The sequence below is a fragment of the Sphingomonas sp. PAMC 26617 genome (assembly GCF_000242835.1).
Lineage (GTDB): Bacteria > Pseudomonadota > Alphaproteobacteria > Sphingomonadales > Sphingomonadaceae > Sphingomonas.
On sequence record NZ_JH594425.1, the window covers coordinates 2,056,624 to 2,171,966 of the forward strand.

Consider the following 115,343-nt stretch of genomic DNA (forward strand, 5'->3'; position numbering starts at 1 on the left):
TCGGGCGTGTAGCGAGGGCATCGGGTTTCGCTCCGTGACGATCATGTCCTTGTGGTCTGTGTCGTAAATTGGCGGGCTGGCCTGGGAGAGCCGGCAGTTTGGCTATGCGCCATCGGGTCCTGCTACGTTCAAATAAAAGTCAGCGGTCCCGTAAGGAGGCATGACCCGAACCACATAATGGATGAAAACGTTTCCCGACGGCTTTCGACCTTCTTTTGACGGACATTCTATAATTGTCTCAGAAAGGTCGTCACCTTATGAATACGCGATATCCGACCGGGCATAGTATAGAAGGTCGCGGCAACCAGTTGCCGCTTTTCATCAATACTGTCTTTGTCAAAAAAGCGGTCAGGATGCTGTGCTTTCCCCTGTGCTGCGTCATGGCCGACGGCTCGGCGCTCGCGTCGACGTCGAACACGACGTTCAGCGTGACGGCCAACGTCGTATCGAGTTGCCAGATTTCGGCAACCGCGCTGACGTTTGGAACCTATACGGGATCGCAAACGGACGCGACCTCGACGATCACGGCGACCTGCACCGATACCACCGCCTACACCATCGGCGTCAGCGCCGGATTGGGCACAGGGGCGACCGTGACGAGCCGGCGGATGAGCGGGCCGAGCGCCGACGTCCTCAGCTACGCGATCTATCGCGAGGCGTCGCGGACCACCATCTGGGGCACTACGATCGGTACGGACACCGTCGCGAGCACCGGCAACGGCACTGCGCAGGCGATTACCGTCTACGGTCGGCTTGCCGCCGGTCAGTTGCCCGTCCCCGGCGCCTATTCAGATACGCTCACCGCAACGATCACCTACTGATGGCCAAGGGACGCATCCACCGCACCGGACGGCGTCGTCCTCTGTCGCTGGTGAGCGGATATGGGATTGTCCTTGCGACCTCCATTGCTCCCCTCCGAGCACAGTCCCTGTCGGTAAGCCCGGTCACGCTCACGCTTGCCGCCGGACAACAGGCGACCAGCCTTACGGTCCGCAACGATGCCGCGGTCGAAACCGTGGTGCAGCTCCGCCCGTTTGCCTGGACGCAAGCGCCCGAGGATGTCCTTACACCTGCTGACGACGTGATCGTCAGCCCCCGGATCGTGACGATACCCCCGCATTCGAACCAGGTTTTTCGCCTCCTCGTGCGGCACAAGGCGACGTCCAGGGAACTGACGTACCGATTGCTCCTCGACCAGATCCCGCGCGCGTCCGAGCCGGGGACCGTGCGCATGGTTCTGCGCCTCTCCCTGCCGATCTTCGTCGACCCCGTCGCACCGGCGAACCCCGACGTTCGCTTCCGGCTTGCGTCCCGGCAAGGTGATCCGGTTCTCATGCTGGAAAATTCGGGAGCGCGCCACGCGCTGCTGCGCAACGTGGTGTTGCACGACAAGGACGGCGCCGCGATCGCGGTCAAGAACGAGGGATCACAATACCTTCTTGCGGGGGTTACCCGTGCGTTCGCGATCCAGGACACGAGCGTCCGATCCGCCCCGTATAACGGTTATCGACTGACGATGGAGAGCGGGAAGGGCCCCATCGTCGTCGCCCTCGCGCGGTAGCCGGGACGGGGACATGCGATGCGCGCGAAAGCCCTCCGATCGATATGTGAATGTCTTCTGCTGATCGGCCTCGCTGGACGCGCCGGTGCCGCTTCCGCGCAGACGCTGTTGGAGGTCTGGGTCAACGGGCGCCCGACCGGGAAAATCGGCGAGTTCGTTCTGCGCGGCGACCGACTGGCGGCAACGCCCCGGGAACTCGCCGAACTCGGCCTTTCCCCGCGGACCGCGTCCGACGAAGGGCTTGCGGACATCGTGCCCGACCGTGATTTCCAGTGGCACGTCGATCAGGCGACAGGCAGGCTCTATGTCATCGCCACCGAATGGCGTCTGGTCAGAAGAACGATTTCGGCCGCCCCCGATCCGGCCACGGCGCTCGCGGTGGAGAGCGGGACGGGGGCCACGCTGAACTACGATATGACGGTGACCGGCGACGCGCGCCGCCAGGCCCTTTCTGCGTTCCTCGATGCGCGCGTTTTCTCCGGCCATGGTGTTGCGTCCGGTCAGGCGTTGATGATCGCGGTCCGGACCGGGACGACCACGACCTATCGTACGACGAGGCTCGATGTCAGCTACACCCTATCACTGCCCGATCGGCTGCTGCGGCTCAGGTTGGGCGATTTCATCACGTCGGGCGCGGACTCGCAAAGGGCAGTCCGGCTCGGCGGCATCCAGTTTGGTTCGGACTTCGCGCTGCGTCCCGACCTGATCACGATGCCGCTTCCGGACTTTCGCGGAAACGCGCTCGTCCCCACGACCGCCGACATTCTGGTGAACGACACCTATGCGTCATCCTTGCCCGTCGGGGCGGGGCCGTTCGAGATCCGCAACGTGCCGGTGCAGACGGGTAGCGGGAACGTCTCGCTGAACCTCCACAATTCCCTGGGACAATCCGTCAGGACGACGGTGGCTTATTATGCGAGCAATGCTCTGCTGGCTCCCGGATTGCACACGTTCGTTCTCCAGCTTGGGGCGATCCGGCATCGATTTGGGAGCCAAAGCAATGCCTACGGCCAGATTGCGGCAAGCGGGAACTACCGCTGGGGGGTCTCGCCCCGCCTGACCGCGGCGGTCTATGCTGAAGCAACCCGCCGTGCGACGCTCGTCGGGGCAAACGTGTCGGCGAACCTGGCCGATCTGGCCATCGCCACGGGGGATTGCGCCGCGAGCAGCGGGCGCGACGGGATCGGCCTGCGCTGCGTTGCACAACTCGAGCATCGCGACGCCCTGTTGTCGATCAGGCTGTCGCATGGATTTGCCACCAGCGCTTTTCGCGACATCGCCGCAAGCGATAACTATCCGGCCATTCGCCAGCAGACCGACGCCAGCATCGCGCTGGCAATGGGGCGGGTCGGTACGGTGTCGCTCGGCTATACGGCGCTCGACCCGGCAGGCGACGGCGCCTGGCGAAGCCCGAAGCATGCCCCGGCGACGTTTGGGTACGGTTCGGCGGTCCGTCTGCTCTCGGTCAACTACAGCATCCAGCGGGGATCGGTGTCGATCTATGCAAACGCCTCGGCCGACACGACCGCGCGCGGCGGCCGCAGCATCATGGCCGGCCTATCTCTTCCCTTGGGAAGGCGGGATCAGGCAAGCGTCGATGCGCAGATGCAAGGCGGACGCTGGCAGGGCCAGATGCAGGCGGCGCGCGGCACGACCGAGGACGAGACATGGGGCTATCAAGCGGCAATCGGGCGCGGCGCAGTCGACAGCCAGTTTGTCGAAGTGCAGCATCGGTCGCGCGTCGGATGGCTCGCCGCCGGAATTGATCGCACCAACGGCTCGACGACGCTGCGGGCCCAGGCGCGCGGGTCTCTGTCTGCCGTGGATGGCTCGGTTTTCCTGTCGAACACGGTGAACGACAGCTTCGCGATCGTCGACACGCAGGGTTTGGCAGGTGTTCAGGTATTCCACGAAAACAGGGTCGCGGGCCGAACCGGTCGGTCGGGCAAGCTGATGGTTCCCGACCTGCGGTCGTTCCAGGTCAATCATCTTGCCATCGAGCCGACCGATCTGCCGCCCGACGCGGTGATCGCGACAGGGCAGCGCGATGTCCGACCGCAGGATCGGTCGGGTGTCGTGCTGCGGTTTCCGATCAAGCGACCACATGGCGCATTGCTCATCCTGGTCGACGCACGCGGCGAACCGGTTCCCCCGGGAAGCACCGTCACGCTGGATTCGTCGGGCGCGACGTTCCCGCTGGGCCTCGACGGGGAGACCTTCGTCGAGGAGCTCGATGAGCACGCGATCCTGGACGTCGCTCGCCCTGACGGCACGCGCTGCCGTGTCGGGCTTTCCCTTGCTGCGCAGGACCGGGGCCTCGCGCGGCTTGGTCCTTTTGTCTGTATCGAGATCGACCGATGATCGCCCGCGCCCTGTTCGCTGCGGTATGTCTCGGCATACCGGCGCAAGCGGCCGCCGGATGCGCGATTTCGGCAAGCGGGGTTGCGTTCGGGACCTACGATATGTCTGCCACGTCGGCAGACGACGCGACCGGCACGATCACGATCACCTGCTCGATACTCTCCGGTCTCGGTGGGTACACGATCGCGCTCAGCCCAGGCGGGGGCGGCAGCTATGCGGCGCGGCGCATGACCTCCGGGACGGCTACACTGCCCTATCAGCTTTACGCGGATCCCGCACGAACGCAGATCTGGGGCGACGGATCGGGCGGGAGCACCAGGGCGAATTCCATCGACGTCATTCCGTTGCTGGGCGGAAGTTCGACCTACCAACTTTATGGAAGAATCGCCGCCAGACTGTCGCCGCGCCCCGGGGCATATTCTGATACGATCGTCATCACGGTCAGCTATTGATCAATCCCGGGCCGACGTCCTCAGGCATCTCGCGGCAATATCCGATGAAGGGCGAAGACATGGGCGTCGAACGCCGTACGGCCCTTTCCGGTCATCGCCGTCCAGGTCCGCTGCCGACCGTCGCTGATCGCCTTGCGAACCGTGATGAGGCCTGCGTCGGCGAGCGCGGGCACGTCGACATTACGGAAACGCCGCCGCCATACCCCCGCGTCTCGCGGCCACTCCTGGTGCCTTGCCGTTGTTAATACGGCTAATCTTTGCCGAACGTAGAGATTTTGGAAACGTTACCCCCCGATAGGGTCGGCTATGGACAAGCGGTTGTACATCATCGAGCGTCATCATCGCAGGATGTCGGCCATCTTGCAGGATGCGCGCCCTCTTTTGTCCAGTCCGGCGGCCAGCGTCGATCATGCGGGACTTGGCTATCTTCGTAATGAGCTCGTCGACGCCCTGGTGAGCTACCGGCGTTTCGTTCAGGAGGACATTTGCCTCTCGCCGATCGGGGGTGGACCGGACGGCCGGTCGGACGCGACGGAGCTCAAGACGACCTGCGCCGAGATCGAGAGCGCGTACCAACGTTTCCGGGAGCGCTGGATCTATCGGCAGGTCCCGGACAATTGGAGCGAGTATCGTCTGAGCGCGCAAGTCATGATGAAACAGATCAAGACGGCGATCGACAAATCGGCGTCGCTGAAAACCAGGTGGTCGCTCTAACGATCGACGGCCGGTTGCAGTGCCGCTCTCGGGCGCTAGGCGGCGGGCGTGTCGCGCCCTGTGCCAGGATTCCCACCGTTTCCGCGCAACGTCGATGGACGGCAAAAAACGCCCATGCAAACCGTACTTTAGCCGCCCGTTAACCATCGCTGCCGTACCCCGGCAGGCGAGAGGTAGCTATGGCGCGGATCATTTACGTTGAAGATGACGACATCGTCGGGGATGTCATCAAACAGTGTCTGGCCGAAACGGGGCACACCGTCGGCGTGATCGATCACGGCACGCTGGCGTGCGAAACGATCGTCTTCAAGAAGCCCGACCTCATCCTGCTGGATTGCTCGCTGCCCGGCATGAGCGGCGTCGATATCCTGCGGCGAGTCCGGGCCATCCCGGAAATCTACCTCACCCCGATCATGATGCTGACGGCTGCGGCCGATCAGGCCAGCATCGATGCCGCGATGGAAGCGGGGGCAAACGCGTATCTCGTCAAGCCCGTCGACCTGGCAACGTTGGTCGACCGGGTAAACACCGTTCTGGCGACCACGCTGTACCGATCGAAGGTGTCGGAACGCGTCTCGCGCGTGGGCGAGCCGCCCGCCATCCCGACTCTCGCCGATGCAAAGGTGCAATCCGCATGATCGCAAAACATCTTGCCAGGCAGGCCCCGGTCGCGGTTTTGCTCGCCGCAGCGATCTTCGGGGCGATGGCCTATGCCAGCATTACCCTGACCCAGGACGTAAGCCGCGTCGCCGCGGTATGGTTCCCCAACGCGATCCTCGTCGCGATTTTGCTGCGCAAGGAAGAGCGGCTGGCTGGCGCTTATGTTCCGGCGGCGTTTCTGGCCAATGTCGTCGCAAACATGCTCGCCGGCGATGCGATCGGTCGGGCGGTTGGACTGAGCGGCATCAATGCGCTCGAGATCAGCGCGATCGTGTGGGGCATGCGACGTGCGGGCGTGGCCTGCCCGAACATGTCGAATTTGCGCGACCTGATCGCCTTCGGCGCGATCGGCGGTGTTGCCATGCCGCTGCTTGCGGGCGCTCTGGCACCCCTCGTGCTGGGTGCGTCGTCGGTCCATCAGGGTCTCACGATCTGGATCGCGTGGAGCATGACGGATGGGCTGGGCATGCTGATCGTTGCCCCGTCGATCATGATCATCGCCGGCGCCGTGCGCGTACCCCGATGGCCACCGCGTAGTCAGGCGATCGAGATCGCGACGATCGCGCTCATCGCGACGGCCTTTACGACCTATATCTTCTGGCAGAGCCGCTACCCGTTCCTGTTCCTCGATGCGCCGCTTGTCCTGCTGTGTGCGTTCCGGCTCGGCTCGATCGGTACCGCCTGCGCGCTTCTCGATATCGCGGTCATCGCGACGATCGCGACCGCTTCGGGGCACGGGCCGATCCATCTCGTCCGCGGCGGTCCCACCGACCAGATCATGGTGCTGCAGATCTTCCTCGCAAGCTGCTTCGTCATGGGCCTGCCGGTTGCGGCAAGCCTGCACGGCAAACGCCGCCTGCAAAATCAGCTCCAGCAGAGCGAGGAACGTTTTCGCCATATGACGGATTCCGCGCCGATCGGCGTGTTCCGGGCCGATGAACATGGCCAGCTCACCTACGTCAATCGTGTCTGGAGCGAAAAGGTCGGTTTGACGATCGAGGAGATGCTGGGCGACGGCTGGCGACGCGCGCTGAATACCGACGTCCCCTTTGAGGAAGACCCGACGTGGCGGGGGTTCAACAAGCCGGGGGACGTTCGCCGTCGGGTAACGTGTTTCCACGGAGCCGATGGCGCCGACCTGTGGATCGAGACCGTCAATGCCGCCGAATTCGATCAGGACGGAAAACTGTCGGGGTTCATTGGCGCGGCGCATGACGTGACCGAACAACGGCGCGTGAACGAACGTCTCTCCGCCAGCGAACGGCGCTTCCAAGCTCTGGCAAATCTTGCGCCTGCGGGGATTTTCCGCACCGATGCGTCGGGCGGCTGCAGTTATGTCAACGATTCCTGGCTTCAGACGACCGGCCTGAAGAATGGCGAATGGGAAAATTCGGGGTGGGTTCGCGCGCTGCATCCCGATGACCAGGACCGTGTGTTCGAGGGCTGGGCGCAGGCCGTGGCCGAGCAGCGCGACTATCGCGCCGACTTCCGCTGGATAAAGCCCGACGGGTCATGCTCCTGGGTCGATGTCATTGGTCGCCCCGAACATGACGTCGATGGTGCGGTGACGGGCTTTATCGGCGTTTCACTGGATATCACGGAGCGGCGGCACGCCGAACAAATCCTCGCGGAACGGGAGCAGCAACTGCGGATCCTCGCCAGCAACGCGACGGACGCGGTGTTGCGGATCTCGCTGACGGGCCAGTGTCTCTATGCCTCTCCTTCCGCGACGCGCCTGCTCGGGGTGCCTGCCGAACACCTTGTCGGCACCCAGATCCTGGCGCGTTTCCATCCCGAGGACGATGCAACGGTCCGCGACGCGTTCGCGGAGCTTGCGGCGGGTGCCATCAACCACCGCACGATCGCCTACCGCGCCCAATCGGCGGACGACCCCACCGGATATCGTTGGTTCGAAGCCCATTGCGGGCTGGTGCGCGACGAGGATCACGCACCCCGCGAGATCATTGCGTCGATCCGCGACGTCTCCGACAACAAGGCGCTGGAAGAAGATCTCAAGACCGCGCGCCAGCGCGCCGAGAGTGCGGCGAGTGCGAAGGCAGCCTTCCTCGCCAACATGAGCCATGAAATCCGCACGCCGATGAACGGCGTGCTGGGCTTTACCGAACTGCTCGGGATGACCGAACTTTCGGCCGAGCAGCGGCGCCACGTCGACCTGATCGCGGATTCGGGACGGTCGATGATGCGGCTGCTGAACGACATTCTCGACATATCGAAAATCGATTCGGGCCAGATGGAAATCGCGCACGAGCGCGTCGACCTTCGGCACAGTCTGAAAAGCGCGGCGCGGCTGATGGAACCGATCGCGCAGAGCAAGGGCGTCGCCATCCTCATCGACGTCTCAGACAGCATCCCGCAGGCGATGATGGGGGACCGGTTGCGGATCCGCCAGATCATGCTCAACCTGATCGGCAATGCGGTGAAATTCACCGAGCATGGCAAGATCGCGATCCGTGCCCGTTCGGAAGGGGCCGGGGCGCATGCGTCGCTCGTCATGGACGTCGAGGATTCGGGGATCGGTATTGCGGCCGACCGTTTGACCATGATCTTCGAACAATTTGCCCAGGCGGATTCGTCGACTGCGCGCAAATATGGCGGCACGGGGCTGGGGCTTGCGATCAGCAGCAATCTGGCACGGTTGATGGGCGGCACGATCACCGTTCGCAGCGTGGAAGGACGTGGCACGACCTTTACGGTCACTCTTCCCCTGGTGGCGGGCGATCCGGCAGCGGTGGCCGCCACGATAGCGACGAGCGAGGCCGCTGCGCCGACGGTCGTCGGCCAGGCGCGCGTTCTCATCGCCGAAGATCACGATATCAATCAGATGCTGATCCTGGCGCTGGCGGAAGCCGCCGACCTCGACGCGACGCTTGCGACCAACGGCGCGGAAGCGATCGCAAAGGTCGAGGAAGCGGCGCATTCGGGCAAGCCCTTCGACCTTGTCCTGATGGACGTCCAGATGCCGGTCATCGATGGGCTCGAAGCCACCCGACGGCTCCGCGCGGGCGGCTTCTCGGCGGAAATGCTGCCGATCGTGGCGCTGACCGCAAATGCCTATGTCGAGGATGTGCAGGCGTGTCACACCGCGGGCATGCAGGCGCATCTCGCCAAGCCAGTGCGTCTGCGCGACATTCAGGCGATCGTGACGAGGTTTTGTCGTGCAGACGGCGTGAGCGACGCCGCGACCGCCGCTCCCGATCCGATCGAACCGATGCCCGCAATGAAATCGGCGGCCGAACGCTATGCGGTCCGGCGCTTGCAGACGCTGGAAGCGATTGCCGAAGCGGCCCGAAGGAAGGCGCTCGATGGCGTCCTGGTGACGGACCTTGCATCGATGTTGCACAAGCTTGCGGGCAGCGCAGGGTTCTTCGGTGAAGCCGAGCTGGGACAGATCGCGGCGGAAGCCGAACGATCGCTGGTGACCGCAGCGCCCGACGACTGGACCCGGGTCGTCGCGGAAGTGTCGTCGACGTTGCAGCGCGCCGCGTAAGTGAACGATTGTATCAAGCCTATATTCCAGACCGTCAGGATCGAGCCCGGCAAGTAACAATTTCACGGGCCGGGTGAACTTTTGCGTCCCAAGAGCGTCGTTTCAGGGCCTGTCTACAGGGTCTGCATCAATTGCCGCACAGTGTCGGTTTTGGGAATTTTTGGAATGGGTAGGATCATCTTCGCCGACGATGACGACGTGGTCGCCGAAGTCGTGTGCGACGCCTTCATGGCCGCCGGCCATGCCGTCGGCTGGCTGAGCGACGGGCGCAGCGCGTATGAGGTGATCTGTCGGCGTCCCCCCGACCTCGTCATTCTCGACTGCAGCATGCCGGAAATGACGGGCGTTCAGATCGTGCGCGAGATGCGCAAGTCGGCCGCCTTGTGCGATATCCCGGTCCTGATGCTGACGGGACGCGTCGGGGACTCCGATGAGGGTATTGCGCGCTACGAGGGGGCCAACGACTACGTGAAGAAGCCGTTCGATCCTCGTCTCCTGGTGGCCCGAGCGGAAGCGCTGATGCGGGGCGAGCGGCGTTGGGACTGAACAACCCGCGCATCTGTTGCAGACGGGCCATTCGACATCGAGTGACGCGGATGTGGCAGACGGTTGCATCCTTGAGTGTCGCGGCCGCCTGGTAAGCGATGGAACGACGATATTGCGCGAGATGCAGGTCTGCAGCTGCGACGAATGCAGCCTTCACCCCATTCGTCCGGTGCCTCCAGAACGATCGAGCCTATCCAGACAGATTCCGTGACAAACGAAGGGTTGCCGCGATAGCGACAGGCACTTGCCCGTCGCGACGCTATCGATGCGTCGCAGGACTGCTCATCGGGGTCATGACCAGCAGCGAAACCCCCTGGCGGGGCAGCGTGAAGGTCAGTTCTGCATCCCGGCCATCCTTCGAAAGCCGGGCCGGATCCGTCTCGATGGAGGCGAGGGCACCCGCTTTCAGCAGAACTGCGCGTTGCGCGTCCGTCGGCGCAAGCGGCGACCCCATGTCCTTCCAAGCGGCGAAACTGTTCGAATGACGGGGGTCGATGCGATACTGGGTCAGCACCACCCCAGCCGAGAAGGGGCGCGGCAAGCGATGCAGCCGCAGTTTTACGCTGGCCGTCGGTCCGGCCTGGTCGTCGTCGTGATAGTGCCATACCAGAACAGCAAGCGACGCACCGTTCAGGGTGGCAATACTGCCGACGTCCGCCGCGCCGCGCACGCCGTCCCGCATCACGGTATCCAGCGCGGCTTGATGATCGGAGATGGCGGGCACATACTGCCCGTTCATTTTGGCGAACATTTTGAAGACGTTCATCACCGGCAGGTCGATCCCGTTCGAGGTCAGCTGCCGAAAACCGGCGAACGGCGGCTGGTCCTCAAACTCGAACGCCCAGGATAGGATCCCCTCGAGATCTAGGCCGCGACGCCCGGCGAGCGCCAGCAGGCGCGGGAACGACGCGGCGGTGTAGCTCGAATACATCGTGCCGTTGCGGTACGCATTGGCCGGCCCCTGACACGCGGCACAGCCTTCCGGGTCCGATTCGCCGATGATGATCGGCTTGGTGCGGAACGCCGGGTTGGCGGCGATCGCGGCGAATTCGTGGTCGGCTGCCTTGAGATGCGTGTTCAGCCCCATGCGGACGTGGCTGCCGTTCGCATCCGCGATCACCTCGGGTTTGCCCTTTGCATGGAAGGAGAGGAAGTCGGTGGGTGTTCCCGCGGCCTGGGCATGCGCCATGAACGCCGTCAGGAAATCGTCCCCCGCGCCGGCGCTGTCGGGTCCGCCGACGCGCGCCTCGGGCAACGCGCGTCTGACGCCGCGGACGGCGGCATCGTGCAGCCGGAAGAACTGGTCGCGCGTGCCGCCCCAATAATATTGCGGCAAATTGGCTTCGTTCCACGTCTCGAAATACCAGCTCGCCACATCGGCGCGGCCGTACCGCGCGATGCAGTGGAGCACCCATTGGTGGATCAGTTCCTCCCAGCGCGCATAGTCGCGCGGGGGATAGGCCCAGCCGGTCCGCAAGCTCCCGCTGCCCGGGCGCCAGTCATGCTGATACGGCAGCGGTCTGGTCGACAGGGCCTCGGGCATGAAACCCAGTTCGACATAGGGTTTGACGCCGCGCGCGCGGTAGGTGTCGAAGATCCGATCCACCACGGTCCAGTCGTAGACCGGACGGCCATCGCGGTCCTCGCTGTAGATGCCGGTGGATCCCCATTTGAGCGCCGGCGTGCCGTCGCCCGACGTCAGCAGGTTGTGGGTGCGGAAATAGACGTGGTCGGGGCTCAGCGCACCCAGGGTCGCCAGCGTGCTGCGCCCGTCCTTCATCGTGGCATAATTGGCTTCATCCGCACCGAAGAAGCGCCAGACCGGGTCCACCGGCCTCCCGGGATCGCCCGCATCGACGGCGATGGTCACGGGGAACGTATCGGCGGCAGGCCGGGGGTCGGCGCACGCCGGACCGGACACGGCAACGATCGCGGCACTGAGCGTCAGCAATCGTAACATGCTTCATCCTCTACCTATTCTTTCGGATGATGCGGATCCCGGCGGCTCTGCGCAAGCATGCGGTTGAAGCGATGCTGTCGTTTGCATGGAGTTCGTCAGGCGGCTGCCCTTGCACCCGGCAGTAGCCTTGGTACCGGTAACGTGCTTAAAATGGTGGAACACCCCTATGTCGCAACGAGGCAGGACCCAGCCTCAGTCGGGAGCTCCGCCATCAGCACTGCCAGCACCTTTGCTCACGCGACACTCGCAGCCACGGGCTGGATCGCGCTGTCTTTCGCGGCCCCCGTGCTGGCGCAAGCCCGGGACACGACCGCTCCGGCAGCACATGTCACCGCAGCGGACGTCACCGCGCAGATCGAGACGATGCGCAGGGCGTTGAAGCCCGGCCAGGGTTTTGCGTATCAGCCGATCCTGCGCGCAGGCGATGCGAGTGCGGCGATCGAATATTGGCGCAAGCCCGGCAAACCCGCGGTCCATCCCGATCAGGCCGAATATGTCGTCGTATTAGCGGGTGGCGGCACGATGATATCCGGTGGGACGATGGTCGATCCGGCCACGACGAACCCGTCGCTGTTCGAAGGTAGCCGGATCGTCGGGGGCACGACCCGGCAGTTGCGAACCGGCGACGTGTTCCTGATCGCCGCAGGCACCCCGCACTGGTTTGGCGTCACCGGGGAGCGGCTGGTGCTACTGGGTACGAAAATCCCGCAACACCGCGAATAGGCTGGTCCTGGTTTTCCTGTGTTTCAGCGCGGGCCGTGCCATCCCGCGGTCCCTCGAAGCAGACAGATCCTGGTTGAACGGAGACAAGCATGACGAGCGAAGTGTCACGGCGTGGAATGCTCGGACTGGGCGTGGGGGCAACGCTTGCGATCCCGGCAATGACGCGGGCGCAGCGGCCACTCCCGCCGCACCGCGAGCAGGATTCGGTCGGCGTCGCAGTCGTCGGACTCGGCAAGCTGAGCGAGGGGCAGATCCTGCCCGCGCTCAAGCGGACCAAGGGCGTTCATCTCGCAGCGCTCGTCAGCGGCGTGCCCGAAAAAGCGAAGAAATGGGCGACCGAGTTCGGGCTGCCCGACAGCGCGATCTATAGCTATCAGAATTTCGACACGATCGCGCGCGATCCCAAGGTTCAGATCGTCTACATCGTGCTCCCCAATGCAATGCACGCGGATTTTACGGTGCGCTCGTTCAAGGCGGGCAAGCACGTGTTGTGCGAAAAGCCGATGGCGGTCACGCTGGCCGAAGGGGAGCGGATGATCGCCGCGGGCAAGGCGGCGCAGAAGCATCTGATGATTGCCTACCGCTGCCTGTTCGAGCCGGTCAACGTCTCGGCCATGCAGATGATGCGCAAGGGCGTCGTCGGCGCGCCGAGGCTGATCAAGACGGTCATGGGCAAGCAGACCAGCCTGTCCGACCCGTCCGACGCCTGGCGGCTCGACATGGCGATGTCCGGGGGCGGGGCGCTCGCCGACATGGGGATCTACGGCATCAACGCCACGCGCTACCTGCTTGGCGAGGAGCCGACCGAAGTGCGCGCCTGGGCACGCACGGACCGGAACGACCCGCGCTTCAAGACGGTCGAGGACATGGTTGCCTGGCAGATGAAGTTCCCGTCCGGCGCGATCGGCGAAGGCTCGTCCTGTTTCTCGCAGCCCGGCACGATGGCGTGGCAGGCGATCGGCACCGAGCGCCGCCTGGTCGCCGATCCCGGCTGCTTCTACAATGGCAACGCGGTGCGGATCGTCGGCGGGAAGGACGATGACCAGCCACGCGTCGCCGAGATCGATCATTTCGGGAACGAGATGAACTGGTTCGCGGACGTCGTGCGCGGTCGCGCCCCCAACGTCGCACCGGGTGAGGAAGGGTTGCAGGACATGCGGATCATCCACGCGATCCTGCAGTCGGTCCGTGATGGCGGTGCCACGGTGAAAACAGGCTTCGGTTACAAGCGCGCCTACGATCCCGCGACTGTCGTGGGCATTCGGACAGCGATCTGATCTTCTGCCGGGGGGCGACGGCCTCCCCGCGGATGCGGAACGGTCGTCGTCCGCGCACCTTCGCGTCGTCAGGGTCTAGTGCTGCGGATCGGGCGCGCGGAAGGGGGAGCAGCAGGGTTTCCCCACCGCGTGAAACTCCATCAACTCGGCGCGCGTCCCGTCCGGATCGAGCAGGTTGAGCTGCCACTTGGCGTCCCGCCCGATCTTGGGAGTCTGGTCCTGCCCATCGAGGCGCTTGCCGTTCCACAGCAAGGTGTACGCCGCGCGCGCATCGGGAATCCCCAGCGCGAAGTGATTGAGCACCCCGAGGTTCGCCGCCGACATGCCTGCGGGTATTCCCTTCGTGTCGGGTGTCCCCACGACCATATATTCGATCCAGTCGCGCCCTTCCGGGAGTTGCAACGAGACCCATGTGGTATCGTCGTCGCGCATGCCGCCCTCCCAATACGGGCGGAGGCCCAGCACACCCTTGTAGAAACGATCCTCGTTGGCGCGGTTGTGGATGATGAAGCCGAAATGCATGATGTGGCTCGAGAGCGCATTGACGGGCACGTCCGGCAGCCGGGCAGGGGGCTGGAGGAACTGAACCATTGTGCCTTCGGGATCGGTCACGGAAAACCACCGGCTACCATCGGGCGCAGACGTCAGCCGTCCCGGGACCGCGACGCCTTGCGCGGCCAGATATGTGCGCATGGCCTCGGCGTTCGCCGTGGTGAACGCAACATGGGCCAGGCGGTTGATCGAGCGATTCCCCGAGGGAAGCGGCAGCACCTCGACGAACTGGGTCGCGGAGAAATAATAGCGCCCGCCCGCCGAGGCCTCGGGGTCCGGCATTTTGACCGCGCCCAGATCCTGGACATAGAACCGCTCGCTCTTGGAGAGGTCTTGGGCATAGATCGCGATATGCGAGACGCTCGCCAGCGGGGGGCGTGCCGGTCCCTTGGCTAGGCCTGGGGTCGTCGACAAGAACGCCGCAAGGATAGCCAGGCCGGTCGTACGTCGGGTCATCGGCGGCACCTCTCAGGCATGCAGGGATTGCATGCGACGCCGGATCCGTACCCCGACCATAGGGTTGTGCGAGGACCGGCGCCTTTTGGTCAATAGCTTCGGTGGCTTTGTCCTCTCGTCATGGCAGGGCGCTGGTTTTGAAGCGTTCAAGCCCGCGAACAGGTCCTCCGCGCCGCAACGTTGCACTGTGATCCGTTGATCAACATTCGACGACGTTGACCGCCAGCCCGCCCAGGCTCGTTTCCTTGTACTTCGAGCGCATGTCTTCCCCGGTCTGCCGCATCGTTTCGATGACCGCATCCAGACTGACGACGTGATTGCCGTCGCCGCGCATCGCGAGATACGCCGCATTGATCGCCTTGACTGCGCCCATCGTGTTGCGTTCGATGCACGGGATTTGCACCAGTCCCCCGATCGGATCGCAGGTCAGCCCGAGATTGTGCTCCATCCCGATCTCGGCGGCGTTCTCGATCTGGCGGTTGCTGCCGCCCAGCACCGCGGCAAGCGCGCCCGCAGCCATCGAACAGGCCACGCCGACCTCGCCCTGGCAGCCCATCTCCGCCGCGGAGATCGAGGCGCGCTTCTTATAGAGCATGCCGATCGCGGCGGCGGTGAGGAGAAACGTCCGCGCACCGTGTGCGGTCGCTCCCGTCACGAGCGTCTCGTAAAAGCGGAGCACGGCGGGCAGCACGCCCGCCGCGCCGTTGGTCGGCGCGGTCACCACGCGACCCCCTGCCGCATTTTCCTCGTTTACCGCGAGCGCCCACAGGCTGACCCATTCGAACACTTCGGCGGGATTGCTCCCGGGCCGCTCGCCCGTAAGGTCTGCCGCCAGCGCGCGGGCGCGTCGTCGCACCTTGAGGCCCCCCGGCAGCACGCCATCCTGCGCGATACCGCGATCGATGCAGGCGCTCATCGCGGCGCGAACAGCGTCGAGGAAGGCGTCGGTTTCCGCTGGCGCGCGCCAGGACTCCTCGTTGGTACGGACGATGTCGGCGATATGGAGGTTCGTCGCATCGCCGATCGTCAGCAGGTCGGCGCCGGACGAGAAGGGGTGCCGGACCGCGAGATTGGTCGCTGCGCAGGGTGCCCCCTTGCGCAGGATCGCACCGCCGCCGATCGAGAAATAGGTTTCGGTATGCGCGCTGCCGTCGGCACCGGTTGTGGTGAACGTCATGCCGTTGGGATGCTCGGGCAGGAATTCGCGCGGATGGAAGATGACGTCGTCTTCGGCGAAAGGGATTGCCGCAATCCCACCGAGCATCAGATAGCCGCTCGTGCGTATCCCGGCGAGGAATGCGGGGGCGGCGTCGGGATCGAGCCGTTCGGGCTCCCAGCCGGCGAGACCAAGGATCGTGGCCGTATCCGTTGCATGGCCGCGCCCGGTCAGCGCAAGCGAGCCGTACAGGTCGCACGTGACGCGTGTCGGCACCGCCTTGAGCGCCAGGGCGCGTTGCGCGAAATCGAACGCCGCGCGCATCGGTCCCACCGTATGGGAACTCGACGGTCCGATCCCGATGGTGAAGAGCTCAGCGACACTGATGGGGCGGTCGAGTGGAGTGAGAGCCAGATCGGGCAGCATGCGGTCCTTCCGCCGGTCCTGCCCGGCCGTGCATGCCCCTTCTGTCCCTTGTGCCTGAGATCGCTATCCCGTCGGCGGACGCGATACCTGCGTCACTCTCCAGATGTTGTACGTCGAGGGGTCCTTTTGCCTGAGAGTTTCCGGGGCGGTTGCTCCTTCGGCGCCGAGATGCCCCCGGTCTCTCCCACATCGACGCGCCGGGCTATCGGTCATCCGAGCGGTCGCGGTCAAGCCGGATTGGCCTTCAAGACGTTCTGATCGTACGAAGATTGCCGTTCCCTACGCCAACCTACCCGAAGCGCCGAGGTACGCCGCAGACGGAGCCGTGGCCCGCAAGACGGCGGTGAACGACCAGACCTGGCTGGCTTCGCCACGCGCGGGTCTGTCGGCAAGGTCGCACCGATTGCCATTGGCAGATGGCAACCGGCGCGAACAGTTGGGTCGCAAACGTGGCAATTAATGCTCACCACCGCTGAATAATTCGAGCCGTTTCAAAGCCAATACAGCACTACTACGTACCGCGAACGTCGCGCGATGCGGCACATGCCGTGCCCGGCGCATGGCCTCACCAATCTTCCCCCGTCAGCATGGCGATCTTGCTGAGGAGACAAATCAACTGCGGTTGCCGCGCGGTGCCGGTCTTGGCGAGCACGTTGGCAAGCTGGGTCCGCAGCGTCGGCATGCGGACGTTGGTCCGTTCGGCGATTTCCTGCAACGTCTCGCCCCCGGCCAGCGCGGATGCCAGCGTCGCTTCGGCCCTGGTCAGCCCGAAGGTCAGTTGCAGCAACGTTTCGGGAAGGTGGTGGCGTCGTTCCAGATCGACGATCGTGAGAGTCGCGGCGACGGTGCGTTGCTCGGTCCGTTCCGCGCGCAGGCGCAAGAGTATCGGAAGCTTGAACGGCCGTGGCTGTGTGAAGACCAGTGTCGTATGCGCACCCGCGAGCGGACTGGACTGGACGAGAGAAAGAACCTCGTCGACCCGCTGCCCGACCTGACGATTCCGGAACCGCAACGTGTCGTTCTCGATCGACAAGACGGTCTCTGCCAGCGTCCCCTGCACCGGTGGCCTGCGCAGCAGGCGCATCTGCTGATCGAACGAATATTTACCAATATCGGGAGTAGCCGATGGCTCTACCGGATCAGGCAGGAACATGATGTTCGAATGTTCTTGGCGAAATTCCAGTAAAGCTATCGACATGGTACGCCCTTTACACAACCGCGAAACCGAACATACCGTGCCGATTCCGTGTTTTAGGGGATATGTCGCGATGGAAGATTTCTTGTCGGACAGGTACGACTGCCGACCCCCATTACGGTCACTGTTACCCCAATCGAATGACATAGCATCCGGGGTTTACCAGCAATACAGTACTAATACGGCGTTAAGGATGCGCGCGACCGACTTTGGTACGTCATCGATTTGACGCACGAGAGCCGCGCGCGCGGGGCATTGATCGAGGACGAAACGCGCATCCCGGGGGCTGTCGGCAGCGGTCTCTACGCAAGCGTTATAATCACATTGGCGTAAGCCGTTCACCCCACGTTCATCCCCACTTTGACGTTACGGCAACCCGTGGTATTGTTCGGACGGTTCGTTTCAGGAACCGGAAAGGGCAGGGATGCGGCGGCTTTGGCTGATGCTCGATGAAGCCCCTTTGCCGTCGCGGCAGGGCGTCTTCGTCTGGCTCACGGCATCGGCCGCGTCGTTCGCCGCAGTGATCGTCACCCTCGTCTTCGATCTCAAGCTCGGCATCCAGCTTCCGTTCCTGTGGGCGATCGCCGCGATATTGGTCGTTACCGTCCGGACGGGGATGACCGGCGGGTTGCACTGCGCGGCGATGAACCTGCTGTTGCAGATCGGGATGGCCTACCGGGTTCCAATGACGCTGCTGACCGTTCGCAATATTGCGGTCGTGGCATGCCTGTCCGCCTGTCTCGCGGTCATCGGCGGATGGCGCCGGCAGAAACGGGCCGATCGCGACGCCTTTGCCGCGCAGATCAAGCTCCGCGAAGCGCATCTCCAGTCGATCTTCGACCATTTGCCGGCGCCAATCGTGATCATCGACGTGGCGGGGCGGGTGCGCGGGATCAACGCCGCCGGATGCGCCTTGTTCGAAGTCGCCCCCGACACGGTCTTTGGCGGTTCGCTCGAGGCCTTCGTCATCCGACAGGATCCGGACGAACGATCGCTGGCTGACGCCCTGGGCGACTTGTCCGCATCGGGCAGCGACCTGGCCGTCAAGGCACGCGGCACGACGGCAACCGGGCGCGCGCTGCATCTGCTGCTGACCGCGTCCCGAGTCCCGTCGGGGGAAGGGCGCTGGCTGACCGTCCATGTGCAGGACGAAACCGAACGGCTCGCGGCGGCCGCGCGGCTCGAGGACGTCCAGCGCCAGCTGATGCACGTCTCGCGCGCGACCGCCCTGGGCGAACTGGGGTCCGCGATCGCGCACGAACTCAACCAGCCGCTGGCTGCGATCAGCGCGTGCCTTGGCGCGGCGAAGATCGAGATCGCGCGGGAACGGATCGATCGCGCGGAGATTGCGGACGCGCTCGACACGTCGCTTGCGCATACGCTGCGCGCCGGGGCGGTCCTCAAGCGGTTACGCGTCTTCGTCGCGCGCGCGCCCGAGGCGCGGCAGGTCATCACGGTCGCCGACATCGTTGCCGAGGCGGTTTCGCTGGTCCAGTTTGCGGTGCGCGATGCCGGAGTCCGGCTGGACGTGACTGTCGCGCCGGGACTCGGCGCGGTGGAGGTCGATCCGGTCCAGATCCAGCAGGTACTGCTGAACATAATCCGCAACGCGATCGAGGCGATGCGCGACGCCGCGGTCCGGATGATCACGATCGAGGCGCGGGCCGACGGACACGCCGGTATCGTAATTTCGGTCGTGGATACGGGAACCGGAATCGCGCCGGCGATCGCCGATCTCGTCTTCACGCCGTTCGAGACGACCAAAGGCGACGGATTGGGGGTCGGCCTGTCGATCTCCAAGACGATCGTCGAATCGTTCGGGGGCGAAATCGGATGCGAAGCGAACGGCGGTGCCGGAACGCGCTTCTGGTTCAGCCTGCCGCTTGCCCGGGCGGAGGGAAGCCGCCTTGCCGCATAACCCGCATATCGCCTTGGTCGAAGATGATGGCGATGTCAGCCAATCGCTGGTGCGGCTGTTGACCGCCGCCGACTTCACGGTCAGCGCCTATCCGTCCGCCAGCGATTTTCTCGACCATCCCTATGCGGTGCACAGCGACTGTATCGTCAGCGACGTGCGCATGCCGGACATCACCGGCGTCGACCTGCTCATGTTGCTCCGGGACCGAGGCGTCGACATTCCGGTCATCCTGATTACGGGGCACGGCGACGTGCCGCTGGCGGTACAGGCGATGAAGCTCGGCGCCCGCGATTTCCTGGAAAAGCCGTTCGATCCGCAGACCCTGCTCGATGCGATCGCGCGCGCACTCGCTGGCGGCGACGGATCGGGCAACGCGGCGATGGAGGCGCACGCCCGTGCCGAAGCCCGCGAGCTGGTCGCGCGCCTGTCGCCGCGCGAGCGACAGGTCCTGCAAGGCATCGTCGCCGGGCATCTCAACAAGCAGATCGCGCACGACCTGCACCTCAGCGTGCGCACGGTCGAGGTGTATCGCGCCAGCATCATGACCAAGATCAACGTTCACGGCACGTCGAACCTCGTTCGGGTCGGGCTGCTCGCGGGGCTTCAGGAAGGTCCGCCGCCTGAATCAAAACCGCAGGCGATACCCAATGTGCCCGATAAAGGCGCGCTCGAACCGCGTCCCTATTAGGCGATCGGTGGTATACCGCTGCCAGATGAAATTGCCGCCTGCCTCCGCCTCCAGCTCGGTGTTGCGGATCGGGCGCCAGACGAGCCGCATCGATGGCGCAATCACGCGTTGATCCCCCGTCGCAAGCCTCTGGTCGCGCAGTGCGAAACGCAGGCGCGGGGCGAGCATCAGTCGCGGCGCGACCGGCAGGCGGACGGTGAGGTCGCCCGCGTAGAGATGTGATCGTTGCAATGTCGCCGTCCGCAGGCCCACCAGCCAGGTATCGCGCGGCAGCATCAGCCCGTCGCCGATGGCCTGAACCCCGATGGCGATTTCGGTTCCGGTGGCGGGGAAAGCCGGTACGCCGAACGATGCCGGGGACGCACTGGTCGAGAACACGCTGCCATCCACGATGACGTGCCATTGCGCCGACAGGTCATGGGAATAGGTAACGCTCGCGGATCGGGTCAGCAGCGTCCGGTCCCGCGCGGCCTGTTGTAACGCGTCGGACGCGAACAGATCGCGGACCACATCCAGCGACGGCGTCGGTTGCCCGAGGGCGGCATTGGTCAGGGACAGCGTCGGGGCATGGAACTGTTGCAGCAGGACGGCGAGGTTCGACGTGCGACCGAGCCTGATCGAGGCGTTGAGCAACGCGGCATCGAGCGTCCCGAACGCAACGTTGAAGTCGACCAGGCCGGACAGGGACAGCACGCGCGACGCACTGTGCCCCTCGATCCCGATCGACTGGCGATCCACCAGCCCAGCGGCGCGCTGATCGAACCAATAGACGCCGATCGATCGCCGCCCGTTCGGGGAAATGAGATCCGCGCCGAGGCCATAGAAGGGTCGCGACCGGTCGACCCAGGTCTGGCGTTCCGACCAGACCGGGAATCCGGCGACGAGGTTGAGCCGCACATTGGACCGGACGTCCACCCCGGCCCGCACGCCATCGAAGCGGCCGAAGATCCCCGAGCCGTAGCGGGTCTGCCGCCCGATCCGCAGCGATGCGTTCAGGCGATCGATCGCGACGTCCAGATAGAGCTGGTCGAGCAGGTCGTAGGAGCCCCGGTTGCGATCGGCACCAACGAGGATCACGGGGCGATATTCGGCGACATGACCGAACGAGGCGCGGGCTTCGATCCGGGTCGTGCCGAGCGTTGCGCGACCGACGATATCGGCCACGCTCAGCAGTTCGTCGACATTGTCGCGTCGGTCTGGATTGGTCGACGCGGTCGCCGGTTGCGCGGTGCGGAAGATGCTCTTGCTGCGGTCGTGCAGATAGAATTGCGAAACGACTCCCCGCACCGATACCCGGTCCGCAGGGGTATCGCGCACGGCTGGCGAGGCGGCACTCGAGCCGTGTGGTCCGGAGTCGCCGAGCGCGGCGAGCCGTTGCCGAACGCGCGGCGCGCCTTCGTCCTGCGGAAAGCGGCGGAGATAGTCCTGATAGATGTGTCTGGCGTCCTCCCGCCCGCCAGCGCGTTCGCGCAGCATCCCGATGAGTTCGCAGGCGCGGGGCGTGTGCGGATTGCCCGGTGCGGCGGCGAGCGGTTCGAGCAACGCCCAGGCGCGGATCGGATCGCCGCTGCGGATCGCATCCTCTGCGTCGCGTTCGCGTGCGGCGTCGGCGGTCGGATCGGGCGGGACTGCGGAATCGTTCGGCAGGGCGGACGTTGCGCCATTGCTGCACAGGGCGACGATGCGATCCACCGGCGGAGGAGCGGTCGCCGACGGTCGCGGCAGATCTGGAGTGGGGGGAGGAAGATCGGCAATCATCCTGCCGATCCCTCCCGCGTCCGCCCGGCCGGTGGGCGCGCGATCGCGTGGATTCCCGGAAGCAGCAGCTTCCAATGGACCGTGTCGTGGCAATCCTCGCAAATGTTGCTGGTTGCGGGATGGGTCGCGGTCTTGCCGGGCGCGGTAAAATTGTTGTGGCACCGCACGCATCCGGCGAGCACGTCGCTATGGTCGAAGCGCGACAACCGCCAGTCCTGGACCGAGTGACAGCTGTCGCACGAAAGCGCCGTCGGGATGTGCCGCGGTCCGCGGGCTTCGGCCAGGACGCCGTTGTGGCAGTCGCCGCAGCGCCGCGGCGTCCCCTTGAAAACGCCGCCGCGGTGGCAATCCTCGCAGGCGACACGTTCATGCCCGCCCTCGAGCGGAAAGCCGGTTGCATAATGGTCCAGCCGGTCGACGATGCCGTGCCCCCCGGGTCCCTGCGCGAACACCGTGATCGAAAACAGCAGGGTCGCGAGGCAGAAGACGATGCGCGGCAGCACTTTCATCGACGCCTCCTGATATCGCCGAGCGGGGATTGTTGCGCGAGCTGCCAGCATCGCGCGACCCCGCCGTGGAGATGGTCCGCCGGACAGGCCGCCGCGGGCATCCTGACCGGCGTCGAAGCACCGATCTGCCCTTGTACCTTTGCCGGGCGGAACCCCTCGGTCGAATGGCACTGGCCGCATTGCCGGCCGAAGACGCCGTGGTGCGCGTCGTCGGATCGGTGGCAGGCGTAGCAGGTCGGGTCGAGCTTGGCGGTTGGCGCCGCGACCCGGTGGCATGCCGCACAGGCTAGACCGAGATGCTTGCCGTCGAGCGCGAACCCGGTCTGGCGCGCATGGTCGAACCGCCACCGGTCCCATCCGGCCGGGACGTGGCATTGCGCGCAGTCGGGCGTCCGGCCAAGGCGACCCTTGTGGAAATCGTCGGCGTGGCAGGCGGTACAGGTCAGCCCCTTGGCGGTGAAGCTGCGGTCGACGTGGCAGCCGACGCAGGCCATGCGGGCGTGCTGGCCAACCAGCGGGAAACGCGTCCGGCCATGATCGAATCCGAGCGCCGCGCGCCATTGCGTTTCATCATGGCAGCCGGCGCAATCGGTCCCGAGCCGACCGCGATGCGGATTGTCGGCGCGGTGGCAGCCGATGCAGGTGGACGGCGGCCGGACGCTATGCAGCGGCCCGACATGACAGGCGGTGCAGGCGACCGTGCGGTGCGCCCCCCGAAGCGCGAAGCGGGTCATCCGGTCATGGTCGAAATGGACGTCCGGCCAGCGAGTCGGCGCGTGGCAGGCCGCACAGTCGCCGCCAAACCGCCCGTGATGGACATCGTTGGTCGCGTGGCAGGCGATACAGGTCGTCTGGGGGTGCCGTTGCGCCATGGCCTTGCCGTGGCACCCGGCGCAGGCGGTGGACGCATGCGCGCCGACCAGCGGGAACCCCGTGTCGCGATTGTGATCGAAGGTCGCGAACTTCCACCCCGCGGGCGTGTGGCACGCCGCGCAGTTGGTGCCGCGCTGGCCGTGGTGGACGTCGTCCTTGCGGTGACAGGCGATGCAGGTGCGCGGTGTTCCCGCGAGCCGGCCGTTGACGTGGCAGCCGGCACATGTCGTCTGGCGATGCAGGCCAACCAGCGGGAAGCCGGTGCGCGCGTGATCGAACGCGTGGATCGATTTCCACGACCGCGTGTCGTGGCAGGACGCGCACGCCTTGCCGAACCGATTGTGGTGCACGTCCTGCTTTGCATGACATCCCGCGCACGTACCGGGGGCATCCGCATACTTCCGGGGCGGCTTGTGGCACGCGGTACAGGCAACGCCGCGATGCGCGCCCGTCAGCGTGAAATCGGTGAGATGGTGATCGAAATGATGCGGATCGAACTGTACGATCGCGGCGCGCTTGCCGCGATGGTCGCTGTGGCAGGCGCTGCAGCGTTGCGTGGCGATCGCGGGCACCCGCCCGTGAAAGCCGCGATGCGCCGCGATGTCGCGCCCCACCCTGGCGTGGCAGGCGAGGCAGGTCGTGTTCTGTGCCGCCTTGGCGAACGGCACGTGGCAGGCGAGGCACCGTCCGCGCAAACTGGCGTGCGGCGCACTGAGCGGCCCGGGGCTGACCACGCTCTCTAGCACTTCGCGCGTTACGATCGTGAACGCCGCGACCGCGACGAGCACCGCGAGGAGCGTCAGGATCAATCCGCGGCGCATCAGTAGAGGTGAACCGCGACGACATGCGTAATCGCCGCGAGCACGAGAAAGCCGAACAACGGCAGGTGCAAGTGGTGCCACAGCGCGAATAGCCGTTCGAACGCACCGTAGGTGGCGGCGCTGCGGACCGCACGGAAGTAGCTGTCGAGATGGTGCGCGGCGTCGCGCCGATGCTGCCTGAGGTCCGCCTTCAACCAACCGCGTTCGATCGCGACCTGCGCAAGGTGCTGGTCGATCTCGTGGAGCAAGGCGGGCTTGCGTAATCGCATTGCCAGCGTCAGCACCAGCGCCTTCGCGATCGTGACCGGAAGCGAACCACGGACGTCCGCAGCCCGTGCGGCAAACGCCGCGAGTTCGGCAAGGACGCTGTCGTCCGCATCCTCTTTCACGGCGGCGCGCGCCGCCATGACCGTATCGCCGAGCTCGCTCGCCTCGACGTGTTGCAGCCGGTAACCGCGGTAGAGGTGTCGATGGAAATACCGCCCGACGATCCCGCTGCCCGCGACGATCAGCATCGCCGCCAGCGCGACGCCGCTGTTGAGCGCATCGTAACGGAAGCGCGCGTGATACAGGATCGCGAGCGGACCGAGCAGCCCGAGCAGCATGTGGAAGCGAAACCAGAGACCGACCGACCCGGGGACCGCCCGTCCAAACCGCTTGCGCAGCGGATAGGCGAGCAGCACGAGCATCATCCCCGCGCCCACGATCCCGAGCCAATAGCCGACGCCGAGATCGGGGCGGATCCCGAGATGCGCCCGTTCGCGGTATCCCACTATCAGCGCGCCCGCGATCCCCAGACCGGTGGCGCTCGGCAGCAAAGCCGCCGCGGCTGTCGCCAGCCGCCCTGCCGCCAGCCGAACTGCCGGCGATGGACCGATCTCGGAAATAAACGCAGATACCCGGGCAGGCACGAACACGCTCCTGTTAGGTCGCGCCTGCCAGCACGGCGATCGCAAGATAGGGGAAACCCCAGGGATCGGCAAGGAAGGTCCGGTTCGGTCATATCATTCAAAAGGTCGAGCGCGGTGTCAGCCGCCGTATTTTCCGAACCGCTCGACGATCCCCAAGGGGCCGTTACGGACCCATTAAGGTGGCTACGTATTAGTGCGGTATTGGCCCATCGACGGACGATGCGCCCTGACAGCATCGAGAACATTGTGACCGATTTCACGATTGGGCTTGCCTATGCCATGCCCGCGATTCCCATCTGGGGAAGCTACCTGCTGACCCGGCGGCAGCGCGCCGGTCTCCACAAGTCCATCCGCGACGAGGCGGTCGACGCGGGCCTGACCGAGCCGCCCTCGCTTCACCCGGTGGTTGATCTGGACGCGTGCATCGGGTGCGGTGCCTGTGTCCGCGCGTGTCCGGAGGGCAACGTGCTCGGCCTGATCGAGGACAAGGCGAGCCTGATCGATCCGACCCGGTGCATCGGCCACGGCGCGTGCAAGGCCGCGTGTCCGGCCGATGCGATCAGTCTCGTGTTCGGCACCGCCACGCGCGGGATCGACATTCCGCTGGTCGACCCGAAGTTCGAAACGAACGTACCGGGCATCTACATCGCGGGCGAACTCGGCGGCATGGGGCTGATCCGCAACGCGATCGAACAGGGGCGGCAGGCGATCGGGTCGATCGTCGCTGCGACTCAATCCGACGAGCGCGCGGACGGCATGCTCGATCTCGTGATCGTCGGCGCGGGTCCGGCGGGAATTTCGGCGAGCCTGGCGGCGCAACAGGCGGGGCTCCGGTTCGAGACGATCGAACAGGACAGTCTGGGTGGCACCGTTGCGCATTACCCACGCGGCAAGATCGCGATGACCGCGCCAGTCACCCTGCCGGGCTATGGGATGCTCAACTTTCGCGAAGTGTCCAAGGAGGAACTGATCGGGATCTGGACCAAGGTGGTGGGCGAAGCCGGCGTGCCGATCGCCTATCAGGAACGCGTCCTGCAGATAACCCCGCGTTCGATCGGGTTTTCGATCGAAACGGGGGCCCGGGTCCTGCATGCGCGGCGGATCCTGCTTGCGATCGGCCGACGCGGCACGCCGCGGACGCTCGACGTGCCGGGAGAGGACCAGACCAAGGTGGTCTATCGGCTGATCGAGCCCGAGCAATATGTCGGGCGTTCGATTCTGGTCGTCGGCGGTGGCGACAGCGCGATCGAGGCCGCCATCGCGCTGGTCAATGTGCCGCGAACGACGGTCACGCTCACGCACCGTGGCGAAGCGTTCGACCGTGCGCGCAAAAAGAACCGCTCCACCCTGCAGACGCTCGTTTCCAGCGGTCGGATCGTCTGCCGCACCGGAACGAAGGTGCTCGAGATCCGCGAAAAGTCCGTCGCACTGAGCAATGCCGGAGGATGCGACGCCATTCCCAATGACGACGTGATCGTCTGCGCAGGCGGGGTCTTGCCCACGCAGTTTCTGCAGACGGCGGGCGTGTCCGTGGAACGGAAATTCGGGGCGATGTGATGCGATCGTGATGGCCCGGCTGCGCGCGTCCGGGGCGATTCCGTGGCGGAAGACTTCCGCCGGACGCGCGCAGCTATCCGTGTGTCACCCGATGCCGTCGAGAGCTGCCATCGCCGCGTCGGGAAGCTCCAGCGCGGCCGCGGCGAGATTCTCCCGAAGGTGCGCCACCGACGATGTGCCGGGGATCAGCAGGATGTTGGACGAACGCCGCAGCAGCCACGCCAGCGCCACCTGCATCGGTGTTACGCGCAATCCTGCCGCAACGTCGGATAACGTCTGCGACTGAAGCGGGCTGAAGCCGCCGAGGGGGAAGAAGGGAACAAAGGCGATGCCGTCCGCTGCCAGCGCATCGATCATGGCATCGTCGTGGCGGTGCGCGAGATTATACTGGTTCTGCACACAGACTATGTCGACGAGACCGCGCGCCTGATCGACCTGCGCGGGGGTCGCGTTGCTCAGCCCGATATGGCGGATCAATCCCTGCGCCTGAAGCGCGGCGAGGGTGGTCAATTGCGGTTCCACCGTACCTTCGGCGGGCCCGTGATCGTCACTGTCGCCCATCAGGCGCATGTTGACGACGTCCAACACGTCGAGACCGAGGTTCCGGAGATTGTCGTGCACCGCGGCAGTGAGCGCCGCTGCGTCCTGCGCCGGGTTCCACGCGCCATCGTTGCCCCGCACCGCGCCCACCTTCGTCACGATGGTCAATTCGTCGCGATAGGGATGAAGGGCTTCCCGGATGATCTGATTGGTGACGTGCGGCCCATAGAAATCGCTGGTGTCGATATGGTCGACCCCGCCCTCGATCGCTTCGCGCAGCACGGCCAGCGCGGCGTCCCGGTCCCGCGGGGGGCCGAACACGCCCGGGCCGGCGAGTTGCATGGCACCATAGCCCAGCCGCCGTACGGTGCGGTCACCGAGGTCATAGCGACCAGCCTGATCGATCGTCTGCATGTCGTTCTCCTCTTCCCCCGCCAGATAGCGCTTGCCCGGCCGCGCGATAATCCGGCATGATCCGCACGGGCTGTACGGAAAACCGAACGATGGATGCGGACCTTGGAGATCTGACGGCGTTCCTCGCCGTGGCGAAGGCGCGCGGCTTTCGCGACGCGGCGCGGACGAGCGGCACCAGCGCCTCGACGCTGAGCGAAGCCGTGCGTCGACTGGAAACGCGCCTGGGCGTTCGGCTGCTTCATCGCACGACCCGCAGCGTCACGCCGACCGAAGCGGGTGCGGGGCTCATCGACCGGCTGACCCCGGCACTCGGCGCGGTCGATGCGGCGCTGGACGCCGTCGGAAGCTTCCGGGACGGCACGGCGGGGGCGCTACGGCTCAACGTCCCCGTCAGCGCCGCGCGGCTGGTGCTGCCCGCGATCCTGCCGGGTTTCCTTGCCGCCTATCCCGGAATTCGGCTGGAGATCGTCGCGGACGACAGCTTCGTCGACGTGCTCGCTGCGGGGTGCGACGCCGGCATCCGGTATGACGAACGGCTGGAGCAGGACATGATCGCGATCCCGATCGGGCCGCGCATCCAGCGCATGGCGACCGCCGCCGCGCCGATCTACCTCGATCGACACGGCCGCCCGGATCACCCGCGCACCTTGCTCGATCACGCCTGTGTACTCGGGCGTTTCGCGAGTGGTGCGCTGACGAGTCCGTGGGAGTTCGAGCGGGCCGGCAAGATCGTCCGCGTCGAGCCGCGCGGGCCGTTGATCGTGCAGGTCGGCGGTGCGATGGATCTCGCCGTTGAGGCCGCCATCGCGGGCGTGGGGGTCATCACGTTGTTCGAGGACTGGCTGCGTCCGTATCTCGACAGTGGTGCGCTGGAGCCAGTGCTGGAGGAATGGTGGCAGCCGTTCTCGGGCCCGTTCCTCTATTATTCCGACCGTCGGCTCGTGCCGCCGCCGCTGCGCGCCTTCATCGACTATGTGAGGACGACGACGCCGTAGCGTACACGGAGGCGGGTTGCCGCGCCGCTGGTCGAACTTGGAGCCGTATCAGGATCTGGCGACCGGGCGCCGGGGTGCGGGAGGATCGGCTTCCGGAGGCGAGATGGTCGGCGATTCGGCGGCGGTGCCGTTCACGGGCGGGTGTCCGCGATCGGATAGTGCCGAAGCGTCTGTCGAATATGCCCGGGCCGTGCGGCCTCGCCAGCGCCGTTTACCGGATGGGCGATCGTGCCCTTGCCGGTCCCGAGCGAGATCGTGGTGACATTGCTTATCCGCACGTCTGCGACATCGGGCACTTCAACCGCGCTGGCCAGGATGATCGACGGATCCGCCGTGAAGTTCGCATAGACGCCCATGCCGATGGCTTCGTGATGCCGGACGTGATCCGCAACCTTATAGGCTGCCCACCCACGGTCAGAATCCGCGCGCCATGCAGCCTGGCTTGGCGGATCGTAGGGTAGTTCGTTCTGGTAGAAGAAGGTCCGCCCTCGCTCGCCGTTCCACACGGTCTGCCAGCCCTGAAAATGTTCGACGAAAAGTCCGTAACAGGTCACGTCGTCGCCATTGACGACCAGTCCATGATTGCCCCGGCTTTCGGTCCAGCCGACATGAACCTGGCCGTGCTCGCGGTCGCCATGATCCGCCCGCCAGATCCACAAATGGTCTCCGATGACGTTGTTGCTATTGATTTCCAGGCACCTTCCGACGCTGCCGATGGCAGCGCCGCCGACGCGGAAGAAGATGTCGGCGAGAAGGGTAGGATCGGCACTGTGATCGCGGGCGGCACCACGCGGACCGACCTCGACGAGCACGGGGGAGGACCGGGGCCCCGCATCGATCAGCAGACCGGCGACGGACACGCCCGGGACGTCCGCGATCGTCAACGCGGCGTTACCGTCCACGCTGAGCAACGTCGCCAGACCGATCCCCAGCACCACCGTCCCGGCACGGCTGACCCGGATCGGTTCGCGCAGATGGTAGATGCCCGGCGTCAGCAGAAGGTGGCGGCCATCCGCGAGCGCCCGGTTGATCTCGCTGATCGACGTGGTCGGATCGGCAATCAGGAAGGCCTCCAGCGAAAGGGCGCGACCGGCTTGCTTCTCCCGCCAGGAGACATCGCGCGCATCCCGCCGCAATTCCGGAACGAAGACCGCCCAGCCGCCGTCCGGTTGGACAATAAGGAAGGGCTTTTCGCGAATCACCGGTACGGTCGGCAGGGTGGTATAGGGTGGCTCGGGGAAGCTGTCCGGGGGTGCCCCCGTCACACCCATGAACATCATGTTCCAATTGGCACCCTGCCACCCGCCAATCCGCGAGGTGCGGGTGAACCATTGCTGCTGGGTCCCGGAGCGGACGGCGCCGTCGATCAGGCAATCGGCCATGAACCCGCCGCTCGACCAGCCACCGTCGTCGAGCGCGAGGTCCCCGGCGAGATGGACCCGCCGATACGGCGCGGCCTGCGATACCGCCCAGCGGTCCGCCCGATCGGGCGGTCGGACCGCCATGTTCTCGACCGACCGCCAGAAGTTCACCAGCGCCATGCCCTTCGCCCAATCGGCCTCGGCATGCACATGGCCGGTGACGGTCACGTCACCGGGTGCCAGGCCAAGGCCGGCGACCTGGGTGAAGAAACCGACGTTGATATCCAGCCGGTGCGTGCCCGGCTTCAGCAGTATCGCGTAGCGTCGATCGGTGAAGTGTGCGCGTTCCTGTCGCGCGAACCAGCCGTCGATGCGGCGCTGCGCATCGGGCATGCCGGGGTCGACGATCAGCACGTTCGGTCCAAGGTGCGGGTCTTGCGGGGCCTTTCGGCCACGCGCAGCGACCGTATCGGCGCCAATGGCCGCGATGCCTGCCAGCACGCTGCGCCGCGTCGTTTCTCCCGTCACCCGATGTCCTTTGTTGCAGGATCTTAGCGTTACCGTACCTAGCCCATATCGCGCTGGGTTGGCTACCGCCGGGCACCGCCGACCCTTTGCTGTTTTCCGATGGTTTCGCTCGCGGCCGGGCCTTAGAGCAGGTCCACGGCGGATCGGCCGAGATCGATCGGCTAGGGAAGAGGTGACACCTTGACGATCGTCGTGACCCTGCTCGCACAGGCGGTGAGCCTGGCGGCAACCAATTATACCGTGGACGTCCCGATGCGTGCCCCGGCTGCGCGACCCGAATGGGCGGATGCGTTTACCCGCTCGATCGACCGGACGCGCTGGCGCTACGATACCGATCGCAACCGGCAGGGCTGGCCCAACCACGAAAAGCAATATTATGCCGACCGTCGCCAGAACGCCCGGATCGAGCATGGCGCGCTGGTGATCGAGGCGCGGCGCGAGGCGTTGCGCTCGGCGCCCGATTGGGGCGGGCAGGGCTATAGTTCCGCCAAGCTCGTCAGCCGTGCCGCGCTTGGCTACGGTTTCTACGAGGTTCGGGCCAAACTGCCCTGTGGCCGCGGGAGCTGGCCTGCGGTCTGGCTCTTGCCAGAGAAGGGTACGTGGCCCGACATGGGCGAGATCGACCTGATGGAAATGGTCGGCTGGCAACCGAACGTGGTGCATGCGACGCTCCACAGCGGCGCGTTCAACCACAAGCTCGGGACGCAGCGTGGGGCGGAAATGCGTCTGGCGAGCGCCTGTACCGCGTTTCACCGCTACCAGCTCGACTGGCAGCCGCATGCGATCACGATCGGCGTCGATGGGCGTGGCTATATGCGCGTGACCGACGACCAGCCGGGGGGGCATGCCGCCTGGCCGTTCACCGTGCCGTATCACCTGATCCTCAACCTGGCGGTGGGCGGGGACTGGGGTGGCGCGAAGGGGATCGACGATGCCGCGCTGCCGCAGCGCCTGTCGGTTGACTACGTGCGCTATTGGCGCAAGCGGTGAGCGCACCCTCGATTGCCGTCCACCATGTCGGACGGGAAGCACAGCCGGTCGTGGTGATCGACGACTTCGCGCCCGATCCCGATGCGCTGCGCGCGGCGGCGCTGCGCACGACCTTCGGGCCGGCGGTGCAGCATTATCCGGGTTTGCGCTCGGTCTTGCCGGACACTTACGTACCCACGCAACTCGCGGTGCTCGCACTGGTGCTCGGGCCACTGCTGGGTCGCGCGGGTACGGTCGACGTGCTCGATGCAAGCTTCTCGATGGTGACGACACCGCCCGAAGCGCTCGAGATCCGCCAGCGTATTCCGCACTGCGATGCGTTCGGGCCGGAGCGGATTGCGCTGGTGCATTATCTTGCCCCCGAAGGCGGGGACGGGACCGCCTTCTTCCGCCATCGCTCGACCGGGTTCGAGACGATCGACGCGGATCGCGCGCCGATCTTCTTCGGCCAGCTCGATGCCGAGTTCCGTTTCGGCGGGGTGCCGCCCGCGCGCTATGTCCTGGGCGATACCTCGCTGTTCGAGCGCACGCTGGCGGTCGAGGCGCGCTACAACCGTGCGCTCGTCTATCCGAGCTACCTGCTCCACAGCGGCGCGATTGCACCCAATGCGGTGCTGTCGAGCGATCCCGCGCTGGGGCGGCTGACGGTCACGGCCTTCCTGTCGGTCGGCTGAAGCCTGCTCCGGCCGCCCGTCACCCCGGGGCCTGGCCCAAGGTGACGGAGGCTGGCGGGATCAATCGCTAGGGCTTCATCGTCGCTGCTGTGACCGTCGCGGTCGATACGAGCGCGCGGTCGCGCGCGTCGTGCGCGAGCGCGACGCGGTAGCGGCCGCCCGCCACTCGCCAGCCCGGCAAGCCGGTATCGTACTCCGCCAGGATGCGCGGTTCCGCCACCAGCGTGACGCGGGTCGTTTCGCCCGGCTGCAGCATCACCCGCCGGAACGCGGCGAGCCGCATCGGTACAGCCGTCCCGTCGCGAGTGACGTACATCTGGGGCACGTCGGCTCCTGCGACCCGCCCGGTGTTGACCACCTCGAAGCTGATGCTGAGCGTCGCGCCGCCCTTCACCACCGGGTTGCGATAGGCGAACTGCGTATAGCTGAGGCCGTAGCCGAACGGGAACAGGGGTTTGGCGTTGGTCTTTTCGTACCAGCGATAGCCGACGTCAGCCCCCTCGACGTAGTCGACCGGGAAGCTGGCCAGTTGGTGCTCGCCGGCATGCCCCGGATCGGCGGCCGCCTGCGCGTCGGCGGCGCTCAGCGTGTCGAGCCCGACGGGCGCGGCGCGGGGGGCCTGGCTGGCGCTGGCGGGGAAGGTGATGGGCAAGCGGCCGGACGGATTGACCCGCCCGGTCAGGATATTGGCAATCGCCGGCCCGCCGCGCTGGCCGGGATACCAGGCCTGCACGACCGCGGGCACCGCCGACAGCCACGGCATCAGCACGGGACCGCCCGTTTCCATCACCGCGATCGTCCTGGGCTGCGCCGCCGCCACCGCGGCGATCAGATCGTCCTGACGATCGGGCAGCGAGAGGTCGGGAACATCCTGCGCCTCGGTCGTCCACTGCGTCGCGAACACGATCGCGACGTCGGCGGCCTTGGCAGCGGCGGCCGCTGCGGCCGGATCGCGGCCATAGATCCAGGTGACCTGTGCCTGCGGCATCGCCGCGCGGATCGCGAGCAGCGGGGAGGAGGCATGCCACGTCACCCGCGCGAACGACGACGCTGCGCCGCTGGTGAGCGGAATCTCGACCGGTGCGCCGCCGACCGACCGCACCTGGCTAGACCCCCCGCCCGACAGGACGCCGACATCCGCCCTGCCGCCGATCAGCACCACCCGTTTCGCCGTGCGCACGAGCGGCAGGAGATTGCCGTCGTTCTTGAGCAGGACGATCCCGGCTTCGGCAGCACGCTGCGCGACCTCGGCGTGCGCGGCATACGGTATCGGCTCCGCAACGCGGGCGGGCGCTTCGTAGGCACCCGTCTCGATCAGCCCGGTCAGATAGCGCGTCACCATGTCGTCGAGCCGTGACATCGGCACGCGGCCGGCGGTGACTTCGGCCTTGAGCGCGTCGGCGAAGTAGATGGCGTGATCGAGTTCCTGCCCCGATTCCTGGTCGAGCCCCGCATTCGCCGCCTTGGCGGTCGAATGCACGGCGCCCCAGTCGCTCATCACCCAGCCACGATAGCCCCAGTCGCGCTTGAGCACGTCGGTGAGGAGATGCTTGTTCTCGCACGCCCAGTCGCCGTTGACCTTGTTGTACGCGCACATCACCGAGCCCGGCTTGCCCGTCTCGATCGCGATCTGGAACGCGAGCAGGTCGCTCATCCGCAGCGCTGCCTCGCCGATTCGCGCGTCCACCACGGTCCGCCCGGTTTCCTGGGCGTTGAGCGCCAGATGCTTGACCGTCGAGACGATCCGGTTCGACTGGACCCCGGCGATATGCGCGCCCGCCAAAGTGCCGGCAAGCAACGGATCCTCGCCGAGATATTCGAAATTGCGGCCGTTCCACGGGTCGCGCGTCAGGTTGACGCCGCCCGCAAGCAGGACGTTGAACCGTTTTGCGCGTGCTTCCGCGCCAATCATCGCGCCGCCGGCGCGGGCGATCGCGGGATCGAACGTCGCGGCGGTCGCGAGGCTGGATGGCAGGGCGGTCGCGACATCGCCCTTGCGCTGTTCGACCTGGTTGGCGACGCCGAGCGATGCGTCGCTCTCGCGGACCAGCGGGACGCCCAGATGCGGGATGCCGTCGATATGGCCGGCGGACGGGATCAGTTCGTTCGGGGTCTTGCCCTTTGCCATCGGCGGGAACAGCCCGTGGACGAGCGCGATCTTCTCGTCGAGCGTCATCCGCGCGACGATCGCCGCGGCCCGCGTGCGGGCATCCTGGACCCGCGCCCGAGGTTTCGAGTCGCGTGCCGTCACCGGGGCGGTGGCGCCTGCGCCGCACAGGAGCGAGGCTCCCAATAGCCAGACGTGAATCTTCCTTGCCATCCCGACATGCTCCCCTGGTCTAGCGGTCATGCCGTGCCCCGCGGTCTCGCCGCCGGGCCGTGCCGCCGCTGGTGTTGCACGTAAACAGCATATTCCGAGAACGTTCACAACCGGGCGTTTTCGTAGTGTTGCTGGCTTGACAATCGTTTCGCCGCGGATCAGGTGAACGTTCTCAAACAAGAGGGCGCAGGTGTAAAAGCGCCACGTTTACAGGGAGGATGACGATGGGGGGCTTCAAGACCCGTTTGGCTACGCGACTCGCACTTGGCGGGTCGATGCTAGCGCTCGCGAGCTATCCGATGATGGCTTCGGCACAGGATACGGCCTCGACGATGGGCAATACGGGTCCGTCGACGACCCAGGACCAGCCAAGCGCACCCGCGACCACGCAGAGCACCGCAGTGGCAGACGGCACCGCGGTGGCGGACGGGACCCAGGCCCCCGGCGATATCGTCGTTACCGGCATTCGCGCCAGCCTCCGCAACTCGATCAACCTGAAGCGCGACGCGCAGGGCATCGTCGATGCGATCTCGGCGGAAGACATCGGCAAGTTCCCCGACACGAACCTGGCGGAATCGCTCCAGCGTATCACCGGCGTGTCGATCGACCGGTCCAACGGCGAAGGCCAGTTCGTCACGGTGCGCGGCTTCGGCCCGGAATATAACCTCGTCACGCTCAACGGTCGCCAGCTCGCGACGTCGACGATCGGCGACGGCAACAGCGCGCCGGTCTCGCGTTCGTTCGATTTCGCGAACCTCGCCTCCGAAGGCGTCGCCGCCCTCGAGGTCTACAAGTCGGGCCGTGCAAGCGTGCCGTCGGGCGGCATCGGGTCGACCATCAACATCCGGACGCCGCGTCCATTCGACAAGCCCGGGATCCGTGGCTCGCTGTCGGCGCGGGGCGTCGTCGACACGTCGCAGAACGGCGGCAAGGACGTGACGCCCGAAGTCTCGGGCATCTTCTCCGACACGTTCGCGGACGACCGGATCGGCGTGCTGATCCTCGGCTCGTTCCAGGAGCGCCATTTCAGCGCGAACTCGGCCAATGTCGGCTTCCGCGACGGCTATCTCGGTGCGGAAAACAACTGGGGTTCGCTCGCGCAGCCTGGTGACCCGCGCTATGCGAACATCACCAACCGCCCCGGCGCGACCGACGTCTATCAGGTGCCGCAGAATGCGGGCTATGACGTCGTCAACGGCAAGCGTCAGCGCATCAACGGGCAGGCTGTCCTGCAGTTCAAGCCGACCGACACGCTGACCGCGACGTTCGACTACACCTACTCGCGCAATACGGTCGACATTCGCGATAACAGCGTCGGCATCTGGTATAACCACAACGACACGTCGAGCTCGTGGACCAACGGCCCGATCGCTGGCCCCGTCTTCTACACCGAGCGGTTCCAGGCGTCCGAAACCAAGGATCTCGCTTATTCGGCGTCGCAGACCTCGGCGCGTAGCGAGAACAAGGCGATCGGCGGCAATCTGACGTGGAAGGGGCCGGGTGGTGTCACCGTCGTGCTCGACGTCAACCACTCGACCGCGGAATCGAAGCCGAACAGCCCGTATGGCAACAGCAACTCGGTCGGTACCGCAGTGTTCGGCATCCAGAACCAGACGCTCAACTTCGACAACCGGCTGCCGGTCATCTCGTACAACATGTACGGAGGCATCGATCCGCTCAACGCCGCCAACATCGTCCCGACGGGCAATGCGTTCCGCAATTCCTACTTCCGCGACGAGATCAACCAGATCCAGCTGAAGGGGCATTACGAGCACGACAACGGCTTCCTCGACAGCCTCGACTGGGGCGTGCAGTACACCCAGAACAAGGTGCGTTCGGCCTATAGCGTGCTGCAGAACGACACATGGGGCGGGACCGGCGGCGACAGCGCCGCGCAGCGTGCCGCAGCGGCGGCGTTGCTGCCGGACAACCTGTTCAACCTCGTCAGCATTCCCGACAAATTCTCGGGCATCAGCGGCTCGAACGCGTCGAACATCGTCAAGTCGTTCTATTCGTTCAACCTGCCGAGCGTCGTCACCTTGCTCGATCAGGCGTACAAGATCTGCGGCGGCAACGGGCAGTGTCTGCTGCCGTACACCACGGACTCGCGCGTGACCGAAAAGACGATCGCGCCGTATCTGCAGGTCAACGGCAAGTTCGAAGTGATGTCGGTCCCCGGGCACATCATCGGCGGCGTGCGCTACGAGACGACCGACGTCAGCGCGTCCGCGCTTGTGCCGACCCCGTCGGGCGCGCGGCAGAACTCGCAGAACGAGTTCAACATCCTGTTCGCCGGTAGCGGTTTCACCCGGTTCAAGGGCAGCTACCAGAACTGGCTTCCGTCCTTCGATTTCGACATCGAGCCAACGAGCACGATCAAACTGCGCGCTTCGTACAGCCACACGATCACGCGTGCGGATTACGGCAGCCTCCAGGGCGGGCGCCGGCTCGATACGCTGTTCCGCGTCGGTGGTGGCACCGGTTCGGTCGGCAATCCGAACCTGATCCCCTTCAAGTCGAAGAACATCGATCTGTCGGCGGAATGGTATTACACCAGGGAAAGCTACATTTCGGTCGGCTATTTCCACAAGAATGTGTCGAACTACATCAGCAGCACCGTGGTGAACCAAACGATCCCCGGGATCACGTCGCCGACGACGACCTTCAACGGGGTGACGCAGAACGGGCCACGCTATCAGGCGGCGCTCAATGCCCTCGGCACCAACGCGACCTTCGCGCAGATCCGCGACTTCATCGGCACCAATTATCCGGGTGGCGTGGTCAACGGGACGATCGTCGCGCAGCCGAACGATCCACTGGTCAACTTCGTCGTCCAGACACCGTTCAACAGCGACCAGACAGCGAACGTCAACGGGTTCGAATTCGCGATCCAGCACTCTTTCTGGCACACCGGCTTCGGAACGATCCTCAACTACACGATCGTCAAGGGCAACCGGAACTACAACAATCGGCTGCCGTCGAGCGTGTCGCAGTTCGCGATCACCGGCCTGTCGGATAGTGCCAACGCCGTGCTGTTCTACGACAAGAACGGCCTGCAGGCGCGCGCCGCGTACAACTGGCGCAAAGGGTATCTGTCCGGAACGGGCGTCAACCCGTTCTACGTCGATACTTATGGTCAGCTTGACGTCAGCGCGAGCTATGCGCTGACCAAGAACATCTCGGTGTTCGTCGAGGGGATCAACGTCAACAGCGAGGATCGCAGCGGTCATCTCCGGTCCGAACGCAACATCAACTTCGTCACCAAGCAGGATCCCCGCTACTCGGCGGGTGCGCGGATCTCGTTCTAAGGCCTGAGGAAGACCACTCGCGCCCGGCGTGGGTGGTCTTTTCGCTTGGCTGAGGGCACAAGGCTATCGAACAAGGCTTGGGTACGGGCCACGCAACAGGACGGGCCACAGTGGATACGGCCATCACGAAGATCGTCATCGTCGGCGGCGGGACCGCAGGCTGGCTCGCCGCCTGCCGGATCGCCGCCGCGGCGCACCCCGCCGCCGCTGATCCGATCACCGTCACCCTCGTCGAATCCCCCGATGTGCCGACGATCGGCGTCGGGGAGGGGACGTGGCCGACGATGCGCGCCACGCTGGAGCGGATCGGGATCGGCGAGGCCGAATTCCTGCTCGCCTGCGACGCGTCGTTCAAGCACGGCTCGCGCTTCAGGGGCTGGGCGAGCGACGCGGCCGACGACGTGTATTTCCATCCCTTCACGCCACCGGTCGAGGCGGACGCCCGCGGACTCGTCGCTGCATGGCAGGCAGACGCAGCGAACGCGCCGTTCGCCGATGTCGTCACCCCGCAACCGCAGGTCGCGCGGCAGTGCCTCGCGCCCCGCCAGCGGACGATGCCCGATTTCGCAGGCGCGCTGAATTATGGCTATCATCTCGACGCGGGCAAGCTTGCCGCATTGCTGATGCGACACGCGACCGAACGGCTCGGCGTGCGCCACCTGCGGGACCATGTGACCGGGGTCGATCGCGCGGAAACCGGGGACGTGATCGCCGTACGCACCCGCGACAATGGCGCGGTCGGGGGCGACCTGTTCCTCGATTGCTCGGGCCATGCCGCGCTGCTGGTCGGCGAGGTGCCGTTCATCGACCGGGGCGACGTGCTGTTCAACGACCGTGCGCTGGCGGTGCAGGTGCCGGTCGCCCCGGACAGCCCGATCGCCGCGCAGACCGACGCGACCGCCCATGCGGCCGGATGGATCTGGGACATCGGCTTGCCGACCCGGCGCGGAGTCGGTTGCGTCTATTCCTCCGCGCATATGAGCGACGACGAAGCGCTGGCGACGCTGACCGCGTATCTCGGCACGCCCGAGCCGGTCGAACCCCGACGATTGCGCTTCCGGTCGGGGCACCGCGCGCAATTCTGGACGGGCAATTGCCTTGCGATCGGGCTGTCGGCGGGGTTCCTGGAACCGCTCGAGGCGTCGGCGATCGTAACGGTCGAGCTGTCGCTCGATGCCTTGCTCGACGACTGGCCGACGCGCGCGACGATGCCGCTGGTCGCGGCGCGGTTCAACACGCTGTTCCGCTATCGGTGGGACCGGATCGTCGAGTTCCTCAAGCTGCATTACGTGCTCAGCCGGCGCGAGGGGCGCTATTGGCAGGACCATCGCGATCCCGCATCGATCCCGCCGCGGCTCGCCGAATTGCTCGCGCTGTGGCAGCATCGTCCGCCGCTGCGCGCCGACCTGCCGATGGTGGACGAGATGTTCCCCGCCGCGAGCTATCACTATATCCTGTACGGCATGGGGGCGTCCCCGCCCGCCACGGGGCCGCTGCGCGCAGGCGCGCTGCCGTCACTCGCGCCAATCGCGCAGCGCACCCGCAGCATGGTGGCTGCGCTGCCGCCGATACGAGCCTATCTCGACGCGTGCCGGGCGGCGCGCCAACCGATCGCTATGGAGCAGTTTTCCTGATGGCCAACCACGTCCTTCTCACCAGCGAGGAGCATCGCACGCTGCGTATCGACTCGTCGTGCGGCGCGGCCTTCGGCGACGCGGTGATGTCGTGCCTGATCGTGCCGAGCGAGTTTCGCCGCGTCCAGAACGACTATCCGATCCTGTTCCGCCTGACGCCGCAGCGCGATCGTTTCCAGGCGCTGGCGATGTTCGGGTTCGAACCCGGCGAGAACCTGTTCCTCGACGGTACGCGCTGGGATGCGCGCTATCGGCCGCTTGCGCTCGAGATCCAGCCGTTCCTGATCGGCCACCCCGCGACGCCGGGCGGCGACAAGCAGATTCATCTCGACCTCGACAGCGCGCGTGTCGCGACCGGCGGGGAGGGGGTGCGCGTGTTCGACGACGTCGGACGCCCGACGCCCTATCTTGAAACGGTTGCCGAACAGCTCGGCGAGCTGGATCTGGGCTGGCAGGCGACCGACGGCTTCTTCGCCGCACTCAACCGGCATGAATTGCTCGAACCGCTGACGCTGGAAATCACGCTCGACGACGGCACGACCAACCGGCTGGTCGGCTATCACGGGATCGCCGAGGAGCGGCTCCAGCAACTCGATGCGACGGCATTGGGGGAGCTTCAGGCCGAGGGGCACCTGATGCCGGTGTTCATGGCGGTGGCGTCGCTCGCCAACGTCGCCGAGCTGATCGCGCGGAAGAGCCTTCGGGAAGCAGCGCGTGGCTGAGGCCGATCGTGGCATCTTCGCGGATCTGGCGACGGTGCCCGTAGTCCGCGTCGCGGATGCCGCCGAGCTGGATGCGCGGCTGCGTAGTGCCGAGGCGCCGTTCGTGGTGCGCGGGCTGGTCAAGGACTGGCCGCTGGTCGAGGCGGGGCGTCGCTCGTCGCGCGATGCGCGCGCCTATCTGCTGCAGCACCACCGCGACATGGCGTTCACCGTCGCGATCGGCGAACAGGGCGCGGACGGCCGGTTGTTCTACGATGCGGCGATGGCGATGAACTTCCGCACGCTGCGCGCCAAGCTGCCCGACATCTTCCAGCGGATCGATTCGATCGAGGGGCGCGCGGGGGCGCCGCCGGTCTATCTCGCGTCGATCGACATGCACCAGTTCTTCGATGGGCTGTACGAGGCGAACCACGTCGATCTGGGCGATCGCACCTGCCTGGCGAGCATCTGGATCGGCACCAAGACACGGATTGCGGCGCATAACGACCTGCCCAACAATCTGGCGTGCGTGGCGGCTGGGCGGCGACGCTTCACGCTGTTCCCGCGCGAACAGTTCCGCAACCTGCATCTCGGGCCGATCGACAATACGCCCGCCGGTCGTGCGATCAGCATGGTCGATTTTCACGCGCCCGATGCAGCGCTGCATCCGCGCTTCCCCGACGCACTGGCGCATGCGCAGGTTGCCGAGCTCGAGGCGGGCGACGCTTTGTATATTCCGGCGATGTGGTGGCACCATGTCGAAGGGCTGGCCGATTTCAACGTGCTGGTGAATTACTGGTGGCGCGAGACGCCGCGCTGGATGGGGTCGCCGCAGGATGCGCTCAACCACGCGCTGCTCGCGATCCGCGATTTGCCCGAGGACCAGAAGCGGCACTGGCGCGACCTGTTCGACTATTACGTCTTCAACAATGGCGACGACGTGACCGCGCACATCCCCGAGGAGGGGCGCAGCGTGCTCGCCCCGCTCACCCCGGAAAGCGCCGACCGTATCCGCGCCTTCCTGCTCAGGAACCTCAGCCAATGATTGCCAGCCCACGTCGTATCGTCGTCGCCGGGGGCGGCACCGCGGGGTGGATGGCCGCCGCCGCGATCGCGCGGACGATGGGCCGCACCGCCGAAGTGACGTTGATTGAGTCCGACGCGATCGGGACGGTCGGGGTCGGGGAGTCGACGATCCCGCCGCTCGTCACCTACAACCGGCTGCTCGGGATCGGTGAGGCCGATTTCATGCGCGCGACGCAGGCGACCTTCAAGCTCGGCATCCTGTTCGATGGCTGGAAGGATGGAACCGACCGCTATTTCCACTCGTTCGGGATCACCGGGCAGGACCATTGGTCCGCGGGGTTCCAGCATTTCTGGATGAACGGACGCGAACGCGGGCATGATGCGTCGTACGACGCCTATTGCCTCGAGCTTGCCGCGGCGATGGAAGGCAAGTTCGCGCATCTGCCCGATGAGCGGATGAACTACGCCTATCAGCTCGATTCATCGCTTTACGCGCAGTTCCTCCGCCGCATGGCGGAAGCCGACGGCACGCGCCGGATCGAGGGCAGGATCGTGCGCGTCGCGCTCGACGGCGAGACCGGGGACGTCGCCGCGCTGCACTTAGACTCGGGTGCGGTGGTCGAGGGCGACCTGTTCCTCGATTGTACCGGGTTTCGCGCGCTGCTGATCGAGCAGGCCCTCCATGCCGGCTATGACGACTGGAGCCACTGGCTGCCGTGCGATTCCGCCATCGCGGTGCAGACCGAGAGCGTCCGTCCGCCCGTGCCCTACACCCGCGCGATGGCGCATGACGCGGGCTGGCAGTGGCGCATTCCGCTCCAGCATCGAACCGGCAACGGCATCGTCTATTGCAGCCGCTATCTCGACCGCGAGGCCGCGCTGGAACGGCTGCTCGGCAACGTCGAGGGCACGGTGCTGACCGAGCCGAACATCATCCGCTTCGTCACCGGCGCGCGGCGGCGGCAGTGGCACCGCAATGTCGTTGCGATCGGGCTCTCGGGTGGATTCATGGAGCCGCTCGAGTCGACCAGCATCCACCTGATCCAGCGCGCGATCCTGCGGCTGATCCGGATGATGCCGGCGGGCGCAATATCGCCGCGCGACATCGCCGAGTTCAACGACCAGCAGTTCGCCGACATGGAGCAGATCCGCGACTTCCTGATCCTCCATTACAAGGCGACCGACCGGCGCGATTCGCCCTTCTGGCGGCAATGCGCCGCGATGGACGTGCCGGAGAGCCTGGCGCAGAAGATCGCGCTGTTCCGCGAGACGGGCCGCGTGTTCCGCCGCAACGAGGAGCTGTTCGCGGAGAACAGTTGGGTGCAGGTGATGATGGGCCAGGGCATCGTGCCCGCCACCTATCACCCGATCGCAGCCAAGCTGCGCGACGAGGAACTGGCGAAGTTCCTGTCGAACCTGCGCGACAATGTCACGCGGACGGTAGCGGGGCTGCCGGGACATGCCGAATATGTCGCCCATTATTGCGGCGGTTGAAGGCAGTGGCACGCAGGCGGCAGGCCGTCACGATCAAGCATGTCGCGGCGGATGCGGGGGTATCGCTGCAAACGGTCAGCCGTGTCGTGAACAAGGAGGCGGGCGTCCGGCCCGAGATGGCCGCACGCGTGCAGGAAGCGATCGACCGGCTGGGGTATGTGCCCTCGATCGCGGCCCAACGGATGGGCGGCTCGCGCTCGTATCTCATCGTCGCGCTCAATGATCGGGAGCGGACGATCGCCGATTGGCGCGCGCGCGAAGGGACCGACTGGGTCGACCAGATGCTGTTGGGCGGGATGCTGACCTGCGCGACCTATGGCTACCGGATGATCGTGGAACTGGTCGACACGCATAGCGACCATATCGAGCGCGAACTGATGGGCGCGATTGCCGCGTTGCAGCCCGACGGCGTGATCCTGACGCCGCCGCATTCGGAAAACCCACTCATCATCAACCTGCTGGAGTCGCACGGGATCAGTTTCGCCCGGATTGGCTCGCGGCGCGCGGGGCCTGGCTTTGCGCTGACGATGGACGACGAGCGCGCGGCCTCGAGCGCGACCGAGCATCTCGTCGCGCTGGGGCACGAGCGGATCGGCTTCATCGCGGGACCCTCCGAATATCAATTGAGCGCGTGGCGTGCCGAGGGGTGGCGCGCCGCGATGGCGGCGGCGGGGCTCGAGGATGACCTGCTGGCGCGCGGTGATTTCAGTTTTGCCTCGGGGCAGGCGGCAGCCGCCGCACTCCTCGACGCGGCCGAACCGGCAACCGCGATCATCGCCAGCAACGACCAGATGGCCCTTGCCACGCTCGAAACCTGCCGAGACCGCAAACTCGTCGTTCCGCGCGACGTGTCGTTGATCAGCTTCGACAACACGCCGATCGTTCGTTTCGCGCATCCACCGCTGACCGCAATCGACCAGCCTATCGCCGATCTGGCGGCACGCGCCGTCGAACTCATCATCGCCGAACTCGCTGGTCGCGAGGCTCCGCCGCAGCCGATCATCGTTCCCGCGACGCTGGATTTGCGCCGGTCGACCGCGCGGCGTCGCTAGCGTGCCCGTCTCCCATGCCGCGCTGACGGCGCGACCGGGCTGCGTTCAACGATCATGCCCATGAAGCGCCCTCCGGCCGTCCGTGGTCCCGGGCAGTCGACCGTTTGGCTGCCGGTGCTGGGTGCGTTCGCCTATGCCGGCTGTGTCGTCGCCTACCTGCCTTTGCTGACGTTGCTGCTGCCGCTACGGGTCGAGCAGATCGCGGGGGAAGCGCGGTTGGGCGTGCTGGCGACGGCCATGATCGCCGGCGCGGCGATGGCCAGCATCGCCGGCATCCTGTTCGGTTGGCTGAGCGACCGGTCGCTCGAACGGGGCACGGGACGGCGTTCGTGGATCGCGGCTGGTCTCGTCGCGACGATCCTGTCCTACGCGGGTGTTGCCGAGGCGCGCACCCCAGCCATGCTCGTCCTCGCGGTGATGGCGTTCCAGGTGTCGCTAAACGTCGCGCTGGCACCGCTGGTGGCACTGCTTGCCGAGGAGATTTCCGATACGCAGAACGGACTGATGAGCGGTTTGCTCGCAGGCGCGCAGCCGCTCGGTGCGGTGATCGGTCCGTTGCTGGCGGGATGGACCCAACCCGAACTGGGTTTGCGTCTGTCGCTGATCGCGGTCGTCGCCGTGCTGTGCATCGGTCCGTTACTGGCGACGTCGGCGCGCAAGACGGTGCAGCGTTCCGAACCGACGGCCCCGGTCCTGTCCCCCGATCTCGCCATCGCCTGGCTGTCCCGCCTCATGGTCCAGATCGCGGGCAACGTCCTGTTCGCGTACCTCCTTTTCTATATGGAGCAGTTCGCGGTGCCCTCTGCGTCGGGCGACACGGCCACCCAGGTGGGATGGCTGATCCTCATCGCAAGCGTCGTGCCGTTGCCTCTGGCGGTTTTCCTCGGTCGCTGGTCGGACCGGATCGGACGGCGAAAGCCATTCCTGCTCGCCGCTTCCGCACTCGACGCCGCAGGGCTGGTGGTGATGGCATTCGCGGACGACTGGACCGTCGCTGCGACGGGCTTCTGTCTATATTCGACCGGCTGGCTGGTCTTCCTGACGCTGCAGATCGGTTTCGTCATGCAACTGCTTCCAAATCCGAACCGGCGGGGGCGGGATCTCGGGCTGATCAATTTATCGAATACCGTGCCGGTGCTGATCGGGCCGGCACTGGCGTGGTGGCTCGCGACACCGCGAAACTTCGGCCTGCTGTTCCTGACGCTCGCGGGATTGTCGTTCATCGGGGGAGTGGCGATGCTCGGCATAAGGGGCCGCCGGTAACGACAGAACCGGGTTGCGCGGTCTGGGCCGGTCGGTCTGTCGCCACGGCAGCCACGCTGGAGCGGATCGGCGCTATTGCCAGAGGCGTTCGGCGCAGGCGCGGATGAAGGCAGCGCTTGCCGCCGGATGCGCGACCGGAAGCATGTGGCCGCCGTCCGTGCGCTCCAGCGTCGCGCCCGGGATTGCCGCCACTGCACGATTGCCGTCGACCGCAGGCGCGATGACCTGATCCTCGCGCCCGTACAGCAGCGCGACCGGGATCGTCACCGTCGGATAGCGGCGGGCGATCGCGGTGAGATCCCTGTCGGCACTCGCGAGTTCGACCAGCGCGGCGTTGACCGAGATCGGCCGATCCCCGAGGCGGCCACCGCCGCGCGTCGCGAAGTCGCGTGGAACCGGATCGGGTGCGAAGATGGAACGCCAGCGCACATCGAACGCCGCGCGGCTGATCGGCGTGCCGAGCACATTGGCGAAAAGCGTGCGCGCGGTCGGGCTGCGGTCGATCGCGCCGGCGACCGGCGCGGGCATTGCGTGGGGCGGCTGCGTCATCGGCGCGAGCAGCGCCAAGCCGGCGATCGCGCCCGGATGGTGAGTCGCCACGCCCAGCGCAACCGCGCCCGCGAGCGAATGGCCGACGAGCAGTGGTGGATGGTCAAGCGCAAGCGCCTCGATCAGCGCCGCGATGATCGCCGACTGGCCGAGGATGCCGGGTTGGTCCCCGCTCGCGACCGAATAGCCCGAACCGGGCCGGTCGACGAGGATCACGCGGTAGCGGTCCGCCAGCGCGTCGGCGACGCCGTAGGAAAAGTTGCGAAGCTGCGCGCCCAACCCGTGCAGCAGGACGATCGTCGGGCCCGTGCCGCGATCGACGTAATGCAGGCGCGTACCGGCAACGGTGATGAAGGTGCCGTCCGCCGGAACGTCCTGCTCGATCCGCCCGGTCGTCAGGCGTGTGTAGAGCGCTGCCGCCGCGAGGGTCGCAGCGACCGCGCCGGCCGACCGAAGCGCGAACGCGCGCTTGCCGGACCCGCGCGAAACCGCCTTGGATGCGAAGAAGCGGCGCATGTCCGCAAGCAGCAGACCGGGTTGCTCGAGCGCCGCGAAGTGTCCGCCAGCGGGCATCTCGGTCCATTGCACGATCGTGTAGGTCTTCCGCGCGAGCGAGCGGGGCGGCGGGGCGAAGACCGGATCGGGGAACGCCGCGACCGCGGTCGGCACGCGAATGCGCGTTCCCGCAGGAAACTTGCCCGATCCTTCTAGCACGCGGCCCCGGTACATCCAGGTCGACGACACGAACGACCCCTCGACCAGATACAGCATGATGTTGGTGAGCAGCAAATCCTCGTCGAACGTCTGCCACAGGTCGGGGCGACCCTGTGAATCGCGCGGAACGTCGGCCCAGGCACCGAACTTTTCGAGGATCCATGCCGCGATTCCGACCGGACTGTCCGACATCGCGACGCCGAGCGTCTGCGGACGCGTGCCCTGTTCCAGCGAATAGCCGGTTTCCTCCTTGACGGTCTCGGCGCGCTGCTCGGCCCAGGCGCGTTCCTCGGACTTCGTCGGCACTGCGTCTTCCGCCTGGAGCAGCACCATGTTGAGATGAAGCCCGGCGACGGCGTCGGGATGCTGGTGCGCGATCCATCCGCCGATCGCGGCGCCCCAGTCGCCACCCTGGACGAGATAGCGGCCCGTGCCGAACAGCGCGACCATGAGCCCGTGCATCAGCTCGGCGGTCTGCTTCGGCCCGATCGGCGCGGATGGCCGGCCCGAGAAGGCGTAGCCCGGAAGCGAGGGGATGACGACATCGTGACCATCCGCAACGAGCGGCGCGATCAGCGCCTCGAATTCCAGGAACGAGCCGGGCCAGCCGTGCAGCAACAGCAGCGGCGGCCGTGAGCCATCGCCGCGCGCGTGGATGAAGTGAAGGCGCTGGCCCTGGACCTTGGTGGTGAACTGCGGCAGCGTGTTGAGCCGTCGTTCCTGTGCGCGCCAGTCGTAGCGCGTCAGCCAGTGATCGACGAGCCGCTTCAGATCGGCAAGCCCGACCCCTGATTGCCATTCGCCCGCATCCGGCACCATCGTCCAGTCGAACGCTGCGACCTTCGCGCGGATGGTGGCGAGCCGATCGTCCGGCACGGCGATGATAAACGGGTCTGCCATATCGGGATCCTGCCAGTCGAAGTGCGTGGAAACGGGGGGTCGTGATCGAAGCCCCCCTCAACGATCGAATCGCGGATGCGTTCACCGGCGTCCGGCCGGACGGAAACGATGGGGGGCGGTGGCTCTTCCATGAGGGCAAAGCGTTCTCGAGCGCTGACATTCCATCGAAGGACGGATTATGAAAATGCAGGATCTGACCGGCAAGGTCGCGGTGATTACCGGTGCGTCGAGCGGGATCGGCGAAGCGGCCGCGCGACTGCTCGTCGCGGAGGGCGTTCGCGTCGTGCTGGTAGCCCGGCGGCGCGGGCGGATCGACGCGCTGGTGGCGGAGCTTGGCGACGCGGCGATCGCGCTCACCGCGGACGTCGGCGATGCGGCGGCGGTCGCGAACGTCTTCGCCGAGGTCGAGCGGCGGTTCGGTGGGCTCGACCTGCTGTTCAACAACGCCGGTCTCGGCGTCAACGCGCGCTTCGAAGATAGCGATCCCGCCGACTGGAAACAGATGATCGACGTCAACCTGTACGGCGTCCTCTACTGCACGCAGGCGGCGATCCCGCTGATGCGGGGCCGGTCGGGCGCGATGATTTCTTCCGTGTCGAGCGTCGGCGGGCGGTACGGGACCGAATCGTGGTCGGTCTATAGCGCCACCAAGTTCGCGGTGGTTGGCTTCCACGATGCCTTGCGCAAGGAGCTGGGCGGCGAGGGCATCCGCGTTTCCGTGATCGAGCCCGGCGCGGTGTGGACCGAGTTCGGCCAGAATGTGAGCGATGCGATGCGCGAACGGCGCGAGAGCCTCGATGCGCTGACGTCGGATGACGTCGCACAGGCGCTCGTCTACGCCTTCGCGCAGCCGCCGCGGGTGCTGGTCGAGGAGATCCTGCTGCGCCCGGTCAGGCAGGTCGCCCCCTGACCGGCGGCGTTCTTACGTCCGAAGGGGCGGGGCCATGCCCGCCCCTTTGTCGCACGGATCAGGCCGCCAGATTATGGGCCTCGACATGCGCGGCGATGTCGCCGGCGGTCGTCCACCAGATGCGGGGATCGTTCGCTTCGCGGAGTTCGGTCAACACCTGCGCCAGCGCGGGGACGCGATGCGCCTGCCCCATGATGTAGGGATGAAGCGCGATCCCGAGCACCAGCGGGCGGCGGTCGCATTCGGACAAAAGCTGTGCGACGTTGGCGCGGATCATGTCGGCGAACGTGTCCGCCTCCTGCTTGCGCTCGATGATCGCGGGGAGATCGTTGATTTCCTGCGAATAGGGGACGGAGAGCAGGCCACCGTGGTCGGTCGCGAGCCGGGTCGGCTGGTCGTCGTGCGCCCAGTCGAGGACATAGCGATAGCCGTTCTCGGCAAGCAGGTCGGGCGTGTTCTTGCTTTCCGAGATCCACGGGCCGAGCCAGCCGGTGGGGCGCACGTCGAGCGCTGCCAGCCGCTCGGTCACGTCGGCGATCAGATGCGCCTCGCGCGACCGGAACAGCGCGCCTTGCGCCGTGGCGTTGCTGCCCCCGTGCGCCGCGATCTCGTCGCCACGGTCGCGACAGGCTTCGGCAAGTCCGGGGCAGCGATCGAGCACGTCGGCGTTGAGGAGCGCAGTGGTGCGAAGCCCGAGCCGGTCGAACAGATCGAACAGCCGCCACGCGCCGACGCGATTGCCGTAATCGCGCCACGCGTAGTTCATGACGTCGGGCTTGGTCTGCGATGGCGCCAGTTCGGGGCCGAGACCGCTGCCGAAGTCGAACACCTCGTAATTGACGCCGAGATAGATGGCGAGGCGGCGGCCATCGGGCCAGTCGTAATCCGGGCGTCCGACGATCGGGCGATAGGCGTAGCGGTCATGGTGCGAGCTGCTCATCGCGCGACAACGCGCGAAGCCGCCGATCGCTTCCACCGGATTTTGGCGGTTCCGACCGGCAGATCGTGACCGTCCAGCAGCAGTCCGCGGACAGCTTCCGCGCCCAGCTCGAGGATGCCTGCGCCTGGCTCGAAGGCGAGGCGGCCAGCTTCGGCGGGCGGATGCTGCCGATCCATCTGACCCCCTATGTCATGGGACTGCCCTATCGGATCGGCGCGCTGGAGCAGCTGCTTTGTACCTTGGACAATCGGCCTGGCGTCGCCTTTATGTCGGCGGGGGAACTTGGCCGACAGGTCTCGGAGCAGCTCGCATAGCATCGCACGTCACCCCGGGGCGGCATTCGGCAGCGTCCCGACGCTTTTCTTGCCGTATGGCGGAGCCGGTCGTGTGTCGGAATCGTTGAGGGCGACCAGACTTGCGAGGAATGCCGGTGTCAGACGCCCCAACGCCCGAACTGCCGACGACCGATCTGCCGCCTTTGCCATCGCCCGAGCGATTGCAGGACCTGCTGCATCAGGCCGCGCGGCTCGGACGCGACGATGTCATCCCGGCCTTGCTGCAGTCGGGGGCTGACGTCGATGCGCGCGATGCCAAGGGCTACACGCCGTTGATCCTGGCGAGCTACAACGGGCAGGTTTCCACGACCACCGTGTTGCTGGCGGCGGGCGCAACGGTGGATGCCGGGGACGGCGCGCGCGGCAATACCCCGCTGATGGGCGTGGCGTTCAAGGGCTATGCCGACATCGCGCGCCTGCTGCTCGAGGGGGGCGCCGATGCGAACCAGCGCAATCTCGCCGGGCAGACCGCGCTGATGAACGCGGTCATGTTCGGTCATGCGCCGATCGTCGAGATGTTGCTGGCGGCAGGGGCCGAAACCGACGTGGTCGATGCCGCCGGGAACAGTCTGGCGAGCATTGCCGCCGGCCAGGCAAACAGCGCGATGCTCGACCTGATCGACCGAGCCGTCCGACCATCCCGATCCGACGCGGAACTGGCCGACGCCGCCCCACAAGCCCAGCGATAGGGCGTGGCGTCGGTCGACGACGCGTGCGCGATGACGGCGGCGCTCCTCGCGCAACGCACCCCCGATGGTTCGATCTGCCCGAGCGAAGTGGCTAGAGGCCTCGCCGCCGCAGACGCCTCGCCGTTCCTGGACTGGCGCGACGCCATGCCCACGGTGCACGCGGCCGTCGATCGTCTCGTCAGCGCGGGTTCGGTGCGGTTGAGCTGGAAGGGGAAGCCGCTGCCCGCCCGGTCCGGGCCCTATCGGATCAGGCGCGGCGAATGAGCGGACAAGCATCGTTCCGTACGGCAGCCCCCAGAACGGGCGTGTTCGACCGGTAGACGGGTTTGCGGAGGCGATTTTGACGATCGCCCGGTTTGACGCACCGCACGGCAACCGGCATCCTCGGCGCATGACCAACCCCGCCCCCTCCCGTCGTGACGCACTTTCCGGCATGGCCGCTGGCGTAGCCGCCAGTGTCGCCGTTGCAGCAACCCCCGCCTGGGCAGCGCCCGGGGGCGAGCCTGCCGCGGCATTGCTCGACCGGCTGGCGTGGGGGTTGCTCGACCTCGACCCGCCCCAGGCGACCAGCCTCGGCGTCGATACCGGTGCCCATGCGGGGCTGCGCCGCCGGCTGGACGATCGCACGCCCGCCGGGGTGGCGGCGCGGAAGGCGTTCCTCACCCGCGCGCTCGCCGATCTCGCGAAGGTGCCGCGCGACGGGCTCGATCCGGCGCTGCAAACCAGCCTGTCGGTTGCCGACAGCGCGTTTCGCACCGCGCTCGACGGAATGGCGCTGCCGTACGGCGTCGCGACGATCGGTAACTGGCGCAACACGCCGTATGCGGTGATCCAGAACGTCGGCGCGTGGATCGACGTGCCGCAACTGCTCGACGGCGCCCAGCCGGTAACGTCCGCAGCGGACGCCGAAGCGTATCTCGCCCGGCTGTCCGGCATGGCAGCGCAGCTCGACGGCGAGACGGTGCGGCTCCGGGCGGCGCGGCTCGAGGGACTCGTCCCGCCCGCGTTCCTGCTCGACAAGACGATCACCGGGATGACCGGCACCATTGCATCCGCGGCGGCACCCGACGGCGCGCTGATCGGCCCGCTCGCGCGCAAGACCAAGACGATCCCCGGCGACTGGATCGCGCGCGCGCAGCGGATCGTGCAGGGGAGCGTGATCCCCGCGCTCGAACGACAGCGCGCCGAGTTGCGCGCCGAGCGCGCGGTCGCGACCGATGCCGCCGGGCTAGGCACCCGGCCGCACGGGCCCGAATGGTACGCCTGGGGCCTTCGCGCGGGCACGACGACGCGACGCACGCCCGCCGACATCCACGCGCTCGGGCGCGCGCAACTCGTCGACCTGCAGCGCCAGATGGATGTCATCCTCAGGAGTTTCGGGCTGACCGAGGGGAGCGTCGCCGAACGGGCGGCGGCCTTGCAGCAGCGGCCCGGTATCGGTTTTCCGAACGACGATGCCGGGCGCGTGCAGATCATCGCCTACATGCAGGGCAAGATCGACGCGATCCGCCCGCGCCTGCCGCGTGCGTTCCGCAAGCTCGTGAAGGGCAATCTCGAGATCCGGCGCATGCCGCTCGCGCAGGAGCCCGGCGCGCCCGCCGCATATGGCGGGCCGGGGTCGATCGACGGCAAGGTCCCGGGCAAGATCTGGGTCAACCTTGGCGATCCGACGATCCACAATCGCGTCACCATCCCCGATCTGGTGTTCCACGAGGGCATTCCCGGCCATGTCTGGCAGGGTGAATATGCCCAGCAACTCCCGCTGATCCGCTCGATCCTCGCGTTCAACGCCTATACGGAGGGGTGGGCGCTCTATGCCGAGCAACTCGCCGACGAACTGGGGATGTACGAGGGCGATCCGGCAGGACGGCTGGGGTATCTGATGGGACTGTCATGGCGCGCGGTGCGACTGGTGGTCGATACCGGGATCCACGCGATGGGCTGGACGCGCGCGCAGGCACTCCGCGAATTCATCGCCGCGACCGGGCTGCCGCTGAGCAACGCGGCGAGCGAGGTCGATCGGTATTGCGCGTGGCCGGGGCAGGCGTGCGGCTACAAGCTCGGCCAGACCGAGATCGTCGCGCAGCGGGACCGGGCGCAGACGGCGCTCGGCCCGCGGTTCGACCTGCGCGATTTCGACCAGGCGGTGGTCGAGGGCGGCAATGTCCCGCTCGACGTTCTGGCGGGCAACGTGACCCGGTATATCGCGCTGGCCAGGGGCTGATTGCGAGGATCAGCCCCCCGCCGGGGCATCGCTACCGCTGCATCGCGACGCTGCGATCGCGATACGGGTCGCTGATGGCGATTCCGTCCTTGGCCCAGTCCGCACGGGAACGGCAGGGGTCGGCCGCGCTGCGCGGATAGGGCTCTGCCGGCGCCGGGTCGGCAAAGACCCGCAGGCAATATTCGTCGCGTCGCCCGGCGTAGCGGACCCGGTAGGTTTCGGTGACGGTGGAATGCCGGGCCTGTTCGGGGCGTTCCGGCAAGGGCGGAACCGCTACGCTCATCGCAATGGCAAGAAGGAGAATCATGATTCCGCAGGCTCCAGAATGTTCGGCACATCGACCATTCGGCGTGCCGTGGGAGACCGATGCGAAAAGTGTGCCAGTCGACTAATACACGCTTGCTGGGGGGGAAACCCCGGCGCCATCGCAACGCGGGGTAGCGCCGTTTGCACCAACCTCTGGTTCCATCTCCCAAGCCTTGGCTGATCGCGACCTCCGGCTTCCGGCCTCCGCGGCAGCGCGCTGAAACCAAGGGAAACGGCTCGCTGTGCGCGCGCCGGAACCGAACGGCATGTTTTCTTTCTTGTGGCGGAACGTCGTTGGACCTTCGCCAGCGGTCGTTTTAACGCAGACGGGCTTGACCGTTCGGAGCCGGGGGACCACGGCCAAGACATTCCGTTCGCCCCGATGGGGCTGTGTTTCCCGACTTTATAAGATTGTATGCCCATGCGCTTGTCTCGTCTGCTGTCTCCTTCCTCCAGCGACCTGGCGATCGACCTCGGCACCGTGAATACCGTCATCTACTTGCGCGAGAAGGGCATCGTCCTGAACGAGCCGTCGGTCGTCGCGCTCGAGACGCTGGACGGCGTGCAACGCGTCCGCGCGATCGGCGCGGAGGCCAAGCTGATGCTCGGCAAGACCCCGGATGCGATCCGAACGATCCGCCCGATGCGTGATGGCGTGATCGCGGACATCGATGTCGCCGAACAGATGATCAAGCATTTCATCGAGAAGGTGAACGGCGGGCGCAATTGGCTGTCGCGTGGGCCCGAGATCGTGATCTGTATTCCATCGGGCGCAACCCCGGTCGAACGCCGCGCGATCCGTCAGGCGACGATGAACGCAGGTGCGCGCAAGGTGCATCTGATCGAGGAATCGATGGCCGCCGCGATCGGCGCCGGGCTGCCCGTGGCCGAGCCGATCGGCGCGATGGTCGTCGATATCGGCGGCGGCACGACCGAGGTCGCGATCCTGTCGTTGCGCGGGCTGGCGTACAGCACGTCGGTGCGGGTCGGCGGCGACCGGATGGACGATGCGATCGCCTCGAGCATCCGCCGCAAGCACAACCTCATGATCGGCGAGGCGACCGCCGAGCAGATCAAGTTCGCGATCGGCACCGCGCTGATGCCCGAGGACGGGATCGGCCAGGAGATGCGCGTGCGCGGGCGCGACCTGCTCAACGGCGTGCCGAGCGAGATCACCGTCAACCAGGGTGAGATCGCGCAGGCGCTTGCGGATCTGGTCGGGCAGGTGATCGAGGCGGTGCTCTCCGCGTTGGAAAAGACCGAGCCGGAACTCGCGGCGGACATCTTCGACCGCGGAATCGTGATGACCGGCGGCGGCAGCCTGCTCGCCGGAATCGATGCGGTGCTGTCCGCGGCGACCGGCCTGCCCGTGATCGTCGCGGAGAACGCGTTGACCTGCGTCGCCGTCGGGGCCGGGCAGGCGCTCGACGATCAGGTGTTCCAGGGCGTGCTGACCACCGCCTGACCGTATCTATATGCGTCCTTTATGCCGGACACAGGCGATCGATCTCGAACCTTAATGCATGGCGGGCCTATCTGAAGGCCAGCCCGATCAAGCGCTTGCCGGGCTTTACCGGCAGCGCGGCAGGATCGGGTGCAGGAGCCTTGCAATGCTGTCGACGACCGATCCGGAGCCCGACCAACCCGCCTGCGTGTTGAAGGTGGGGCAGGATACCGCTGGCCACTGGCTCGTCCAGGACAGCGGCGGACGCCTCGAGGGGCGGTTCATTTCGCTCGCCACTGCGATGGCGTTCGCGCGCGCCGAGCGGCACTCGCTCCCCGGTGCGACGATCGAGCGGAGCGACACCCCGCTGATCCCCAACATCTCGTTCGCCCGCGTCGAACCGTGGGAAAATGCGCAGCATCTGCGCCACGCCGCCTGAGTGCGCGCCTCATTTCAGGAATTCTGCATGACTTACCTCGCTGATCACAGCGTTGCCGCGCCGTTGCGCGCGGTGCGCACCCCGCGCCGCGCCAAAGTGCGCACCGCTTGCCCCAAATGCCGCGACGCGCGCTGGGCTGCCGTCTCCGCCGCCCTCGTCGCGCTCCGCGACGGCAACCGGCGGAGTGTCCGGATCGTCGATGCGGATTGCGGCAACGGCACCTTGCTGCTGTGCGCGGTGCAGCAGGCGCGCGCGCTTGGCTTTACCGCGATCGAGGCGCGCGGGATCGACGCCGCCCCGGCGCACGTCACCCGCGCGCGTGCGGCAGCGGCGGCGATGCACGACCCCGCCATCGGCATCGCGTTCGAAACCGGCGATCTCGTCGCCGCGCTCGATGCGGAAAGCGGGCTGCCCGCCGATATCGTGCTGTGGCATGGCGCGCGCGGCGGTAACGCCAGCGCCGAGGCGCGCGCGGTGGCGTGTGCCGGACGGACGCTGATCGCCGATCCGGTCGAGCCGAAGGCGCTGGCAGCATGACGCACCGGGATATCGCCTGGCGCAGCTTCGGCGGAGCACTGTTCCTGATGGGAGCGGTGATCGGCCTCAACGACCGGGCCGGGAGCGGCAGCTTTCCGGGGCTGGCAGGGTTTCTGGTCGCGCTGTTCGGCTTCGTGCTGATCGTCCAGGGCAAGCGCGTCCCCGCCGCGCTGCGGATCGAGCGCAGCCGCCACAAGGGCCTGCCGCAATCGATCCACGCACGCCGACGCCGCCGGCCGGAGAACCGCAATGGATGACTTGCCGTTCGCACGCCGCGCGGGCGTGCTCCACGCCGAGGGCGTGCCGCTCCCGGTGATCGCGCAGACGGTCGGGACCCCGGCCTATGTCTATTCGGCCGCCGCGCTGCGCATTGCAGCGCGCGCATTCCGCGACGCGCTCGCGCCGATCGCGCGCAAGCGGCTTGCGTTTGCGGTCAAGGCCAACCCCAATCTCGCGGTGCTGCGATTGCTCGCCGCAGAAGGCTATGGCGCGGACATCGTGTCGGGGGGCGAAATGCTCCACGCGCTCGCGGCGGGGATGCCCGCTTCCGCGATCGTCTATTCGGGCGTCGGCAAGACCCGGCGCGAGCTTGCCGCCGCGCTCGATGCGGGGATCGGCCAGTTCAATCTCGAGCTGGAGGCGGAAGGCGAAATGCTTGCCGCCCTCGCAAGGGCGCGCGGGGTGCGCGCGGCGGCGGTGCTCCGCGTCAATCCCGATGTCGACGCCGGCACGCACGCGAAGATCTCGACCGGGCGCAAGCAGAACAAGTTCGGGGTGGCGTATGAGGATGCAGCCGCAATCTATGCGCGGCTCGTCACACGCGAGGGGCTGAATCTGCGCGGGATCGCGATCCATATCGGGAGCCAGCTCAACGACCTGGGGCCGCTCGAGATCGCCTACCGGCGGGCGGGCGCACTGATGAGGACGTTGCGCGCGGCAGGGCATCGGATCGAGCATGTCGATCTTGGCGGCGGACTCGGGGTCGCCTATCGTCCCGGCGACGTGATGCCGAGCGCGCAGGCGTATGGCGCAATCGTCGAGCGCGTCACGCGCGACTGGGATGTCACGCTGACGTTCGAGCCGGGGCGCTTCGTCGCGGCGGCGGCGGGGGTGCTGCTGACCGAGGTCGTGTGGGTGAAGCCGGGCGCGAGCCACCCATACGTCATCGTCGATGCGGCAATGAACGATCTTGCTCGGCCCGCGCTCTACGAGGCGTTCCACGGGTTCGAGGCGGTCGTGCCGACGGGGCAGCGGATGACCGCCAATATCGCCGGGCCGGTGTGCGAGAGCGGCGACAGCTTTGCCACCGCGCGCGAGATCGACTTGGTCGAGGCGGGCGATCTGGCGGTGTTCCGCACCGCCGGCGCATACGGCGCGACGATGGCGTCGACCTACAATTGCCGCGCGCTCGTGCCCGAGGTGCTGGTCGACGGTGATCGCTTCGCGGTGGTCGCGGAACGCGTGACGCCCGAGGCGATGCTCGCGCACCAGCGGCTGCCGTTCTGGATGGGTGAGCCGGTCACGCCACGGCGCGCGGCATGAAGCGCACGTTCGAAACGATCCGACACCCGCTCCGGCGCAACGATGCGGCGGACCGACACGACCCCGCGCGGCCGCGCATCACCGGACGGTTGTCGCTGGGAGGGCAGTCGCGCGGGTCGGACCAAGAGGGACAGCGTCATGCCGGGCCACGCCCGGCATGACGCCAACGTTGTCGGGTTACGCCTCCGGGAAATCCGCCCCGAGGCTCGCATCGCGATGCCGCTCGATCTCGGCGAGCCGTGCCTTCAGCTTGTCGACCACCGCGTCATAGCCCCACTTGCCCAGCACCAGATGGCGCGGTGGATTGGGATCGACCGTCAGTGCGATCATCGCCTCGCCCGCGCGGACGGGGTCGCCTGCCTGTTTGCCGCTGCCGCTCCGGGTGTCGGCAAGCCGCTTGCCCGCGGTATCGGCATAATCCGCGATCCGGCTTTCGGTCTGCTGGAGCGAACGGCCGGCCCAATCGGTGCGGAACGGCCCCGGCTCGACGCAGGTAACGTCGATCCCCAGCGGCTGGACCTCGGCGAGCAGCGCATCCGAAAAGCCTTCGACCGCATGTTTGGACGCGGCATAATAGCCCGATCCCATGAAGCCGACGAGCCCGGCGACCGAGGTGATGTTGATGATATGCCCGCTCTTCTGCTCGCGCATCTGCGGGAGCACCGCACGCGTCATCGCGAACAGGCCGAAGGTGTTGGCATCGAACTGCTTGCGGATTTCGGCGTCGACACCTTCCTCGATCGTGCTCTGATAGCCATAGCCGGCATTGTTGACGAGCACATCGATCCGCCCGAACTTCTCGATCGCGGCCTTGGTGACGGACTCGATCTGGTCCTGCTCGGTCACGTCAAGCGCAAGCGCGAGGACCCGGTCCGGCGCTGCATGCGCGAGATCGGCAACGCGCGCGGCATCGCGCGCGGTGGCAATCAGCCGCCAGCCGCGATCGATGATCAACTGTGCGAGATCGCGGCCGAAACCGGTCGAGCAACCCGTGATCAGCCAGACGGGGGAGGGGGAGAAGGTCATGCGGCATACTTTCGCTTACGGGGGTCGGTCGACACAACGACCCATTCCCCGGGGAGTTCACCGCATTTCTCGGGAGCGGTCCGACACCCGGGGCGTTGAGCGCGCGATGCCCGGCTGGAATGCCGGCACAGGAGACAGATGATGCGGACGATCACAGTAGGCTCACCAATGGACCTCGACCAGTTGACGCTGGGCGAAAGCGCGGACCCCGGCCAGCCCGGCGCGGGCGAGATCCGTGTCGCGCTCCACGGCAGCTCGCTCAATTACCACGACCTCGGCGTCGTCACCGGGCGTATGGGCGAGGCCTCGGGCCGGATTCCGCTGGCCGATGGTGCCGGGCTGGTCGAGGCGGTCGGCACGGGCGTCACCGAATTCGCGGTCGGCGACATGGTCTTGTCGTGCTTCTTCCCCGACTGGCAGGACGGCACCCCGACGATCGGCGATTTCGGCCGCACCCCCGGCGACGGGATCGACGGCTTCGCGCGCGAGGCGGTGGTGCTCCCGGCGACCGCCTTCACGCACGCCCCCAAGGGCTATGACGCGGTCGAGGCGGCGACGATCACCACCGCCGGGCTGACCGCATGGCGCGCGCTGGTGGTCGACGGCAAGCTCAAGGCTGGCGACACCGTGCTGTTGCTCGGCACCGGCGGGGTGTCGATCTGGGCGCTGCAGATCGCCAAGATGATGGGCGCGGTGCTCGCGATCACCTCATCGTCCGACGCCAAGCTCGAGCGCGCGAAGGCGCTGGGTGCGGACTTCTGCGTCAATTACCGCACGACCCCGGCATGGGGCGCGGTGATCAAGGACTGGGCTGGCGGTCGTGGCGTCGACCATGTCGTCGAGGTCGGTGGCCCGGGAACGCTCGCGCAGTCGATCGAGGCAGTGCGCGTCGGCGGGCATATCTCACTGATCGGCGTGCTGACGGGTGGCGCGGGCGAGGTACCGACCGCGGCGCTGATGTCGAAGCAGGCGCGGCTCCAGGGGCTGATCGTCGGCAGCCGCCGCGAGCAGCAGGAGTTCGTCCGCGCGCTCGAGGCAGGCGGGATCAAGCCCGTCGTCGATCGTCGCTTCCCGCTGGAGCAGCTTGCCGACGCGTTCCGCTACGAAACCGGGGGCGAGCATTTCGGCAAGATCGGGATCGAATGGTAAGCGCGGGCTGAGGCTGCGAGCCGCGCGTCGCGAGCGGTTTTCTCCGCCTGAGCCGGGGAAGCCGGTCGCGGCGGGCGCGCGCGGGCGGCATCCCGACCACCCGGCGTCACCCTGAACGCGTTTCAGGGTCCACCGCGCCGCAAGTCGGCTCCATGCCTGCGGAGCGATAGATGCTGAAACACGTTCAGCATGACGGAAGATGCGGGGTTGGAGCGGGGCGACCCCTCATAACAGCGTACCTTCGCACAGCCGGGCTTTATCCCTTCGCCTGCATCGCGCGCCAGTGCCGCAAGCCTTCCTCGCGCACGATCTGCGCGATATTGGCGGGGGTCAGGTCCTGGCGCGCGGTGTGCGGGAACAGCACGGTGGTGACGTCGCCGCCGATGCTTTCCATCCGCTCGATCACGCGGCGACATGTTCCCGCGCCGCTCCGCGCGACGCACAGTTCGCGCCCCAGCGCACGGTGCAACGCAAGCGACCCCTCGCCGAGCTTTTCGTACGGGCCGGTATCCGCGACGATCACCGGGATCGTTCGCCCGCGCGCGATCACCACGCCGAAATCGCCGACGCCCACGCCGGTCAGCTTGGTGAACCGCCCCTGTTCGGCGCGCGGGCCCTCCCACGGGATGACGACATAGGGAATCGTGTCCGCATCAACCGGGATTTCGCCACCCTTGCCGTTCGGCAGCATCAGCGAGGTCGGGCACTGGTCCATCGCGCCGTGATCGGGGCTGCACGCAAAGGGCGATCCGTCGAGATCGACCGCGAGCTTCGCGACATAGGCGACCGCACCGCCCGGCAGACGGCGCAGCGCCGTGACCGCATTGGGGTCGTCACGGCAGCCGTGGACGGCACGGCCGTGGAAACGGTCGGCGTGGTCGCAGACGCCGAACTCCTGGCGATAGGCTTCGTCGATGGGGTGTCCGGCGGGCAACGCGACGTCCGCAGGCCATGGTGTCTGTGTTGCCTGACTGGGCGCGGCCATCCCGGCGCAGATCAGGGCGAGGGCGGAATACAATCGCTTCATGGTCACGACGTCGCCTTCGCGCGCGGGTCGGTCGCCCCTTCCAGCCGCGCGTCATAGGTCAGGATCGCGTGGGGCACGATCGGGACCGAGGCGTATGGCAGCGATTTGTGGAGCGTCAGCGCCCAACGATCCAGCCAACCATCGCCGTTCGGACCGACATAGGTGTCGGGGATCGCATAGGCCGGGTCGCGCATCGCGGTATCGAGCGGGACGACGCGCAGATGCTGCGCGCGCAGGATTGCGGCGAGCTTGTCGATGCTCGCGGCATTGAGTCGGCTCGCGTGAAGCAGGAAGACGAACGCCGGCTCGCGGCCCAGCAGCGCTTGCCCGGCTTTCTGGTACCAGGGGACGATCCGCGCGGTGAAATCGAGATACGCCTGCTGGATCCGCCGCGCCTCGATAGGATCGCCCCGCGCGATCGCGTCGTCATAGGGGGCGGCGAAGCGCCAGTCCGAATTTTCCATCGTCACCGGGGCGACGCGATAGCCATGCGTCCCGAGCCATCCTTCGAACCGCTGCCGCGTCGCCAGCGTCAGGCCGGTCTCGAGATAGGGATAGCGATACCAGCGTTCGCGCTTTCCGCGTCCGGCAAGCAGCGTGGACGTCTCCTGCGCGCCGTGCGCGACGTCCGCGATATAGGCCTCGACCGGCACCGCGTTGAGCGAGAGATGCGAATAGCTGTGGTTGCCCAGGTCCATTCCCGCATCGAGCCAGCGTTCGAGCAGACGGACACGCTGCGTGCGATCCGGCGCGGCAAGCTGGCGTTCGTTGACGAAGCCGGTTGCCACGTAATGCTGGCGTTTGAGTCCTGCGAGCAACGCCTCGGTGACGACCGTGCCATCCGCGGCCGACGTCATCCTGCCGAAAACGGGCAGGTCATCGAACGTCAGCGCCACGGTTCCCGCCGTGGCGGGCACTGCGGCGGCGACCAGCCCGGCGGTCGCGGCGATCCGGAGCGCCGTCCGCAGGAAACCGAATTTTGCGGACATGGAAGCGTCTTTCTCCGCATCAGCGGCGGGCAGGGCAATTCCGGGGGCCTGTTGCTGCAGGCCCCCGGAACCCGGGACGACCGCCAGAGCGCCGTCCGTGCGGCGTTGGTCGCCTAGCGCTGCGCCGGAGTGCCCTGCTGCGCTGCCGCGGCCTTGGCTTTCTTGCTGTAATGGTGATGCGCGATCGCGCAGCCGGCTGCGGCCCCGGCAAGGGCATGATGGCCCGCATAATGGCCAGCGACGCCGCCCGCGACTGCGCCACGGATACAGCCCTTTGCGGACGCCGGTGCATCGAACGCGACCGTGCCGCCGGCGAGGGCGAGGACGGCGAATGCGGGAGCAAAAATCTTGTACATGAAATCCCTCAACGACAATGAAGGCTGACCCTGCATCCGACGGCATGACGCGAGGGCATCACGCGCATGAAATCGCTGTCATGCCCATGATTCAAGACGTCAGATCTTCGCGGAGTAGATCATCCGTCCCGCGCCGAGCCGCGCGAACACTTGGTCGAGATCGCCTTCGCTGACCGCGAAGCAGCCCTGGCTACGGCCGAGCTGGCCGTGCGTCTTGACCATGTCGGGGTCGGCATACCATGCCGAATGCACCACCAGCGCGCGCTGCAAGGCGCGGTAGTTGGTTTCGTCGAGCCCCATCAGTCGCTGCGAGCGACCGTGTTTGCCGACGTAATAATCCCCCGTGACGAAGGCGCCCTCGCTCGACGCGTTCGAACCTTCGCTGTTGGAGAAGCGCTGGAGGTAGCCGGTGTGCGACGGATCGCTGCCGCTGCCGTGCGTGACGAGCAGCGTCGTCGCCATGCTGTTCGCCATGTCGACCATGTAGAAGCGCGGCTGCGACGAGGGCAGCGAGAAATCGGCGATCGCGATCCGGTCATGCCGCGGAATCGACGACCCGTGCTGCTGGAGCGCGGCGAGTGCCTTGCGGAGCAGTTCGGGGCGAACGACACGGCTCGAAGCGAGCGGCTGGATCGTCGCGGGGGCCGGGCCACGCGCGAAAACGGGGGCCTGCGCGCGGGCAGGAACGATCGTGGAAGCGCCGAGCAGCGCCAGGGCAGAGCCGCCAAAGGCGCGGCGCGAAAGCATAAGTGGTTGATCTTGCACGGTTTGGAACATGTCCCTCAACGTCTGTTGATGATCTTGTAGCATAAAATGGGTATCAGTGTCTTAACCGCGACCGTTCGATCCGGCCGAAACGGGGGTTCCATCCCGACTCCTGGGCAGTTCGTCGCAAAGCGGCACAGAACGACCGAGGAGTGACCGGAAAGCACGAGAATCGCAGACGGTCTCAGTCGTCCGCCTCGGCCGGCGCCCACAATCGGTGCGCGTCAATCCGCAGTTTCGCGACCGCGCGCGCGGCACGCGCGCGGGCTTCCGCCTCGATTTTCTCGGCATCGCGGAGCTGACGCTGGGCGTAGAGCAGGGCAGACAGGTCGACCCCACCGAGCTTGCGGCCATCCTCTAGCTTCGCCATCGCCGCCCGCGCCGCCGTCACCGCGCGCTGCGCGGACTCGAGCAGCGCATAGCCGGTGCGCGCCTGCACCAGATCGGTATCCGCGGTCGCAAGGATCTCCCGCCGGACGCGCGCGAGTGCCTGGTCCGCCGCGCCCGCTTCGCCGATCGCCTGGTCGACCGCAGGTTTGCGGAAGCGTCCGCCGAACGGAACCACGCCGACCACGCCGACCCCGACCTCGAGTCCGCCCCGCTCGCTGAATGCGCGCCCGCCGACCGACGGATCGGCATGCCGTTCGAGCCGGGCGCGTTCGGCAAGCGCGTGATATTGCTGCGCAGTCGCCTCGGCCGCGCGGATCTCATGGCTGTCGCCGAGGATATCGTCGCGCCAGCCCGCGAGCTGCGCCGGCGTCGCGTGGATCGGCTGCGGCGTCGGTATCTCGGTCGGCAGGTCGAGCGTCGGATAGGATGCACGCAGCATCGCCGCCGCCGCCGCCTCGGCGCCGCTCGCGTCGGCGAGTTCGCTCCGCGCGGTCTCGAGTTCGAGCGTCGCGCGGTCCGCGTCGAGGCGGCTCGCGTCCTTGTAGCGGACCTGCAACGCGATCCCGGCGGAAATGCGCTGCTGCACGTCGATCGCGCGCTGCGCGATCGCCACGCGTTCGTGTGCGGCGAGCCAGTCGAACCATTGGCCCGACAGCGTCAGCGCCGCCTGATGCCGCGCGTCCGCGAACATGTTGCGCGCCGCCTTGATCTCATACCCGCCCACCGCGCGATCGAGCGAGGCCTTGCCGGGGAGGCGGAACGGCTTGAGCACGGTGACGTCGAATTCGTTGTACGTCGTCTCGTTGGTCACGCGGCGGCGGACATAGGAGCCGGTCGCGGTGAATTCGTGCGGGCCTGCGCTCAGCACGCCGGCATGGCCGCGCGCAGCGTCGACACGGGCCGCCGCCTCGCGGACCGAAGGGCTGTTGTCGAGCGCGTCCGACACCGCCGCCAGCGGGGGCAGTGCGGCGTCGGCTGGGTCGATCACCTGCGTCGGCATCGCGGGCGCGGCGGTCTGGGCGAGCGCAGGCGTCGCGACGCACAGCAGCAAGGCGAAGCGCAGGGTCATGACTGCGCCGCCACGTCGATCGCATGCCAGACGGTGCCGTCCTCGACGACGTCACGGACTGCATCGAGCGCCGAATCGTCTCCGAGAAAACGCAGCGCGGTCCGTTTCCGGCGACCCGTCACGCGTTCGCGGACGCTGGCGTCCTTGAGGCTCTCGGGCGCGATCTCGATCGGCTGGAGCGTGATCCACGTGTCGATCCCGTGGTCGCGGAGCGCGTCCACCAGCGCATCGGCGTCGTCCGGCGCACACAGGATCTCGATCAGCAAGGTCATGCTTTCGCCTCCCCGAAGCGTTCGTACAGGATCGGCAACAGGATCAGCGTCAGCAAGGTCGAGGTGATCAGCCCGCCGATCACGACGATCGCGAGCGGCCGCTGGATCTCCGACCCCGGCCCAGTTGCGAAAAGCACGGGGACGAGCCCGATCGCGGTGATCGTCGCGGTCATCAGCACCGGGCGCAACCGCCGCTCCGCGCCGTCGCGGACCGCATCGTGAAGATCGCGCCCGTCGTCGCGCAGGTCGCGGATGTGCGAGACCATCACCAGCCCGTTGAGCACCGCGATCCCGAGCAAGGCGATGAAGCCGACCGAGGCGGGTACCGACAGATAGCTGCCGGTGATGAGCAAAGCGACGATTCCACCGACCATCGCGAACGGAATGTTGGCGAGGATCAACAGCGACGCGCGCAGCGACCGCAGCGTCAGGAACAGCACCAGCAGGATGAGCGCGAGCGCGATCGGGATGACGATCATCAGCCGCTGCGATGCGCGCCGCTGGTTCTCGAACTGTCCGCCCCAGACGAAGTGATAGCCGCCCGGCAGCTTGACCTGCTGCTGCGCCTTCTGTTGCACTTCCTGGACAAAGCCGACCAGATCGCGCCCGGTCACCGATGCCTGCACCAGCGCATAGCGTTGCCCGTCCTCATGCGTGATCAGCACGGGTCCGTCCTTGCGCGAGACGTGCGCGAGGTCGCTGACATGCGCGAGCGTACCGGTGGGCGAACGGACCAGCAGGTCCTCGAACGCGGTCGGGTTCTGGCGGATGTCGTCGTTGCCGCGGATCGTGATCGGCACGCGCTGCTGCCCGATCCGCGCGACGCCCGCATCGAGCCCCTCGAGCTGCGCGCGCAACGCGTCCTGCACGTCCGACACCGGGATCCCGGCGTTGCCAGCCGCCAGCCGGTCGATCCCGAGCTCGAGATAATTGACGTGATCCTCGGCGAGCGTCTGGACGTCGGTCGCGCCTTTGGTCGCCTGCAGCAGCGCCTTCATCTTGCCGGCGATCGCCGCGAGTTGTTCATTGTCGGTCCCGAAGATCTTGAGCGCGAGGTCGCCGCGCGACCCGGTCAGCATCTCGGACACGCGCATCTCGATCGGCTGGGTGAAGCTCGGTTCGATCCCGGGCAGCCCCGCCATCGCGCCACGCATCTGCGTGACGAGCCACTCCTTGTCGCCCTTGCGCCAGTCGCCGCGGGGTTTCAGCGTGACGTAGCTGTCGGTCTCGTTGAGCCCCATCGGATCAAGCCCGATCTGGTCCGAGCCGGTGCGCGAGACGATGTTGGTGACCTCGGGCACCGCCGCCATCACCGCGCGCTGCGCCGCCATGTCGTCGGCGAGGCTGTGGTCGAGGCCGATCGAGGGCAGCTTGGTGAGCTGCATCACGACCGAACCCTCGTCGAGCGTCGGCATGAAGGTCTTGCCGACCATCAGATACGCCGCGACCGCGACCGCGAGCAACACCGCCGCGCCGATCCCGACGATCGCCTTGTGTCCGAACGCCGCGTCGAGCGCCTTGGTGTACGCCGGACGGACGCGGCGCATCACCCAGGGTTCATGGTCGGCATCCGAATGCGCCTTGAGCCCATAGGAGCCGAGCACCGGCACCAGCGTCAGCGCGACCAGCAGCGACCCGACCAGTGCGAACACGATCGTCAGCGCGACGGGCGAGAACAGCTTGCCCTCGAGCCCCTGCAGCGACAGCAGCGGCAGGAACACCAGCGCGATGATCACGATCCCCGCGCTGACCGGGGCGATCACCTCGCCGACCGCGACGAAGATGCGGTTGAGGCGGCGTTCGGGGGGCAGGTCCGGGTCGGCCAGCCGCTCGACGATATTTTCGACCACCACGACCGAGCCATCGACCAGCAGCCCGATCGCGATCGCCAGCCCGCCGAGGCTCATCAGGTTCGCGGTCACGCCGAACCCGCGCATCAGCATGAAGGTGATCAGCGTCGCGAGCGGGAGCGTCACCGCGACGATCAACGCGGCGCGCCAGTCGCCGAGGAAGATCAGCAACAGCACCAGCACGATCACGGTCGCTTCGAGCAGCGCCTCCTGCACGGTCGATACCGCGCTGTGGATCAGCTCGGAGCGATCGTAGAACACCTTGAGCCGCGTGCCCTTGGGGAGCGTGACGCCCGCGAGCTTGGTCCGTACGGCCTCCACGACCCGGCTCGCATCCGCGCCCTTCAACGCGATGACGATCCCCTCGACCGCTTCGCTCTTGCCCGCCTGCGTCACTGCGCCGTAGCGGGTCAGGCTCCCGGTCACGACCTGCGCGACATCGCCGACGCGGGTGATGCCGGTCGGGCCCGACTTGACGACGATCTGCGCGATGTCCTCGGGCGCCTCGACCGCGCCGGTCGCACGGACGATCAGTGCTTCCTCGCCTTCGCTCAGGCGGCCCGCGCCGTCGTTGCGGTTGTTCTTGTCGATCGCGTCCTTGAGGTCGGAGATCGTGATCCCCGCTGCCGCCAGCGCATTCGCGTCGGGCTTGATCTCGAAACTCTCCGCGAGGCCGCCAAGCGAATTGACGTCGGCGACGCCCGGTACGGTGCGCAAGGCGGGGCGGATCGTCCAGTCGAGCAGCGTCCGCTTCTCGGTCAGTGACAGCGGCCCCTCGATCGTGAACATGTAGACGTCGCTGAGCGGCGTCGAAATCGGCGCGAGCCCGCCGGTGACGCCGGGGGGCAGGTCCGCCATCACGCCGGTCAGCCGTTCCGCCACCTGCTGGCGCGCCCAATAGATGTCGGTGCCTTCCTGGAAATCGATCGTGACGTCGGCGATCGCATATTTCGCGGTCGAACGGAGCGTCGCCTGTTTCGGGATGCCGAGCATCTCGGTCTCGATCGGCGTTACGACGCGGGTCTCGACCTCCTCCGGCGTCATCCCGGGGGCCTTCAGGATCATCTTGACCTGGGTCGACGAAATGTCGGGATAGGCGTCGATCGGGAGCGAACGATACGCCATCACGCCGAGCGCGACGAGGATCGCCGCGAGCGCGATGACCGCAAGCCGCGCCGACAGCGCCCAGGCAACCAGCGATCGCAGCATCAGCGCTTGGTCACCAGCGACTTGAGTTCGGTGACGCCGGTGGTGGCGACCGTCTCGCCGCGGTCGAGACCGCTTGCGATGACGGCGCGCTGCGCGTTCCGCCCGGCGATCCGCACCTCGCGCGGCACATAGCCGCGCGGCGTTACGACGAACACGAACCAGCGGCCCTTGTAGCTGGTGAGCGCGCCCGCGGGCACCTGCACCGCGCCCGCCGGGGGCGACGCGAGGACGGTCGCCGACAGCGCGCGGCCGAGCACGATCCCGGGGCCGCCGGGGATGGTCGCGCCGATCGACAGCGACCGGGTCGCGGGGTCGACCGTGGTGCCGACCGCGACGATCTTGCCCGAGACGTTGGGTGCGACCGCGATCCGCATGCCCGTGCGGACCTGCCCGGCATAGCGTTCGGGTAATTGTGCCGTCAGCGCATATTGGCCGGACGCGTCGATCACGAACGGCGCGGCCATCCCGTCGAGCGTCCCGCCCGCCTGGATCGCCATGCTGCTGACCGTCCCGGCGATCGGTGCGCGGAGCGTGTAGGTTCCCGAGCGCCCGTCCGCGCCGCCGAGCGCGAGGATCCGGGCATTTTCGGTCGCGACGGTGCGCGCTTCATAGGCGGCCGATTTTGCTTCCTCGGAGCGCGCCTCGGCGATGACGCCCGCGCGCGCCAGCGCTGCGGTGCGCGCGGCGGTCGATCCGGCGAGTTGCGCGCGGGCGCGGGCACGCGCGAGCTCGGCGCCGGTCTGGAGGACCTCGCGGCTCATCACCACCGCAAGCGGCTGGCCCGCGCGGACCTTCTGGCCCTGGATGACGTAGATCTGGCGGACGATTCCCGCGAACGGGGCGGCGACCGCGCGCCGCGCACCCAGTGGTGGCTGGACCGTCGCGGGGACGATCGCGACCGGCATGTCGGCAGCCGGTTCGGCCCGTGCCGTACGGATCGCGAGCGCCTTGGTCTGCTGCGGCGACAAATGGACCACCGGCACCGTCGCGGCGCAGGATACCAGCGCAGTGCCGATCAGCCCGGTCATGCGCAGGTGGCATCGGCGCAGGCCAAGAAACGGTTCGAATCTGGAAATCATCGGAATCCTGTCTCCCGCACCAACCCGCGGAATTGCGCCCCCCTATCCCTATCCCCCGGCGCGGTCGCGTTAATTGGCGTCAACATAATGAACCAGAGTTCATGGTTCGATGCGTCCCGTCGCCGTGGCGGGGGCGGCGGCGATGGACCTCCGCAATCTAGCAACATTTCATTACACGTCTTGTAAATGTCTTCTCGCGCTGTATCTGCACGTGCAGTTAATGAGGACGAAGACAGATGGCGGTGTTCAACGTCGAGGATTGCGCGGCAAGCCGTGCGCCGGGGCGGCTGTTGCGGCGGCTCGACAAGACGATGTCGGCCTATGTCGAATCGCGGATCGCCGGGCGCGAGTTGACCTATCAGCAATGGGTCGCGCTCAAGGTCGTGCGGGACGGGATGGTCGGCAATGCGGGCGAACTTGCGCGCGAGCTCGGGCTCACCACGGGCGCGACGACCCGGCTGATCGACGTGCTCGAGACGCGCGGCCTGATGGTGCGCGACCGTAGCGGGGAGGATCGCCGCGTCGTGCGATTGGTGACGACCGAACGCGGCGCCGCGACCGTCGAAAAATTGCAAGGCAACGTCGTTTCGGCCTGGAACGAGGTGATGGCCGAATTCAGCCAGACCGACGCACAGGCCTTCGTCGACATGCTCGCGCGCGTGCTTGCCGTTGCCGAACGCGTGGCGGGCGATGCCCCGCTTGCGGAGGTGGTGCAGTGATCCGCCCGATCGGCCTCGTATCGCTCGCAGCGGTCTTGTTGTCGTCCTGCGCGGCGGTCCCGCACGATCCACCACAGGTCGCGCAGGTGCAGCCGACGACGCTTGGTCTGAGCAATGCGAGCACGCCGATCGCGGCGGACTGGTGGACCGCGTTCAAGGATCCGCAGCTCGATACGCTGGTGACGATGGGCCTTGCCGCCAATCCATCGCTCGATCGTGCGCTCGCGCGGGTGCGGATGGCGCAGGCCACGCTCGGGGTACGGCGCGGCGACCAGTTGCCGCAGGTGACGCTCGACGGCCAGTCGACGTATCAGCGCTTCCCGGACCGCTCGCTTTATCCGCCGCCTTTTGCGGGCAACGCCTATCCAACCACATCGGTGCAGGCGAACCTCAACTGGAACCTCGACCTGTTCGGCCGCCAGCGCGCGCTGGTCGCGGGTGCCCGCGCCGATGTGGCGGCAGCGGCGCTCGATGCGGCGGCGGCGCGGCTGATGGTATCGACCTCGATCGCGCAGGCCTATGTCGGGCTCGCGCGCGCGGACCAGCTGATCCGCGTCGCGGACAGCTTCGTTGCGACGCGGCGGCAGGCGCTTGGCTTCGTCAACTCGCGGATCCGCAACAAGCTCGCCAGCCAGTTCGAGCTCCGCCAGGCCGAGACGCTGCTCGCCGAAGCTGACCAGGCGCGCACCCGCGCCGTCGCGCAGCGCGAGTTGCTCGTCCACGCGATCGCAGCGCTGGTCGGGCGGGGCGCGGATTTCTACCCGCAGATCGCGAGCCCCCGGCTTGCGTTCGATACCCCGCCGGTGGTGCCCGCGATGCTCCCGGCCGATCTGCTCGGGCGACGTCCCGATCTGCTCGCCGGGCAGGCGCGGATCGATTCCGCCGCGGCAGGCCGCAAGGTCGCGCGCGCGGACTTCCTCCCCAACGTCAGCATCCAGGCGCTCGCGGGCTTTGCCGCGCTCGGGCTCGGCAGCTTCTTCGATCTCGGCGCGCGGACCTATGGCGCGGGCCCCGCGATCCACGTGCCGATCTTCGAGGGGGGCAAGCTCAAGGCGCAATATCGTGGCGCGACCGCGGCGCTCGACGAGGCGGTCGCCGCCTATGACGATGCGGTGCTCGGCGCGGTGCGGGATTCGGCGGATGCGCTGACGCAGGTCCGCTCGACCGACCAGGATACGCTCGCGCAACGCCGCGTCGTTGCGGGGCTGCGCGAGACGGTGCGGCTCGATCAGGTCCGTGTCTCGACCGGGCTTGGCTCGCAGCTCGACAGCATCGACGCGGGCTTCCGCCTGCTCGAGGCGGAACAGGCGCTGGTCGGGCTCCAGTCCGATGCGCTGACCCGCCGAATCCAGCTCATCGCCGCGCTTGGCGGCGGTTTCGATTCTTCCTCCCCGCCGCCTGCAGCGGCCCTTGCGGACAGCGCATCATGAACGACCAGACACCTACCGACTGGAAGCGCGAAGCGGAAACCGCCGAGCGCGTCGATCCTGTCGTCGGCCCCGAGCCGATCGCCGCCGAACCGGCCCCCACGCCTTTCGACCCCGCGATCAAGCGCCGGTCGCGGATCCGCCGTATCGGGTTCCTCATCCTCGCGCTGGTCGTGCTGATCGGGTTGATCCTGTACGGCATCAGCGTCTTTACCGCGCCCGCGACCGAGGAAACCGACGACGCCTATGTCGCGGGCAACGTTGTCTCGGTGACGGCGCGCGACGGCGGGACCGTCCTCGCGCTCCATGCGGACAACACCCAGTCGGTCAAGCGCGGCCAGCCGTTGATCGACCTCGATCCCGCGTCGGTCGGCGTCCAGATGGACGCCGCGCAGGCCGCGCTCGGCCGTGCGGTCCGCGCAGTCCGCTCGACGCACGCGCAGGTCGACGAGGCCGGCGCGGAGATCGCGCAGGCGCAGGCCGACCTGTCGCGCGCGCAGAACGACTACACCCGCCGCCAGGGCGCGGCGCGTGATGGCGCGATCTCGGGCGAGGAACTGTCGCACGCGTCCGACGCGATCACCACCGCGCGCGCCGCCGTCGCGCTCGCCCGCGCCCGTCAGGCGCAGGCCGCGAGCACGGTCGCCGGCACCGACATCGCGAACAACCCGCAGGTCCTCGCCGCGATCGCCGACGTCCGCCGCGCCGCGATCGACGGCAGCCACATGAAGATCGTCGCGCCGGTCGCCGGCATCGTCGCCCAGCGCACCGTCCAGCTCGGCCAGCGGGTCGCCGCAGGGACTCCGCTGATGGCGGTGGTGCCGCTCGACAGCCTGTGGATCGACGCCAACTTCCGCGAGACGCAGCTCCAGCATCTGCGCGTCGGGCAGCCGGTGACGATCACCGCCGATGTCTATGGCAAGGCCGTCACCTTCCACGGCAAGGTGCTCGGGCTCGGGGCAGGGAGCGGCAACGCCTTCTCGCTGCTTCCGCCGCAGAACGCCTCGGGCAACTGGATCAAGATCGTCCAGCGCGTCCCCGTGCGGATCGCGCTCGATCCCGCCGAACTGCGCGCGCATCCGCTGCGGATCGGGCTGTCGGTCAATGCGATCGTCTCGACCACCAACCTGTCCGGCCCGATGGTCGCCGGCAGCACCGCGCCTGCGGGCGGCGTGCAGCAGAGCCTCGACGGCGGTCCTGAAGTCGATGCGATGGTCCGTAAGATCATCGCCCAAAACCTCGGACGCGATCGGTGAGCGCGTCCGCCGGCGCGGGGGCGGCCCCGCTTCGCGGCGCGACGCTCGCGGTCACCTCGATCGCGCTGGCGCTCGGCACGTTCATGCAGGTGCTCGACGGGACGATCGCCAACGTCTCGCTCCCGACGATCGCGGGCAACCTCGGCGTCTCGACCGATAACGGGACCTGGGTCATAACGTCGTTCGCGGTCGCCAATGGGGTGACTGTCCCGCTGACCGGGTGGCTGATGCAACGCTTCGGCGTGGTGCGGACCTTTACCGTGTCGGTGGTGCTGTTCACGATCGCATCGCTGCTGTGCGGCCTCGCGTGGGACCTGTCGTCGCTGATCGGCTTCCGCATCCTGCAGGGCGCGGTGTCGGGGCCGATGATCCCGGGCAGCCAAGCGCTGCTGATCGCGATCTTCCCTGCGCACAAACGCGGCACCGCGCTCAGCATCTGGTCGATGACGACGCTTACCGCGCCGGTGCTCGGGCCGGTGCTAGGCGGCTATATCTCGGACAATTATCACTGGGGCTGGATCTTTCTGATCAACGTCCCCGTCGGCATCGCCTGCGCGTTCGTCTCATGGCGGTCGCTCGCGAGCCGCGAGACCCCGACGCGCAAATTGCCGATCGATACGGTCGGGCTGATCCTGCTCGCCTTCTGGGTGTTCAGCCTGCAGACGATGCTCGATCTCGGCAAGGATCGCGACTGGTTCAACAACCCGCTGATCGTGATCCTGCTGATCTGCGCGCTGGTCGGGTTCGTCGCGTGGCTGATCTGGGAGATCACCGACGGCAACCCCGCGGTCGACCTCAGCCTGTTCCGCCGTCGCAACTTCGCGTTCGGGACGCTGGCTTTGTGCCTTGGGTATGCGTTGTTTTTCGCGAACAACCTGCTGCTCCCGCTGTGGCTGCAGGAGCAGATGGGGTATACCGCCACCTGGGCGGGGTTCGTCGCTGCGCCGAGCGGGATCGTCGCGGTGATCGCGACGCCGTTCGTCGGGCGGCTCAAGATCGATCCGCGCTGGCTGACGACGATGGCGTTCCTCGCCTTTGCCGGGTCGTATTTCCTGCGGTCGCAATACACACCCGATGCGAGTTTCTGGACGCTGATGTTCCCGCTGCTGTTGCAGGGGCTTGCGATGAGCATGTTCTTCGTGCCGCTCGTCACCATCTCGTTCGATGGTATCCCGGGCGAGCGGGTGCCCTCGGCAAGCGGCATCTCGAACTTCGCGCGCATCACCGCGGGCAGTTTCGCGGCGTCGATCATCACCACGACCTGGGATCGCCGCGAGGCGCTCCACCAGACGCGGCTGACTGAAGTGGGCAACGACTATTCGCCGATCTATCGCCACGCGATCGAGCAGTTGCAGGCGGCGGGGATGACGCAGCAGCAGGCGGCCGGCTCGGTGATGCGACAGGTCGTCAACCAATCGTATCTGCTGTCGTCGCTCGAACTGTTCTGGATCTGTGGATGGATGGCGGTCGTGATGATCGGCGTCATCTGGCTGACGCGGCGTCCTGCGCCGAGTGACCTGGTGGTGGCTGCGGACTGAGATCAGGACGCGCTCCCGCGCCTCTAGTCATCCCCGCGGCTGATGGCGAAGGGCGATCAGCCGCCGGGACGCAAGGCAGGGGGGCGGTGTTCGTCAGAACCCGTCCCCCGAACGCCTTTTACAGCTGGTGCGCGCGCAGCATCCAAAGCTGCTTGTCGATGTCATGGGCGACTTCCTGCAGCATGTTCGACGTTACCGGATCGGTTTCCTCGGTCGCCTTGATCCGCGCATAGATACGATCGTTCTCGGTCTTGAACGCGACCGTCAGCATCTTCAGCCCCTCGGCGTCCTTGGTTTCGGCAAAGGGCAGCTCGGGCAGCTGTGCGTTCGCCGCGACCGCGGACGGACGGCCGTCCACCGCGACGCCCAGCGCACGGTTCCGCTCGGCGACCGTGTCGATATAGCCCGCGACGGTCTTGTAGAAGTCGCCGAGCATCTCGTGCGTTGAATAGAAGGTCGGTCCGGTGACGTTCCAGTGGAGCTGCTGGATGTTCTGCTGCAGCCCGATCAGCTCGTACAACGTCGCCTGCAACGCCTGCTGCGTCGGACGCGCCCTGTCGGCGGGGAGCGGAACCTGCCGCGGGGCCACTGCCGAGCGATAGATCGACAGGTCCTGCGCGGAGGCGGGCGCGTGCGCGACGAGCGTGGCGAGCAGGATGGCGGCACTGGTTTTCACGAATTGCATACAGGTTCCTCATACTCCGGGAAGGCCCCCAGAACCGTGGAGAAAGCCGCCAAGTTCCGGCCGATCCGGGTTAAATAACCGCCATAAAATGAACTGCATTTCACAGTCCCGATGGGCTTGCCTGTGCTAGGCTCAACCTCACGCAATTCATTTCCGTCCGTTTCGAGTACCCTAACCGTGGCGCGCATTTTATTGATCGAGGACGACGACGGGACCGCGCAGGAGATCCTGCTCGGTCTGTCGCGCGCGGGCTATGTCGCGACGCGTGCGGCGACGGGGGCGGACGGGCTCGCCGCGATCCGCAGCGGGGACAACGACCTCGTCATCGTCGACCGGCAATTGCCCGATAGCGAGGGGCTCGATTTGATCGCGACGATGCGGGGGGAAGGGATCCGTACCCCCGCGCTCGTGCTCAGCGCGATGGGGAGCCTTGACGATCGCGTCCGCGGGCTGCGCGCGGGCGGCGACGATTACCTCCCCAAGCCGTTCGCGCTGATCGAACTGCTCGCGCGGATCGAGGCGTTGCTCCGCCGCCCGGTCGAGGGGCGCGAGACGCGGCTGTTCGCGGGCCCGATCGATATCGACCTGCTGGCCGGCACGGCGATGCGCAACGGGCGCGATCTCGAACTGCTCCCGCGCGAATTGCTGCTGCTCGAATATCTGATCCGGCGGCCCGGCCGGGTCGTCACGCGGATGATGCTGCTGCAGGACGTGTGGGGCTATAATTTCGACCCGCGCAGCAATGTCGTCGACGTCCACATGAGCCGCCTCCGCCGGAAGGTCGATGGCGAAGGGGACCTGCCGCTGATACGCAACGTGCGCGGGGAAGGGTATCGCTTCGATGCCCCTGCGTGAGCGCGGTGCCAAAGTGATCGGACGCGGAACGTTGCTGCGCTGGGGGGTTGCGATCGCGCTTCTGCTCGCGGTTCAGTCGGTCGCGATGGCGGCGCTGTTCTGGGTGTCGGCGCGCGAGGGGCATCGCGGCGAGCTGGACGAGGCGCTGCTCCACGATTGCACCGCGTTCGCCGCACTCGCGCCGCCCGCGCGCGGGATGGAACTGCACCGTCAGCTCGAGCTCGATATCCACCGGGATCGCTTCCTCGCGATCGCGGATGCGCGGGGACACGTGCTGTACGGCAACATCGCGGTGCTGCCGACGGGGATCGCGATCAACGGCATCGGCACTGCGACCGTCACGCCAACGACGCTGCCGGGCAAGACCAGCGACGTCGCGCGGGGGCGGCTATGCAAATTGCCGGGGGGGCAAGTGCTGTTCAGCGGGATCGACCTCGACGACAGCGAGCAAGCGCTGCGGATCGTCGAACGGACGTTGCTGTTCGCGTTTCTGCCCGGGTTGGTGATCGCAGTGCTGGGGGGCTGGTACGTGGCGCGGCGTGCGGGGCGGCAGCTCGATGCGGTCCGCGTGCTGTCCGAACAGATCACCCGTGGTGAGCTCAACCGCCGCCTGCCGGTCGCCGAACATCCCGACAGTTTCGGGCAGTTGTGCGCGCAAATCAACGCGATGCTCGACCGGATCGAGACGCTGGTCGGCGAAGTCCGCGGGATCGGCGACGATATCGCGCACCAGTTGCGTACCCCGCTCACCCGGCTCCGCGCACGGGTCGAGCGCGAGATGGAGGATGCGGTCTCGCGCGACGATTTCGCGCGCGCGGGTACGGCGACGTTGACGGATGTCGACCAGGCGCTCGCGATCGTCGCGGCGTTGCTGCGGATCCACGAGATCGAACATCGCGCAAAATGCGCGGGGTTCACCCGGGTCGACCTCGGCGCGCTGGTGCGCGACGTCGGGGAACTCTACGCACCGGTGGCGGAGGATAGCGGCCGGACGCTCGCGATTGCGATCGACGGCGACGCGGCGGTCTCGGCGGACCGCGACCTCCTTGGGGAGGCGCTCTCGAACCTGATCGACAATGCGGTGAAGTTCGGTCCGCCCGGCGGCACCGTCACGCTGTCGTTCACGGTGGATGGCACCGCCGCAACGATCACGGTGGCGGACGAGGGTGCGGGGATCGCCCCCGCCGACCGCGAGCGCGTGTTCCAGCGCTTCTTCCGCGCGCGGGGCCTGCAGAACGTCCCCGGCACCGGTCTAGGGCTGAGTCTGGTACGCGCGATTGCTGATCTCCACGGCTTCGTGCTCGCGTTGTCGGACCGTGGCAGCGCGGTGTCGATCACGGTTCCGCTCGATCGCGGCTGATCCGATTGGGATCGGCGGATGGGACCCTATATCGACGGGATGGCATCGTATCAGATCGACCTGTTCGCCGCGCCCTTGCTCCCGGGAGTGTCGTCCGCAGAGGATTTTCTGTCGCAGGCCGAGGAGCAGGCACTGATCGCGACGATCGACTCTGCCGCGCTGACGCCGTTCCGCTTCCAGCAATGGCTGGGCAAGCGGCTGACCGCGTCGTTCGGCTGGCACTACGATTTTGAGCGCGGCACTTTCGCCCCGACCGATCCGATCCCCGAGGCGTTGCTCCCGGTTCGCGCGCGGGCAGCGGCGTTTGCGGGGCTGGCACCCGAGGCGCTCGTCCAGGCGCTGCTGATTCGCTACGACCCGGGGGCGGGGATCGGCTGGCATCGCGACCGGCCGCTGTTCGAGCATGTCATCGGCCTATCGCTGGGCGCGCCCGCGACGATGCGGTTCCGGCTGCGAGATGGCGAGCGGGCTGGTCGCGCGCTTTACCGTCGCGTGGCACAGCCGTTGGCACCGCGCGGGATCTATCATCTGGCGGGCGCGGCACGGTGGGACTGGGAGCACAGCATCGCCCCGATCGACGCATCGCGCTGGTCGGTGACGTTCCGCAGTTTGTCGGTGCGCGGGCGGCCGGTGGCGGGATGACGGAACGCTACCCCCGCGCCGCGCGCCAACGCTGCACCGACCGCACGCCGCCGACGAGCCGAGCGAGAACGAGCTCCTCAATGCCGGCATAGCCAAGCCCGAGATGATCCGGCCGTACCCCCGCCGCATCGCCCAGCTTGAGCCCGCCGGTCCGCAACCCCGCACGTCCGATCCGCGCCCAGCGGCGCGCGGTTTCCCAGCGGATCAGCTTGGCGCTTTCCTTGTCCGGACGATGCGTGGCGAGAAAATCCTCCTGCAACCGCACCAGCGCCGTGCCGACGCGCTCGAGCGTCGGGCGATCCGGGACGGGGGCGTGCGCAGTGACATGCGCGACGATCAACCCGGCGGTCCCGGCCGCATCGTCCCCGAACAACGGAGCATAGGCTTCCGCGAGCACGCGTGTCGCGCTGTCGCGCATCGCGGTCGCCTGGCGTTGCGACGCGCCACCGGGATGGCGGCGATAGGTCAGCAGTTCCGCATCGAGCCGCGCGATCCCGCCGAACGCATTGATGCGGTGGTAGAGGTCGAAATCCTCGGCATATTGCAGCTCGGGCCGGTTGAACGGATCGAGCCGTCGCGCGGCGTCGCCGCGCAGCATCACCGAGGACCAGACCAACGGGTTCTCGATCCGGAGCAGCCACTGGATCAGCGCCGGCGTCGAGACGGGCGCGAGCGCGGAGGGCAGGATCGCGCCCTCGTACAGCACATTGGCGGCGGTACCCACCAATACCATCGCGGGGTTCGCCTCGAGAAAGCCGATCTGCCGCGCAAACCGTTCGGGATGGCACAGATCATCCTGGTCGAGCGCCGCGATATACCGCCCGCGCGCGAGCGAAAGCGCGGCGTTGCGCGTCAGCACGACGCCGCGATTCTGTTCGGCGCGGATCAGCCGGATCCGCGGGTCATCGACCGCGGCGACGATGGCCGCGGTGTCGTCCCGCGAGCAATCGTCGATCACGATCACCTCGAAATCGCGCATCGTCTGCGCCTGCAGCGACGCGAGCGTGTCGCGGACGAGCGCGCCGCCATTATAGGTCGGGATCAGGACACTGACGAGCGGGTCGCTCATGCGACCGCACGCTCCGCGTCGCCCAGCACCTGCTCGACGATCATCGCGCCGACGTCGTTCTGCCACTGCCACAGCCCGTTCGCCTGTCCCGAGAAGCTCGCTTCGCCGCCGAGCCGCCCCCAGGGGACGAACCCCGCCGCTAGCCCGATCCCGTACAGGCCCGGGATCGCGCTGCCTCCGGCATCCACGATCCGGCAATGTCGGTCGACCATCGCGCGACCGTCGTGCGCGGCCAGATCAATGGCGCTGCCGTCGCCGTCGCGGACGTCGAGCGCGCGCGGGCGATAGCCGAGCGCGGCGATCACCAGATCGGCTTCCGGCAGCTTCGTGCGCGCGACGGGGTCGTCCTCGCCCCGGACTTGATGCGCCATCACGCGCGGATCGGGGGTGCGTCCATCGACGCGCAGCATCCGCAGCACGAGATCGCGCGCCTCGAGCCGGAAGCCCGCGAGACGGTAGACGAAGCCGCTGACCGGGCAGATGTCGTCCGGCCCGAAATCGGTGAACCCCTCCGCCTGCGCTGCCTCGGGGGTGGGGTAGAAGGGCCGCAGCGGGCGGCGATGCAGCAGGGTGATCCCGCCCGCGCCGAACGGGATCGCGGCGGTCTTCAGCAATAGGACGATCGTTGCGAGCGCACTGGTCGATCCGCCGATCACGACGATCTTGGGGTCGCGCTTGCGCGACAGCAGGTCGATGATCCGCGCGGGACCGCCAAGCGCCAGCGCTTCGTCTGACTGGATCAGCCGGTCGCCGACCTCGCCGACGAGCGACACCCCGCCGACGCGTTGCGCGGCGAGCCGGTCGAGCGGCTGGTGACCGCCGGTCGCGATCACGACCGCCTGCGACAGCTGATCAAATTCGTGCCCGTCGGCGATCCGGCGCATCCGGCTCGACCACAATCCGCCGCCGGTGCGGGTGGTGCGCAGCACCTCATGTCCCGTCAGCACGCTGCCGCCATGCTGTCCGACCAGAGCGTGCAACCGCTCCCCGGTCGCGCGGACGAACGGCCCGGCTTCCGTCAACGGCACGCCCAGCGCGCCGATATGCCGCGCGACCGTACGTCCCGCCGGATGCTCCGCGAGTGCCGCGATTTCGGGGTGGGGATTGTCCTTCACCGCGCTCAGGAACGTCTCGGCGGTGCTGTCCGACGTGATTGCGTAGCGCCCGATCCGTCCCTCGCCGAGCGTGTCGCCGCGTTCGGCGATGACGAGCCCCGATGCGGCCAGTTCGGGCAACCGTCCGCGCTTGCTCGCCGCAGTCAGCAACGCGGTCCCCGCGGGGCCGCCGCCGACCACCAGCAGCGAGGCGATCGGATTGGCGCGCGGGCGTGCCGGGACGCGATCTTCCGCCGCAAGCACGCGGTTGACGCGTTCGGCGATCACCGCGACGTCCTCGGGGGTCATCGCGTCGGTGACGGGGAGCGACAGGGACCGTGCACCGATCGAATCCGCGACCGGGGTCGGCAGGATCGTGGCGCACCGCTGGAACAGCGGCTGCTCGCCCAGATGCGGACTGAAATAGCGCCCGACGCCAACCCCCGCCGCCTCGATCGCGGCGGCAATCGCGTCGCGGCGGGGCGTGAGATGCTCGGGCAGCAGTACCGGCATGAACTGGCTCGCGCGTCTGCGACCGACCGCCTGCTGGAAATCGAACCCGACGAGCTGTGCGCGATAGGTCGCTTCCAGCCGTGCGCGCCGGTCGCACAGATCGTCGATCTCGCCCAGCTTGGCGCGCGCCATCACCGCGATCACCTCGGGCAGCTTTGCGTTCAGGCCGGACAGGGTCGCGCTGCGGCCGCTCTCGAATCCGAAATTCGCCATCGCGCGCAGCCGCTCGATCAATCGCGTGTCGCCCGAATGGATCACTCCACCCTCGGCGACCGCGAAGGTCTTGGTCGCGTGCATCGAATAGACCACCGCGAACGGCGCATCCGCGCCAAAGCCGGCACCGCTCTCGTCGGTCGTGCCGAGCGAGGCGGCCGCGTCGATCACCACGCCGACCCCGGTCTGCCGCTGCAGCCACGCATAGCGGTCGAGGTCGATCGCGGTGCCGAAGGTGGCATAGGGGAGGAGCACCGCGATCCGGTCGCCGTGTTCGGCGAGCAGGCGTTCCTCTTCCGCCGCGCTGGCGGTCCAGTCGGCGGGGTCGATATCGCAGATCAGCGGGGTCAGCCCGGCCCACAGGGCTGCCTGCGCCGTCGCGGCGAAGGTCAGCGCGGGCATCAGCGCATAGCGTGCCTCGGGCCGCTCGCCGACCGCCTCGCGCAGCGCGATCATCAGCCCGAGCGTGGCATTGGCAACCGCGAGGGTCGCACCGCGCCCGCCGAACAGCTGCGCGGTCGTCTCCGCCTCGAACGCGCGCACTTCGGGGCCGTTGTTGCTGTACACCCCAGATGTCTCGACGCGTTGCAACGCCGCGAATTGCTCGCTGAGGCGCGGGGGGTTGGGGGCAATCAGGGGATAACGCTGCATGGGGAAGGGACGCCTGACTCGGGATACTCCCGCGCCTTGTGCTCTACCGGCCCCTAAAAAGGCGTTACGCCCCCGATATTACCTCTCGCTATCCTTCGCGTGCCACCGCGAACCCGGCGAACGACTGGTTGACCGGCATCAGCTCGAGCGTGTTGATGTTGAGGTGGCGGGGCTGTTCCGCGACCCACAGCATCGTCGCCGCAATGTCCTCGGCGGTCATCGGGGTGACGCCCGCGTACAGGGTGTCCGACGCGGCCTTGTCGCCCCCGGTGCGGACGGTGGTGAATTCGGTCTCGACCATGCCGGGTTCGATCGAGGTGACGCGCACGCCCTTGCCGTGGAGATCGGCGCGCAGGCCGAGGCTGAACTGGCGGACAAAGGCCTTGGTCCCGCCGTAGACGTTGCCGCCCGCGTACGGATAGGTCGCCGCGACCGACGAGAGGTTGATGATCGCCCCCTTGCGCGCGACGATTCCCGGCAACAGCAACCGGGTGACCTTCACCAGCGCGGTGACGTTGGTATCGATCATCGTCTGCCAGTCGTCGAGCTTCGCTTCAGGGGCGGGCGACGTGCCGAGCGCGAGCCCGGCGTTGTTGATCAGCAGGTCGATGTCGGCGAAACCGGCGGGCAAGCCGGCGATCGCGCTTTCCAGCGCGGCGCGGTCGCGGATGTCGAACGCGAGCGTGTGGACCGTGTCCGCGCCGAGCGCCTCGGTCAGCGCATCGAGCCGGTCGGTGCGACGCCCGGTGGTGACGACGCGCCAACCGGCGGCGGCGAACGCGTGGACGGCGGCTGCACCGATCCCGGCAGTGCCGCCGGTGATGAATGCGGTACGCTTGGTTTCGGTCATGCAAGGAGTCCAGTCGCGGTTGACCGCGCCGGTCGCGGTGGGGCTGCTGTTCGTGCCGGGTCCGGCAGATAGGCAGTCGGGATTTGCGGCGCAAGGTTCGCAGCGGCGGGGTGGACTCGGCGGGCGCGTTCGTTTTCCGGCCCCACCAAAGTCCGTCGAAGCCCCGGCGGCGACCGGCGACTAGGATGCCGGCGAGCCCTGTCCCGCCTGGCGCACGACCGCCAGGAATCGGCTGACGATCAGCGGCGGCGCTTCGGCATGGACCAGCCACATCGCGGACGTCGCGCGATCATCGAGCAGCGGGATATAGACGAGCCCCGAGGATTGCAGTGCGGAGAGCGACTCCGCGATGATCGTGATGCCGATTCCCGCCGCCACCAGCCCCAGCAGGGTAGAGACCTCACGGACGCCTTGCGCGACCCGCGGCTCGACCCCGGCGGCCCGCATCAGCAGGAACAGCGCTTCGGTGAAACCGCCGCTGCGGTCGTTCGCATAGACCACCAGCGAATGGGATCCGAGATCGGACAGGTGCAATCCGGCACGGCTCGCAAGGACATGATCCGGCCGGGTTGCGACGAGGAGGCGTTCCTCGAGAATGAGCGTCGCGGTCAACCCGGCAGGGACGGCGGGGCGCTGCGGGCTGCGCATGAAGCCGAGGTCGAGCTGGCCCTCGCCGATGGCGGGGATCTGCGACGTTCCAGCGACTTCGGTCAGCGACAGCCGGACATCGGGACAGGCCTGTCGGAACGCATATAGCGCGGTTGCCACCTGCGGGATGAACGGGGCGGAGGCGTTGAACCCGATCCGCAGGTCGCCGAGTTCGCCACGCGCCGCGCGCCGCGCGATCAGGACGGCACGGTCCGCTTCCTCGAGCGTGCGCTGCGCTGCTTCCAGGAACAATGCGCCCGCGGGCGTCAGCGCGACCCGGCGACTGGTCCGTTCGAGCAGAAGGACGCCGAGTTCCTCCTCGAGCAACCGGATCTGTTGGCTCAGCGGGGGCTGCGAGATTCCAAGATGCGCCGCCGCGCGAGCGAAATGCAGATCGGTGGCGACCTGCACGAAATACCGAAGATGCCGCAATTCCATAATCGATAGCTTTTACGTCTCAATCATGTGGGAAACAATATTAGACAAGCCAGCAACACAAGCCGAATGGTGCGCTGCCGCATCGCTCCTGATGTCGGTCAACATCTGGTTCGGGTGTCCTCCCCAGGCATGATTCAAGATGCAGATCATGGGCCGCGCAATGCCAGCCCTTACTTGAGCACAGCTGCGTGATCGGGATCGTCCGCGTCGCGTTGACGCGCCCGCTCACCTTCATCGTCATGGCGATCCTGATCGCGATCGTCGGCGTGCTCGCCGCGATCCGGACGCCCGTCGACATCTTCCCCGACATTCGCGTGCCGGTGATCGCCACCGCTTGGCAGTATAGCGGGCTTTCGCCCGACGAGATGTCGGGCCGGATCATCACCCCGTTCGAACGCGTGCTGACGACGACAGTCAACGACATCGACCATATCGAGAGCCAGTCGCTCCCCGGCATCGGCGTCGTGAAGATCTATTTCCAGCCCGGCGCCGACGTCCGCACCGCGACCGCGCAGGTCACGTCGGTGTCGCAGACCGTGCTCAAGCAGCTCCCGCCGGGTGTCACCCCGCCGCTGGTGCTCAACTACAGCGCGTCGACCGTGCCGATCGTCCAGCTCGCTCTGTCGGGGACGGGGCTGTCCGAGGGCAAGATGTTCGATCTCGCGGTCAACCAGGTCCGTCCCGGGCTGGTCACCGTGCCCGGCGCGGCGATCCCCTATCCGTCGGGCGGCAAGACGCGGCAGATCCAGATCGACCTCGACCCCGAAGCGCTCCAGTCGAAGGGGCTGTCGGCGCAGGACGTCGGCAATGCGATCGCCGCGCAGAACCAGATCAACCCCGCGGGCTTCGCCAAGATCGGCGGGTTCCAGTACAGCGTCCGGCTCAACAACGCGCCGGGGTCGATCGAGGAACTCAACAGCATCCCGGTCAAGGTCGTCAACGGCGCGACCATCTACATGCGCGACGTGGCGCACGTCCGCGACGGTTCCGCCCCGCAGACCAACGTCGTCCATGTCGACGGGGCGCGCTCGGTGATCATGACCGTCCTCAAGAACGGCGCGACCTCGACGCTCGCGATCGTCCAGGGGATCAAGGACGCGCTCCCCAAGATTCAGGAGACGCTCCCGGCGGCGCTCAAGATCGTGCCGATCGGTGACCAGTCGCTGTTCGTAAAGGCGGCGGTCGAGGGGGTGGTCAAGGAAGGGGCGATCGCGGCGGCGCTGACCTCGCTGATGATCCTGCTGTTCCTCGGCTCGTGGCGTTCGACCGTGATCATCGCGATCTCGATCCCGCTCGCGATCCTCGCGGCGATCATCGGGCTGGCCGTGACGGGTAATACCCTCAACACCATGACGCTCGGCGGGCTCAGCCTCGCGGTCGGCATCCTGGTCGACGATGCGACGGTGACGATCGAGAACATCAACTGGCACCTCGAACAGGGCAAGCCGGTGATGCAGGCGATCCTCGACGGCGCGGCGCAGATCGTTACGCCCGCGTTCGTCTCGCTGCTCTGCATCTGTATCGTGTTCGTGCCGATGTTCTTCCTGCCCGGCGTGGCGGGGTTCCTGTTCGTGCCGCTCGCGCTCGCGGTGGTGTTCGCGATGATTGCGTCGTTCATCCTGTCGCGCACGCTCGTGCCGACGATGGCGATGTATCTCCTTAAACCGCACGCCCCGGGGCATGAGCATGAGGCGGGCACGCCCGGATCGCGCAACCCGCTGGTCCGCTTCCAGCGCGGGTTCGAGCATCGCTTCGAACGCTTCCGCCTCAGCTACGGCGGGATGCTCGAGCGGGTGCTGGCGACCCCCCGGCCGTTCGTGATCGGCTTCCTTGCGGTCGTGTTGCTGTCGTTCCTGCTGACGCCGTTCCTCGGGCAGAACTTCTTCCCCGCGGTCGATGCCGGGCAGATGGCGCTCCACGTCCGCGCGCCGGTGGGCTCGCGAATCGAGCAGACCTCGGCACAGTTCGACCTGATCGAACGGCGGATCCGCCAGATCGTCCCGGCAAACGAGCTGGTCTCGGTGGTCGACAACATCGGCCTGCCGGTCAGCTCGATCAACACGACCTATAACAATTCAGGCACGGTCGGGCCGCAGGATGGCGACATCCTGATCCAGCTGTCGAAGGACCACGCCCCGACCGCCGATTACGTCCGCCAGTTGCGCGAGCGGCTGCCGCGCGATTTCCCGGGTTCGACCTTCTCGTTCCTGCCCGCCGACATCACCAGCCAGATCCTCAACTTCGGCGCGCCAGCACCGATCGACATCCAGATCTCGGGCAAGGATGCCAAGGCGAACCAGGCCTATGCGCGGATGATCCTGCGGCGCATTGCCGCGATCCCGGGCGTGGCGGACGGGCGGATCCAGCAATCCGCGCGCTACCCCCAGCTCAACGTCGTGGTCGATCGCAGCCGGATCGGGCAATATGGCCTGACCGAGCGCGACGTCACCACCAGCGTCGCCAGCTCGCTCGCGGGCACGTCGCAGACCGCACCGGTGTTCTTCCTCAGCCCGGAGAATGGCGTGTCCTATCCGGTCGTCGCGCAGGCACCCGAATATCGCGTCGGGTCGATGGACGACCTTGCGAGCATTCCGGTGACGGGCGCGGACGGCACGTCGCAGGTGCTCGGCGGGATCGGCACGATCGTCCGGTCGAACGGTGCGGCGGTGGTCTCGCATTACAATATCGCGCCGGTGACCGATATCTACGCGACTCCGGCGGGGCGTGACCTCGGCGCGGTCGCGGGCGACATCAAGGCGGTGCTGGCGGAACTGAAGGACAAGGCCCCCAAGGGCGCGACCGTCACGCTGCGCGGGCAATATGCGACGATGAACGGCGCGTTCTCGGGGCTTGGCTTCGGGCTGCTCGGCGCGATCGTGCTGATCTACCTGTTGATCGTCGTCAATTTCCAGAGCTGGCTCGATCCGTTCGTGATCATCACCGCGCTGCCCGGCGCGCTGGCGGGGATCGTGTGGATGCTGTTCGCGACGGGGACGACGCTGTCGGTCCCCGCGTTGACCGGTGCGATCATGTGCATGGGCGTCGCCACCGCCAACGCGATCCTGGTCGTCAGCTTCGCGCGCGAGCGGCTGGCCGAACTGGGCGACGCGACCGCGGCTGCGCTGGAGGCGGGGATGACTCGCTTCCGTCCGGTGTTGATGACCGCGCTCGCGATGATCATCGGCATGTTGCCGATGGCGCTCGGGCTGGGCGAGGGCGGCGAGCAGAACGCGCCGCTCGGCCGTGCGGTGATCGGCGGGTTGCTCGTCGCGACGTTCGCGACATTGTTGTTCGTGCCGGTGGTGTTCAGCCTGGTTCACCGGCGCAAGGCGGACGCCGCCGCGTCGCCGACCCCCGAATTGGAGAGAGTGCATGTCTGAGCGCGGCCAGGGCCGATCGCTGAAAACGGTCGGGATCGTTGCTGCGGTGGTCGCGGTCGGCGTCGTCGGCTTCGGCATCGCCAACCGCTCGCATTCCGAGCAGAAGCTTGCCGGCTGGACCCAGGCGCAGGCGACGCCGACGGTCACGGTGATCCATCCGAAAGCCGCCGGCAGCGCCGCCGCGCTCACGCTGCCCGCGAACCTGCAGGCACGCAACAGCGCGCCGATCTACGCGCGGACGAGCGGCTATGTCCGCAAATGGTATGTCGACATCGGCGACAGCGTGCGCGCGGGCCAGACGCTGGCGGTGCTCGACGCGCCCGAGGTGGACCAGCAGCTCGCCGCCGCGCAGGCGGATCTCGAGACGGCGCGCGCCAACCAGCAGCTCGCCGCCTCCACCGCGACGCGCTGGCGCAACATGCTCAGCAAGGATGCGGTGTCGAAGCAGGAGACCGACGAGAAGATCGGCGACCTCGCCGCCAAGACCGCATTGGCGAATGCGGCGCGCGCCAACGTCGCGCGCTATCGGTTCACGCAGGGGTTCACCCGGTTGATCGCGCCCTTTTCGGGCGTCGTCACGACGAGATCGACCGATATCGGCGCGCTGGTGACCGCGGGGACGGCGGCATCGACCCCATTGTTCACCGTGTCCGACGTCAGCCGGATGCGCGCCTACGTCCGCGTGCCGCAATCCTATTCGGCGCAAGTGCATCCCGGGCTGCATGTCGGGCTGACCCTGCCCGAATATGCCGGGCGCACGTTCGATGCGGTGCTGACGCGGACCGCGGGCGCGGTCGATCAGCGCTCGGGCACCGTGCTCGTCGAACTCCAGGCCGCCAATGGCGACCGCGCGCTCAAGCCAGGGGCCTATGCGCAGGCGAGCTTCCCGGTCGCGGGCGCAAGCGGCGCGATGACGCTCCCGGCAAGCGCGTTGCTGACCGGCGAGCACGGCACGCAGGTCGCGCTCGTCGGCACGGACGGCAAGGCGCATCTGAAGGCGATCGTGATCGGCGAGGATCGCGGCGAGACGGTCGAGATCCGCTCGGGCCTGACTCCGCAAGACCGGGTCATCGACAATCCCCCCGACGCGCTGGCTGACGGTGATCCGGTAACGGTCGGACGGGGCGGGGCGGGGGCTGCGCATGCGGCGCGCTAGGCCTTGGCTGCGTCGGATCGCTGGCATCCAGGCGCTGCTGGCCACGACGGCCTGTTCGGTCGGGCCGGCCTACGTCCGCCCGCCCGTCGCCACCCCCATTGCTTATAAGGAAGCGACGGTTCCCGGCTGGCAGACCGCCGGCGTGGCGGTGCCGCCGTCCGGCTCGTGGTGGGAGGTCTTCGGCGATGCCGAACTGAGCGCGCTCGAAAGCCGGGTCGAGGCCGGCAATGCCAATCTCGCGGCCGCGGTCGCGCGGTACGACCAGGCGCAAGGGCTGCTCCGCCAAGCGCGCGCGGACCGTGTACCGCAGATCAGCGCGGGGACGGATCTCTCGCGCCAACGCGTGGCGGCGGGGCGGCCCTTGTCCTCCGGCAATGCCGCGACCTACACCGTCGCGTCGGTCGGCGCATCGCTCGATTACGAGGTCGATCTGTTCGGTCGCGTCCGCAACTCGATCCGCGCCGGACGCGCCGATGCGGCCGCGAGCGCCGCCGATCTTGCCGGGGTGCGGCTGGGGCTTCAGGCGCAGGTGGCGAGCGTCTATTTCGACATGCGCGGGCTCGACGCGCGGATCGTGCTGCTGCGCCAGACGGTCGACGCCTATCAGCGCGCCTTCACGCTGACCGATACGCGCCATGTCGGCGGTATCGCGTCGGGGATCGACGTCAGCCGCTCGCAGAACCTGTTGTCGAGTGCCCGCGCCGAATTGCAGTCGGTTTCGATCGACCGGCAGCGCGACGAACACGCAATCGCGGTGCTGGTCGGCGAGGCTCCGTCGGGCTTCGCCATTCCGGTGGTCGAACGCCAGACCGCCCCGCCGGTCATCCCGGCCGGGCTACCGTCGCTGCTGCTCGAGCGGCGCCCCGACATTGCGGCGGCGGAGCGGCGCACGGCGGCGGCGAACGCGCGGATCGGGGTCGCGCGTGCAGCCCTGTTCCCCAGCATCACGCTCGGTGCTTCGGGCGGGTTCGAAGCCGCCAGCGGGGCATTGCTCAGCGCGGCGAACGGGTTCTGGGCGCTCGGGCCGTTGTCGTCCGCGCTGTCGTTGCTCGATGGCGGGCGACGTCGCGGTGGCGTGCAGGTCGCGCGTGGGCAGTTCGACGAAGCGGCGGCGACCTACCGCCAGACCGTGCTGACCGCGTTTCGCGAGGTCGAGGACGATCTCGCGAGCCAGCGCTACCTGACGGCACAGGAGCGCGAGCAGAGTGTCGCGACCGCTGCGGCGGAACATACCCGCGAACTGGCGCTGATCCGCTACCGCGATGGCGCGGCGGATTATCTCGAGGTGGTCACCGCGCAGACCACGGCGCTCGATGCGGAACGGTCGTTGCTCGACGTCCGCAGCCGCCAGTTGCAGACCGCGACCGATCTCGCCCGCGCGCTCGGCGGGACGTGGTGAGGCGGGGGACGGCGGCATCTGCCATCGTCCCCCGCTGTCGGGTCAGGAGAGCGGCGGCTGTCCGTTCGACGCGGACAGACCGCCGTCGACCGGCAGGTTCACCCCGGTGACGAACCCCGCATCGTCGCTGGCGAGGAACGCGATCACGCCTGCGATGTCCTCGGGCTGCGCGCCGCGGCCCATCGGGATACGTTCCTCGAACTTCGCGACCAGCTCGGGCTGTTCGGTCATCCCCTTGGTCAGCGCGGTATAGGTAAAGGACGGGTTGACCGCATTGACGCGGACTCCGGCCTTGGCCTCGTCCATCGCCAGCGCTCGCGTGAAGTTGGTGACCGCACCCTTGGCCGCGCAATAGAAGCTGTGGTTCCAGTCGCCACCCAGCCCCGATACCGACGAGACGTTGACGATGCACCCCTTGGCGCCGCGCAGATGCGAAATCGCCGCCCGGCTCATCTGGACGACGCCGTAGAGGTCGGTCTCGATCACCTTGGTGAAGTCGGACAGGTCGCCCGCATCGAGCTTGCCGAGATGATCGACCCCGGCGTTGTTGACGAGCACGTCGACCTTGCCGAACCGCTCGACCGCGAACGCAACCAGCGCCTCGCAATCCGCGTTTCGCGAAACGTCGGTCGGCTTGATCGCAACCCGGTCGCCGAGGTCGGCGGCGAGGGTTTCGAGCCCGGCCGCATCCGTGTCGCCGAGCACCAGCGTCGCCCCCTCGGCGGCGAAGCGCCGCGCGGCCCCTTCGCCGATCCCTGAGGCAGCGCCGGTCACGATCACGACCTTGCCGCTGAACCGCGCCATGTTATGCGCTCGCTGCCTGTTCGGCATGCTTGCCCTCGGCGAATTCCTCGACGAGCTTCACGCAGAAGGCGGGCAGGTCGTCCGGCGTACGGCTGGTGACGAGGCCCTTGTCGACGACGACCTCCTGATCGACCCAGGTGCCGCCCGCGTTGCGGATGTCGGTCTGGAGCGTCGGGAAGGATGTGACCGTCCGCCCCTTGAGGACATCCGCCTCGACCAGCGTCCACGGCGCGTGGCAGATCGCGGCGACCGGCTTTCCCTGCTCGAAGAAGGCATGGACGAACGCGACGACCGCCTTCGACCCGCGCAGCTTGTCCGCGCCGACGCTGCCCCCGGGGATGATCAGCCCGTCGAACGAATCTGCCGACACGTCCGCGATCGCCTTGTCGACCGGAAAGGTCGCGCCGGGGTCGAGGTCGTTGTTGACCGACTGCGCATCGTCCGTCGCGAGGCTGATGACCGTCACCGTGCCGCCCGCCGCTTCGACCGCGGCCTTGGGCTTGGCGAATTCGGGTTCTTCGGTGCCGCGGGGGGCGATCAGGATTGCGATGGTCTTGCCTTCGAGCTTCATGATTGTGTCCTGGGTTCGGTCGGGAGGGATGCGGAGCGATCAGGCGGGGGCTGTCGTTGCCCCAGGTGGCTGCCGCCGGGGACTTCCCGGCGGCAGTGCCAGTCAGGCGTCCGCCGCAGCGGGCTCGTGATACGGGCAGCCATTGGTTCGCGCGCGGAAGTCGGCGGAGTGGCGGTAGGTATCGCGCCGCACGCGGTTGATGTTGCCGAGCGGCTGGTGCGCGGCGATTCCGGTCCACACGCTGAAGCGCGTTTCCTCGTTGATCTTCTGCACGTGTGCGTCGCTCCAGCTATCCTGCGCAGCGGCGCGGATCGTGCCGACGCGGACGAACGGGGCCTCGCTTTCCTTCCATTCGACCGTCGGATCCTCGACCGGTTGCGCACCCAGGTCGCGGCAGAGCTGGACGCGGAATTCCCATTCGGCGTTCAGGCCGCGCATTTCCTTCTGCACTTCCTCGCGGATCGCATTCTCGCGGCCATCGACGTGGATTTCCTTGCCGGTCAGCACGGTCATCGCAGGCGCGACCGGCGCGACGCTGAACTTGGCGATGTAATCCCCGAAGCGAAACGCCGTCACGCTGTAATAGGTCTCCCCGAGCGGCTCCGAATTCGGCGCGCCGCCAAGCGCGTTGAGCGCGGCGGGCAAGGCACCGCCGACCGCTTCGAGCACATGGCGCGCGCCCTGCAGCGTCGCGGAAATGACCTTCTTGGTCCCCTCCAGCCGGTCGGTCGTCTTCGCGAGCAGCTTGAGGTTGCCGAGGAATGAGTCGGCGTCCTTGGCCTGGAAGACGGGGCCGTTGACCATCACGAAGTCCTGCGCGGTGCCCTCGGACCCCGGCAGCCGCTCACCCGTCACGTCGAAGACCTTCAGCGCCATGCCGCGTGGCAGGCTGATGACGTCGGGCAGGATGTCGCCCGCGTTGGTCGACAGGCGCATCAGCACCTTGTGCTTGCCCGGCGTGGCGAACAGTCCCTGCGCCAGTTCGGCGGGCAGGTTGGCGTCGATCTCGAGCTCACCCTCGAGCAGACCGTGCGACTTGGCATGGACCGAGCGAACGGCATGCCCGTAGTCCTCGGCGGTGCGCTCGAGGATCGTGTCGAACGCGGCGTTGAGACCGGCGATCGTCTCGCGTTCATCCGCTTTGACGGTTTCGACGGATGGGCTGTAGCGAACGGGGGACATGGCGAACTCCTGATGGATGGCGGGGCGGCGGAATCCTTGGAAGAACGCCGGTCCTGCCAATAACGTTCAACGCGGGCGATCGATCAGCGCGGACACGGTGCCGCTCTCGCTCTGTCTCCCCGAGGTATGAACGCGTTCGCACCGTCGCTGGTTTTCGTAGGCAACCGCACCCAGCTCGAATTGGCGGGGTCGGCCGAAATTCGTTGGGGAATGGCGTGGATGTACCGAGGGCACCGCTGCGGGGACCTGAACGGAAGGCGTTGGTCGAAACCGCGTAGCTTCGTTCGCAGGGAAGCGGTCGTTAGCGCTCGCTCAGAAGCGTCGTCGGAAGATGCGCCAACGTTCGCCTTCCAGTACCCAAAAAGACACTGCGGGTGACCGGGATAGGTTGCTCCCGCCGGCCACCCCCTTCGATGTCCTCAATGACCAGTCTGCAGCGGCGTAGGGCCGGCGCGATGCACGATCTCGTAGTTCTTTCGGTTGCTACGCGGCAACCGCGTGGCGATCACGATCGCGGCGACGACCTGTGCGGCGGCGAGCATGAACAGCGTCAACCACAAGGCACCTTGCGCGCCTTGCATCCAGCCGATCAGGATCGGCCCGGCAACGCCGCCGACCCGGCTGAACGCGACGGCCGTTCCGACCCCAGTGCCGCGCAGTCGGGTCTCGTAGCTTGCCGCAGTGAAGTTGTTCATCACCGCCTGCGTGCCGAACACGAAGAACCCCGCGCCCGCCACCGCCACGAAGGCAAACGCACCGTGGATCGTGAACGCGAGCAGGATCAGCGAGCCGGCGGCGCACAGGAAGCCGATCGCCATCACCGCGACCCGGTCGACGCGATCGGCCGACCAGCCGGCGACCGCGCCACCCAGAATCTGCATCGTCATCAGCAAGGTGCCATAGCCGAACGCGGTCTGCACGGCGGCACCCTCGTGCAGCAGGATCGAGGGAAGCCACGCGGTCAGGCCATGCAGGCAGAACAGACTGAGCGCGCTCGCCACCCAGATCGCGATCGTCGTCGCGCGGTGATCGCGATCGAACAGCGTCGTGATGCCGCCGGCTTGCTCGACGGTACCGGTCTCGAACCCGCGGGCGTCCCGATACAGCGCGGCGCGATCCGGGCGTGCCTTGGCCAAGACGGATGCGACCCGCTTCCAGTCGCCACGCGCTGCCAGAAACCGCACCGACTCCGGCAGCACGGCGTGGCACAAAAGCGCGACCAGAAGCGCGGACGCGCCAACGAAGTACAGCGCATGCCAGCCGAAATCCGGTGCGAGCGTAAGGCCGGCGACGCCTGCGAAGATGCCGCCGAGCGAGAACGGCAAGACGAAGGAGATCGTCGCGTAGCGATTGGCATATCGCGTCGGTGCCCATTCGTTGATGTAGACGAAGGCGATCGGCGACAACATGCCGAGCGCGACGCCGAGCCCGGCACGCAGCGCGCAGAACACGACAAAGCTGTTCGCGAAAAGTGCGAGCGACAGGCTGGCGAGCCCGAGCAGCCAGATCCCCGCGAGCATCACCCGCCGCCGCCCGAAGCGATCGGCGAGTGGCCCCTGCACCAGCGCACCGACCGCAAGGCCGGCAATCCCGAGCGACAGCATCAGGCCGATCTGCTGGCTGGTGAGGCTCCACTGCGCCTTCACATAAGGAGCGACGTAAGCGGCGTTGAAGAGATCATAGCCGTCGATGAACAGCACGGTCCCGATCAACGCGGCAAATCGGATATGCGCGGCCGATAGCGGTGCCTCGGACATTTCTTTTTCTACGTCGATCAGGTGCATGTCGCTCTCCATGTATCGTCTCCTACACGCGATCAGCCGGGCCTGTTTTCAGGCTTCGTCGATGACCGGACTTGTCAGTGTGCCAATCTTGTCGATGGTGATTTCCACAGTGTCGCCAGCCTTCATCCACACCGGCGGCTGTCGCTTTGCACCTACGCCGCCGGGCGTGCCGGTCAGGATCAAGTCGCCCGGCGAAAGCGTCGTGAAGGTCGAGCAGTAGGCGATCAGATCGGGGATCGCGAAGATGAGCTGGTCGAAGCGGCCCTGCTGCATCACGTCGCCGTTCAGCCGGGTGGTGATCGACAGCGTCTCGAGCGGCCCGACTTCGTCCGGCGTCACCATCCACGGGCCGGAGGCACAGGTTCCGGGGAAGTTCTTGCCCGGGGTGAACTGCCCGGTGTGCCACTGGAAATCGCGGATCGATGCATCGTTCGCGCAGGCGAAGCCCGCGACATGGTCCATCGCGGCGTCGCGGTGGATGCGACGCCCACCCTTGCCGACAATGAGCAGCAACTCGCCTTCGTAATCGAGCATGGTCGATTCGGGCGGACGGCGAATGGGTTCCCCCGCCGCGATCTGGGTGTCGGCGAAGCGCGTGAAGATCGACGGATAGTCGGTCTTGGCGCGATTGGTCTCCTTGCGATGATCCTCGTAATTGTGGCCGACGCACAGGATCTTGTCGGGGTTCGGGATGATCGGCAGCAGCGTGACGGCGGCAAGCGCCACCGACGCGTCCAGCCCGTCCGCCGAGCGCGGGAGCGACCCGGCTGCGATCGCCGCCTTGAGATCCGCAGGCGCTCCCGGCTGGCTGCCGAGATCGGCGATCTTGCCGTCGATCACCGCGCCATAGCTCGTGCGATCGCCTGTGCGGTAGCTGATGAACTTCATCTTGGGGTTCCTTCAATCGCGATAAAGACGGGGAGGGGCCGGCAGGGCCGGGTGTTCAGCCGCCGGGGTCGGGGATGAGCGCCACGGCGGTGACGCCGGCGATCGCGCAGCGCTCATCCATGTCGGAGGTATCGCCGCTGATGCCGACCGCGCCGATGATCGTGCCATCGCCCGTGCGGATCAGGACGCCGCCCGGCACCGGGACGATGCGCCCCGCCGTGACCGCGGAAAGCGCCGCGAAGAAAGCGGGCGACGCGGCGGCGCGCTCCGCCAGCGTACGACTGCCGCTGCCCATGCCGAGCGCGCCGTGCGCCTTGGCAGTGGCGATGTCGGCGCGATACAGGCTGGCATCCTCATGCCGCTTCAGTGCGAGGGGGTGGCCCCCCGCGTCGAGCACCACTACCGCCAGCGGCTTGGCGGCAAGCGTCGCCGCTTCGGCGAGCGCCGCGTCGACGATATGGCTCGCCTGCTCGAGGGTCAGGCGGGTCATGCCGCCACGCGCTCCGCCGCCGATGCGCCGACTCCGCTCAGGAAGGCGTCGACCAGACCGCTGACGTCGTTCGCCGTACGGGCGGTGCCGTAGACGTAGAAGTCGGGTCGCACGAGGACCGCGACCGCGTCGTGCGCGCTTAGCCAAGCCGTAAGGGTATCGGATTGCAGCGCCTCGACCGAGACGATCGTCCCGCCCAACCGTTGGAATCCGGTCGCGCTGGCGGGATCGAGCCGGGGTTCGCCCGAGACGAACAGCCGGAGCCCGGATCCGGTGACGTCGTCGAGGAGGTAGGAGAGTCCCTGCGCATCGCTCAGCCGCGGCTGGATGAAGCGCTCACCGGCCCCCGCGCTACCATCGCGCACCAGTCCGGTGATCGGGCTGATCAGATCGGCGGCGGTGTGGACCGTCCGCGTCGCTTCGCGCTCGCGGATGATCCGGTCGCGTGCCGCGGCGGCGGCGGGATCGAGCTCGCAGATATATTTGCCCGCCTCGATCGCTGCCGAGATCACCGCGCGCACCTGCGGCTCGCGCTCGCCCTGATAGCCGTCGAGCAGCCGCTCCGACGCAAGCCCGCGATGCACCAGCGCGAGCTTCCACGCGAGGCTCGCGACGTCGCGCATGCCGTGGCACATGCCCTGGCCGAAGAAGGGCGGCGTCTGATGCGCGGCATCGCCCGCCAGGAACACGCGTCCGACCTGCCAATGGTTCGCGACCAGACCGTGGAACCGGTAAGTCGCGGCGCGCACGATCCTGTGCGGCACATCCCCGATCCACGGCGCGACCAGCGCGGCGACGCGCTCGGGCGCGCGCATCGCGTCGTCCTGCTCGCCCGGCAGCAGCATGAACTCCCACCGCCGATGGTTGCCGCGTCCCGGCACGATCGTCGTCGGGCGCCGCGGATCGCACAGCATCACCGACAGTTGCTGAAGATCGGCGCCGATCGGCAGCCTGGGATAGGTGGGGAAATGGACGGGTCCGTCCATCTCGACATCGACAACCAGCCACGGCTCCTCGAAATCGAGATCGACCAGCGACACGTCGAGCATCGCGCGGATGGAGCTGGATGCCCCGTCGCAGGCAATGACATGCCGCGCGCGTACCTCGATCTCGCCGTCGTCGCGCGCGAGCGTCAGCGTGACGCCTGCCGAGTCCTGCGCAAGGTCGATCGCGCTCGTGCCCGTCCAGAGCGTGACGTTCGGCATCGCCGACAGCTGCTCTCGGAGCAGGGCTTCGAGTTCGGGCTGGTAGAAGAAATAGTCGTTCGACCAACCGAAGCGCCGTGCCTGTCCGGCCGTCCCGAGGTAGCGCAGCACATCACCGTCCGCGCCGATATGCAGATGGCCCTGCGTGTCGCGCGTCATCGGCTCGAACGCCTCGGCGACGCCCGCCGCCTGGAAGATGCGCATCACCTCATGGTCGATATGGACCGCGCGCGGGAGCGGATAGGGATCGGTCTGCTTCTCGACCACCAGCACGTCGAGACCGGCCCGGCCAAGCAGATTGGCAGCAGCGCCACCGACCGGGCCGCACCCGACAATCACGATATCGAAGCTGTGCACGTCGGGTCTCTCCGTTCGGCATCGTCATCTGCCGTGAAGGGTTGGGTGCCATGACACCTTACCCATCGTCAAATGATGGAAAATGGCATGGTGCCTAGGATTGCTTATGGATCAGCCGGTCCTTCGCCCGAAGGGGATCGCCAGCTGCGCTGCCTTGCAGGCATCGGATTTGGGCGGGGCGATGCCCCATTGGTCGGTCCGGCCGGGCGCCCATGTCCAGTCGTCCGGACCACCGACGCGGTAGTGATCGTCGACCTGCAGCACCTCGGCGGTATGTTCGACGACGAAGCCGAACGGGTCGACGAAATAGGCGAAGACGTTGTCGCCGGGGCCATGGCGGCCGACACCCCAGGCGATCGGATGGCCATGGTCGATGAGTCGGCCCGACGCGACCATCACCCCCTCCCAATCGGGGAGGAGGAAGGCGACATGGTTGAGCGTGTTCACGGGCGCCTGCGCGATCACGATGCTGTGATGATCGCTGTTGGTGCGCACGAAACCCATCATCTTCGAGCGATCGGTAAGACGGAAGCCGAGCAGGGTTTCGAACATCGCGACATCGGCATCGACATCGGTGCTGTTGATGTTGACATGCGCCAGCCGCTCGGGGCGGTCGCGTTGCAGCGGCTCTGCGATCAGACGCCGATCGTCATGGACGATGCGAATATTGCGGCCGCGTGGATCGACGAACGCGAAACCGTTGCCACCGGCCGGATCATCCGTGATCGCGCCGAGCGGGGTCGTCAGTGATACGCCGGCGTCCGCGACGCGATGTGCCAGCGTCTCCAGCGCCTGGGCGGACGTGGCGCGGAAGGTCATGTCGCGGATCGCCGCCCCGTCGGCGGCGTGCAGCCCGAGCAGGTAGGGATCGTCGCCGGTCCCGCGCAGCCACAACCGGTCGGTATCCCGCTCGGCCACTGTCAGGCCCCAGACGTCGGTATAAAAGGCTTCGGCCTGTTCGAGGTCCGGCACATCGAACTGTACGCTGCGCAGCGCCTCGATCAGGAAATCCTCGGTCATCGTCCGTTTTGCCCGTCCATTGGTGGAAGTCCGTCATCGCCCTGCACATCCGCAAACAGATCCTCGGGGGAGAGCCTGCGCTTCGTCAGGCCATCCGCCTCGGCGTAGCGCAGGATCGCTTCGAGCGCGGTACGGTTGGCGGAAGTGCCGTAGGTCCAGGGGTCCGCCCCGAGGTCTGCGAGCGTTTGCGCGCGATCCGCCATCAGCCAGGGCGAGGCGATCTTCGGGTAATCCCGCTGCGCAATGTCGGCGCAGGCGAATTGGCGTGCCGTTTCGAAGGCGGTGTACAAGGCGCGCGGCAACCCCGGCGCCTCGTCGAGACGCTGTCGCTTGAGCACCAGCAGATGCATGATCGGGAAGATCCCCGTTTCGTGGAAATAGGCGCTTTCCGCAGTGCGATGATCGGGCCACAGCCGCGCGACCCGCGGATCGCCGCGCACGAACAGCGCCGGCGCGGTCGGGCTGATCAGCGCGTCGATCGCGCCCGCCTCGAGCAGCGCGTTCAGCGTCTGCGGCGAGCGGGTCACCGACAGGGAAGGGGGGAGGTCGAGCGGCGCGCGATCCTCTAGCACCGGGGCGGAAAGGCCGCCGGTGATCCATTCGATCGACGAACGCTCGACGCCATAATGGTCGGCCAGGATGCCACGGACCCACACCGCCGCCGTCTGGTGGAAATCCATCACCCCGATCCGCCGGCCGATCAGATCGCGCGGGGTGGTGATCCCGCGGTCGGCGCGAACATAGACGTTGCCGTGGCGGAAGGCGCGCGACAGGAAGATCGGCAATCCCACATAGTTTGACCCACCCGCCGCGACGGTGGCGATATGACTCCCGAGCGAGAATTCGCAGATGTCGTAGACTTGATCGCGCAGGACGGAGCGGAAAAGCGCTTGCGGCGGGCGGCAAATGATGTCCAGCGATGCCCCCGCCACCGTGACGCGCCCGTCGAGCAACGCTTCCATGCGATCCGAGAAGGCAAGGCCGGCCGTCAGGGATCGTGTGGTATCTGCGCTCCCCGCGCTGTCCTTCTCGTCCGAACCCATGTCGTTCCTCTCGTTCGCCACAACCGATCGTTGACATGGTGGAAGATGCTCGGTCAAATGATGGATCAGGGACGAATGCTAAGGTTTTCTTATGGCTGTCGACGCAATCCAGATCGCAAACCTGCTCGCAATTGCGCGCACGGGGTCGTTTACCCGCGCCGCGGCGGAGAAGGGCATGTCGCAACCGGCGCTGTCGAACAGCATCGCGTTGCTCGAGCGGCGCCTCGGCGTGCCGGTGCTGACGCGCAGCCGCCGCGGTTCGGAACTCACGCCTTATGGGGAGATCCTCGTCCGGCGCGCAGAAGGGCTGCAGGCATTGCTCTCCGATGCCGAGACCGAGGTGCGGCGGCGCGCTGACGGCGTCGCTGGACCGCTGCGGATCGGTGCCACACCGAGCGTCATCCCGACGCTGCTCGCCAATACGCTGATCGACCTCGTCGAGGGCGGCGAACCGGTCGACATCGAGATCATCGACGGCCTCGACCAGACGCTGGTGCCGATGCTGCGGTCGGGCGCGATCGACGTCATCGTCGGCCCGGTCGGCGAGATGTTCATGTCGAGCGAGGACGTCGTTGAGCGCGTCCTGATGGACGATCCGTTCGCGGTCACCGTCGGCCCGCTCAGCCCCTTTGCGCAGCGCACGGCATTGACGCTCGCGGAGCTCGTCGACGCGCCGTGGATCCTGCCGCGTCCGGGAAGCACCTATCGTAGTCACGTCGAGGCGCTGTTCATGACCGCCGGAGTGGCGTGGCCGCGCAATTGCATCCTCGCGAACTCGCTGCAGTTGCTCGAGACCGTGGTGGGATCGAGCGACCGCGTAACGATCGTCTCGCCCGTCCAGACCAAGCCTGCGGACGGGGCGCTGACCGTGATCCCGCTCGCCGACGCGGGGAGCCGGACGATCGGCTACAAGGTGCGTGCCTCCGGCCGCCTGTCGGCGCTCGGCGAGCGGTTCGTGCGCTTGCTGACGGAGACGGCGACCGGTCGCAGCGCGGCGTAGACCGCTCAGAAACGATAGTCGGCGAGCATTCCGAAATAATTGCCGTTGTGGCCGCCGTGGGCCCGGAAGGAGTCGCTTGCGGCGAAATAGGTCTCGAACACCCGGAATTGCATGCGCTTGGAGAACTGCCACGATGCATCGAGGTTGAGATCGGTGCCGATCGCGCGGCTCGAGGCATAAGGCGCGAACGACCCCGATGGCCCGAGATAGATCCCGTCGGCCTTCGTGTTGCGCCACAGGAAATCGGGACCGATCAGCACCGTGACATTGTTGCGCGGCTTGAGCGTCAGGGAGGGGTAGAGGTCCATCAGGTTCGACAGGCCGAAGAATGCGCCTTCGGTGATCAGCGAGGATCGTCCGAAGGCCGCGACGAACGTGCCGGCCTTTCCATCGCTCAAATTGCCGTCGCCGCTGAACAGGTTGGCACGCAGGCCGAGGCGCGGTTTGAGCGGCTGCGCGGCAAGCGTATAGCCGCCTTCGAAGAGGATGGCGTATGCATCGATGCGGCTGTCCTTGAAGGTGCCGCTCTGGTGATTGCCTTCCAGGTCGATGTCCCACGCCGGCCCGCGCCGCCATAGCCGTCCGCCCCAATTGTTGCGCTGGTCGCGCCCCGTGCCTTCGCGGAGCACCGCGCTGTTGCGGTTGACCGCGTACCAATAGCCATCGATGCCGAACCCGGCGATCCGGTTGGGCGCACTGACATAGACGCCCTTGAAGGTCGTCGCATGGTTGGGGTTGTCGTCGAACGTGCCGCCCTGGATCGCGATCGGGCGTACGCCGAACACGTCGACCGAAATCTTTCCCGGCAGGATGTAGGTCGCGCGGACGCCCTGAAACGTGAAGCGGGTGTTCAGCCCTTCGCGCGTGTCGACCAGCTTGCCATTGCCGAGCGGCATTTCGAACCGCCCCGGACGCACGGTGATCTTGCCCGCCGAACCAAGCGGGACCGTAACGTCGACGAACGCCTGGGCGATGTCGAGTTTGTCGCTGTTGGGCGGCGTCACGAACGACGCGCCGAGATCGCGATTGTCGCCGAGTTCGACAAAGGCGCGGACATAGGGTCCGACGTGGAGATCGGCGAGCAACCGCAGTCGCGACTGGACCGGGTCCTCGCCATCCTTGGCGCGGGCGCCGAGCACGGTATGGTTCCAGTTCGTATAATATAGCCGCGCCTCGCCACCGAGCGACAGATACACGTCGTCGCCCGTGATCGGGATGTGGCGAATTTTCTCGATCAGCGGCGCGTTCGGCTTGGGCGGTGCGGACCAATTCTCGGTCCACCGGTAGAATTGCGGCAGTCCTTCGGGGCCGGGGCGCCCGCCCGGCAGCACCTCCGCCGGGAGCGCTTGCGACTTGGCGGGTCTGACGCCGGTCATGGCCTGCGTGCCGAGCGGCCCGCCCGATTCCGTGGACTTGGGCGAATCCGGCGGCACGCTTTGTGCCTGCAGTGCTTGCGTCGCGAAGACGGTCGCGCAGACCTCGGCCGCCAGCGTAACGAACCGGCGTGCCGAAGGCATATGTCTTCTTTCAACCACAGGCGATCCCTCTCCGCGCCCGGCGTAAACCCGGGCTTCTGGTTCCTCATGTGCCTCCGCGTTGATCGTGAGAGCCGTCCGGCGTTGGCCGGAGGAAACCGTATTATCGGTGCGACATCTCCGTCGGATTTGCGAAGCCGAGCCGGTGATGTCATTGGCACAGCCCCATCGTCAAATGATTGAATTGCGATGGGTACCGCGAATTGCTTATAGCTGACGCCGTCTGCCGACCCGGCAGCATTCGGCAGAATGGCGTGCGCATCGCCCCCCGCGGGTACGTTCACGAAGGAGAATCGTCGGCCTTTGGGTAACGGCAAAGGGACGTGCATAATGACCCGCAGGTCTTTGCTACCCGCTGCCGGCCACTCGCCACCTTACCACTCTCGGGGGGTTACAAAGGCGGTGTTCGCCCAGCGCGGGCCACACACAGCGTCGCCATCAACATGCTGTGGTCGGCCGACGGCCTGGTTGTCGATGCGTGGCATGTCGAGGTCACGAGAGATTGTATCGACACCGCGTGCTTTCGGTACGACGCTGTCTCCGCGCCGATTTCGGAGCGGTGGCAGGTCTCGAGATTGCTTGCCCTCGCGGCGCTGCCTGCACCGGCGTGAGTTTACATTCAGAGAATGTGGATCGTCTCGATCCGTGATGACCACGACACGAGGACGTCTATCGTGATCCGAAACGCGCTTTTGCCGCGTCGGTGAACGGCGTGAAGATGCTGACAGCCGACCCTTCCGGATCACGGACCTGAAAAGTGCGGTTTCCCCACGGCAGGAGTTTGGGCGCATGCACCAGCACGGCCTTGCCGTTCAGGCGATCGAAGACGGCATCGACATCCGCGACCATGAATTCCAGAATGGCGGTGCGGTTGGCGCCCGGTTCGGCGCTCCCTTCGGCAAAGGTCGCCACCGTCTCCACGCTGCCGATGCCGAGCGTCGCGGCGGGCGTGACGATCTCGGCGAACTGCGGCGCGAGCCAGTCGGCGGTCTGACCGGTCACTCGTTCGTAGAAGGCGACCATCGCTTCGATATCGGCGGCGATCAGGCGGATAGAGGCGAACTTCATGGCGGCATTCCCGAATGGTCTCTTGTGTACGCCTGCCTCTTACCGCAGCGCTGCTGCCACCGTTGTGTCAGCAGGAGTCAGCAGCAATTGCGTCGCGCCGAACGCCTTTTTCAGATCATCCAGCTTCTGCGTCGATCGACGCGGCCCATAACCGCGGCCGCCGTGGCCGCCGAACTGGAGGTTTCGACGCGCACCGTGTACCGCGATATCGCCGATCTCCTGGCGCAACGGGTGCCGATCACCGGCACGGCGGGCTTCGGCTATCTGCTGGCGGCCGAATATGACATGCCGCCGTTGATGCTGACCCAGGTCGAGCTGGAAGCCATTGTTCTCGGTGCACAATGGGTCGCCGCACGCGGCGATCCGCTGCTTTCGCCTGCCGCAAGCGATGTTCTGGCCAAGGTCGCGACCGCTGTTCCCGAACACCTCCGACCCTTCATCGCGGCACCGACCACGGGCGTTCCACCCCGTATCGATCCGATCGAGGACGCCGTAGATGCGGCAACCTTGCGGGATGCGATCCGCGCACGGTCCAAGCTCCGCCTGCTTTACCGGGCCGATGACGGCGAACGGACCGAGCGGACGGTCTGGCCGATCCTCCTGGGCTATTCGGAAACGCATCGTATCCTGATCGCATGGTGCGAATGGCGGCAAGAGTTTCGGCATTTCCGGACCGACCGGATGATGACCGCCGCCGCGCTGGATCAGGCGATCCCGGAGCCGAAGCGGCATCTGCATCGCCGTTGGGAGGCATGGCGGGCAGCCGAACTACGAGGGCTTCCGCAACGGCACCCAACGCCGCGTTCCGCTGGTTGACGTCGCCAGGTCGGTCGGGCCTGCGGCAATCATCGCGCGTCCCAAGCGGGTGCGAGGGAATCGCGTTCAGTCAGATTAGGGATAAGGTGGGCAAGGATTCCCGGATGGCGTCCCAATACGCAACCTTTCGTAAAAGGCATCGATTGGGCCGAAGACCTAAGGGTCTGATCTGCATCTACCTCCAATCTCACGGTGGCCATCGCCTTCTGCCGACGGGATCGGCTGATCAGCGCGCCGCCAACGTCCGCCGTTGGTGGCACAAGCTGCGAAGCCGTATTGCCCGGCAACTGACATCAACGATCGGAGGAAGCCTCGAGGTGCAAGCGGGGGCGTAAGCGTCCGGATCCGGGTCACTGTCACGTCAAAACCGCCGGCATCCGTCGATTCGGATTCGCGATGATCGACCATTACCATGCGCCCGGGACGTCGCTTTTCCCCTTTATGGTCGCGATCGCGGCCGCGAGCGTGACGCTTCGCGCGCAAGAGCGTTGAAGGTTTTCGTCCGATTTTATACGAGCAACGGATTGGTCACTCCAATCGCCTCGCGCTCGGCACTCGCGCCCAGCAGCACGTATTCAGGCAGATCGTCAGGGTTTTGAATCGCAATGAATTATCGTCATTCCTTCCATGCCGGCAACAGCGCCGATGTCGTGAAGCACAGCCTGCTGATCGCCCTCGTGCGGGCATTGCAGCAGAAGCCGGGGGCGCTGACGCTGATCGACACTCACGCCGGCTGTGGAGTGTACGACCTTGACGGCGGGGACGCCCGACGCACCGGCGAATCCACGCAGGGCGTGCTGCGGGTCTTTGCCGACTCCAATCCCCTGCTGGACGATTACCGCGCCGCCGTACAGGCGGTGAATGTCGCTGCCGAGCCCCGCTTCTACCCCGGGTCGCCGCGGATCCTGGCGCAGCTGCTGCGCCCGCAGGACTTCCTGATCCTGAACGAAAAACATCCCGATGATGCCTATACCCTGCGCGGCGTGATGCGCGACACATCCGCCGCGGTGCATGAGCGCGACGCCTACGAGCTTTGGCTCGCGATGCTGCCGACCCGAACCGCGCGCGGCGTGGTGGTGGTCGACCCGCCGTACGAGCAGCTCGATGACCGTGAACGAATCACGGCCACGCTCGCCGCGGCGCACCGCAAATGGGCGCATGGCGTCACGGTGATCTGGTATCCGCTGAAAGACCGCGCCACGCATTGGGAGTGGAAGGCGCAGTTGCGCAAGCTCGGCATCCCGAAAATGCTGTGGGTGGAGCATTGGTTGTACGATGACGATCAGCCCGGCATCTATAACGGTGCAGGCCTTTATATCGTCAACCCGCCCTACGCCTTCACGCAGGCCCTGCCGCCCCTGCTGGAAGCCCTGCGCGCCGTGCTGGCGCCGGAGGGGCATAGCGGCGAGATTTCGACCGACTGGTTGTAGGTTTGGAATAACCCGCATCGCTCGCGTTCGCAGATTGCCGGAAGGGCCGGCGCGCCGGAAGGGCGTGGGAACGGCTCCGGGAATGTGCGGGTTTGTCGAATTGATCCGGTCGACATCGAAACCGCGGTCGGGGCACAAGCCCGGTTGAAGGTGGGAGAGGGCGCCGCGTCGGCACGATCGTCGTAATCGATCACTGCCATGCTCAGACCTCCGAGAAGCGCGCGCGCAACGGCTCCGGTCGGGGAAGGGGTGGTCGTCATCGAATAGCCCTCGTATCCGCCTGTCGTCTTTTGCTTCCAATGGCCGATAGAAAATATGGAGGCACCGGCCGGGGGCCAGGGTGGTTTGAAATCTTCGAAACGTCGAGGGAGCGCGGGAGGGCCGACGCTAGAGCCTATTAGTTTGTAACAGGCGGGCGGATCGCCTCATTCGGCAACGGCTAGGTAGCAACATCACCATTTTGGAAAAATGGTGCCCGAGGGCGGATTCGAACCACCGACACTGCGATTTTCAGTCGCATGCTCTACCAACTGAGCTACTCGGGCACACCGGCCGACCCCGCTGGAGCCGTCTGGGAAGCGGCCTCTTAGTCGGGTGATTTCGTGCTGTCTAGCCCGTCTTCTTCATCTCCTGGCGGCATCGTCACCGGAATCGCATAGCCTTCGCCCAGCCATTGCAGCAGGTCGCGGTCCCGGCAGCCCTGGCTGCAGAAGGGAGCATGCGCCTGGGACAGCGGTTTTCCGCACAGGGGACAGGGTTTGTTACGGGGCATCAGAGGCTTTCGAAGATCGGGGTGACGCCGGTACGCTTCGCCAGTGCGGCGGTCCAGTCGGGGTTCGCGTTGAGCACGGCGAGCACACGCGGACCGATTCGGTGATTCGCCGGGGCGGGCGGCGGGGTGCGTTCGATTCGCCGCAGCAGCGCCCGCGCGGCAGTCGCGGCGGGATCGGCGCGGAGCAGCTCGGGGAGCGAGGCGCGCGGACGGCGACGGATGATCTGGACGAAGCCGAAGCCGTTCATCGCGGTCCGGTCGAACGGTTGCGGCAACCCTGCGTCGATCGCGGCATCCACTGCGGCGCGCGCGGCCTTGCCGGTGAGCGTCGGGAAATCGACTCCGATCGACCCGCCGATGTCCATCCGCACGATCGCCGCAGCGACCGCCTTGGCCGCCGCCAGCGCAAGCGGTTCGAGCGGGGGATACCCATCGACGTCGAACAACGTCATCGCCGGCGTCGGGCTCATCCTGAGCGCGCCGCCGACCGCGCCATGGAAGACGATGTCGCCGGTCATCGCTTCCTCGAGCACTTCGGACCAGCCTGCGGCTTCGAGCAGGTCGGGTTCGTGCGCATGAAGCGTGCGGACCGGGATGCCGCTTGCGGTGATTCGCGCGAACAGGTCCGGCCCGTCGCCCGTCGGGCCATCGGCGGGGGCGACGCGCGGGAGTTTGGTGCGACCCGCTTCCGGGATCACCTCGCGGACGAGTTCGACCGTCAGCGTCGCGCCTTGCGTGATGCCGGGGGGCAGGGGCGCAAGCACAGCCTCGCCGCCGTCGAAGCGGACGCGGCCCTCGCGCCCCTTGACGGTGATCTCGACCAGTCTGGCGGGGAACACCGCGCCGAGGCGGGGGCTGGGGCGATCCAGTTCGATCCGCGCTTCGACGATCGCACCGTCGACGACCAGCGCGGCGCGGGTTTCGCCGATCCCGGCCTCGTGGAGCCACTCAGCCAAGCGGCACGCCGGCTGCGATCAGCAACGCGCGGGTTTCGAACAATGGCAGCCCGATCACCCCCGAATGCGACCCCGACAGGAACCGCACGAACGCCTCGGCCCGCCCCTGGATGGCATAGCCGCCTGCCTTGCCCAGCCCTTCGCCAAAGGCGACATAGGCATCGATCTCGGCGGGGGAGAGCGGCTTGAACGCGACGATCGTGTCCGACAACCGCGTGCGGAGCTTACCCGCGGCGTCCACCACGCTGACCGCGGTAAGACAGTGGTGGCGGCGGCCCGACAGTGCGGCCAGCATCGTGCGGACCGTGGCCTCGTCTTCGGCCTTGCCGAGGATCCGGCGGCCGAGCGCGATCGTCGTGTCGCCCGCGAGGATCACCTCGCCCGCGCCACGCTCCACCGCGCGCGCCTTGGCCTCCGCGATCCGCGTCACGTAGACGCGGGGCGGTTCGGCCTTGAGCGGGCTTTCATCGATGTCGGGCGCGGCGATGCGGCCAGGCGTCACCCCGAGCCGCGCGAGCAGGTCGCGGCGGCGCGGCGAGGCGGAGGCGAGGACGAGCGTCATGGCGGTGTCTTCCCGGGCGATCCCGCCTGCGGAAGCGGCGCCGTCACTTGAAGCGATAGGTGATCCGACCCTTGGTGAGATCATACGGCGTCAATTCCACCAGCACCTCGTCTCCGACGAGGACGCGGATGCGGTTCTTGCGCATCTTGCCGGCGGTATGGCCGAGAATTTCGTGGTCGTTTTCGAGCTTTACGCGGAACATGGCGTTGGGGAGAAGCTCCACCACCTGTCCACGCATTTCGAGCAGTTCTTCCTTGGCCAAACAAACCTCTAGCGATGTTGCGGAAATATGGAACGCGGCCCTTAGCCGAAGGTGCGCCAAAAGGAAAGCGCGGGCGGAATGGGGGGGCGGGGAAGATGCTTGCCGTCCGTCATCCCCTCGGAGGCGAGCCCCCGCATAAAGGCAATCGAAGGTTTGAGCGTCACCCCGCCCCCCCCAAAGCGACCGTCATGCTGAACTTGTTTCAGCATCCACTGGGCAACAGACATGGTCCGGACTCGCGGAGGACTGGATCCTGAAACGAGTTCAGGATGACGGACGGTTTCAAGAACTCCCGTATCCGCGGGAACGACGGTTGCTAGGCAAGCCGTCAGTCGTGGGCGTCGACCGGCGTTTCCATCAGCTCCACCAGCACCCCGCCCATGTCGCGTGGATGCACGAACACGATCGGCGTTCCGTGTGCGCCGATTCGCGGTTCGCCGAGAAGGGTCGCACCCTTCGCCTTCAGGTCGGCGACCGCGGCATGGATATCGGGCACCTCGAAACAGACGTGATGCTGCCCACCCGCCGGATTCTTGCGGAGGAACCCCGCGATCGGCGAGCCGTCGTCATACGGCTCGATTAATTCGATCTGCGTGTTGGGGGTATTGATGAAGCAGACCTTCACCCCCTGCGCCGGAAGGTCGAACGGCTCGCCGATCTGCGTCGCGCCCATCAGGTCGCGGTAGACCGCAATCGACTTCTCGATCGACGGAGTCGCGATGCCAACATGGTTGAGGCGGCCGAACTGCATCGTCTATTCCTCGTCTGCGGGCGTCGGCTTGGCGGCGGGCGCTGCCACGGGAACCGCCGAACGTGCCGGGACGACCCCGAGTTCGTAGCCGCAGGCAGCCAGCACGCGCTTGACCGGCGCATCGGTCGCCGGTCCCGTAAAAGTCGCGTCGATCGGGGTGTTGTCGGGATTGATCACGCGGACCTTGATCGCCTTGCCATGCGCAAGCTGCGCGGCGAGCGTGGTGACGATCGCATCCTGGCTGGTGAACGCGCCACTTCCGGGGAACTGCCAGTTGGACCCGAGCCAGCCGTTATCGTCGATGTTCATCGATACGGGCCGCGGGAGCGCGGCGGGGAAGCCACCGCGCGGAATGAACTGGATCGAGACGATCTTCTCGCTCGCAGCATCGCACCGCACCACCAGCCGTGCCGCGCCGTCCTGCGACCAAACCGACGCCGACGTCGCCGTGCTCGCGCCGTTGACCCTAGTCGTCACCCCCCACGGGGCCGGAACCGGTGCGGGTGTCGGCGTTGCGGCCTGAAGGAGCAGGGCGACGAGCAGCATCGCTTATTTCACGCCCGCGCCGACGACGCTCTCGGGCAGATCCTTGCCGAACACGCGCTGATAATATTCCGCGACCAGCGACCGTTCGGTCTCGTCGCACTTGTTGAGGAAGGAGAGCCGGAACGCGAAGCCGACGTCGCCGAAGATCAGCGTGTTCTGCGCCCAGGTGATGACGGTGCGCGGGCTCATCACGGTCGAGATGTCGCCGTTCATAAAGCCACGACGCGTCAGATCCGCGACGCGGACCATGTTCTCGACCTCGGCCTTGCCGGTGGGCTTGTCATATTCGCCCGATTTGGCGAGCACGATCCGCGCCTCGACCGCGGCGGGCAGATAGTTGAGCGTGACGACGATGTTCCAGCGGTCCATCTGACCCTGGTTGATCTGCTGCGTGCCATGATAGAGACCCGACGTGTCGCCGAGGCCGACCGTGTTCGCGGTCGCGAACAGGCGGAAATACGGGTTCGGGCGGATCACGCGGTTCTGGTCGAGCAGGGTCAGCTTGCCCTCGGTCTCGAGCACGCGCTGGATCACGAACATCACGTCGGGGCGGCCCGCATCATATTCGTCGAACACGAGCGCGGTCGGGGTCTGCAGCGCCCAGGGGAGCAGGCCTTCGCGGAATTCGGTGACCTGCTGGCCGTCGCGCAGCACGATCGCGTCGCGCCCGACCAGGTCGATGCGGCTGATGTGCGCGTCGAGGTTGATGCGGATGCACGGCCATTTGAGGCGCGCCGCGACCTGTTCGATGTGAGTCGACTTGCCGGTGCCGTGATAGCCCTGGACCATCACGCGGCGGTTGTGCGCGAAGCCCGCGCAGATCGCGAGCGTGGTCGGCGCGTCGAACACATAGGCCGGGTCGAGATCAGGAACGCGCTCGTCCGCCTCGCTGAACGCGGGAACTTCCATGTCCGAATCGATCCCGAACAGGTCGCGGACTTTCACCATGCGATCGGGCGCGTCGAGGATCGTCGTCTCGCGGCTGTCGGGCTGGGTGTTGGGGATATCGGTCATGAGCTCAATCCAAAAGCCGCCCTGCAGGATCAGGGAGGTCGCGCATCGCCAAACGCATCGCCCGCGGCAAAGTCCCGCGTGCGGCGCTTCGATCTCTCCAATGCCCATTCAGGCGGGGGCGGTAAAGTTCCTAATCGTGCCGGGCGGAGGGATGATGTCCGGCTGCTTGCGCCCAGGTGGGGCGAAGCGCCGCCTTCCGGAGGTTCGGGAAGCGCGTGGGAAACGTTCGACTCGGGGAGAGGCGATCGGCAATCCGCATGGCAGCGTCATCTGCTACGAATTGCCGACCCCGGATCCCGATCCGCGCAGGCGCGGTGGGGAAGGCACAAGGCCGGGGGCATGGCGGCGCACGCCTGCACTGGGTGGCCTGGGGTCAAGCGAAGGCGGGTGCGCCCTTCAGTTGCGTGTAGGCTCCGATCACCTCCTGCAGCTTCGACTCGAAGCTCCGATCCCCGCCATTCCGATCCGGGTGATAGCGCCGCACCAACTCGGCATAGCGTTCGCGAAGCGCGCGCCGGTCGACGTCGGTCGCGAGCCCCAGCACCTTGAGCGAGCGCCGGTCCGCCTCCGACAACGGACGTCCGTCCTTGCGCTGCGCCTCCGACGCGCGGCGGAACCGCGCGCCGATCGCGTCGAGCGGATCATGGAAGTCGGACCATTTCGGCGGCACGTCCGCGCCCGAATGCGCGAACGCGCGGGTCTCGCGTTCCCATCCGGAAAAGGGGCGTTGCTGTTGCTGGATCTCGTCCGGGCTCATGCCGGAGAAAAAGTTGTAGCGCGCGTTGAACGCGCGGACATGCTCCAGGCAGAACCAGCGATATGGCCGCGGCCCTTCGAACCCGTTGGCCGGCCCCTCCTCGGGTGGCGCACGAAATTCGCCCGGTTCGGTGCAACCGGGGTGCGAGCACAGGCGTCCGGTCCCCTCCACGCGGCCGTGGAAGCGGGCATTGGGTCGGTCTTTCTTTTCGGATTCGCGCGCCACGCAGGCTCCCTGAGGATGCAAAAGCGCCCTATATAGGCGCGATGAACGAACCTTCCAGCAGTGCCGCCGAACGCATTCCTCTCGTCGTCGAGATCGAAAATCGTTTGAATACCGCCCTTTCCCCCACGCGTCTCGACATCAGCAACGATAGTGCGCAGCATGCCGGGCACATGGGGGACGACGGTACGGGCGAATCGCATTTCTCGGTGACGATCGAAGCGCCCGCTTTCACCGGCCTCTCCCGGGTGCAGCGGCAGCGGCTGGTCAACCAGGCGCTGGCGGATCTGCTGCGGGATCGCATCCACGCCCTTGCGATCCGCGCAACGGCACCGGGAGAATGACCGTGCGGTACGGGCTGTGGTATTGGCCAAGTATCCAGGGAGGCGGAGAATTCATCCGGTTGCCGATGGAAGCCGCCGGGATCGACTATGTCGATTGCGCGCGCGAACAGGGAGTCGACGCGCTCGTCGCCAATCTCGAAAAGAATGCCGCGAAGCGCGGGTCGTTCGCGCCGCCGTATCTCGAGCTTGACGGGATGGTGATCGGCCAGGTCGCCAACATCCTGCTGTACCTGGGGGAGCGGCATCATCTCGCGCCGTCGAACATGGCGGACCGGCTGTGGCTCAACCAGTTGCAGCTGACGATGTCCGACATGGTCGCCGAGATCCACAACGTCCACCATCCGGTCGACATGATGGCCTATTACGAAGACCAGAAGACCGCCGCCCTGGGCGCAGCCGATGCTTTCCGCGACGAGCGGATCCCGAAATTCTTCCGGCACTTCGAACAGGCCGCTGCGTCGCACAAGGGGGACTGGCTGGTCGACCATCGCTGGACCTATGCCGACACGTCGCTGTTCCAGCTGGTCGAGGGGCTGCGCTACATGTTCCCCAAGCGGATGGCGACGATCGAGGGCGATTATCCGCGCGTGACTGCGATCCACGATCAGGTCGCCGAATTGCCGGGGATCCGCGCTTATCTCAAAAGCGAGCGCCGCCTGCCGTTCTCGACCGAGGGCATCTTCCGCCATTATCCCGAGCTGGACGGCGAATGAGCGGCGAGGGCATTGCGCGCGCGCTGCGCCCGGCGGCGCGTATCCTGTTGCGCGACGCGGCCGACCGCGTGCTGCTGTTCCGCTTCGACCCCGACGACCGCCCGCCCTTCTGGTGCACCCCCGGCGGCGCGCTCGACCCAGGCGAGGATTATGCGACCGCGGCGCGGCGCGAGCTGATCGAGGAAACCGGAATAAACGCCGATCCCGGGCCCGAAGTGCTGCAACGCGACGTCGAGTTCATCACGATCGAGGGCGTACCGGTGAGCGCGGACGAACGCTATTTCCATGTGCGGACCGACGCGGATGCGATCGACACGGCCGGCCACACCGCGCTCGAACAGCGCGTGATGACGCGCTGGCGCTGGTTCACGCCCGCCGAGTTGGTCGCGCTCGACGAACCCTATTTTCCGAGTGATCTCAGCGAGATTCTCGCGGCTCTGGAGCCTGACCTGTGACCAATGACGATCTGATCCTCCAGACGATCACCCCGGTGACGCACGACCTCGGTGGCTTCAAGGTGCATCGCACGCTGCCGTCGCGGCCACGCACGATGGTTGGGCCGTTCATCTTCTTCGACCAGATGGGCCCCGCGGTGCTGAGCGTGGGCGAGGGAATCGACGTCCGCCCGCATCCGCATATCAACCTCGCTACAGTGACGTACCTGTTCGCGGGCGCGATCGACCATCGCGATTCGATCGGCAGCCTCGCGACGATCGAGCCCGGCGCGGTCAATCTGATGACCGCCGGGCACGGGATCGTCCACAGCGAGCGTTCGCCCACGGCCGAGCGCGCGCATGGGCCGGAGCTTTCCGGGATCCAGACATGGATCGCGCTTCCCGAAAAGGACGAGGAGATGGACCCGGCGTTCGAGCATGTCGCGCGCGATCGGTTGCCGACCGTGGAGACGCCGGGGGCACAGGCGCGGGTGGTGATGGGGAGCCTGTGGGGCGTGACCGCCCCGACCACGACCTATGCCAGCACGATCTATGCGGACATCCTGCTCGCGCCGGGCGGATCGGTCCCGATCGATGCGGCCGCCGACGAACGCGCGCTCTACGTCGCGATGGGGGAGGCGACCCTCGACGGGATGAAGCTCGAGCCGATGATGCTTTACGTGCTGCGCCCCGGCATCGCGGCGACGCTGCGTTCGGCCGATGGCGGGCGCGTGACGCTGTGCGGCGGCGAGGCGTTCACGACCCCGCGGCACGTCTGGTGGAATTTCGTCTCGTCGCGCCGCGACCGGATCGACGAAGCCAAGCGCGCCTGGACCGCGGGCGAATTCGCGCGGGTGCCGGGGGACGAGAAGGAGTGGATCCCGATCCCGGCGGTGCCGAAGACGGTGAGCTATCCGTAATTCAATATAGCCCCTCCCCTTCAGGGGAGGGGTTGGGGTGGGGCAGTGCCTCGCAGAGAGCTTAGTTCTGCTGGACAGCCCCACCCCCAACCCCTCCCCTGAAGGGGAGGGGCTTTAAAAGAAAACAAGAGGGAGAGAGACATGGCTGAGGACCTGCATCGGATCGACCTGCCCACCGGGGTGACGCTCGACGTCGCCACCGCGGGCGACCCGGCCAACCCGCCGATCATCCTGCTCCACGGATTTCCCGAATCGCACCGCACTTGGCGCGAGGTGATGCCGGACCTGGCGCGCGACCATTTCGTGATCGCACCCGACCAGCGCGGGTTCGCGCGCTCGTCCAAGCCCTCGGAAATCAGCGATTATACCCCCGACAAGATCGTCGCCGACCTGCTCGCGCTTGCCGACCATTTCGGGATCGCCCAGTTCACGCTGGTCGGGCACGACTGGGGCGGCGCGATCGCGTGGATGGCGGCGTTGCAGAATCCCGGCCGGATCACGCGCCTCGTCATCATCAACGCACCGCACCCCTTCGTCTTCCAGAAGACGCAGTTCGACGACATGGCGCAGCGCGAGGCGAGCCAGTACATCCGCGCCTTCCGAAATCCCGATCTCGAAAAGCATATCGACAGCATCGGCCTGTCGGCGTTCTTCGACGGCAGCTTCCTGAAGCACACCGATTTCGACAGGATCGCGGACGAGAAACCGATCTATCTGGACCAGTGGAGCCAGCCCGGTGCGCTGACCGCGATGCTCAACTGGTATCGTGCGAGCGCGATCATCGTCCCCGCGATGGACGAGACGCCCGAGCGTCCGGCGTTCCTCGACGCGCCATTCCCGCCGGTGCGACAGCCGACGCTGGTGATCTGGGGGATGAAGGACGCCGCGTTGTTGCCGAGCCAGCTCGAGGGGTTGGACGCGCTGGTGCCGGACCTGACGGTGCGGCACGTCGATGCGGGGCATTTCGTGCCGTGGGAGAATGCGCCTGCGGTGGTCGCGGCGATCCGGGGGTGGCTGGGGGATTCGTAAGACGGGCGGTTTTTCCGAACGCTTCCAAACAAAGCCGCTTCCCCGGCGAAGGCCGGGGCCCAGTAGCGAAGGTTTTCGTTACCGCGCGCAGCGATCCCCAAATATCGTTCCGCTGCTGGGCCCCGGCCTTCGCCGGGGAAGAAGAAGGGGGAAGAAGTATACAGGAAGGGGGAAGGGGAGCAGAAATTCAAACCGCCACCTTCGCAGCCTCCGGCAGCGCCACCAGCGGCGCGTCCCCGCTCCCCCCGGCGGTATCCACCCAGGTGCCATGCGCATGCGCGGTTGCGACCGTCTCCCACGCACCGTCCCCCGGCCAGCTTCGCGCGCGGATATTCTGGTGCCCGACCGAACGGTCCGGCTCCATCGCCACCCAGCCGAGCGGGCGTTCCGTCGTCGCGCGGGCGCCCGCCGCCTGCATCGCCGTCCGGATTCGCGCCGCGACCGGCTCGGGCAGATATTGCCATACGACCGAATGCATCAGCACCCGCGTCACCCCCGCCGCCTGCGGTTCGGCGAGCCGTGCCTCGACCCAGTCGGCGGCATCCGCCTGGACCAGATCGACGCAGCGCGCGCCGAGCATCGCGATCGCGGTCCGCACGCGCGCGAGCCGTTCGGGCGTGTCGGGCCAGACATAGGCCGAGAGCCGCGCGGCGACCGCCGGATCGGTCGCGTCGATCGGGTTGATGTCGCAGCCGCGCACCGAAACGATATCGAGCGACGCGGACGGGGCAGGGGGGCCTTTCCACTCGGGGCGGATCGTCACGGGCGAGTCCGCCGGGCCATAGCAGGTCCCGCCGAGATCGAAGCGATAGCGGTCGATCAGCAGGTTGAGCCCTGCGCTCGACCCGATCTCGAGCAGTTCGATCCGCGGCCCGTGGCGCTGCGCGAGCGCGATCAGCCCGAGGATCAGCGCGCCGGATCGCCCCGGCTCGTTGGTCTGCGGCGGTCCGTCGAGCCATGGCAGCAACGCCGCAGCATGGTCGGCAAACACGCGTTCGAGCGTCGCGCCGATCTCCGCCGGGTCTGTCATGCGCCCCGCATACACCTCCGCCAGCCCGGCATCCTGCCCCGCCTGCACCAGCGCATGCAGCCCGCCGAACAGCCGCAACGGCAGCGCGTCGCGCGTCGGTTCGCCCGGCCAGTCGAGCACGCGCGCGCCAAGCACGCTGTCCCGCGTCACGCCCGCCGCCACCGCCGCGCACATCCGCGCATAGATCGGCGCGGCGTTGCGCTCGCAATAGTGCTGCTGGATCAGGAAGGCGCCGCGGTTGGTCTGTTCGTCGGCCATTGAACCAATCCTTTTTGCGCGGCGTTTGGTGCTCTCTCGGGCGTTGTTGCGCCCACCCCCCCGCCCAAGTAAAGCCCCGACCCATATGGCCGATCCGATCATCATCGCCGTCCCCAAGGGGCGAATCCTGTCCGAAGCGGTTCCCTTGCTGGAACGCGCTGGAATCGTTCCCGAAGCCGCGTTCAGCGACCCGGATTCGCGCGCGTTGCGCTTCACCACGAACAATCCCAGGATCGACCTGATCCGCGTCCGCGCGTTCGACGTCGCGACCTTCGTCGCGCATGGCGCGGCGCAATTGGGGATCGTCGGGTCGGACGTGCTGGCGGAGTTCGACTATTCGGAGCTGTATGCGCCGGTCGATCTCGGGATCGGGCATTGCCGCCTGTCGGTCGCCGAACCCGCCGATCTGGCGGCGCATGACGACCCGCGCGGGTGGAGCCACGTCCGAATCGCGACCAAATATCCGCACGTCACCGAAGCGCATTTTGCCGCGCGTGGCGTGTCGGCGGAGTGCGTCAAGCTGAACGGGGCGATGGAATTGGCACCGTTGCTGGGGCTGGCACCGCGGATCGTCGATCTGGTGTCGTCGGGGCGGACGCTCAAGGAGAACGGGTTGGTCGAGGTCGAAGTGATCTGCGAGGTGACCAGCCGGCTGATCGTCAATAGGGCGGCGTTCAAGACGCGGGGCGAAATCGTGCCGCTGGTCGAGGCGTTTCGGCGGGCGGTTGCGCAGGAGATGGTGGCGTGAGTGTAGTTTCAATTCTTAAGCCCCTCCCCTTCAGGGGAGGGGTTGGGGTGGGGCCGTGTCTCGCAGAGATGTTGGCACTGCTGCACCGCCCCACCCCCAACCCAGTGTCAGGTCGGTCAGGCCCCCGGCCTGACCTGAATAGCCCGGGGGGCTATTCACCTGACACTCCTGAAGGGGAGGGGAGTCAGATATGATCCGTCTCTCCACTTCCGAGCCCGGCTTCGACCGCGCCTTCGAAACCCTCGTCAACGCGCGCCGCGAAGCCGACGCCGATGTCGCGCGCGATGTCCGCACGATCATCTCCAGCGTCCGTGACGAAGGCGATGCCGCGCTCCACGCTTTTACGCGCAAGTTCGACCAGCACGATCTCAACGAGACCGGCTGGCGGATCGAACGGGCCGAATGGAAAGCCGCCTATGAGGCGCTGACGCCCGAGTTGCGCGATGCGCTCGATCTCGCGGCGGCGCGGATCCGGGCCTATCACGAGAAGCAGAAGCCTGCCGACAGCGACATGACCGACGATGCGGGCGTGCGGCTCGGCGCGCGGTGGAATGCGGTGGCGGCGGCGGGGCTGTATGTCCCCGGCGGGCGCGCGGCCTATCCGTCCTCGGTGCTGATGAACGCGATCCCCGCCAAGGTCGCGGGCGTCGACCGGCTGGTGATGGTCACGCCGACCCCCAAGGGCGAGGTCAACCCGCTGGTGCTCGCCGCCGCGCATGTCGCGGGCGTCGACGAGATGTGGCGGATCGGTGGCGCGCAGGCGGTGGCGGCGCTGGCTTATGGCACCGGGCGGATCGGTGCGGTCGACGTCGTGACGGGGCCGGGCAACGCGTGGGTCGCCGAGGCCAAGCGGCAATTGTACGGCGTGGTCGGGATCGACATGGTCGCGGGGCCATCCGAGATCGTCGTCGTCGCGGACGGCAAGAACCGCGCGGACTGGATCGCCGCCGACCTGTTGTCGCAAAGCGAGCATGACCCGACCAGCCAGTCGATCCTGTTCACCGACGATGCCGCCTTCGCGCGGGCGGTGGCGGAGGAGGTGGATCTGCAGATCGGCACGCTTTCGACCGCCAAGGTCGCGCGCGCGGCGTGGGACGCGAATGGCGCGATCATCGTGACCGCAAGCCTCGAGGAGTCGCTGCCACTGGTCGACCGTCTCGCGCCCGAGCATCTCGAACTGGCGTGCGACGATCCGCAGGCGTTGTTCGACCGGGTGCGGCATGCCGGGTCGGTGTTCCTCGGGCGGCATACGCCTGAGGCGATCGGCGATTATGTCGCTGGGCCGAACCATGTGTTGCCGACCGGACGGCGGGCACGGTTTTCGAGCGGGTTGTCGGTGCTCGATTT

At 67.0% G+C, this 115,343-nt stretch carries 103 protein-coding genes, 1 tRNA gene and 1 riboswitch (1 of these 105 running past the window's edge); of the genes, 54 read left to right on the forward strand and 50 right to left on the reverse strand.

The window, feature by feature from the left end:
* Nucleotides 1–380: 380 nt before the first annotated feature.
* The 4 genes from RH91_RS09080 to RH91_RS09095 are packed head-to-tail and all read left to right on the forward strand — an operon-like array spanning nt 381 to nt 4,374.
* The gene (locus RH91_RS09080) at nt 381–821 is read left to right on the forward strand and encodes a spore coat protein U domain-containing protein (protein WP_010162381.1); all 441 of its coding nucleotides are present in this window, start codon (nt 381–383) and stop codon (nt 819–821) included.
* On the forward strand, nt 821–1,561 hold the full coding sequence (locus RH91_RS09085; protein ID WP_010162382.1) for a fimbrial biogenesis chaperone: 741 nt from the start codon (nt 821–823) through the stop codon (nt 1,559–1,561). The genes RH91_RS09080 and RH91_RS09085 overlap by 1 nt, the downstream gene beginning before the upstream one ends.
* 18 nt (nt 1,562–1,579) lie before the next feature.
* A complete protein-coding gene (locus RH91_RS09090) occupies nt 1,580–3,922 on the forward strand; it encodes a fimbria/pilus outer membrane usher protein (RefSeq protein WP_010162383.1) in 2,343 nt (780 codons plus the stop codon).
* Entirely contained in the window at nt 3,919–4,374 is a 456-nt protein-coding gene (locus tag RH91_RS09095; RefSeq protein ID WP_010162384.1) for a Csu type fimbrial protein, read from the forward strand. The genes RH91_RS09090 and RH91_RS09095 overlap by 4 nt, the downstream gene beginning before the upstream one ends.
* Before the next feature lie 20 nt (nt 4,375–4,394).
* Here RH91_RS09095 and RH91_RS21595 read toward each other — a convergent pair whose 3' ends face one another.
* Nucleotides 4,395–4,547 (reverse strand): transcriptional regulator, encoded by a 153-nt coding sequence (locus RH91_RS21595; RefSeq protein WP_010162385.1) that lies wholly within the window; start codon nt 4,545–4,547, stop codon nt 4,395–4,397.
* A gap of 133 nt (nt 4,548–4,680) precedes the next feature.
* On the opposite strand from RH91_RS21595, the gene RH91_RS09100 reads away from it, so the two are divergent.
* The 4 genes from RH91_RS09100 to RH91_RS09115 all read left to right on the forward strand — a co-directional run bounded on the left by RH91_RS09100 (nt 4,681) and on the right by RH91_RS09115 (nt 9,802).
* The gene (locus RH91_RS09100) at nt 4,681–5,088 is read left to right on the forward strand and encodes a hypothetical protein (protein ID WP_010162386.1); all 408 of its coding nucleotides are present in this window, start codon (nt 4,681–4,683) and stop codon (nt 5,086–5,088) included.
* Between the two features lie 179 nt (nt 5,089–5,267).
* Nucleotides 5,268–5,726, forward strand: coding sequence for a response regulator (locus tag RH91_RS09105; RefSeq protein ID WP_010162387.1), 459 nt, complete (start codon nt 5,268–5,270; stop codon nt 5,724–5,726).
* A complete protein-coding gene (locus RH91_RS21255) occupies nt 5,723–9,256 on the forward strand; it encodes a PAS domain S-box protein (RefSeq protein WP_010162388.1) in 3,534 nt (1,177 codons plus the stop codon). The genes RH91_RS09105 and RH91_RS21255 overlap by 4 nt, the downstream gene beginning before the upstream one ends.
* A 165-nt stretch (nt 9,257–9,421) precedes the next feature.
* Nucleotides 9,422–9,802, forward strand: a complete 381-nt coding sequence (locus tag RH91_RS09115; RefSeq protein ID WP_010162389.1) for a response regulator transcription factor — start codon at nt 9,422–9,424, stop codon at nt 9,800–9,802.
* Between the two features lie 259 nt (nt 9,803–10,061).
* On the opposite strand, the gene RH91_RS09120 is transcribed toward RH91_RS09115, so the two are convergent.
* A complete protein-coding gene (locus RH91_RS09120; protein ID WP_037478658.1) occupies nt 10,062–11,762 on the reverse strand; it encodes a GH39 family glycosyl hydrolase in 1,701 nt (566 codons plus the stop codon).
* Between the two features lie 285 nt (nt 11,763–12,047).
* Here RH91_RS09120 and RH91_RS09125 point away from each other — a divergent pair, with 285 nt between their 5' ends.
* Together RH91_RS09125 and RH91_RS09130 are read left to right on the forward strand one after the other, a co-directional pair.
* Nucleotides 12,048–12,485 (forward strand): cupin domain-containing protein, encoded by a 438-nt coding sequence (locus RH91_RS09125; RefSeq protein ID WP_010162392.1) that lies wholly within the window; start codon nt 12,048–12,050, stop codon nt 12,483–12,485.
* Nucleotides 12,486–12,574: 89 nt separating this feature from the next.
* The gene (locus tag RH91_RS09130; protein ID WP_232283449.1) at nt 12,575–13,762 is read left to right on the forward strand and encodes a Gfo/Idh/MocA family protein; all 1,188 of its coding nucleotides are present in this window, start codon (nt 12,575–12,577) and stop codon (nt 13,760–13,762) included.
* A gap of 75 nt (nt 13,763–13,837) precedes the next feature.
* Here the strand turns inward: RH91_RS09130 and RH91_RS09135 are convergent, their stop codons facing one another.
* The 3 genes from RH91_RS09135 to RH91_RS09145 all read right to left on the reverse strand — a co-directional run bounded on the left by RH91_RS09135 (nt 13,838) and on the right by RH91_RS09145 (nt 17,694).
* Nucleotides 13,838–14,728 (reverse strand): VOC family protein, encoded by an 891-nt coding sequence (locus tag RH91_RS09135; RefSeq protein WP_232283450.1) that lies wholly within the window; start codon nt 14,726–14,728, stop codon nt 13,838–13,840.
* A gap of 241 nt (nt 14,729–14,969) precedes the next feature.
* Nucleotides 14,970–16,352: an L-serine ammonia-lyase gene (locus RH91_RS09140; RefSeq protein ID WP_081469525.1), complete on the reverse strand. Its 1,383-nt coding sequence runs from the start codon at nt 16,350–16,352 to the stop codon at nt 14,970–14,972.
* A gap of 109 nt (nt 16,353–16,461) precedes the next feature.
* Nucleotides 16,462–16,549: riboswitch (glycine riboswitch) on the reverse strand.
* 368 nt (nt 16,550–16,917) lie between these two features.
* A complete protein-coding gene (locus RH91_RS09145) occupies nt 16,918–17,694 on the reverse strand; it encodes a helix-turn-helix transcriptional regulator (RefSeq protein ID WP_232283451.1) in 777 nt (258 codons plus the stop codon).
* A 277-nt stretch (nt 17,695–17,971) separates the two neighbouring features.
* On the opposite strand from RH91_RS09145, the gene RH91_RS09150 reads away from it, so the two are divergent.
* Nucleotides 17,972–19,465: a sensor histidine kinase gene (locus RH91_RS09150; RefSeq protein ID WP_010162397.1), complete on the forward strand. Its 1,494-nt coding sequence runs from the start codon at nt 17,972–17,974 to the stop codon at nt 19,463–19,465.
* On the forward strand, nt 19,455–20,153 hold the full coding sequence (locus tag RH91_RS09155; RefSeq protein ID WP_010162399.1) for a response regulator transcription factor: 699 nt from the start codon (nt 19,455–19,457) through the stop codon (nt 20,151–20,153). The genes RH91_RS09150 and RH91_RS09155 overlap by 11 nt, the downstream gene beginning before the upstream one ends.
* Here the strand turns inward: RH91_RS09155 and RH91_RS09160 are convergent.
* The 4 genes from RH91_RS09160 to RH91_RS09175 all read right to left on the reverse strand — a co-directional run bounded on the left by RH91_RS09160 (nt 20,091) and on the right by RH91_RS09175 (nt 25,025).
* The gene (locus tag RH91_RS09160) at nt 20,091–21,845 is read right to left on the reverse strand and encodes a hypothetical protein (protein ID WP_010162400.1); all 1,755 of its coding nucleotides are present in this window, start codon (nt 21,843–21,845) and stop codon (nt 20,091–20,093) included. The genes RH91_RS09155 and RH91_RS09160 overlap by 63 nt on opposite strands.
* Before the next feature lie 62 nt (nt 21,846–21,907).
* Nucleotides 21,908–22,420 (reverse strand): hypothetical protein, encoded by a 513-nt coding sequence (locus RH91_RS09165; protein ID WP_010162401.1) that lies wholly within the window; start codon nt 22,418–22,420, stop codon nt 21,908–21,910.
* Nucleotides 22,417–24,102: a cytochrome C gene (locus tag RH91_RS09170; RefSeq protein WP_232283452.1), complete on the reverse strand. Its 1,686-nt coding sequence runs from the start codon at nt 24,100–24,102 to the stop codon at nt 22,417–22,419. The genes RH91_RS09165 and RH91_RS09170 overlap by 4 nt, the downstream gene beginning before the upstream one ends.
* An 11-nt stretch (nt 24,103–24,113) precedes the next feature.
* Nucleotides 24,114–25,025 carry a hypothetical protein gene (locus RH91_RS09175; protein ID WP_232283453.1) on the reverse strand — a complete coding sequence of 304 codons (912 nt, stop codon included), beginning with the start codon at nt 25,023–25,025 and terminating at the stop codon, nt 24,114–24,116.
* 279 nt (nt 25,026–25,304) lie between these two features.
* Here RH91_RS09175 and RH91_RS09180 point away from each other — a divergent pair, with 279 nt between their 5' ends.
* On the forward strand, nt 25,305–26,582 hold the full coding sequence (locus tag RH91_RS09180; protein ID WP_232283454.1) for an NAD(P)-binding domain-containing protein: 1,278 nt from the start codon (nt 25,305–25,307) through the stop codon (nt 26,580–26,582).
* An 84-nt stretch (nt 26,583–26,666) separates the two neighbouring features.
* On the opposite strand, the gene RH91_RS09185 is transcribed toward RH91_RS09180, so the two are convergent.
* Nucleotides 26,667–27,536, reverse strand: coding sequence for an aldo/keto reductase family oxidoreductase (locus RH91_RS09185; RefSeq protein WP_010162405.1), 870 nt, complete (start codon nt 27,534–27,536; stop codon nt 26,667–26,669).
* Nucleotides 27,537–27,625: 89 nt separating this feature from the next.
* Here RH91_RS09185 and RH91_RS09190 point away from each other — a divergent pair, with 89 nt between their 5' ends.
* Nucleotides 27,626–28,531: a LysR family transcriptional regulator gene (locus RH91_RS09190; RefSeq protein WP_010162406.1), complete on the forward strand. Its 906-nt coding sequence runs from the start codon at nt 27,626–27,628 to the stop codon at nt 28,529–28,531.
* Nucleotides 28,532–28,662: 131 nt separating this feature from the next.
* Here RH91_RS09190 and RH91_RS09195 read toward each other — a convergent pair whose 3' ends face one another.
* Complete coding sequence (locus RH91_RS09195; protein ID WP_232283455.1) at nt 28,663–30,420, reverse strand: adenylyl cyclase; 1,758 nt, start codon at nt 30,418–30,420, stop codon at nt 28,663–28,665.
* Between the two features lie 192 nt (nt 30,421–30,612).
* Between RH91_RS09195 and RH91_RS09200 the strand changes: the two genes are divergently transcribed.
* Both RH91_RS09200 and RH91_RS09205 read left to right on the forward strand, forming a co-directional pair.
* The gene (locus tag RH91_RS09200) at nt 30,613–31,410 is read left to right on the forward strand and encodes a glycoside hydrolase family 16 protein (RefSeq protein WP_232283456.1); all 798 of its coding nucleotides are present in this window, start codon (nt 30,613–30,615) and stop codon (nt 31,408–31,410) included.
* A complete protein-coding gene (locus tag RH91_RS09205) occupies nt 31,407–32,084 on the forward strand; it encodes a DUF6445 family protein (RefSeq protein WP_232283457.1) in 678 nt (225 codons plus the stop codon). The genes RH91_RS09200 and RH91_RS09205 overlap by 4 nt, the downstream gene beginning before the upstream one ends.
* Nucleotides 32,085–32,151: 67 nt before the next feature.
* Here the strand turns inward: RH91_RS09205 and RH91_RS09210 are convergent, their stop codons facing one another.
* Nucleotides 32,152–34,404 (reverse strand): beta-glucosidase, encoded by a 2,253-nt coding sequence (locus RH91_RS09210; protein ID WP_029623730.1) that lies wholly within the window; start codon nt 34,402–34,404, stop codon nt 32,152–32,154.
* A 218-nt stretch (nt 34,405–34,622) separates the two neighbouring features.
* On the opposite strand from RH91_RS09210, the gene RH91_RS09215 reads away from it, so the two are divergent.
* The 7 genes from RH91_RS09215 to RH91_RS09245 all read left to right on the forward strand — a co-directional run bounded on the left by RH91_RS09215 (nt 34,623) and on the right by RH91_RS09245 (nt 44,882).
* The gene (locus RH91_RS09215) at nt 34,623–37,712 is read left to right on the forward strand and encodes a TonB-dependent receptor (protein WP_198283246.1); all 3,090 of its coding nucleotides are present in this window, start codon (nt 34,623–34,625) and stop codon (nt 37,710–37,712) included.
* Nucleotides 37,713–37,822: 110 nt separating this feature from the next.
* Nucleotides 37,823–39,346, forward strand: a complete 1,524-nt coding sequence (locus RH91_RS09220; protein ID WP_010162413.1) for a tryptophan halogenase family protein — start codon at nt 37,823–37,825, stop codon at nt 39,344–39,346.
* Nucleotides 39,346–40,068 (forward strand): SapC family protein, encoded by a 723-nt coding sequence (locus RH91_RS09225; protein ID WP_010162414.1) that lies wholly within the window; start codon nt 39,346–39,348, stop codon nt 40,066–40,068. Before RH91_RS09220 ends, RH91_RS09225 begins: the two co-directional genes overlap by 1 nt.
* Nucleotides 40,061–41,092 carry a cupin-like domain-containing protein gene (locus RH91_RS09230; protein ID WP_010162415.1) on the forward strand — a complete coding sequence of 344 codons (1,032 nt, stop codon included), beginning with the start codon at nt 40,061–40,063 and terminating at the stop codon, nt 41,090–41,092. The genes RH91_RS09225 and RH91_RS09230 overlap by 8 nt, the downstream gene beginning before the upstream one ends.
* Nucleotides 41,089–42,567, forward strand: coding sequence for a tryptophan halogenase family protein (locus RH91_RS09235; RefSeq protein WP_010162416.1), 1,479 nt, complete (start codon nt 41,089–41,091; stop codon nt 42,565–42,567). Before RH91_RS09230 ends, RH91_RS09235 begins: the two co-directional genes overlap by 4 nt.
* A gap of 5 nt (nt 42,568–42,572) precedes the next feature.
* Nucleotides 42,573–43,619, forward strand: coding sequence for a LacI family DNA-binding transcriptional regulator (locus RH91_RS09240; RefSeq protein WP_029623733.1), 1,047 nt, complete (start codon nt 42,573–42,575; stop codon nt 43,617–43,619).
* A gap of 60 nt (nt 43,620–43,679) precedes the next feature.
* Complete coding sequence (locus tag RH91_RS09245) at nt 43,680–44,882, forward strand: MFS transporter (RefSeq protein WP_010162418.1); 1,203 nt, start codon at nt 43,680–43,682, stop codon at nt 44,880–44,882.
* A gap of 72 nt (nt 44,883–44,954) precedes the next feature.
* Here RH91_RS09245 and RH91_RS09250 read toward each other — a convergent pair whose 3' ends face one another.
* Nucleotides 44,955–47,045: an epoxide hydrolase family protein gene (locus tag RH91_RS09250; protein ID WP_010162419.1), complete on the reverse strand. Its 2,091-nt coding sequence runs from the start codon at nt 47,043–47,045 to the stop codon at nt 44,955–44,957.
* A 178-nt stretch (nt 47,046–47,223) separates the two neighbouring features.
* On the opposite strand from RH91_RS09250, the gene RH91_RS09255 reads away from it, so the two are divergent.
* Nucleotides 47,224–47,955: an SDR family oxidoreductase gene (locus RH91_RS09255; protein WP_029623734.1), complete on the forward strand. Its 732-nt coding sequence runs from the start codon at nt 47,224–47,226 to the stop codon at nt 47,953–47,955.
* A 58-nt stretch (nt 47,956–48,013) separates the two neighbouring features.
* Here the strand turns inward: RH91_RS09255 and RH91_RS09260 are convergent, their stop codons facing one another.
* Nucleotides 48,014–48,895 carry a polysaccharide deacetylase family protein gene (locus tag RH91_RS09260; protein ID WP_029623735.1) on the reverse strand — a complete coding sequence of 294 codons (882 nt, stop codon included), beginning with the start codon at nt 48,893–48,895 and terminating at the stop codon, nt 48,014–48,016.
* A gap of 65 nt (nt 48,896–48,960) precedes the next feature.
* Between RH91_RS09260 and RH91_RS09265 the strand changes: the two genes are divergently transcribed.
* The 4 genes from RH91_RS09265 (at nt 48,961) to RH91_RS09280 (ending at nt 52,143) form a co-directional block, all read left to right on the forward strand.
* Nucleotides 48,961–49,209 carry a polysaccharide deacetylase gene (locus tag RH91_RS09265; protein ID WP_010162422.1) on the forward strand — a complete coding sequence of 83 codons (249 nt, stop codon included), beginning with the start codon at nt 48,961–48,963 and terminating at the stop codon, nt 49,207–49,209.
* Between the two features lie 182 nt (nt 49,210–49,391).
* Nucleotides 49,392–49,919: an ankyrin repeat domain-containing protein gene (locus RH91_RS09270; protein WP_010162423.1), complete on the forward strand. Its 528-nt coding sequence runs from the start codon at nt 49,392–49,394 to the stop codon at nt 49,917–49,919.
* Nucleotides 49,920–49,922: 3 nt separating this feature from the next.
* Entirely contained in the window at nt 49,923–50,183 is a 261-nt protein-coding gene (locus tag RH91_RS09275) for a DUF3253 domain-containing protein (RefSeq protein ID WP_010162425.1), read from the forward strand.
* A gap of 127 nt (nt 50,184–50,310) precedes the next feature.
* Nucleotides 50,311–52,143 carry a DUF885 domain-containing protein gene (locus tag RH91_RS09280; RefSeq protein WP_029623736.1) on the forward strand — a complete coding sequence of 611 codons (1,833 nt, stop codon included), beginning with the start codon at nt 50,311–50,313 and terminating at the stop codon, nt 52,141–52,143.
* A gap of 31 nt (nt 52,144–52,174) precedes the next feature.
* Here the strand turns inward: RH91_RS09280 and RH91_RS09285 are convergent, their stop codons facing one another.
* Entirely contained in the window at nt 52,175–52,450 is a 276-nt protein-coding gene (locus RH91_RS09285; protein WP_029623737.1) for a hypothetical protein, read from the reverse strand.
* A gap of 420 nt (nt 52,451–52,870) precedes the next feature.
* Between RH91_RS09285 and RH91_RS09290 the strand changes: the two genes are divergently transcribed.
* From RH91_RS09290 to lysA, 5 genes are all read left to right on the forward strand, one after another.
* Nucleotides 52,871–53,914: a rod shape-determining protein gene (locus RH91_RS09290; protein ID WP_010162428.1), complete on the forward strand. Its 1,044-nt coding sequence runs from the start codon at nt 52,871–52,873 to the stop codon at nt 53,912–53,914.
* Nucleotides 53,915–54,059: 145 nt separating this feature from the next.
* Complete coding sequence (locus RH91_RS09295) at nt 54,060–54,332, forward strand: hypothetical protein (protein WP_010162429.1); 273 nt, start codon at nt 54,060–54,062, stop codon at nt 54,330–54,332.
* Between the two features lie 27 nt (nt 54,333–54,359).
* Nucleotides 54,360–54,869 carry a hypothetical protein gene (locus RH91_RS09300; RefSeq protein ID WP_029623738.1) on the forward strand — a complete coding sequence of 170 codons (510 nt, stop codon included), beginning with the start codon at nt 54,360–54,362 and terminating at the stop codon, nt 54,867–54,869.
* Nucleotides 54,866–55,126, forward strand: coding sequence for a hypothetical protein (locus RH91_RS09305; protein WP_010162431.1), 261 nt, complete (start codon nt 54,866–54,868; stop codon nt 55,124–55,126). Before RH91_RS09300 ends, RH91_RS09305 begins: the two co-directional genes overlap by 4 nt.
* Nucleotides 55,119–56,411, forward strand: coding sequence for a diaminopimelate decarboxylase (gene lysA / locus RH91_RS09310; protein WP_029623739.1), 1,293 nt, complete (start codon nt 55,119–55,121; stop codon nt 56,409–56,411). Before RH91_RS09305 ends, lysA begins: the two co-directional genes overlap by 8 nt.
* A 177-nt stretch (nt 56,412–56,588) precedes the next feature.
* Here the strand turns inward: lysA and RH91_RS09315 are convergent, their stop codons facing one another.
* Entirely contained in the window at nt 56,589–57,437 is an 849-nt protein-coding gene (locus RH91_RS09315) for an oxidoreductase (RefSeq protein ID WP_010162434.1), read from the reverse strand.
* A gap of 141 nt (nt 57,438–57,578) precedes the next feature.
* Between RH91_RS09315 and RH91_RS09320 the strand changes: the two genes are divergently transcribed.
* Nucleotides 57,579–58,586, forward strand: coding sequence for a zinc-dependent alcohol dehydrogenase family protein (locus RH91_RS09320; protein ID WP_029623740.1), 1,008 nt, complete (start codon nt 57,579–57,581; stop codon nt 58,584–58,586).
* A 256-nt stretch (nt 58,587–58,842) separates the two neighbouring features.
* On the opposite strand, the gene RH91_RS09325 is transcribed toward RH91_RS09320, so the two are convergent.
* The 8 genes from RH91_RS09325 to RH91_RS09360 form a co-directional block, all read right to left on the reverse strand.
* The gene (locus tag RH91_RS09325; protein ID WP_232283458.1) at nt 58,843–59,613 is read right to left on the reverse strand and encodes a glycoside hydrolase family 75 protein; all 771 of its coding nucleotides are present in this window, start codon (nt 59,611–59,613) and stop codon (nt 58,843–58,845) included.
* 2 nt (nt 59,614–59,615) lie between these two features.
* On the reverse strand, nt 59,616–60,602 hold the full coding sequence (locus RH91_RS09330; RefSeq protein ID WP_010162437.1) for a polysaccharide deacetylase family protein: 987 nt from the start codon (nt 60,600–60,602) through the stop codon (nt 59,616–59,618).
* 113 nt (nt 60,603–60,715) lie between these two features.
* Complete coding sequence (locus tag RH91_RS09335) at nt 60,716–60,958, reverse strand: hypothetical protein (protein WP_010162438.1); 243 nt, start codon at nt 60,956–60,958, stop codon at nt 60,716–60,718.
* 99 nt (nt 60,959–61,057) lie between these two features.
* Nucleotides 61,058–61,705, reverse strand: a complete 648-nt coding sequence (locus tag RH91_RS09340; RefSeq protein WP_010162439.1) for a murein L,D-transpeptidase catalytic domain family protein — start codon at nt 61,703–61,705, stop codon at nt 61,058–61,060.
* Nucleotides 61,706–61,907: 202 nt separating this feature from the next.
* The gene (locus tag RH91_RS09345; protein WP_010162440.1) at nt 61,908–63,182 is read right to left on the reverse strand and encodes a TolC family protein; all 1,275 of its coding nucleotides are present in this window, start codon (nt 63,180–63,182) and stop codon (nt 61,908–61,910) included.
* The gene (locus RH91_RS09350; protein ID WP_010162441.1) at nt 63,179–63,454 is read right to left on the reverse strand and encodes a hypothetical protein; all 276 of its coding nucleotides are present in this window, start codon (nt 63,452–63,454) and stop codon (nt 63,179–63,181) included. Before RH91_RS09350 ends, RH91_RS09345 begins: the two co-directional genes overlap by 4 nt.
* A complete protein-coding gene (locus tag RH91_RS09355; RefSeq protein ID WP_010162443.1) occupies nt 63,451–66,513 on the reverse strand; it encodes an efflux RND transporter permease subunit in 3,063 nt (1,020 codons plus the stop codon). The genes RH91_RS09350 and RH91_RS09355 overlap by 4 nt, the downstream gene beginning before the upstream one ends.
* On the reverse strand, nt 66,513–67,541 hold the full coding sequence (locus tag RH91_RS09360) for an efflux RND transporter periplasmic adaptor subunit (RefSeq protein WP_010162444.1): 1,029 nt from the start codon (nt 67,539–67,541) through the stop codon (nt 66,513–66,515). The genes RH91_RS09355 and RH91_RS09360 overlap by 1 nt, the downstream gene beginning before the upstream one ends.
* Nucleotides 67,542–67,828: 287 nt before the next feature.
* On the opposite strand from RH91_RS09360, the gene RH91_RS09365 reads away from it, so the two are divergent.
* The 4 genes from RH91_RS09365 to RH91_RS09380 are packed head-to-tail and all read left to right on the forward strand — an operon-like array spanning nt 67,829 to nt 72,532.
* Nucleotides 67,829–68,311, forward strand: coding sequence for a MarR family winged helix-turn-helix transcriptional regulator (locus RH91_RS09365; RefSeq protein WP_010162445.1), 483 nt, complete (start codon nt 67,829–67,831; stop codon nt 68,309–68,311).
* Nucleotides 68,308–69,741 carry an efflux transporter outer membrane subunit gene (locus RH91_RS09370; RefSeq protein WP_010162446.1) on the forward strand — a complete coding sequence of 478 codons (1,434 nt, stop codon included), beginning with the start codon at nt 68,308–68,310 and terminating at the stop codon, nt 69,739–69,741. The genes RH91_RS09365 and RH91_RS09370 overlap by 4 nt, the downstream gene beginning before the upstream one ends.
* Entirely contained in the window at nt 69,738–70,994 is a 1,257-nt protein-coding gene (locus RH91_RS09375; RefSeq protein ID WP_010162447.1) for an HlyD family efflux transporter periplasmic adaptor subunit, read from the forward strand. The genes RH91_RS09370 and RH91_RS09375 overlap by 4 nt, the downstream gene beginning before the upstream one ends.
* Entirely contained in the window at nt 70,991–72,532 is a 1,542-nt protein-coding gene (locus RH91_RS09380; protein ID WP_010162448.1) for a DHA2 family efflux MFS transporter permease subunit, read from the forward strand. The genes RH91_RS09375 and RH91_RS09380 overlap by 4 nt, the downstream gene beginning before the upstream one ends.
* A 118-nt stretch (nt 72,533–72,650) precedes the next feature.
* Here the strand turns inward: RH91_RS09380 and RH91_RS09385 are convergent, their stop codons facing one another.
* Nucleotides 72,651–73,217, reverse strand: coding sequence for a Dps family protein (locus RH91_RS09385; RefSeq protein WP_010162449.1), 567 nt, complete (start codon nt 73,215–73,217; stop codon nt 72,651–72,653).
* Nucleotides 73,218–73,394: 177 nt separating this feature from the next.
* Between RH91_RS09385 and RH91_RS09390 the strand changes: the two genes are divergently transcribed.
* From RH91_RS09390 to RH91_RS09400, 3 genes are read left to right on the forward strand one after another with little or no spacing between them, the layout of a single operon-like run.
* The gene (locus tag RH91_RS09390; RefSeq protein WP_010162450.1) at nt 73,395–74,072 is read left to right on the forward strand and encodes a response regulator transcription factor; all 678 of its coding nucleotides are present in this window, start codon (nt 73,395–73,397) and stop codon (nt 74,070–74,072) included.
* Nucleotides 74,073–74,085: 13 nt separating this feature from the next.
* Entirely contained in the window at nt 74,086–75,432 is a 1,347-nt protein-coding gene (locus RH91_RS09395; RefSeq protein WP_232283459.1) for a sensor histidine kinase, read from the forward strand.
* Nucleotides 75,433–75,450: 18 nt separating this feature from the next.
* Entirely contained in the window at nt 75,451–76,074 is a 624-nt protein-coding gene (locus tag RH91_RS09400; protein WP_010162453.1) for an alpha-ketoglutarate-dependent dioxygenase AlkB, read from the forward strand.
* Nucleotides 76,075–76,081: 7 nt separating this feature from the next.
* Here RH91_RS09400 and RH91_RS09405 read toward each other — a convergent pair whose 3' ends face one another.
* The 4 genes from RH91_RS09405 to RH91_RS09420 form a co-directional block, all read right to left on the reverse strand.
* A complete protein-coding gene (locus tag RH91_RS09405; RefSeq protein ID WP_010162454.1) occupies nt 76,082–77,143 on the reverse strand; it encodes a glycosyltransferase family 2 protein in 1,062 nt (353 codons plus the stop codon).
* The gene (locus RH91_RS09410) at nt 77,140–79,614 is read right to left on the reverse strand and encodes a DegT/DnrJ/EryC1/StrS family aminotransferase (RefSeq protein ID WP_010162455.1); all 2,475 of its coding nucleotides are present in this window, start codon (nt 79,612–79,614) and stop codon (nt 77,140–77,142) included. Before RH91_RS09410 ends, RH91_RS09405 begins: the two co-directional genes overlap by 4 nt.
* An 88-nt stretch (nt 79,615–79,702) precedes the next feature.
* Complete coding sequence (locus tag RH91_RS09415; protein WP_010162456.1) at nt 79,703–80,464, reverse strand: SDR family NAD(P)-dependent oxidoreductase; 762 nt, start codon at nt 80,462–80,464, stop codon at nt 79,703–79,705.
* A gap of 180 nt (nt 80,465–80,644) precedes the next feature.
* Complete coding sequence (locus RH91_RS09420; RefSeq protein WP_010162457.1) at nt 80,645–81,550, reverse strand: LysR substrate-binding domain-containing protein; 906 nt, start codon at nt 81,548–81,550, stop codon at nt 80,645–80,647.
* A 188-nt stretch (nt 81,551–81,738) separates the two neighbouring features.
* On the opposite strand from RH91_RS09420, the gene RH91_RS09425 reads away from it, so the two are divergent.
* Genes RH91_RS09425 through RH91_RS09435 form a run of 3 tightly spaced genes read left to right on the forward strand, consistent with a single transcriptional unit; the run spans nt 81,739 to nt 87,485 of the window.
* A complete protein-coding gene (locus RH91_RS09425) occupies nt 81,739–84,930 on the forward strand; it encodes an efflux RND transporter permease subunit (RefSeq protein WP_010162458.1) in 3,192 nt (1,063 codons plus the stop codon).
* Nucleotides 84,923–86,086, forward strand: a complete 1,164-nt coding sequence (locus RH91_RS09430) for an efflux RND transporter periplasmic adaptor subunit (RefSeq protein WP_010162459.1) — start codon at nt 84,923–84,925, stop codon at nt 86,084–86,086. Before RH91_RS09425 ends, RH91_RS09430 begins: the two co-directional genes overlap by 8 nt.
* Nucleotides 86,073–87,485: an efflux transporter outer membrane subunit gene (locus tag RH91_RS09435; RefSeq protein ID WP_010162460.1), complete on the forward strand. Its 1,413-nt coding sequence runs from the start codon at nt 86,073–86,075 to the stop codon at nt 87,483–87,485. Before RH91_RS09430 ends, RH91_RS09435 begins: the two co-directional genes overlap by 14 nt.
* Nucleotides 87,486–87,527: 42 nt before the next feature.
* Here RH91_RS09435 and RH91_RS09440 read toward each other — a convergent pair whose 3' ends face one another.
* The 9 genes from RH91_RS09440 to RH91_RS09480 all read right to left on the reverse strand — a co-directional run bounded on the left by RH91_RS09440 (nt 87,528) and on the right by RH91_RS09480 (nt 96,850).
* Complete coding sequence (locus RH91_RS09440) at nt 87,528–88,289, reverse strand: SDR family NAD(P)-dependent oxidoreductase (RefSeq protein WP_010162461.1); 762 nt, start codon at nt 88,287–88,289, stop codon at nt 87,528–87,530.
* A 1-nt stretch (nt 88,290) separates the two neighbouring features.
* Complete coding sequence (locus RH91_RS09445) at nt 88,291–88,860, reverse strand: type 1 glutamine amidotransferase domain-containing protein (RefSeq protein WP_010162462.1); 570 nt, start codon at nt 88,858–88,860, stop codon at nt 88,291–88,293.
* A 102-nt stretch (nt 88,861–88,962) separates the two neighbouring features.
* Nucleotides 88,963–90,042 carry a catalase family protein gene (locus RH91_RS09450; protein WP_029623742.1) on the reverse strand — a complete coding sequence of 360 codons (1,080 nt, stop codon included), beginning with the start codon at nt 90,040–90,042 and terminating at the stop codon, nt 88,963–88,965.
* 419 nt (nt 90,043–90,461) lie between these two features.
* Nucleotides 90,462–91,838: an MFS transporter gene (locus tag RH91_RS09455; RefSeq protein ID WP_010162464.1), complete on the reverse strand. Its 1,377-nt coding sequence runs from the start codon at nt 91,836–91,838 to the stop codon at nt 90,462–90,464.
* A gap of 36 nt (nt 91,839–91,874) precedes the next feature.
* Complete coding sequence (locus RH91_RS09460; RefSeq protein ID WP_010162465.1) at nt 91,875–92,714, reverse strand: fumarylacetoacetate hydrolase family protein; 840 nt, start codon at nt 92,712–92,714, stop codon at nt 91,875–91,877.
* A 55-nt stretch (nt 92,715–92,769) separates the two neighbouring features.
* Nucleotides 92,770–93,204 carry a GlcG/HbpS family heme-binding protein gene (locus tag RH91_RS09465; protein WP_010162466.1) on the reverse strand — a complete coding sequence of 145 codons (435 nt, stop codon included), beginning with the start codon at nt 93,202–93,204 and terminating at the stop codon, nt 92,770–92,772.
* Complete coding sequence (gene mhpA / locus RH91_RS09470) at nt 93,201–94,766, reverse strand: bifunctional 3-(3-hydroxy-phenyl)propionate/3-hydroxycinnamic acid hydroxylase MhpA (RefSeq protein ID WP_010162467.1); 1,566 nt, start codon at nt 94,764–94,766, stop codon at nt 93,201–93,203. The genes RH91_RS09465 and mhpA overlap by 4 nt, the downstream gene beginning before the upstream one ends.
* Nucleotides 94,767–94,877: 111 nt before the next feature.
* Nucleotides 94,878–95,786: a VOC family protein gene (locus RH91_RS09475; protein WP_010162468.1), complete on the reverse strand. Its 909-nt coding sequence runs from the start codon at nt 95,784–95,786 to the stop codon at nt 94,878–94,880.
* On the reverse strand, nt 95,783–96,850 hold the full coding sequence (locus tag RH91_RS09480; protein WP_232283460.1) for a hypothetical protein: 1,068 nt from the start codon (nt 96,848–96,850) through the stop codon (nt 95,783–95,785). The genes RH91_RS09475 and RH91_RS09480 overlap by 4 nt, the downstream gene beginning before the upstream one ends.
* A 70-nt stretch (nt 96,851–96,920) precedes the next feature.
* Between RH91_RS09480 and RH91_RS09485 the strand changes: the two genes are divergently transcribed.
* Nucleotides 96,921–97,829: a LysR family transcriptional regulator gene (locus RH91_RS09485; RefSeq protein WP_010162471.1), complete on the forward strand. Its 909-nt coding sequence runs from the start codon at nt 96,921–96,923 to the stop codon at nt 97,827–97,829.
* Between the two features lie 5 nt (nt 97,830–97,834).
* Here the strand turns inward: RH91_RS09485 and RH91_RS09490 are convergent, their stop codons facing one another.
* Nucleotides 97,835–99,346: an alginate export family protein gene (locus RH91_RS09490; protein ID WP_010162472.1), complete on the reverse strand. Its 1,512-nt coding sequence runs from the start codon at nt 99,344–99,346 to the stop codon at nt 97,835–97,837.
* Nucleotides 99,347–100,033: 687 nt separating this feature from the next.
* The gene (locus tag RH91_RS23590; RefSeq protein ID WP_010162473.1) at nt 100,034–100,432 is read right to left on the reverse strand and encodes a VOC family protein; all 399 of its coding nucleotides are present in this window, start codon (nt 100,430–100,432) and stop codon (nt 100,034–100,036) included.
* Between the two features lie 24 nt (nt 100,433–100,456).
* Here RH91_RS23590 and RH91_RS09500 point away from each other — a divergent pair, with 24 nt between their 5' ends.
* Together RH91_RS09500 and RH91_RS09505 are read left to right on the forward strand one after the other, a co-directional pair.
* Entirely contained in the window at nt 100,457–101,248 is a 792-nt protein-coding gene (locus RH91_RS09500; protein ID WP_442852544.1) for a helix-turn-helix transcriptional regulator, read from the forward strand.
* A 605-nt stretch (nt 101,249–101,853) separates the two neighbouring features.
* Nucleotides 101,854–102,678, forward strand: a complete 825-nt coding sequence (locus RH91_RS09505; protein WP_010162475.1) for a 23S rRNA (adenine(2030)-N(6))-methyltransferase RlmJ — start codon at nt 101,854–101,856, stop codon at nt 102,676–102,678.
* A 469-nt stretch (nt 102,679–103,147) separates the two neighbouring features.
* On the opposite strand, the gene RH91_RS09510 is transcribed toward RH91_RS09505, so the two are convergent.
* From RH91_RS09510 to RH91_RS09550, 9 genes are all read right to left on the reverse strand, one after another.
* Nucleotides 103,148–103,223: transfer RNA gene (locus tag RH91_RS09510), tRNA-Phe, on the reverse strand.
* Between the two features lie 41 nt (nt 103,224–103,264).
* A complete protein-coding gene (locus RH91_RS21600) occupies nt 103,265–103,450 on the reverse strand; it encodes a DNA gyrase inhibitor YacG (protein WP_010162476.1) in 186 nt (61 codons plus the stop codon).
* Nucleotides 103,450–104,406: a hypothetical protein gene (locus RH91_RS09515; protein WP_010162477.1), complete on the reverse strand. Its 957-nt coding sequence runs from the start codon at nt 104,404–104,406 to the stop codon at nt 103,450–103,452. The genes RH91_RS21600 and RH91_RS09515 overlap by 1 nt, the downstream gene beginning before the upstream one ends.
* Complete coding sequence (locus RH91_RS09520; RefSeq protein WP_010162478.1) at nt 104,399–104,968, reverse strand: Maf family protein; 570 nt, start codon at nt 104,966–104,968, stop codon at nt 104,399–104,401. Before RH91_RS09520 ends, RH91_RS09515 begins: the two co-directional genes overlap by 8 nt.
* Nucleotides 104,969–105,011: 43 nt before the next feature.
* Complete coding sequence (gene infA / locus RH91_RS09525; RefSeq protein WP_010162480.1) at nt 105,012–105,230, reverse strand: translation initiation factor IF-1; 219 nt, start codon at nt 105,228–105,230, stop codon at nt 105,012–105,014.
* A 328-nt stretch (nt 105,231–105,558) separates the two neighbouring features.
* Nucleotides 105,559–105,981, reverse strand: coding sequence for a methylmalonyl-CoA epimerase (gene mce / locus RH91_RS09535; protein WP_010162482.1), 423 nt, complete (start codon nt 105,979–105,981; stop codon nt 105,559–105,561).
* A gap of 3 nt (nt 105,982–105,984) precedes the next feature.
* Nucleotides 105,985–106,458 (reverse strand): hypothetical protein, encoded by a 474-nt coding sequence (locus tag RH91_RS09540; protein WP_232283462.1) that lies wholly within the window; start codon nt 106,456–106,458, stop codon nt 105,985–105,987.
* A 72-nt stretch (nt 106,459–106,530) separates the two neighbouring features.
* On the reverse strand, nt 106,531–107,541 hold the full coding sequence (cobS, locus tag RH91_RS09545; protein ID WP_010162485.1) for a cobaltochelatase subunit CobS: 1,011 nt from the start codon (nt 107,539–107,541) through the stop codon (nt 106,531–106,533).
* Between the two features lie 373 nt (nt 107,542–107,914).
* Nucleotides 107,915–108,523, reverse strand: a complete 609-nt coding sequence (locus RH91_RS09550; protein ID WP_010162486.1) for a J domain-containing protein — start codon at nt 108,521–108,523, stop codon at nt 107,915–107,917.
* Nucleotides 108,524–108,564: 41 nt separating this feature from the next.
* On the opposite strand from RH91_RS09550, the gene RH91_RS09555 reads away from it, so the two are divergent.
* The 5 genes from RH91_RS09555 to RH91_RS09575 all read left to right on the forward strand — a co-directional run bounded on the left by RH91_RS09555 (nt 108,565) and on the right by RH91_RS09575 (nt 111,960).
* A complete protein-coding gene (locus RH91_RS09555; protein ID WP_010162487.1) occupies nt 108,565–108,864 on the forward strand; it encodes a BolA family protein in 300 nt (99 codons plus the stop codon).
* Nucleotides 108,861–109,577 (forward strand): glutathione S-transferase, encoded by a 717-nt coding sequence (locus RH91_RS09560; RefSeq protein ID WP_198283247.1) that lies wholly within the window; start codon nt 108,861–108,863, stop codon nt 109,575–109,577. Before RH91_RS09555 ends, RH91_RS09560 begins: the two co-directional genes overlap by 4 nt.
* Nucleotides 109,574–110,032 carry an NUDIX hydrolase gene (locus tag RH91_RS09565; protein ID WP_010162489.1) on the forward strand — a complete coding sequence of 153 codons (459 nt, stop codon included), beginning with the start codon at nt 109,574–109,576 and terminating at the stop codon, nt 110,030–110,032. Before RH91_RS09560 ends, RH91_RS09565 begins: the two co-directional genes overlap by 4 nt.
* A complete protein-coding gene (locus RH91_RS09570; RefSeq protein WP_010162490.1) occupies nt 110,029–110,931 on the forward strand; it encodes a pirin family protein in 903 nt (300 codons plus the stop codon). The genes RH91_RS09565 and RH91_RS09570 overlap by 4 nt, the downstream gene beginning before the upstream one ends.
* Before the next feature lie 141 nt (nt 110,932–111,072).
* On the forward strand, nt 111,073–111,960 hold the full coding sequence (locus RH91_RS09575) for an alpha/beta fold hydrolase (RefSeq protein ID WP_010162491.1): 888 nt from the start codon (nt 111,073–111,075) through the stop codon (nt 111,958–111,960).
* 187 nt (nt 111,961–112,147) lie between these two features.
* Here RH91_RS09575 and RH91_RS09580 read toward each other — a convergent pair whose 3' ends face one another.
* Nucleotides 112,148–113,248 (reverse strand): DUF2332 domain-containing protein, encoded by a 1,101-nt coding sequence (locus RH91_RS09580; RefSeq protein ID WP_010162492.1) that lies wholly within the window; start codon nt 113,246–113,248, stop codon nt 112,148–112,150.
* Nucleotides 113,249–113,333: 85 nt separating this feature from the next.
* Between RH91_RS09580 and hisG the strand changes: the two genes are divergently transcribed.
* Both hisG and hisD read left to right on the forward strand, forming a co-directional pair.
* Complete coding sequence (hisG, locus tag RH91_RS09585; protein WP_010162493.1) at nt 113,334–113,996, forward strand: ATP phosphoribosyltransferase; 663 nt, start codon at nt 113,334–113,336, stop codon at nt 113,994–113,996.
* Nucleotides 113,997–114,186: 190 nt separating this feature from the next.
* Nucleotides 114,187–115,343, forward strand: the 5' portion of a protein-coding gene (gene hisD / locus RH91_RS09590; RefSeq protein ID WP_010162494.1) for a histidinol dehydrogenase. The gene runs 130 nt beyond the window's last position; only the first 1,157 of its 1,287 coding nucleotides appear in the window; its start codon is at nt 114,187–114,189; the stop codon falls past the right edge of the window.

Coding starts and splice junctions, on each gene's coding strand:
- RH91_RS09080 (WP_010162381.1), top strand. CDS start 381: ATGGCCGACGGCTCGGCGCTCGCGTCGACGTCGAACACGACGTTCAGC.
- RH91_RS09085 (WP_010162382.1), top strand. CDS start 821: ATGGCCAAGGGACGCATCCACCGCACCGGACGGCGTCGTCCTCTGTCG.
- RH91_RS09090 (WP_010162383.1), top strand. CDS start 1,580: ATGCGCGCGAAAGCCCTCCGATCGATATGTGAATGTCTTCTGCTGATC.
- RH91_RS09095 (WP_010162384.1), top strand. CDS start 3,919: ATGATCGCCCGCGCCCTGTTCGCTGCGGTATGTCTCGGCATACCGGCG.
- RH91_RS09100 (WP_010162386.1), top strand. CDS start 4,681: ATGGACAAGCGGTTGTACATCATCGAGCGTCATCATCGCAGGATGTCG.
- RH91_RS09105 (WP_010162387.1), top strand. CDS start 5,268: ATGGCGCGGATCATTTACGTTGAAGATGACGACATCGTCGGGGATGTC.
- RH91_RS21255 (WP_010162388.1), top strand. CDS start 5,723: ATGATCGCAAAACATCTTGCCAGGCAGGCCCCGGTCGCGGTTTTGCTC.
- RH91_RS09115 (WP_010162389.1), top strand. CDS start 9,422: ATGGGTAGGATCATCTTCGCCGACGATGACGACGTGGTCGCCGAAGTC.
- RH91_RS09120 (WP_037478658.1), bottom strand. CDS start 11,762: ATGTTACGATTGCTGACGCTCAGTGCCGCGATCGTTGCCGTGTCCGGT.
- RH91_RS09130 (WP_232283449.1), top strand. CDS start 12,575: ATGACGAGCGAAGTGTCACGGCGTGGAATGCTCGGACTGGGCGTGGGG.
- RH91_RS09140 (WP_081469525.1), bottom strand. CDS start 16,352: ATGCTGCCCGATCTGGCTCTCACTCCACTCGACCGCCCCATCAGTGTC.
- RH91_RS09145 (WP_232283451.1), bottom strand. CDS start 17,694: ATGTCATTCGATTGGGGTAACAGTGACCGTAATGGGGGTCGGCAGTCG.
- RH91_RS09150 (WP_010162397.1), top strand. CDS start 17,972: ATGCGGCGGCTTTGGCTGATGCTCGATGAAGCCCCTTTGCCGTCGCGG.
- RH91_RS09165 (WP_010162401.1), bottom strand. CDS start 22,420: ATGAAAGTGCTGCCGCGCATCGTCTTCTGCCTCGCGACCCTGCTGTTT.
- RH91_RS09180 (WP_232283454.1), top strand. CDS start 25,305: ATGCCCGCGATTCCCATCTGGGGAAGCTACCTGCTGACCCGGCGGCAG.
- RH91_RS09185 (WP_010162405.1), bottom strand. CDS start 27,536: ATGCAGACGATCGATCAGGCTGGTCGCTATGACCTCGGTGACCGCACC.
- RH91_RS09190 (WP_010162406.1), top strand. CDS start 27,626: ATGGATGCGGACCTTGGAGATCTGACGGCGTTCCTCGCCGTGGCGAAG.
- RH91_RS09210 (WP_029623730.1), bottom strand. CDS start 34,404: ATGGCAAGGAAGATTCACGTCTGGCTATTGGGAGCCTCGCTCCTGTGC.
- RH91_RS09215 (WP_198283246.1), top strand. CDS start 34,623: ATGACGATGGGGGGCTTCAAGACCCGTTTGGCTACGCGACTCGCACTT.
- RH91_RS09225 (WP_010162414.1), top strand. CDS start 39,346: ATGGCCAACCACGTCCTTCTCACCAGCGAGGAGCATCGCACGCTGCGT.
- RH91_RS09235 (WP_010162416.1), top strand. CDS start 41,089: ATGATTGCCAGCCCACGTCGTATCGTCGTCGCCGGGGGCGGCACCGCG.
- RH91_RS09245 (WP_010162418.1), top strand. CDS start 43,680: ATGAAGCGCCCTCCGGCCGTCCGTGGTCCCGGGCAGTCGACCGTTTGG.
- RH91_RS09250 (WP_010162419.1), bottom strand. CDS start 47,045: ATGGCAGACCCGTTTATCATCGCCGTGCCGGACGATCGGCTCGCCACC.
- RH91_RS09255 (WP_029623734.1), top strand. CDS start 47,224: ATGAAAATGCAGGATCTGACCGGCAAGGTCGCGGTGATTACCGGTGCG.
- RH91_RS09260 (WP_029623735.1), bottom strand. CDS start 48,895: ATGAGCAGCTCGCACCATGACCGCTACGCCTATCGCCCGATCGTCGGA.
- RH91_RS09280 (WP_029623736.1), top strand. CDS start 50,311: ATGACCAACCCCGCCCCCTCCCGTCGTGACGCACTTTCCGGCATGGCC.
- RH91_RS09285 (WP_029623737.1), bottom strand. CDS start 52,450: ATGATTCTCCTTCTTGCCATTGCGATGAGCGTAGCGGTTCCGCCCTTG.
- RH91_RS09290 (WP_010162428.1), top strand. CDS start 52,871: ATGCGCTTGTCTCGTCTGCTGTCTCCTTCCTCCAGCGACCTGGCGATC.
- RH91_RS09295 (WP_010162429.1), top strand. CDS start 54,060: ATGCTGTCGACGACCGATCCGGAGCCCGACCAACCCGCCTGCGTGTTG.
- RH91_RS09300 (WP_029623738.1), top strand. CDS start 54,360: ATGACTTACCTCGCTGATCACAGCGTTGCCGCGCCGTTGCGCGCGGTG.
- RH91_RS09305 (WP_010162431.1), top strand. CDS start 54,866: ATGACGCACCGGGATATCGCCTGGCGCAGCTTCGGCGGAGCACTGTTC.
- lysA (WP_029623739.1), top strand. CDS start 55,119: ATGGATGACTTGCCGTTCGCACGCCGCGCGGGCGTGCTCCACGCCGAG.
- RH91_RS09315 (WP_010162434.1), bottom strand. CDS start 57,437: ATGACCTTCTCCCCCTCCCCCGTCTGGCTGATCACGGGTTGCTCGACC.
- RH91_RS09320 (WP_029623740.1), top strand. CDS start 57,579: ATGCGGACGATCACAGTAGGCTCACCAATGGACCTCGACCAGTTGACG.
- RH91_RS09325 (WP_232283458.1), bottom strand. CDS start 59,613: ATGAAGCGATTGTATTCCGCCCTCGCCCTGATCTGCGCCGGGATGGCC.
- RH91_RS09330 (WP_010162437.1), bottom strand. CDS start 60,602: ATGTCCGCAAAATTCGGTTTCCTGCGGACGGCGCTCCGGATCGCCGCG.
- RH91_RS09335 (WP_010162438.1), bottom strand. CDS start 60,958: ATGTACAAGATTTTTGCTCCCGCATTCGCCGTCCTCGCCCTCGCCGGC.
- RH91_RS09340 (WP_010162439.1), bottom strand. CDS start 61,705: ATGCTTTCGCGCCGCGCCTTTGGCGGCTCTGCCCTGGCGCTGCTCGGC.
- RH91_RS09345 (WP_010162440.1), bottom strand. CDS start 63,182: ATGACCCTGCGCTTCGCCTTGCTGCTGTGCGTCGCGACGCCTGCGCTC.
- RH91_RS09350 (WP_010162441.1), bottom strand. CDS start 63,454: ATGACCTTGCTGATCGAGATCCTGTGTGCGCCGGACGACGCCGATGCG.
- RH91_RS09355 (WP_010162443.1), bottom strand. CDS start 66,513: ATGCTGCGATCGCTGGTTGCCTGGGCGCTGTCGGCGCGGCTTGCGGTC.
- RH91_RS09360 (WP_010162444.1), bottom strand. CDS start 67,541: ATGACCGGGCTGATCGGCACTGCGCTGGTATCCTGCGCCGCGACGGTG.
- RH91_RS09365 (WP_010162445.1), top strand. CDS start 67,829: ATGGCGGTGTTCAACGTCGAGGATTGCGCGGCAAGCCGTGCGCCGGGG.
- RH91_RS09375 (WP_010162447.1), top strand. CDS start 69,738: ATGAACGACCAGACACCTACCGACTGGAAGCGCGAAGCGGAAACCGCC.
- RH91_RS09385 (WP_010162449.1), bottom strand. CDS start 73,217: ATGCAATTCGTGAAAACCAGTGCCGCCATCCTGCTCGCCACGCTCGTC.
- RH91_RS09400 (WP_010162453.1), top strand. CDS start 75,451: ATGGGACCCTATATCGACGGGATGGCATCGTATCAGATCGACCTGTTC.
- RH91_RS09405 (WP_010162454.1), bottom strand. CDS start 77,143: ATGAGCGACCCGCTCGTCAGTGTCCTGATCCCGACCTATAATGGCGGC.
- RH91_RS09410 (WP_010162455.1), bottom strand. CDS start 79,614: ATGCAGCGTTATCCCCTGATTGCCCCCAACCCCCCGCGCCTCAGCGAG.
- RH91_RS09415 (WP_010162456.1), bottom strand. CDS start 80,464: ATGACCGAAACCAAGCGTACCGCATTCATCACCGGCGGCACTGCCGGG.
- RH91_RS09420 (WP_010162457.1), bottom strand. CDS start 81,550: ATGGAATTGCGGCATCTTCGGTATTTCGTGCAGGTCGCCACCGATCTG.
- RH91_RS09430 (WP_010162459.1), top strand. CDS start 84,923: ATGTCTGAGCGCGGCCAGGGCCGATCGCTGAAAACGGTCGGGATCGTT.
- RH91_RS09435 (WP_010162460.1), top strand. CDS start 86,073: ATGCGGCGCGCTAGGCCTTGGCTGCGTCGGATCGCTGGCATCCAGGCG.
- RH91_RS09440 (WP_010162461.1), bottom strand. CDS start 88,289: ATGGCGCGGTTCAGCGGCAAGGTCGTGATCGTGACCGGCGCTGCCTCA.
- RH91_RS09445 (WP_010162462.1), bottom strand. CDS start 88,860: ATGAAGCTCGAAGGCAAGACCATCGCAATCCTGATCGCCCCCCGCGGC.
- RH91_RS09450 (WP_029623742.1), bottom strand. CDS start 90,042: ATGTCCCCCGTTCGCTACAGCCCATCCGTCGAAACCGTCAAAGCGGAT.
- RH91_RS09455 (WP_010162464.1), bottom strand. CDS start 91,838: ATGGAGAGCGACATGCACCTGATCGACGTAGAAAAAGAAATGTCCGAG.
- RH91_RS09460 (WP_010162465.1), bottom strand. CDS start 92,714: ATGAAGTTCATCAGCTACCGCACAGGCGATCGCACGAGCTATGGCGCG.
- RH91_RS09465 (WP_010162466.1), bottom strand. CDS start 93,204: ATGACCCGCCTGACCCTCGAGCAGGCGAGCCATATCGTCGACGCGGCG.
- RH91_RS09475 (WP_010162468.1), bottom strand. CDS start 95,786: ATGACCGAGGATTTCCTGATCGAGGCGCTGCGCAGCGTACAGTTCGAT.
- RH91_RS09485 (WP_010162471.1), top strand. CDS start 96,921: ATGGCTGTCGACGCAATCCAGATCGCAAACCTGCTCGCAATTGCGCGC.
- RH91_RS09490 (WP_010162472.1), bottom strand. CDS start 99,346: ATGCCTTCGGCACGCCGGTTCGTTACGCTGGCGGCCGAGGTCTGCGCG.
- RH91_RS23590 (WP_010162473.1), bottom strand. CDS start 100,432: ATGAAGTTCGCCTCTATCCGCCTGATCGCCGCCGATATCGAAGCGATG.
- RH91_RS09505 (WP_010162475.1), top strand. CDS start 101,854: ATGAATTATCGTCATTCCTTCCATGCCGGCAACAGCGCCGATGTCGTG.
- RH91_RS21600 (WP_010162476.1), bottom strand. CDS start 103,450: ATGCCCCGTAACAAACCCTGTCCCCTGTGCGGAAAACCGCTGTCCCAG.
- RH91_RS09520 (WP_010162478.1), bottom strand. CDS start 104,968: ATGACGCTCGTCCTCGCCTCCGCCTCGCCGCGCCGCCGCGACCTGCTC.
- mce (WP_010162482.1), bottom strand. CDS start 105,981: ATGCAGTTCGGCCGCCTCAACCATGTTGGCATCGCGACTCCGTCGATC.
- cobS (WP_010162485.1), bottom strand. CDS start 107,541: ATGACCGATATCCCCAACACCCAGCCCGACAGCCGCGAGACGACGATC.
- RH91_RS09555 (WP_010162487.1), top strand. CDS start 108,565: ATGAACGAACCTTCCAGCAGTGCCGCCGAACGCATTCCTCTCGTCGTC.
- RH91_RS09560 (WP_198283247.1), top strand. CDS start 108,861: ATGACCGTGCGGTACGGGCTGTGGTATTGGCCAAGTATCCAGGGAGGC.
- RH91_RS09565 (WP_010162489.1), top strand. CDS start 109,574: ATGAGCGGCGAGGGCATTGCGCGCGCGCTGCGCCCGGCGGCGCGTATC.
- RH91_RS09575 (WP_010162491.1), top strand. CDS start 111,073: ATGGCTGAGGACCTGCATCGGATCGACCTGCCCACCGGGGTGACGCTC.
- RH91_RS09580 (WP_010162492.1), bottom strand. CDS start 113,248: ATGGCCGACGAACAGACCAACCGCGGCGCCTTCCTGATCCAGCAGCAC.
- hisG (WP_010162493.1), top strand. CDS start 113,334: ATGGCCGATCCGATCATCATCGCCGTCCCCAAGGGGCGAATCCTGTCC.